The sequence below is a fragment of the Flavobacterium sp. WC2416 genome (assembly GCF_041200095.1).
GTDB lineage: Bacteria > Bacteroidota > Bacteroidia > Flavobacteriales > Flavobacteriaceae > Flavobacterium.
In genome coordinates this window covers 634,387-749,729 of sequence record NZ_CP165626.1, presented here as the reverse complement: position 1 = coordinate 749,729, position 115,343 = coordinate 634,387, and the positions used below count along the sequence as shown (strand labels likewise).

The 115,343-nt window shown below is 33.6% G+C and carries 96 protein-coding genes and 1 pseudogene (2 of these 97 only partly in view); 47 read left to right on the top strand and 50 right to left on the bottom strand.

Annotation, left to right across the window (positions count from 1 at the left end):
• The 4 genes from AB3G39_RS03225 to bioB form a co-directional block, all read left to right on the top strand.
• Positions 1-166, top strand: the 3' end of a protein-coding gene (locus AB3G39_RS03225; RefSeq protein ID WP_369766000.1) for a bifunctional riboflavin kinase/FAD synthetase. Its footprint begins 767 nt before the window's first position; the window shows 166 of its 933 coding nt (coding positions 768-933); the start codon falls outside the window, past its left edge; it ends in the stop codon at positions 164-166.
• A 110-nt stretch (positions 167-276) separates the two neighbouring features.
• Positions 277-729, top strand: coding sequence for a hypothetical protein (locus AB3G39_RS03220; protein WP_369752735.1), 453 nt, complete (start codon positions 277-279; stop codon positions 727-729).
• A 75-nt stretch (positions 730-804) separates the two neighbouring features.
• A complete protein-coding gene (locus AB3G39_RS03215; protein ID WP_367755857.1) occupies positions 805-1,242 on the top strand; it encodes a hypothetical protein in 438 nt (145 codons plus the stop codon).
• Positions 1,243-1,340: 98 nt separating this feature from the next.
• A complete protein-coding gene (gene bioB / locus AB3G39_RS03210) occupies positions 1,341-2,426 on the top strand; it encodes a biotin synthase BioB (RefSeq protein WP_367755859.1) in 1,086 nt (361 codons plus the stop codon).
• Between the two features lie 65 nt (positions 2,427-2,491).
• Here bioB and AB3G39_RS03205 read toward each other — a convergent pair whose 3' ends face one another.
• The 3 genes from AB3G39_RS03205 to AB3G39_RS03195 form a co-directional block, all read right to left on the bottom strand.
• A complete protein-coding gene (locus AB3G39_RS03205) occupies positions 2,492-7,621 on the bottom strand; it encodes a T9SS sorting signal type C domain-containing protein (RefSeq protein ID WP_369769683.1) in 5,130 nt (1,709 codons plus the stop codon).
• 348 nt (positions 7,622-7,969) lie between these two features.
• Positions 7,970-12,064, bottom strand: coding sequence for a T9SS sorting signal type C domain-containing protein (locus AB3G39_RS03200; protein WP_369769682.1), 4,095 nt, complete (start codon positions 12,062-12,064; stop codon positions 7,970-7,972).
• Positions 12,065-12,547: 483 nt separating this feature from the next.
• Positions 12,548-16,120, bottom strand: a complete 3,573-nt coding sequence (locus tag AB3G39_RS03195) for a T9SS sorting signal type C domain-containing protein (RefSeq protein WP_369769681.1) — start codon at positions 16,118-16,120, stop codon at positions 12,548-12,550.
• Between the two features lie 285 nt (positions 16,121-16,405).
• Between AB3G39_RS03195 and AB3G39_RS03190 the strand changes: the two genes are divergently transcribed.
• Both AB3G39_RS03190 and AB3G39_RS03185 read left to right on the top strand, forming a co-directional pair.
• Positions 16,406-16,882 (top strand): regulatory protein RecX, encoded by a 477-nt coding sequence (locus AB3G39_RS03190; RefSeq protein ID WP_367772519.1) that lies wholly within the window; start codon positions 16,406-16,408, stop codon positions 16,880-16,882.
• A 310-nt stretch (positions 16,883-17,192) separates the two neighbouring features.
• Positions 17,193-20,639, top strand: a complete 3,447-nt coding sequence (locus AB3G39_RS03185) for a T9SS sorting signal type C domain-containing protein (protein ID WP_369769680.1) — start codon at positions 17,193-17,195, stop codon at positions 20,637-20,639.
• Positions 20,640-20,641: 2 nt separating this feature from the next.
• Here the strand turns inward: AB3G39_RS03185 and AB3G39_RS03180 are convergent, their stop codons facing one another.
• From AB3G39_RS03180 to AB3G39_RS03165, 4 genes are all read right to left on the bottom strand, one after another.
• On the bottom strand, positions 20,642-21,799 hold the full coding sequence (locus AB3G39_RS03180; protein WP_369769679.1) for a beta-ketoacyl synthase N-terminal-like domain-containing protein: 1,158 nt from the start codon (positions 21,797-21,799) through the stop codon (positions 20,642-20,644).
• Between the two features lie 128 nt (positions 21,800-21,927).
• Positions 21,928-23,199 carry an adenosylmethionine--8-amino-7-oxononanoate transaminase gene (bioA, locus tag AB3G39_RS03175; protein WP_369769678.1) on the bottom strand — a complete coding sequence of 424 codons (1,272 nt, stop codon included), beginning with the start codon at positions 23,197-23,199 and terminating at the stop codon, positions 21,928-21,930.
• Between the two features lie 82 nt (positions 23,200-23,281).
• Entirely contained in the window at positions 23,282-23,899 is a 618-nt protein-coding gene (gene bioD, locus AB3G39_RS03170; protein WP_369752744.1) for a dethiobiotin synthase, read from the bottom strand.
• A 150-nt stretch (positions 23,900-24,049) separates the two neighbouring features.
• Positions 24,050-25,186, bottom strand: a complete 1,137-nt coding sequence (locus tag AB3G39_RS03165; protein WP_369766258.1) for an aminotransferase class I/II-fold pyridoxal phosphate-dependent enzyme — start codon at positions 25,184-25,186, stop codon at positions 24,050-24,052.
• A gap of 186 nt (positions 25,187-25,372) precedes the next feature.
• On the opposite strand from AB3G39_RS03165, the gene AB3G39_RS03160 reads away from it, so the two are divergent.
• From AB3G39_RS03160 to AB3G39_RS03135, 6 genes are all read left to right on the top strand, one after another.
• Entirely contained in the window at positions 25,373-25,912 is a 540-nt protein-coding gene (locus AB3G39_RS03160; protein WP_369765993.1) for a hypothetical protein, read from the top strand.
• 309 nt (positions 25,913-26,221) lie between these two features.
• Positions 26,222-27,349, top strand: coding sequence for a hypothetical protein (locus AB3G39_RS03155; RefSeq protein WP_369752746.1), 1,128 nt, complete (start codon positions 26,222-26,224; stop codon positions 27,347-27,349).
• Between the two features lie 162 nt (positions 27,350-27,511).
• Positions 27,512-27,958, top strand: coding sequence for a DoxX family membrane protein (locus tag AB3G39_RS03150; RefSeq protein ID WP_367772534.1), 447 nt, complete (start codon positions 27,512-27,514; stop codon positions 27,956-27,958).
• 33 nt (positions 27,959-27,991) lie between these two features.
• Positions 27,992-28,915, top strand: coding sequence for a transporter (locus AB3G39_RS03145; protein ID WP_369765992.1), 924 nt, complete (start codon positions 27,992-27,994; stop codon positions 28,913-28,915).
• The gene (locus AB3G39_RS03140) at positions 28,905-30,461 is read left to right on the top strand and encodes a phosphatase PAP2 family protein (RefSeq protein WP_369765991.1); all 1,557 of its coding nucleotides are present in this window, start codon (positions 28,905-28,907) and stop codon (positions 30,459-30,461) included. The genes AB3G39_RS03145 and AB3G39_RS03140 overlap by 11 nt, the downstream gene beginning before the upstream one ends.
• 47 nt (positions 30,462-30,508) lie before the next feature.
• The gene (locus AB3G39_RS03135; RefSeq protein ID WP_369765990.1) at positions 30,509-31,627 is read left to right on the top strand and encodes a permease; all 1,119 of its coding nucleotides are present in this window, start codon (positions 30,509-30,511) and stop codon (positions 31,625-31,627) included.
• A 292-nt stretch (positions 31,628-31,919) separates the two neighbouring features.
• Here the strand turns inward: AB3G39_RS03135 and AB3G39_RS03130 are convergent, their stop codons facing one another.
• The 7 genes from AB3G39_RS03130 to AB3G39_RS03100 form a co-directional block, all read right to left on the bottom strand.
• Positions 31,920-32,201 (bottom strand): F0F1 ATP synthase subunit epsilon, encoded by a 282-nt coding sequence (locus AB3G39_RS03130; RefSeq protein ID WP_367755886.1) that lies wholly within the window; start codon positions 32,199-32,201, stop codon positions 31,920-31,922.
• A 74-nt stretch (positions 32,202-32,275) separates the two neighbouring features.
• Entirely contained in the window at positions 32,276-33,787 is a 1,512-nt protein-coding gene (gene atpD / locus AB3G39_RS03125) for a F0F1 ATP synthase subunit beta (protein ID WP_367755888.1), read from the bottom strand.
• A 257-nt stretch (positions 33,788-34,044) separates the two neighbouring features.
• A complete protein-coding gene (locus AB3G39_RS03120; RefSeq protein ID WP_367772542.1) occupies positions 34,045-35,586 on the bottom strand; it encodes a G-D-S-L family lipolytic protein in 1,542 nt (513 codons plus the stop codon).
• Positions 35,587-35,623: 37 nt separating this feature from the next.
• Positions 35,624-38,452 (bottom strand): TonB-dependent receptor domain-containing protein, encoded by a 2,829-nt coding sequence (locus AB3G39_RS03115; protein WP_367772544.1) that lies wholly within the window; start codon positions 38,450-38,452, stop codon positions 35,624-35,626.
• A gap of 302 nt (positions 38,453-38,754) precedes the next feature.
• Positions 38,755-40,602 carry a glutamine--fructose-6-phosphate transaminase (isomerizing) gene (gene glmS, locus AB3G39_RS03110; protein ID WP_367772546.1) on the bottom strand — a complete coding sequence of 616 codons (1,848 nt, stop codon included), beginning with the start codon at positions 40,600-40,602 and terminating at the stop codon, positions 38,755-38,757.
• 9 nt (positions 40,603-40,611) lie between these two features.
• Positions 40,612-42,228: a DUF4270 domain-containing protein gene (locus tag AB3G39_RS03105; protein ID WP_367755896.1), complete on the bottom strand. Its 1,617-nt coding sequence runs from the start codon at positions 42,226-42,228 to the stop codon at positions 40,612-40,614.
• Positions 42,229-42,249: 21 nt separating this feature from the next.
• Complete coding sequence (locus AB3G39_RS03100; protein ID WP_367755898.1) at positions 42,250-43,056, bottom strand: glycogen/starch synthase; 807 nt, start codon at positions 43,054-43,056, stop codon at positions 42,250-42,252.
• A 78-nt stretch (positions 43,057-43,134) separates the two neighbouring features.
• Here AB3G39_RS03100 and panC point away from each other — a divergent pair, with 78 nt between their 5' ends.
• From panC to AB3G39_RS03060, 8 genes are all read left to right on the top strand, one after another.
• Positions 43,135-44,013: a pantoate--beta-alanine ligase gene (gene panC / locus AB3G39_RS03095; protein ID WP_367772547.1), complete on the top strand. Its 879-nt coding sequence runs from the start codon at positions 43,135-43,137 to the stop codon at positions 44,011-44,013.
• A 14-nt stretch (positions 44,014-44,027) separates the two neighbouring features.
• Complete coding sequence (gene panD, locus AB3G39_RS03090; protein WP_367755901.1) at positions 44,028-44,378, top strand: aspartate 1-decarboxylase; 351 nt, start codon at positions 44,028-44,030, stop codon at positions 44,376-44,378.
• A gap of 194 nt (positions 44,379-44,572) precedes the next feature.
• The gene (locus AB3G39_RS03085) at positions 44,573-45,721 is read left to right on the top strand and encodes an alpha/beta hydrolase (protein WP_369765989.1); all 1,149 of its coding nucleotides are present in this window, start codon (positions 44,573-44,575) and stop codon (positions 45,719-45,721) included.
• On the top strand, positions 45,721-47,082 hold the full coding sequence (gene radA / locus AB3G39_RS03080) for a DNA repair protein RadA (RefSeq protein ID WP_367772549.1): 1,362 nt from the start codon (positions 45,721-45,723) through the stop codon (positions 47,080-47,082). Before AB3G39_RS03085 ends, radA begins: the two co-directional genes overlap by 1 nt.
• Positions 47,083-47,208: 126 nt before the next feature.
• Entirely contained in the window at positions 47,209-48,852 is a 1,644-nt protein-coding gene (locus tag AB3G39_RS03075) for a carboxylesterase/lipase family protein (RefSeq protein ID WP_369765988.1), read from the top strand.
• 199 nt (positions 48,853-49,051) lie between these two features.
• On the top strand, positions 49,052-49,462 hold the full coding sequence (locus AB3G39_RS03070; RefSeq protein ID WP_369765987.1) for a hypothetical protein: 411 nt from the start codon (positions 49,052-49,054) through the stop codon (positions 49,460-49,462).
• A 74-nt stretch (positions 49,463-49,536) separates the two neighbouring features.
• Complete coding sequence (locus AB3G39_RS03065) at positions 49,537-49,953, top strand: hypothetical protein (protein ID WP_369765986.1); 417 nt, start codon at positions 49,537-49,539, stop codon at positions 49,951-49,953.
• 145 nt (positions 49,954-50,098) lie between these two features.
• Positions 50,099-52,060, top strand: a complete 1,962-nt coding sequence (locus AB3G39_RS03060) for a transglycosylase domain-containing protein (protein ID WP_369765985.1) — start codon at positions 50,099-50,101, stop codon at positions 52,058-52,060.
• Between the two features lie 117 nt (positions 52,061-52,177).
• On the opposite strand, the gene AB3G39_RS03055 is transcribed toward AB3G39_RS03060, so the two are convergent.
• The 3 genes from AB3G39_RS03055 to AB3G39_RS03045 all read right to left on the bottom strand — a co-directional run bounded on the left by AB3G39_RS03055 (position 52,178) and on the right by AB3G39_RS03045 (position 55,116).
• A complete protein-coding gene (locus tag AB3G39_RS03055) occupies positions 52,178-53,215 on the bottom strand; it encodes an aldo/keto reductase (protein WP_369765984.1) in 1,038 nt (345 codons plus the stop codon).
• Positions 53,216-53,369: 154 nt separating this feature from the next.
• Complete coding sequence (locus AB3G39_RS03050; protein ID WP_369752768.1) at positions 53,370-54,311, bottom strand: OmpA family protein; 942 nt, start codon at positions 54,309-54,311, stop codon at positions 53,370-53,372.
• A gap of 40 nt (positions 54,312-54,351) precedes the next feature.
• Complete coding sequence (locus tag AB3G39_RS03045; protein ID WP_369752769.1) at positions 54,352-55,116, bottom strand: exodeoxyribonuclease III; 765 nt, start codon at positions 55,114-55,116, stop codon at positions 54,352-54,354.
• A gap of 136 nt (positions 55,117-55,252) precedes the next feature.
• Here AB3G39_RS03045 and AB3G39_RS03040 point away from each other — a divergent pair, with 136 nt between their 5' ends.
• Entirely contained in the window at positions 55,253-57,055 is a 1,803-nt protein-coding gene (locus AB3G39_RS03040; RefSeq protein WP_367755921.1) for a GNAT family N-acyltransferase, read from the top strand.
• 64 nt (positions 57,056-57,119) lie between these two features.
• Here the strand turns inward: AB3G39_RS03040 and AB3G39_RS03035 are convergent, their stop codons facing one another.
• From AB3G39_RS03035 to AB3G39_RS02970, 14 genes and pseudogenes are all read right to left on the bottom strand, one after another.
• Positions 57,120-57,401 carry a TM2 domain-containing protein gene (locus AB3G39_RS03035; RefSeq protein ID WP_367755923.1) on the bottom strand — a complete coding sequence of 94 codons (282 nt, stop codon included), beginning with the start codon at positions 57,399-57,401 and terminating at the stop codon, positions 57,120-57,122.
• Positions 57,402-57,856: 455 nt separating this feature from the next.
• A pseudogene (locus AB3G39_RS03030) lies at positions 57,857-58,807 on the bottom strand (2-hydroxyacid dehydrogenase); the annotation flags it as partial.
• Between the two features lie 115 nt (positions 58,808-58,922).
• On the bottom strand, positions 58,923-59,306 hold the full coding sequence (locus AB3G39_RS03025) for a Dabb family protein (RefSeq protein ID WP_367755925.1): 384 nt from the start codon (positions 59,304-59,306) through the stop codon (positions 58,923-58,925).
• A gap of 282 nt (positions 59,307-59,588) precedes the next feature.
• Positions 59,589-60,422 carry a hypothetical protein gene (locus AB3G39_RS03020; protein ID WP_369769677.1) on the bottom strand — a complete coding sequence of 278 codons (834 nt, stop codon included), beginning with the start codon at positions 60,420-60,422 and terminating at the stop codon, positions 59,589-59,591.
• 50 nt (positions 60,423-60,472) lie between these two features.
• Positions 60,473-60,865 carry a hypothetical protein gene (locus AB3G39_RS03015; protein WP_367755929.1) on the bottom strand — a complete coding sequence of 131 codons (393 nt, stop codon included), beginning with the start codon at positions 60,863-60,865 and terminating at the stop codon, positions 60,473-60,475.
• 453 nt (positions 60,866-61,318) lie between these two features.
• A complete protein-coding gene (gene proC / locus AB3G39_RS03010; protein ID WP_369769676.1) occupies positions 61,319-62,095 on the bottom strand; it encodes a pyrroline-5-carboxylate reductase in 777 nt (258 codons plus the stop codon).
• Positions 62,096-62,142: 47 nt separating this feature from the next.
• Positions 62,143-63,552: a magnesium transporter gene (gene mgtE, locus AB3G39_RS03005; RefSeq protein WP_367755933.1), complete on the bottom strand. Its 1,410-nt coding sequence runs from the start codon at positions 63,550-63,552 to the stop codon at positions 62,143-62,145.
• Positions 63,542-64,321, bottom strand: a complete 780-nt coding sequence (rsmA, locus tag AB3G39_RS03000) for a 16S rRNA (adenine(1518)-N(6)/adenine(1519)-N(6))-dimethyltransferase RsmA (protein WP_367755935.1) — start codon at positions 64,319-64,321, stop codon at positions 63,542-63,544. Before rsmA ends, mgtE begins: the two co-directional genes overlap by 11 nt.
• 154 nt (positions 64,322-64,475) lie before the next feature.
• On the bottom strand, positions 64,476-64,787 hold the full coding sequence (locus AB3G39_RS02995) for a DUF4286 family protein (protein WP_367772561.1): 312 nt from the start codon (positions 64,785-64,787) through the stop codon (positions 64,476-64,478).
• A gap of 61 nt (positions 64,788-64,848) precedes the next feature.
• Positions 64,849-66,627, bottom strand: coding sequence for a tetratricopeptide repeat protein (locus AB3G39_RS02990; RefSeq protein WP_367772563.1), 1,779 nt, complete (start codon positions 66,625-66,627; stop codon positions 64,849-64,851).
• 181 nt (positions 66,628-66,808) lie between these two features.
• Positions 66,809-68,080, bottom strand: coding sequence for a serine--tRNA ligase (gene serS / locus AB3G39_RS02985; protein ID WP_369752777.1), 1,272 nt, complete (start codon positions 68,078-68,080; stop codon positions 66,809-66,811).
• Between the two features lie 197 nt (positions 68,081-68,277).
• Positions 68,278-68,817, bottom strand: coding sequence for a hypothetical protein (locus AB3G39_RS02980; RefSeq protein ID WP_367755944.1), 540 nt, complete (start codon positions 68,815-68,817; stop codon positions 68,278-68,280).
• 93 nt (positions 68,818-68,910) lie between these two features.
• The gene (locus AB3G39_RS02975) at positions 68,911-69,081 is read right to left on the bottom strand and encodes a hypothetical protein (protein ID WP_369769675.1); all 171 of its coding nucleotides are present in this window, start codon (positions 69,079-69,081) and stop codon (positions 68,911-68,913) included.
• 158 nt (positions 69,082-69,239) lie between these two features.
• Positions 69,240-69,962, bottom strand: a complete 723-nt coding sequence (locus AB3G39_RS02970; RefSeq protein ID WP_367755946.1) for a hypothetical protein — start codon at positions 69,960-69,962, stop codon at positions 69,240-69,242.
• A 322-nt stretch (positions 69,963-70,284) separates the two neighbouring features.
• On the opposite strand from AB3G39_RS02970, the gene metG reads away from it, so the two are divergent.
• The 4 genes from metG (at position 70,285) to AB3G39_RS02950 (ending at position 75,529) form a co-directional block, all read left to right on the top strand.
• Positions 70,285-72,345, top strand: a complete 2,061-nt coding sequence (gene metG / locus AB3G39_RS02965; protein ID WP_369769674.1) for a methionine--tRNA ligase — start codon at positions 70,285-70,287, stop codon at positions 72,343-72,345.
• Between the two features lie 100 nt (positions 72,346-72,445).
• On the top strand, positions 72,446-73,357 hold the full coding sequence (locus tag AB3G39_RS02960; protein WP_369769673.1) for a DMT family transporter: 912 nt from the start codon (positions 72,446-72,448) through the stop codon (positions 73,355-73,357).
• Positions 73,358-73,364: 7 nt separating this feature from the next.
• Positions 73,365-74,054, top strand: coding sequence for an HAD family hydrolase (locus AB3G39_RS02955; protein ID WP_367755952.1), 690 nt, complete (start codon positions 73,365-73,367; stop codon positions 74,052-74,054).
• A gap of 218 nt (positions 74,055-74,272) precedes the next feature.
• A complete protein-coding gene (locus AB3G39_RS02950) occupies positions 74,273-75,529 on the top strand; it encodes an OmpA family protein (protein ID WP_369765976.1) in 1,257 nt (418 codons plus the stop codon).
• A gap of 94 nt (positions 75,530-75,623) precedes the next feature.
• Here the strand turns inward: AB3G39_RS02950 and AB3G39_RS02945 are convergent, their stop codons facing one another.
• Positions 75,624-76,766 carry a cystathionine gamma-synthase gene (locus AB3G39_RS02945; protein WP_367772576.1) on the bottom strand — a complete coding sequence of 381 codons (1,143 nt, stop codon included), beginning with the start codon at positions 76,764-76,766 and terminating at the stop codon, positions 75,624-75,626.
• A 103-nt stretch (positions 76,767-76,869) separates the two neighbouring features.
• Here AB3G39_RS02945 and AB3G39_RS02940 point away from each other — a divergent pair, with 103 nt between their 5' ends.
• Positions 76,870-77,613: a PdaC/SigV domain-containing protein gene (locus tag AB3G39_RS02940; protein WP_369765975.1), complete on the top strand. Its 744-nt coding sequence runs from the start codon at positions 76,870-76,872 to the stop codon at positions 77,611-77,613.
• A gap of 2 nt (positions 77,614-77,615) precedes the next feature.
• Here AB3G39_RS02940 and AB3G39_RS02935 read toward each other — a convergent pair whose 3' ends face one another.
• Entirely contained in the window at positions 77,616-78,071 is a 456-nt protein-coding gene (locus AB3G39_RS02935; protein ID WP_369765974.1) for a DinB family protein, read from the bottom strand.
• A 74-nt stretch (positions 78,072-78,145) separates the two neighbouring features.
• On the opposite strand from AB3G39_RS02935, the gene AB3G39_RS02930 reads away from it, so the two are divergent.
• The 5 genes from AB3G39_RS02930 (at position 78,146) to nadD (ending at position 81,629) form a co-directional block, all read left to right on the top strand.
• Positions 78,146-78,502, top strand: coding sequence for an arsenate reductase family protein (locus AB3G39_RS02930; RefSeq protein ID WP_369752788.1), 357 nt, complete (start codon positions 78,146-78,148; stop codon positions 78,500-78,502).
• Positions 78,495-79,388, top strand: a complete 894-nt coding sequence (locus tag AB3G39_RS02925) for a DMT family transporter (RefSeq protein WP_369765973.1) — start codon at positions 78,495-78,497, stop codon at positions 79,386-79,388. The genes AB3G39_RS02930 and AB3G39_RS02925 overlap by 8 nt, the downstream gene beginning before the upstream one ends.
• Before the next feature lie 68 nt (positions 79,389-79,456).
• Positions 79,457-80,317, top strand: a complete 861-nt coding sequence (locus AB3G39_RS02920) for a YicC/YloC family endoribonuclease (protein ID WP_367755966.1) — start codon at positions 79,457-79,459, stop codon at positions 80,315-80,317.
• 41 nt (positions 80,318-80,358) lie between these two features.
• On the top strand, positions 80,359-80,931 hold the full coding sequence (gene gmk, locus AB3G39_RS02915; RefSeq protein WP_367755968.1) for a guanylate kinase: 573 nt from the start codon (positions 80,359-80,361) through the stop codon (positions 80,929-80,931).
• Between the two features lie 86 nt (positions 80,932-81,017).
• The gene (nadD, locus tag AB3G39_RS02910; RefSeq protein WP_369765972.1) at positions 81,018-81,629 is read left to right on the top strand and encodes a nicotinate (nicotinamide) nucleotide adenylyltransferase; all 612 of its coding nucleotides are present in this window, start codon (positions 81,018-81,020) and stop codon (positions 81,627-81,629) included.
• On the opposite strand, the gene AB3G39_RS02905 is transcribed toward nadD, so the two are convergent.
• On the bottom strand, positions 81,630-82,526 hold the full coding sequence (locus AB3G39_RS02905; RefSeq protein ID WP_369769672.1) for a LysR family transcriptional regulator: 897 nt from the start codon (positions 82,524-82,526) through the stop codon (positions 81,630-81,632). It lies immediately after the preceding gene.
• Positions 82,527-82,612: 86 nt separating this feature from the next.
• On the opposite strand from AB3G39_RS02905, the gene AB3G39_RS02900 reads away from it, so the two are divergent.
• The 3 genes from AB3G39_RS02900 (at position 82,613) to AB3G39_RS02890 (ending at position 85,836) form a co-directional block, all read left to right on the top strand.
• Positions 82,613-83,383: a type 1 glutamine amidotransferase domain-containing protein gene (locus tag AB3G39_RS02900; protein ID WP_367755974.1), complete on the top strand. Its 771-nt coding sequence runs from the start codon at positions 82,613-82,615 to the stop codon at positions 83,381-83,383.
• 2 nt (positions 83,384-83,385) lie between these two features.
• A complete protein-coding gene (locus AB3G39_RS02895; RefSeq protein WP_369765970.1) occupies positions 83,386-84,543 on the top strand; it encodes an iron-containing alcohol dehydrogenase in 1,158 nt (385 codons plus the stop codon).
• A 297-nt stretch (positions 84,544-84,840) separates the two neighbouring features.
• A complete protein-coding gene (locus AB3G39_RS02890; RefSeq protein WP_369752793.1) occupies positions 84,841-85,836 on the top strand; it encodes an NAD(P)H-dependent glycerol-3-phosphate dehydrogenase in 996 nt (331 codons plus the stop codon).
• Between the two features lie 81 nt (positions 85,837-85,917).
• Here AB3G39_RS02890 and AB3G39_RS02885 read toward each other — a convergent pair whose 3' ends face one another.
• The 3 genes from AB3G39_RS02885 to AB3G39_RS02875 all read right to left on the bottom strand — a co-directional run bounded on the left by AB3G39_RS02885 (position 85,918) and on the right by AB3G39_RS02875 (position 88,037).
• Positions 85,918-86,325 (bottom strand): hypothetical protein, encoded by a 408-nt coding sequence (locus tag AB3G39_RS02885; RefSeq protein WP_369765969.1) that lies wholly within the window; start codon positions 86,323-86,325, stop codon positions 85,918-85,920.
• 192 nt (positions 86,326-86,517) lie between these two features.
• Positions 86,518-87,537 carry a phenylalanine--tRNA ligase subunit alpha gene (pheS, locus tag AB3G39_RS02880; protein WP_369765968.1) on the bottom strand — a complete coding sequence of 340 codons (1,020 nt, stop codon included), beginning with the start codon at positions 87,535-87,537 and terminating at the stop codon, positions 86,518-86,520.
• Between the two features lie 143 nt (positions 87,538-87,680).
• Positions 87,681-88,037, bottom strand: a complete 357-nt coding sequence (locus AB3G39_RS02875; RefSeq protein WP_367755983.1) for a hypothetical protein — start codon at positions 88,035-88,037, stop codon at positions 87,681-87,683.
• Positions 88,038-88,215: 178 nt separating this feature from the next.
• Between AB3G39_RS02875 and AB3G39_RS02870 the strand changes: the two genes are divergently transcribed.
• Positions 88,216-88,752 carry a CvpA family protein gene (locus AB3G39_RS02870; RefSeq protein WP_369765967.1) on the top strand — a complete coding sequence of 179 codons (537 nt, stop codon included), beginning with the start codon at positions 88,216-88,218 and terminating at the stop codon, positions 88,750-88,752.
• An 8-nt stretch (positions 88,753-88,760) separates the two neighbouring features.
• Here the strand turns inward: AB3G39_RS02870 and AB3G39_RS02865 are convergent, their stop codons facing one another.
• The 8 genes from AB3G39_RS02865 to AB3G39_RS02830 form a co-directional block, all read right to left on the bottom strand.
• Entirely contained in the window at positions 88,761-89,507 is a 747-nt protein-coding gene (locus AB3G39_RS02865; RefSeq protein ID WP_369765966.1) for a tetratricopeptide repeat protein, read from the bottom strand.
• A gap of 15 nt (positions 89,508-89,522) precedes the next feature.
• Positions 89,523-91,268: a BatD family protein gene (locus AB3G39_RS02860; protein WP_369765965.1), complete on the bottom strand. Its 1,746-nt coding sequence runs from the start codon at positions 91,266-91,268 to the stop codon at positions 89,523-89,525.
• Between the two features lie 86 nt (positions 91,269-91,354).
• On the bottom strand, positions 91,355-92,140 hold the full coding sequence (locus tag AB3G39_RS02855; protein ID WP_369765964.1) for a tetratricopeptide repeat protein: 786 nt from the start codon (positions 92,138-92,140) through the stop codon (positions 91,355-91,357).
• Between the two features lie 58 nt (positions 92,141-92,198).
• A complete protein-coding gene (locus AB3G39_RS02850; RefSeq protein ID WP_369752799.1) occupies positions 92,199-93,227 on the bottom strand; it encodes a VWA domain-containing protein in 1,029 nt (342 codons plus the stop codon).
• A gap of 101 nt (positions 93,228-93,328) precedes the next feature.
• Positions 93,329-94,330, bottom strand: coding sequence for a VWA domain-containing protein (locus AB3G39_RS02845; protein ID WP_369765963.1), 1,002 nt, complete (start codon positions 94,328-94,330; stop codon positions 93,329-93,331).
• Entirely contained in the window at positions 94,330-95,964 is a 1,635-nt protein-coding gene (locus AB3G39_RS02840; RefSeq protein WP_367772594.1) for a hypothetical protein, read from the bottom strand. Before AB3G39_RS02840 ends, AB3G39_RS02845 begins: the two co-directional genes overlap by 1 nt.
• A 62-nt stretch (positions 95,965-96,026) precedes the next feature.
• Positions 96,027-96,890: a DUF58 domain-containing protein gene (locus tag AB3G39_RS02835; protein WP_367755999.1), complete on the bottom strand. Its 864-nt coding sequence runs from the start codon at positions 96,888-96,890 to the stop codon at positions 96,027-96,029.
• 84 nt (positions 96,891-96,974) lie between these two features.
• On the bottom strand, positions 96,975-97,979 hold the full coding sequence (locus AB3G39_RS02830) for an AAA family ATPase (protein ID WP_367756001.1): 1,005 nt from the start codon (positions 97,977-97,979) through the stop codon (positions 96,975-96,977).
• Between the two features lie 212 nt (positions 97,980-98,191).
• Between AB3G39_RS02830 and AB3G39_RS02825 the strand changes: the two genes are divergently transcribed.
• The 5 genes from AB3G39_RS02825 (at position 98,192) to AB3G39_RS02805 (ending at position 102,615) form a co-directional block, all read left to right on the top strand.
• Entirely contained in the window at positions 98,192-99,064 is an 873-nt protein-coding gene (locus tag AB3G39_RS02825; RefSeq protein WP_369765962.1) for an aldo/keto reductase family oxidoreductase, read from the top strand.
• 71 nt (positions 99,065-99,135) lie between these two features.
• The gene (locus AB3G39_RS02820) at positions 99,136-99,891 is read left to right on the top strand and encodes an SDR family NAD(P)-dependent oxidoreductase (protein ID WP_369765961.1); all 756 of its coding nucleotides are present in this window, start codon (positions 99,136-99,138) and stop codon (positions 99,889-99,891) included.
• 3 nt (positions 99,892-99,894) lie between these two features.
• Positions 99,895-101,043, top strand: coding sequence for an ATP-binding protein (locus tag AB3G39_RS02815; RefSeq protein WP_367756007.1), 1,149 nt, complete (start codon positions 99,895-99,897; stop codon positions 101,041-101,043).
• Between the two features lie 301 nt (positions 101,044-101,344).
• Positions 101,345-102,070, top strand: coding sequence for a metallophosphoesterase family protein (locus AB3G39_RS02810; protein ID WP_369752802.1), 726 nt, complete (start codon positions 101,345-101,347; stop codon positions 102,068-102,070).
• A gap of 47 nt (positions 102,071-102,117) precedes the next feature.
• The gene (locus AB3G39_RS02805; protein ID WP_369752803.1) at positions 102,118-102,615 is read left to right on the top strand and encodes a DUF6646 family protein; all 498 of its coding nucleotides are present in this window, start codon (positions 102,118-102,120) and stop codon (positions 102,613-102,615) included.
• Between the two features lie 162 nt (positions 102,616-102,777).
• Here AB3G39_RS02805 and AB3G39_RS02800 read toward each other — a convergent pair whose 3' ends face one another.
• The 3 genes from AB3G39_RS02800 to AB3G39_RS02790 form a co-directional block, all read right to left on the bottom strand.
• Positions 102,778-103,437 carry an HIRAN domain-containing protein gene (locus tag AB3G39_RS02800; RefSeq protein ID WP_369752804.1) on the bottom strand — a complete coding sequence of 220 codons (660 nt, stop codon included), beginning with the start codon at positions 103,435-103,437 and terminating at the stop codon, positions 102,778-102,780.
• Complete coding sequence (locus tag AB3G39_RS02795) at positions 103,434-104,522, bottom strand: hypothetical protein (RefSeq protein WP_369752805.1); 1,089 nt, start codon at positions 104,520-104,522, stop codon at positions 103,434-103,436. Before AB3G39_RS02795 ends, AB3G39_RS02800 begins: the two co-directional genes overlap by 4 nt.
• Before the next feature lie 83 nt (positions 104,523-104,605).
• Positions 104,606-106,159 (bottom strand): aldehyde dehydrogenase family protein, encoded by a 1,554-nt coding sequence (locus AB3G39_RS02790; RefSeq protein ID WP_367772601.1) that lies wholly within the window; start codon positions 106,157-106,159, stop codon positions 104,606-104,608.
• Between the two features lie 198 nt (positions 106,160-106,357).
• Here AB3G39_RS02790 and AB3G39_RS02785 point away from each other — a divergent pair, with 198 nt between their 5' ends.
• Positions 106,358-107,317 carry an MBL fold metallo-hydrolase gene (locus AB3G39_RS02785; protein WP_369752807.1) on the top strand — a complete coding sequence of 320 codons (960 nt, stop codon included), beginning with the start codon at positions 106,358-106,360 and terminating at the stop codon, positions 107,315-107,317.
• Positions 107,318-107,421: 104 nt separating this feature from the next.
• Here AB3G39_RS02785 and AB3G39_RS02780 read toward each other — a convergent pair whose 3' ends face one another.
• On the bottom strand, positions 107,422-107,961 hold the full coding sequence (locus AB3G39_RS02780) for a 3-hydroxyanthranilate 3,4-dioxygenase (protein ID WP_367772605.1): 540 nt from the start codon (positions 107,959-107,961) through the stop codon (positions 107,422-107,424).
• Positions 107,962-108,144: 183 nt separating this feature from the next.
• Positions 108,145-109,254: an endonuclease/exonuclease/phosphatase family protein gene (locus AB3G39_RS02775; protein ID WP_369769671.1), complete on the bottom strand. Its 1,110-nt coding sequence runs from the start codon at positions 109,252-109,254 to the stop codon at positions 108,145-108,147.
• Between the two features lie 262 nt (positions 109,255-109,516).
• Here AB3G39_RS02775 and AB3G39_RS02770 point away from each other — a divergent pair, with 262 nt between their 5' ends.
• The 6 genes from AB3G39_RS02770 to AB3G39_RS02745 form a co-directional block, all read left to right on the top strand.
• Entirely contained in the window at positions 109,517-110,413 is an 897-nt protein-coding gene (locus tag AB3G39_RS02770) for an LD-carboxypeptidase (RefSeq protein WP_367772609.1), read from the top strand.
• Positions 110,414-110,453: 40 nt separating this feature from the next.
• The gene (locus AB3G39_RS02765; protein ID WP_367772611.1) at positions 110,454-110,813 is read left to right on the top strand and encodes a YraN family protein; all 360 of its coding nucleotides are present in this window, start codon (positions 110,454-110,456) and stop codon (positions 110,811-110,813) included.
• Between the two features lie 118 nt (positions 110,814-110,931).
• Positions 110,932-111,588, top strand: a complete 657-nt coding sequence (locus AB3G39_RS02760) for an aspartate kinase (RefSeq protein ID WP_367756025.1) — start codon at positions 110,932-110,934, stop codon at positions 111,586-111,588.
• A 275-nt stretch (positions 111,589-111,863) separates the two neighbouring features.
• Entirely contained in the window at positions 111,864-112,427 is a 564-nt protein-coding gene (locus tag AB3G39_RS02755; protein WP_367772613.1) for an RNA polymerase sigma factor, read from the top strand.
• A gap of 237 nt (positions 112,428-112,664) precedes the next feature.
• Positions 112,665-113,834 (top strand): FecR family protein, encoded by a 1,170-nt coding sequence (locus AB3G39_RS02750; RefSeq protein ID WP_367772615.1) that lies wholly within the window; start codon positions 112,665-112,667, stop codon positions 113,832-113,834.
• A 128-nt stretch (positions 113,835-113,962) separates the two neighbouring features.
• Positions 113,963-115,343: the 5' portion of a TonB-dependent receptor gene (locus AB3G39_RS02745; RefSeq protein WP_369765958.1), read on the top strand. It continues 1,883 nt past the right edge of the window; the window shows 1,381 of its 3,264 coding nt (coding positions 1-1,381); the start codon lies at positions 113,963-113,965; its stop codon lies off the right edge, out of view.

Here is a 115,343-nt window from a genome sequence, read left to right as displayed (position 1 = left end):
AATTCATTATTTAGATTTTGATGCTGATTTATATGATCAAAAAGTTACAGTTTCCATCCTTAAATACCTTCGCCCAGAAGAAAAATTCGATTCAGTCGATACCTTAAAGAAACAATTACAAAAAGACAAAGAGACAACAATAGCTTATATTAAAGGTCTTAAATAATTAAAAAAAATCTCGTTACATTTTAAATATATTCCTATATTTTATGTAAATTTGATATGTATTTTCCTGTTTATCAAAGAGATGATATTTTAATTTTTAAAACCAAACGTATGAAACTACCTAAAGAATTATACAACGGAATTATTATTTTTATCGGAATTAGTCTTTATTTTTTATTAATGGAAGCATTAAATTTAGCTGGTCTATTTTATTTGCGTTTATTTAATATCCTTTTTGTCTTCTATGGAGCAAACAGGACCTTAAAATCAAATTTCTTGGAAGACAAGAAGGTATTTACTTTTAATGCCATTTCAGCTTTAGCTACTTCACTAATAGGTGTTTTTTTAAGCATTATTGGACTAATTATTTATAGCTATGCTAAAGGTGGAGATCAATATGTACAATCTTTGTCTGAAACCTTATTATTTGGTGGAAACCCTTCTATTATGACCTACAGTATTAGCTTACTTTTTGAAGGAATTGTCTCGGCTGTACTAGTTACATTTATCTTAATGCTCTATTGGGACACTCGTTATGCTTCAGACAAGCATGGAATCAATTAAACCTTTGCCTGTTTAAAAAAATTATCGCTTCCTAGTAAAACAGCAAGTTACGTTTTTTATCTAAATAAACTTATTATGAAACTACCAAAGGAATTACTGAATGGCTGTCTTATCTTTATTGGGATTGCGGTTTATTTTTTACTTATGAATGTTTTGGGATATGGCAACTCCTTTTATTTGCGCTTAGTCAACATCCTTTTTGTGTTTTATGGTGTAAATAGAACAATCAAAATGAATGTTAACATAGGAGAGAAATCATTTGTTACTAATGCTGTTTCTGCTATGGCTACATCCCTTGTAGGTGTTTTTTTAAGTATTATAGGATTAATTTCATATAGTTATATGAAAGGAGGGGATCAATACGTGCAATCCCTATCAAAAACATTTTTATTTGGTGGAAATCCATCAATATTCACCTATTCAATCAGTCTCCTTTTTGAAGGAATTGCTTCTTCAGTGATTGTAACCATGTTACTACTATTGTATTGGAACAACCGCCTAGCGACTGATTAACTACCGTTAATATATTTTCATAAACTTTTATTTAAATGCCAATACATTGATTCTTTAGAACAATTTGATTACTTTTGGCGCATCAAAAAAACGCATCAATGAGCATTACTAAACATAACTGGACGAAAGAAGAAATTATTAATATATACAACAAACCTATGATGGACTTGCTTTTTGAAGCAGCTTCTATTCATAGAGAGCATCATGATCCAAATGTTGTACAAGTTTCTACATTATTATCTATAAAAACGGGTGGTTGTCCGGAAGACTGTGGCTATTGTCCTCAAGCAGCGAGGTACCATACTTCTGTTGAAGGGAACGACCTTATGACAGTAAGCCAGGTAAAAGCACAAGCTTTAAGAGCTAAATCTAGCGGATCATCTAGAGTGTGCATGGGCGCAGCTTGGAGAAATGTAAAAGATGGGCCAGAATTTGACCAAGTTTTAGAAATGGTTCGTACCATTAACAAACTGGACATGGAAGTATGTTGTACACTAGGTATGATTACTGAAAACCAAGCACATCGTTTGGCAGAAGCGGGATTATATGCCTACAATCATAATTTAGATACTTCAGAAGAATATTATAAAGAAGTGATATCGACACGTGGTTTCGAAGATCGTTTGCAAACCATTGAAAACGTTCGTAAAACCAATGTAACCGTTTGTAGCGGAGGAATTATTGGGATGGGTGAAAGCATTGAAGATAGAGCAGGAATGCTTGTGGCACTGTCTACTTTAAACCCACAACCAGAATCTGTACCAATTAATGCCTTGGTTGCTGTTGAAGGAACTCCAATGGAAGAAGAAAAACCAGTTGAAATTTGGGAAATGATACGTATGGTTGCAACCACTCGTATTATCATGCCAGAAACCCAAGTGCGTTTATCAGCTGGAAGAATGAATATGAGCCGTGAAGGACAAGCCATGTGCTTTTTTGCCGGTGCTAATTCAATCTTTGCCGGTGACAAATTACTTACCACTCCAAATCCTGATGTAAATGAAGACATGAAAATGTTTGAAATGTTAGGATTGAATCCTCAAAAACCATTCACTAAAGTTTCTCAACCTGCAACAGTTGAGGCAGAACATTCACAGTTTGCTCCTCTTGGAGAGAAACCAAAATGGTCAAGACCAGGACATGTTATCGAAAAAAACCTAGAAGCTTCTGCTAAAGGAAAATAGTCTTTCCTTAATTATATAAAAAACCATCTTGCAAAACAAGATGGTTTTTTTTGAATTTAATCTGGTTAATTAATCACCTTTTTGGTAACAACCTTCCCGTTTTGAAGTGCTACTTTAACTAATAACATTTGTTGAGTAGCTCTCAAATTTAAAATCATCAATTCTTGTGAGTTTACATTCCTTTTGTGAAAAACCTCTTTTCCAGTAACATCCGAAATGATTATTTCATCAATTAATTCAGTTGAAGAAGCAACTTTCATCTGTTTATTTTTTATTGAAACTATAAGTTGAGTATTTAATTTATCAAAATCAGTAATTCCTAATGACTTATTAACATAAATCAAGTTAAAACGGTCATTAAAAGTACCTGCCACTGAATTAAAATCATAAGGTGTGGCTTTTATATTATGAACTACATTTAATAACTTATCTTCTAGATAAATATTTTGGCCATCTAGAAACAAACCGTCTACATGATCAATAGCAATTGTCGCCGTTCCATTGGCATCAATAGCATACCCTAAAGGTACAGAGTCTGAATCAAGAAATGGCAGGCCTTTACTTTGAATAGCTAATTTATCGGTTCCTATTAAACTATATAATAAAAAAGGAACAGTATCGTCAAACACATAACTATCATAACCTCTATCATAACCATCAGTTGCATTTTCAATATACCCAACCAAAGCTTGACTAACATTTGAAGAACTATTTGTCAAGTTTAACCAAATCCTGTGTTTTTCAAGTTCCTTTATTTTATTGTTATTTTTAACTTTATAAAAATTGGTGTTATTACTTGTTTCTCGCATGGTATTATTAAACTTCAATGATCCAGCTATTTCATTTTGTATAATAAACCCTTGACCAGAGGCAATAAACTCTGTTGGCGAATTATTGTTTCCAGTACCTGTATTACCCGCGGCACCCCCTAGTAAATTAAAATAATAATAATCAGTTGCGCTAAAATCATTACCAACCAAACGATTATTATGGGACCAAAAATATAGGGTGCCTTCTAAAGTATTCGTTGGATTCGAAATGGGGTCATAAAGGTTTTCGTTAATAAAATCTGTGGCATTAATTGCAGATGGATATGGATTTCCCACTAAACTTAAACCCACATCGCCTGGTGGAGTTGTAACTGCCACAGTTATGTTTCCGTTATTAGGAACTCCAACAAATTGATTTGAGGTCACCATCGGTACTGTGCTTGAAGTGTTTTCAGGAGCTCGAATGGCATAACCTTTCCCTAGTTCGAAAACGGAAGTTGAAGGGTTTAAAATTGTAAATGTATCATTCATACTATTATAGGAGAAAAACTTATCTCCTTTTGTCAGTGGTGAAAAATCAAGTAAAGTTTGTGTACTAATTGTTGGAGAGCACCAATAGGTTATATCATAGTATAACATTGGGGTCGTATTTCTTTTTACATTAATATTTCCGCTATTCGATCCTGTATATGTCGTTTGTAACAAACTGGCATTATTTTCAAAAGTAAGTGTGCCAGGACTTGTTACGGTAACAGCGTCTCCAACTGATAACGTAAAACCATCTTTTACCGTAAGATCTCCTTTTGTAACAGTAAGCGTATTGGCAATATCAATATCACTACCCATTGTATAAACTCCCCCCGTACCAGAAAACAAAAGATTAAAATAACTTCCAGTTGTAACGGTTTGAGATGTTCCGTTATATTCAACTGTACCAGAAGAAAAAGGTTTGGCATTTGAAATCCCTGAAAAACGAATTGTACCATTCATAGATACAACAGAAGCAAAAATTAATGTTCCTCCTCTCATATCTATAACTGAACTAGGAGCCAAAACATTTAATGCACTAGTAGTCAAATTATACCCATTCATATCAAAAATAGGAGTACCGCCATTATTAATATTCAATTGTCCACCAGTTACTATATTACCAGAAGCCGTTTGTGTTCCAGAAGTATTGTATATTTCTATTGCCGGTGAGGCATTATATGTTCCAGACACTATTTTTTGCCCTCCAGTTCCATTGGAATAAAACACTGTATTTACCCAGGTTTTCCCTGAAGGAAGGGGAAGACTAGAAGTATTTAGTGTTATGATTTTTCCAGCACCAGTATTAGAAAATGAACCGCCATCGTTTAAGGCAAAAGCCCCCATATTTAAAACCGATGTACTAACATTATTATTCAAAATATTTTTTACACTAATTCCTATTGATGTAGTCAATGGATTCACTGTTTTAGAGTTCGTTAAATTATTGAATGTAGTTATACTAGATCCTCCAATAGACTGAGCAATCGTTCCATTAAAATTGACTGTGCCTGTGTTCGCTACGAAGGCCCCATTATTTGTCCAATTCCCTTTTATTGCTAATGTATTTGAACCTGATACCGTTAAAGTAGCACCTGTTTTAATTGTAATGTTTTTGCAAATTCCACCAGCTGCTCCTATAATTGGTTGATTAGTATTTACTCCTATACTTACATCTGTTGTTGCTGTAGGAACACTTCCACCACACCAATTAGAAGGGGTATTCCAATCGGTACTAGTAATACCAAGCCAGGCTCCAGTCAAACAAGAGGTTAATACATTTACAACTCCAGTTGTAGAAGATCCAAACCATGTCCCGTTTATATTTGTAGCTGCGGATCCAGTTCCCCCCCATGAACCTAAAGCAGTTTGTAGTACTCCTCCTAAAGTTAATGAACCTGAAGTTGATGCTGTCCCATTTAATAATAAAGCCACCGCAGTATCCTTAATTTCAAAATCTCCTGAAATAGTAGTTGTTCCTGTAAATGTTTTATTACCTGAATTACTCAAAAGTAGATCCCCATAATTCTTAACCGCCACTGTTTGTGCTGTTCCATTATAATCAACAGTACTATCTACATCCAAAAAAGTTGTCGAAAATACAGGAAAAAAACTTGTCCCACTTATTTGTAAGGTACTAAAATCTAAAACCGTAAGAGTTGAACCTCCAGAAATAGAAAAACCTCCTGTGTTTAAAGTTGCATCACTATCAATAGTAAGAGGAACATTTGCATTAAAAACTTTATTTGCATTTGCTGTTATAACTCCTGTATTCGTTACAAATACACCTCCAGTTGATGTAAATGGTGTTTTCCATTCTAGGCCTGTACCTTGAGCTGATGTTCTATTGTATTGTAAAGTGGCAGCAGAACCATAAGTAGGTATTGCTGATACAGTTGCAGCACCTTCCATAGAAAGGATTCCATTTATTGTTGGCAATCCAGTAAGTGTTTTAACTCCTGAATTTGAAAATGTAAGATTGTTAAAGGTGGAGGCTGTTGCCAATGTTTGAGTAGCCCCGCCAAAATTCACAGTTCCAGTTCCAGCCACAAAATTTGTCCCAGTACCCATCCAAGCAGTTGTTGTTGAAGAGTTTACATTAAAAACACTTGAACCACCATTTAAAATTCCTGCAGTTAAATTAACATCCCCAGAAAAAGTATGCGTTAGTCCAGAACCTAAATTCAAACTCCCGCCCGTACCATTAATAGTAAATCCAGCTCCATTTACATTTCCTCCCAAAGTAGCAGTACCTGCTGTTTTAGTCATAGACACTAATCCCGTTGTGGTAAAACCAGCAATACTTTGGGTAGTCATTGGATTAGCAATAATAATTGGAGAACTACCTGCGGTAAATAATCCACCATTATTTATAAAATTACCTCCAAGGGTTAAACCAAAATTAGCTGTCGCTAGCTTCGCCCCACTATTGATGGTCAAAGGTATAGATGCATTAAAAACCTTGGCTGCATTAAGTGTTATAACTCCAGTATTAGTTATATTAACACCGCCTGTAGCTATAAAAGAACTTATCCATTCTTGTCCAACAGTTCGGGCTGTTGCCGTATTGTATTGTAATGTAGCCGATGCGCCATAGCTTGGAATAGCAACTGAGGGAGAAACGGGCACAGTTGCCGTTCCTTCCATAGAAAGAATCCCATTAATAGTATTAGCACTTGGCAATGATTTTATTCCTGAACCCGAAAAAGTAAGATTATTAAATACTGGGTTTGATGCAGAAACAGTTTGGTTTCCAGCCGCCCCAAAATCAACGGTTCCAGTACCAGCCGTAAATAAACTTCCTGTTCCGCTCCAAGCAGTTGTACTTAAAAGGTTTGCCTTTATAGTACTAGAACTTCCGTTTAAAGTTCCTGCAGTTAAAGTTACTCTTCCTGAAAAAGTGTGAACTAGTCCTAATCCTAAATTTAATGTTCCTCCTGTTCCGTTAATAGTTAAAGCTGCTCCACTAACATTAGATGTAAAAGTTGCTATTCCTCCCGTTTTTAACATACTCACAGTACCAGTTGTAGTAAAACCTTGAATCGATTGACTAGCAGTACCTGTAAAAAAAACTTGTGCAGTTCCTAAAGCAACAGTACCAGAATTAGAATAATTCCCTCCTAAATACAATCGCCCTACTGCACCTCCTGTACCAGTATAAGTCATAGCACCTGAATTAGAGAAACTACCTGCGGTTGTGGTAATTCTCCCCGTTGTTCCAATAGTAAAACTTCCAGTATTTGTATTTAAAAAATTCCCTGTTGAAATGTTTAATTGTCCTGATGTCGTAAGATTAACCAATCCATTATTCGTAAAATCTCCTGTGAGTGTTGTCACACTTGTTGTCCCAGCAATTGTTCCATTATTAGTAATAAAACCGGTTACATTCAATGCTCTACTATTAATATCTAATGTTACCCCATTATTAATAGTCAAATTTGCAATCAAGGTAGATGCTGAAACAGTTACTGTATTAGCACTAGAACCATTACCGATTGTAATATTAGGTCGAACACCTGTTGGCGTTAAAATACCAAAAGTGGCCGTCCCCGTAAACAATACTGTCCCAGGACCGTTGACTCCGTTAGTAGTAGTCCCGCTGTTAGAAAAAGTTCCCGAAACGGTTAAAGTTTGTCCATTATTTACAACTAACTTACTTGTAGTATTGCTTAGACTAAGGTTTGTAATACTAGTTGAAACCGTAACCGTAACTGTATGTCCTGTAACAATAGTTACGTTATCCGTACTAATTGGAACTATTCCACCTACCCAAGTTGAGGCCGTTGACCAATTTCCATTTCCAGCGCTTGTTATAGTTGCTGCATTAGCAAATGAAACTGTTAACAAAAAATACAAAACTAAAAAAGATCTTATGTTAGAAAGTAATTTTATATTCATATAGTGTTGATTTTTAACACACATCGTGCATTATTTCATACAAATATAATTCATTTCATCACACGATTTATTTATTAAGAAAAATCCGCTGCTAGTTAAACGTGTTTTTTAAAATTTATCCTATCATGCAGGTTTGCAATACCGTTTTTGGTTTGCCTATTGAATACAAACAAGTAGTATTAAATAATAAAACATACCGCATTAACCAAAAAAAAATGATTTAAATCAAAAGTATGTTCTAACTATTAAATTCAAATAGTAGTCACATCTCATATTCCAAAATTATATTATAAAAAAACCCATTATGAGTACACATAATGGGTTTCTACATAAATTCTTATTTATAATCTAATACACAATTTTTTTATTTACTGTTTGTCCGTTTTGCAAAACTACTTTCACAATTAGAGCTTGATCAGTAGGACCTAAATTAGGTATCGTATATTCAATATTATCAACTTTTATTTTTTTATAAAGTTGTTTTCCAGAAAAATCATAAACAAATATTTTATCTATAAGATCATCTGAAGATTTAATTTGTATTTCTTTGTTTTTATTCGAAATTACGACACCATATTTCAAATTCTCAAAGTCATCTGTTGCTAAAGTTTTATTAGTATATGATAAGACAAAACGATCATTAAACACTCCCTCTTCAGTTGTAAAATTATAAGTGCCTTGAGTTAAATCAAAGACAGTATCAAGTAATTTATCTTCTAAAAACACTTTTTGTGTAGTGAAAAAACCATCTTTATCACGAATATTAATACTAAAATCACCTGCAATAATAGTTGTATATCCTAAAGGAATAGCTTCTGAGTTATCGAATGGCAATGCTCTCCCTTGAATTGTCAGATTTTTATCACTGTTTAAACTATAGAAATCAATAAATGCATTACCATCAAAACTCTCTCCATCATAAGCACTTTCATAATCATTTGTAGCACCAATAATATACGCTATCAAAGTTTCCTTAAAAGCACCTTGCTTATTAGTTAAATCTAACCAGACTCTATTTGCTTCTACAGCAACTGTTGACTTCTTAGTATTCTCAAACTTAAAAAATTGAGAATTATTTCCAGTAAGAGTTCCCACTCCCACTCTCATGTTATTATTAAAAACAGCATTACCAGCTTTAATACTGGTACCAAAAAAGGCTTGACCAGAAGCAATTTTACCCGTAGGAGCATTACTATTAACTGCACCCGGGTTAGTAGAACTTGGTGCTTGGGTTGCTACACCTCCTGATAAATTATAGGTAGCATAATCATCTGATGAATAGGCATAAACTCCTGAACCAGGATTAGAAACGTTTTTACCAATATCCGTATTATGAGTCCAAAAATAAATCGTACCGTCTAATAGCGTGTTATTTGCAATTAAAAAAGAATTTGCATCTAAAGCAGAGGGGTATGGATTTCCTATCAAATTAGAATTGCCAGCTACACCTATCGAAGTAGATAAAGCTCCGTTATTAGGAACGCCAATAAAACTAGCTAAATACGTGCTTGGCGGCGCGGGTGCTGCATAACTTTGTGGTCCTCTAATAATATAACCAACACCTGTTCCCATCATATTATTATAAGCATCCTCATACCTCCAGTTATCAATTCCTGAATCGAAAGACATAAATTTATCTCCTAGAGTATTCGGTGAAAGATCAATTAATTTTTGGTCAATTACTGGTGAAGACCAATACGTATAATCAAAATTACTAATAGGAGTCGTCTCACGCATGTATGTAATTTTACCCGAATTTACTGAAGCATCATTTACTTGTACTAAACTGGCACTGTTTTCAAAAGTTAATTTTCCACTACCTAAAACAGTTACCTCATTAACTATTTTCATGGTTCTTCCTGTCTTAATAACTACATTTTTACTTCCAGACACGGTACAAGAACAACCATTTACATCAGCATCTACACTGTAATCTCCTGCAAATATAATTTTATCACTAAGTGTTGGAGCTATTCCACTTGACCATACAGTCCCGTTCCATGAATTTGTACCATTCACCTTTATCATGACTACGGCGGATGTACTACTTAAAGTACATGAAGTTACTGTTCTTCGAAACCAAGTTGTTTGTGTAATGGACCCTGTAGTATAATTGATTGTATTATTAGTACCCGTAGCGGCAGAAAATCCTGTTGTAGCACTTGTGGTACTACTTTCCCAAAGATAAGCATAAGTACCTGTTCCTCCACTTGGTATAGAACCAGTTAGGGTAGCTTTAGATCCATTACAAATAGGTTCTATATAAGATGCCAAAATATACACTTTCTTTACAGTTCCAACACAGGGATCTCCAAAAACTCCATTGGTGGCAGGAATTGTAGCCGAATTATTTCCTAATAAATACCCTTCCGTTACAGATTGACTAGAGGTAGCATGGCAACTTCCTATAGTAAAATTTGGGGAGGTCCCACCTGGAGTTCCGTAACTTGCGAATGCAACATTCGAAAAATAAGTCCCTAAAGGAGCTGTAAGCAAAGCATTACCACCTTCTGCAGCTGTAGCGCTCACTTGTCCAGAAGTTCCACTACTAAAAGACAAACTATTATTACTTAATGATGGGTTTACCGTCACTGTTGTAGATATACAAGATGTTGAATTACAACTGCCCTCATACCTAACATAATAGGTTGTTGTAATTGTTGGCGAAACACTTATCGTATTTCCTGAACCAACTAATGTCACTCCACAAGATCCTGAGTACCACTTTGCACTCGCTCCACCGCCTAATGTCCCGCCACTAACAGTTAACGAAGTAGAGCTTCCAACGCAAATAGTTGTTGGTGCAGTAATTGTTGTTGGAACAGCTGAAGATGTACTTAGTGTTATACTTCCAACTGCGCTTACATTTCCGCAACCTCCAGTCAATTGAATCGAATAACTATAAGTCCCTGCAGCATCGGTTGGTGTACCGCTTATTGTAATTGTGTTTGATGCCCATACCGCTTTCACACCAGCTGGCAAACCATTAGCCCCAATTACATTATTATTTGAAATCCCTGTTGCTCCTGTTGTTGTATGCGTTATATTAGTCATACTAGTTCCTGAGCAAACAGTTGGGCTAGAAGATGCTGTACTAGCAGTATTATTTGAAATTGTTGCTGTACAAACACTTGAATAAGATATCCCTGAGCATGGTGAATTTTGAACTACAGCTCTATAATATGTAGTCTGTGTTAGACCTGAAATATTTATATTATTACTTGTTGTTACTATTGTCGTTGGAGCTGTTGCAAAATTATCAGTAGAAGATTCCCATCGAATTGGCGTTCCCACTTGACCAGACAAGGCTATGTTTGCAATATATGTATTAGCACATCCGCTTACGTTTGAGGGTAGCGTACCTCCTGCACTAGACGATGCGATAGAAACATATAAATATTTACCTCCTCCACCATTACCACAGCCATTAACCGACTGCACGTTGATATTACCTGCAGTTGCCGTTGCGCTAAAAGTTACACTTGCTGAAAGTCCATCAGCTGCTGGCGTTATTGTAGCTCCACTACCACTATATAACCAAACATAAGAAGAAGAATATACATCTGGAGTTATTGTGTACGTTGTTGTTGAATTTTGACATTGAGAGTTTGAGCCTGATAAGCTATTTGGTCCTGCACCAGGTCCATTTGAAACATATACTGTTCTTGTTGCAGTGTATGTTGTACATCCACCTGAACCACCTATTGTATATGTAATAACTGCAGTACCAGCTGATTTACCCGTAACTAAACCACTAGATGCGTTAACAGTAGCAATACCTGTATTACTACTTGACCAGGTTCCTCCAGAAACTGTTGAACTAAACGTAGAAGTTGTTGTCCCGTACGTACATAAGTATTGGGTACCAGACAAGGTACCTGCGCTAATTGGACAACCTTTTAAAGTAACATCATCAATATATAATACCCTATTAGTATTATTTGAATTAGAATCTTTGTAAATTGCAATCCAAACTTCAGAATTATTATTAGCAGAAGCTGGTAAAGTAATACTTGTTTTTGTAACATTAGATGTTGTAGGCGTATAGGACGTAATTATAGTACTTGTTGTAGCGCCTTTATCAGAACTTACCAAAACTAAAAAAGATCCAATACCATTATTACTAATACTATTACAATATGAGAATATCATATTTTCATAACCTGTCGTATTTACTGTAAACAAATAATAATCCCCTGTGTTCCAATTAGATCCTGCCAAAGATCTACTTCCACTGCATGGATTACTATTGCTAATCAACGCGTTTGAAACACCATTTTGAGCTATCGATGGAGTCCCAACGGTATTATTAATATTTGGATTATAGGAACCTTCAAAGTCATATTGAAAAAGAGTTGTTTGACTGAAAGAAACATTAGAAATTATTAAACAAATAATACAAAAAATTATTTTCTTATTAATTAAAAGTAAAATTCTATTCATATGGCATTTTTAAAAAAATTGGGAGTAAATTCTATATATAATTCTTCTAAATAGTCCATTTTATTTTTCTAAAAAAAACAAAACCACATAGATTTTAGCAATATCGCTTGTCATTTTATGAATTATAAAATTTAATCGGCAATAAGCGTTTAAATCCGATTAAGAACAGGTTTTGAATGGATTGAAAAAAAAATCGCACAAAATAAACATTCAGTGTTTGCTTTTTTTATCAATAAATTTTAAATTCATTAAAATGCAATAAAGAGAGCTCATTATTTTAATTATTATAAACACCAGTTCATTTTGTTGTAAAACAAAACGCGTTTACAACCAACCTCTATTAATACTAATTTTCTAATAAAAACTGTAATCAAAAAATAGTAGTATAAAAAAGTTAACATATAAGTTTAAAAAAAATCTATAAATAAAAATCCCATCTTGTTCAAAACAAAATGGGATTAGATATATACTTTTTTAAAAATTTTAGTTTATCATTTTTTTATGGATTATTTCTCCTCCTTGCAAACTTACCTTTATTAACACTGTTTGCTTAGCTGAAAGTAAGTTTAGAATAATTAGTTCTTTATTATTCACATTGGCTTTCTTATAAATTTGCCTTCCTAATAAATCATAAATTACTACCGTATTGATATTTTCAACTGATGAATTTATTTTTACTTCTTTATTTTTATTTGAAATTAAAACTCCTTTTTCAAGTATATCAAAATTATCAGTTGCAAGCATTTTATTAGTATAACTTAACACAAAACGATCATTAAAAGTACCTGTTTCAGTTTTAAAATTATAAGCAGATTCATTCAAGTTATGAATACTATTAGTTACATTATCTTTTAAATAAATGGCTTTACCAGCAAATAAACCATCAACCTGATCAATATTTATAGTAAATTCTCCTGAAATGGTGGAACGATAACCTAAAGAAATGGTATCCGAATCTTCAAATGGTAAAGCTCTACCTTGAATTACCAAATTTTTATCTTTATAAACACTATAAAAATCAATAAATTCATTCCCGTCATAACTTTCCCCATCATATCCACTATCAAAATCATTTGTGGCTCCTGAAATATACCCTACTAATGTTTGCTTAAATGCACCTTGAGTATTTGTCAAGTTTAACCAAATTCTGTTTTTTTCAATCACCTCAACTGATTTAGAGTTTGACGCATTTTTAAAAAACTGAGAATTGTCTAGTTTCACTCCTAATACATCCACTCGCATGCCATTATTAAATGTTGCTACTTGACCACTAGCAACACTAGTTGCAAAAAAAGACTGCCCTGATGTTATTTTTCCAGATGGGATACTTGAAGTATTAAAACCTAAAGTAGTAGCTGGAGTTCCAACGCCAACACCTCCTGTAAAATTATATGATGCATAGTCATTAGAGGTATAAGCATAAGCTCCAGAACCAGCACTTCCATCAATAATGTCTGAGGCTAGTTGAATTGCTGTATTATGTGTCCAAAAATAAATAGTTCCTTCTAGAACAGCACTATTTGCAGATAAAAACAAATCAGCGTCCAATGCTGATGGATAAGGATTTCCAATCAAGTTTGAAGTATTTACTCCTCCAATGGGAATTTTAATTATTCCATTATTAGGAATACCTACAAAAGTAGCAGAAAAAGGGGATGGAAATGGAGGTAAAGGTGGTGCATATTCTGGCCCTCTAACTATATATCCTTTTCCAGGTGCCATAACTGTTCCTGAAGATTCTTGCCTCCAATCCTCAGGACTGGCAAAAGCATCATATGAATACATCTTTCCTGCTAGTGTATTTGGGGATAAAGCTCCCAAAGTACTCCCAGAAACTGGCGAAGACCAATAAACATAATCGGTATTTATAATTGCCGGGGTTATTCTATTGTAATTTATATTTCCAATATTGGTAGCCGAATTATTAATTTGTACTAAACTTGCATTGTTATTAAAATTAAGCGATCCGCTTGAAATAGTAACCCCATTAGTTATTTTCAAAGTAACTCCAGAATTAACGGTAACGTTTCCGGAATTCACTTGGCAAGAACATGCTTCCATATCTCCTGCTATAGTATATGACCCATTAAATATAAGCGCTTGAGCACTTGTAGGAGGACCATTTGTCCATGATCCATTCCAAATAGCAGCTGCTGGAACAGTCATTGTAACTATATTTGAAGTTGCTGGATTAGTTATTGCACAAGTTGTATTAGAAGTCATTATTACTTTTATCGCATCTCCATTAGACAAGGTTGAAGAGGTATAGGTTGAAGAGACAGCTCCACTTATTAAAGTTGCTCCATTATACCATTGGTAAGTTGGCGTTGTACCTCCATTGATTGGTGCAGCTGTAAAAGTTACTGATGTTCCTGAGCAAATCGCTCCCAATGGAGAAGCTACAATACTTACACTCGCTGGTGAATTTGGGTTCACTGTCATAATTAGAGTATTTGAAGTTGCTGGACTAGCTGTTACACAAGTTGCATTTGAAGTCATTATTACTTTTATAGCATCACTATTAACTAACGTTGAAGATGTATAGGTTGAAGATGTCGCTCCGCTTATTATTGTTACTCCATTATACCATTGGTAAGTTGGATTTGCGCCTCCGTTTATTGGTGTAGCTGTAAAAGTTACTAATGTCCCTGAACAAATCGCTCCTAATGGAGAAGCCACAATACTTGCACTTGCAGGTAAGTTAGGATTTACAGTAACCGTAGCACTTCCTGAAATTGTGCTAGAACAATTAGGTGTACTTTGATAAGTTGCACTGACTAAATTATAAAGAAAAATACCAGTAGCAGTTGTTGCAACTGGTACATTTACATTACTACTGGCACTTATATTAACAGTTTGATTAGAACCTCCATTTATATTATAAATAACTGTAATAGCCACAGTTCTAGGATTTGTAAAAGTGATATTAGGAGATGAAGCACCAGCACAAACAGTTGTTGAACCACTAATTGTTGCATTAGCCATAGGTCTAACAATTAAATTAGCCCCAGCATTTATAATACCACTGGTTCTGGTACACGTCGCATTTGATATTGAAACTATAGTATACCCAGTATTGGATGTAGGACTATCCCCTGGCGTAAAACTATAAGGCGAAGCAGTTGGTATTGAGACTGTAAATTGTTGTAAAGTGGTATCATTTTTATAAGTTATACTGTATGGGGTTGTAAAAGTGGTATCATCTGCATCATATATCAGTTGTGGACTACCTCCAGTACAAATAGTACTCGCTATAAAACCATTACTTATATTATTAGGAAAAGTATTAACTGTGATAGTCACAGCTGTTGTATATGCTGAATAAAAAGTAGTTCCTTGAACAACCGATTTCGTTCTTCGTTTATAGCTTGTTGTTGAAGATAAAGCAGGTGGGGAATATGTAGCTGCCGTTTCTGAACCTATAGTAACATAGCTACCACTGGCATTCGTTTGCCATTCATAGGTAATTGTCCCAGAACCTGTACCCGGTGTCGTAGAAGTCAATGTTGACGGGGTAACTCCACTACAAATTATTTGTGAAGTTCCGATAGCGCCTGTAGTAACAACATTTATACCTCCAGCAGTCTCAATTTGATCAAATAAGTACAAAGCCCCACCACCTACACAAACCGCATATTGAGTAGCCCCTACAAAAATTTCATCATTATTATTACAACTTCCATTCAAACTAGCTGAACCATTTTGAAGATATAGTGCAACATTTGAAGGTAATCTCAATACAGAATGATCAAAATTAATGTGACCATTAGGAGACGTTACAACAATTAATGAAGAATATAAATATATGTCGGCATTTTTATTTAAATCTAATGTCCCAGAAATAGTTATAGTATTTGCGTAAATAGGTGTAACATCAAGAGTCACTGTGCTTCCGGAAACAATCGTCACATTATCGGTAGAAGCAGGAACTACACCTCCAACCCAAGTTGACGATGCCGACCAATTACCTCCAGTTGATGTACTCGAAATGTTTGCTCCAAAAGCGGTAATCTGAACTAAGACTAAAAAAAAGGGCAGGAGTAATTTTTTTATCATATTTCCCTAAGTTGTTAATATTCAAAGTAGTGTAATCTCTAAAAAGAAAAAACTTACATATACAAAATAAATTAAAAATAAATTAAACAATACAACAAAGTCGTTAACTTGCACATTAATCCGATATAACATCATTTTTCACACATAAAACGACTAAATACCTTACATACAATTCATTGTAACTTTATTTTTTAATAAATAAATCCTTCTTTATACAACTAAATTAAATAACAAACTGACCTTTTTTAAGTTAGAATTTCAATTTAAAACCCTTAAAAATCCAAAATGAAAGATGTATTTTCCATAAAAGAAGCTATCAAAAAAGCAGAACATTATTGTGCCTATCAAGAACGTTGTCATGATGAAGTAGAGCAAAAATTGAGAAGCATGAAAATGGATCAAGAGGAAATAAGCACTATTATAACTCATCTTATAAATGAAAATTTTCTTAACGAAAGTCGTTTTGCTTGTAGTTTTGCAAGAGGAAAGCACCGAATCAAATATTGGGGAAAGATTAGAATTGTTAACGAATTAAAATTTCGAAATATAACTAGCTACAATATTAACCTAGCTCTTAAAGAATTTACACCCGAAGAATATGAAACAACATTTCATGTATTAGCTGAAAGACATTGGGAATCAATTCACGAATCAAATAAATTAAAAAAAAGGAAGAAATTTTGTGACTATTTACTTCGAAAAGGATTTGAAAGTGATTTGATCTATTCGAAAATCAAAGAATTAGAACAAACTCCAAAATAACTTACTAATTTGCAATTGCTTTTAAAACAAATAGTCAGGAAAAATAAAGGCACCCTCCACAATCGCAAAACTTATAAAATTAGTAAAACTAAACCTCAAAATTTATAATTACCCCAAAATTTTAGAAAAATACAGGGTAAAACTCAATTAGAAAAAAAATCTAAATAACAAGAAATCTTTTACATATATTTGTAAAAGATTAATTTATCGGATTTTACGGTTACTTGTCGATTAAATTTTAATAAGTAAAACCTTTTTTTGTTAAACATCGTAAATAGAGTTTTAGTCCATAAACTTAATTAATGCTAATATGCATAAACAATTACTATTACTATTCTTTTTTTGTTTATTTATAGAGTCATCAAATGCTCAGTGTACTATAACAGGTAACCAAACTAGTTATGGAGCTAGCGCATGGATAGGTTATGTATATGCAAATACTAACGGTGGAAATCCTCCCAGCAATGCATTCACAACTACTTACCAAGGATTCGTCAATCAACCAGAAATTTTCGATCAGAATTTAGGATCTGGGTCTATTTCAGGAACAAATTTATGTGGTACATATGCTAATAATTTTGCAGTACGGTATAAAATGAATAAAACCATGCCGGCAGGAACTTATAATTTTACCGTTGGTGGTGATGATGGATATCGTTTAAGCATAGATGGTGGAACAACCTATATAATCAACAACTGGAACGACCATGGGTATGTTAGTTCTACAACTTCTGTTTACTTAAGTGGTAATACAAACTTTGTTTTAGAATATTTTGAAACAGGAGGAGATTCAAGAGTATCATTTAACTATACCGTAGATCCTTGTTCTACCGCTCCTACTTCAATTACGGGTAATAACAACATTTGTAATGGATTTGCCACAACCCTTACAGCAACTGGAGGTTCAGCAAATAGCTCCACAACTTACCAATGGGGAACTGGAACTGTAGGTAGTAATATTATTGCAGGACAAACAGCAAGTTCAATAACTGTTACCCCAGCTACGAGCACAACCTATTGGGTAAGAAGAATTGATTCTTCTCCATGTAATGTCACAACTGGAGCTGCATCACAATTAGTAACTGTAAATCCAAACCCAGGTGATCAAACCAGTTATGGTAGTAACTCATGGATTGGATATGTTTATGCACCAACAAATACAGGAAATCCACCAAGTAATGCTTTTACAACAAACTACATTGGCTATATAACGCAATCTGAAATGTTTAATTTAGATTTAGTGAATGGTTCCATTTCTGGACCTAATTTGTGCTCCAGTTATGCTGATTATTTTGCTATACGCTTTAAAATGCAAGAAAACCTCGACGCAGGCTATTATACTTTTACGGTTGGAGGGGATGATGGATATCGTTTAAGTGTTGATGGCGGAGCAACTTTTTTAACTAGTTTAAGTGATTGGACAGGTCATGCCTATCAATCAAAAACGGCAACTATTTATTTAAGTGGAAACACCAATTTTGTCTTAGAGTATTTTGAAAGTGGAGGACAATCTAGAGTTTCATTCAACTATACCGTCTGTAAAACATCTACAGCTCCTACTTCCATATCGGGAGCAAGTACGCTTTGTACGGGCGAGGGAGGAACAACTTTGATTGCTACTGGAGGAGTCCTGGCCTCAAATTCCGTTTATCAATGGGGAACAGGAAGTACAATAGGAAGCAATGTAATAGCCGGGCAAACAACTGCTAATTACGTAATAAACCCTAGTGTTACAACAACGTATTGGACAAGAATAATAGACTGTTCAACTTATAATACGACAGGTATAACAAAAACAATTACTGTCAATACTGGAACCACAGCAGGCACATTAAGTTCAGCTGCAACAACGATTTGTAAAAATACTAGTCCAAACCCGATAACAATAGCCGGGAATGTAGGAAGTATTACAAAATGGCAATATGCAAATGACAATGCTTTTACTAGTGGAGTTACTGATATAGCATCAACCGCAACTACATTAACTAGTGCGCTAATGGGAAATATTAGTGCAACACGATATTACAGAGCAGTTGTTCAAAGCGGATCTTGTACTATAAAAAACACAGTTCCTATTGCAATTACAGTTCCTGCTTCATTAACCTACTCTCTTGGTGCTTGGAATGGTACGCCTGATGCAACAACTCCAGTAGTAATATCAGATAATTTGACCTTAACTAATGATTTAAGTGTGTGTTCCTGTCAAGTTTCAAATGGATATACTTTAACGGTTGAATCTGATAAAAATTTAATAATACAAACTACTTTAACCGTTGACACTAATTCAAACTTAATTGTAAAAAACAACGGAAGTATTGTTCAAGCTAAAGACAACTATACTAATTCTGGGGATATCACCTACATCCGTTCTACAACTCCTATAGATAAATTTGATTATACCTACTGGTCAACACCCGTTTCTCCTCAAACATTATTGAAGCTTTCACCAAATACTGCAGGCGGTAAATTCTATTCATTTAATGAAGCTATAGATGATTGGAAACAAGAGGATAATTCTATTACAATGGTAAATGGAAAAGGCTATATTATACGTGGTCCTCAAGACTATGTTTCACCACAACCATTGAGTGTTTTTGATGGAATATTTAAAGGAGTACCTAATAATGGTGTCATCACCATTGGAATTGGTATAGCTGGAAATTCAAACCTATTGGGTAATCCATATCCATCAGCATTGGATGCGAGCTCATTTTTAACAGCTAATAGTAGTTTATTAGAAGGAACCATTTATTTATGGACACACAATACTGACATCGCCTTAAACACACCAAATCCAGGATCTGGTGCCTATGCTTACACATCAAATGATTATGCATCTTATAATTTAACTGGAGGAGTTGGTACTGCCAAAGCAATAAGTTCTACTAACCCAGGTGCTGTAAATGCCTCTATTCCTACTGGAAAAATTGCTTCGGGACAGGCTTTTTTTACCACCAGTAAAGCGAGTGGTACCGCCACTTTTAACAACAGTATGCGAGTGGGCGCAAATGGGGTAACAGGAACTAATAATCAGTTTTTTAAATTTAAAACCAATTCAAAAACAACTGATAATAAATCCATTGAGAAAAATAGATTATGGCTTGACTTATATAATGATCAAGGGGCTTTTAAACAAACTTTAATTGGATATGTAACTGATGCTACTGATGCTTATGATGATTCATTTGATGGCGAAAGTTTTGATGGAAATCAATTTGTCGATTTTTACAGCATCAATGAAGACAAGGTTTTAACAATACAAGGGCGTGCTTTACCATTTAAAGATACTGATATAGTACCTATTGGATATACAACCGTTATTGATGGTGATTTTAGCATCGGTATAGACCAAGTTGATGGTGATTTTACAACTCAAGTGGTTTACTTAGAAGATAAATTACTCGATATTACTCATAACTTAACAGAAAAACCATATGATTTCACAACAGAAAAAGGTGTTTTTAATGACCGATTTGAAATAAAATACACTAATAAAACATTAGGAACCGATACCTTTACTCCATCAAACAGTAATTTTGCAGTTTATAAAAAAGGGAAACAAATTAAACTAGATTCACAAACTAAGCTAATTCAATCAATACAAATATTTAATATAAGTGGAAAGTTAATTTACAGTCAAAAAGAAATTAACAATTTAAAATTCAGTACGACCGATTTAAGTATCAATAACCAAGTTGTTATCGTAAAAACAACATTAGAGGACAAGGAAATTATAACAACTAAAGTTATCTTATAAATTTAAGGGCAAGACAAAAGCACACTCACAGCATTACCACCAAATCCAACAGCATTTACTAATACTTTTTTAATGGGTTTGGTTTGTGATTGCACTTCTGCAAAAGGGACTCCAATAAACCTATTGTGTTGCATCATTAATAGAGCGAGTTCCAAACTTAATAAACCTGAAGCGCCAAAAGTGTGCCCTATTTTCCATTTGTTTGACGTCAGTAAGGGAAGAGTTGAACCAAAAACTTTTTGAATGGCAAGATATTCTGTCAAATCTCCTTTTATAGTTCCTGGAGCATGCATTACAATCACATCAACATCGGAAAGTTTAGTCTCTTTCAATGCCATTTTCATTGATTTTTGAAAACAAGTGGCTTCTGCCGAAATGGAAATATTATGCTCTAATAATTCTGTGGCATAACCAATTCCTTCAATATAAGCCAAGGCATTCTCTTTTTTTCCAATTTCTAGACAGCAAACCCCTGCACCTTCACCCAGAATCATCGTGTTTTGAGTTTTCTCTAAGTCCAGCGCACGATTAGGATACACATCATCATTTCGAGAATATATTTTTAGTGCTCTCATTTGAGCAATCGTAAAATCAGTTAAGGGAGCTTCACTTCCTCCAACTAGAAACTTATCTACCATTCCTGATTTTAACCAAGCCACTCCATTCAATATAGCATGCAACGCAGTAGAACAAGTGATTGAATGCGAAATTTCAGGACCTGTACTTTGTAAGTCGTGAGCAACCCAGGAAGAAATATTTCCTAAAGTTGTTGTAGGCGAAGCCAATGTTTGCGCTTTTCCCGTTTCTAAGTATTCTTTATAGTGTTTTTCGAATAAATCAGTGGCTCCTCGCGAAGAACCAATATTGATCCCGAAAACGGCTTCTTTCTCCCATCCAGCATTTACAATTGCTTTTCGAGATGCAGCCATTGCGTATAAAACTGAATTGTCTAATGATTTATATTTATTATCCGATTCTCTCAATGCTTCTATTTCTTGCACTGAATCGGGATCTAAGGGCGCTATAAATGTCGCCATTTTATCTAATTCTTTTTTTACGAAAAAATGTTTTTCTTGAAGATAGTTTTTCCAGATTTTTACGGAATCATTTCCTAGTGGAGAAACAGATGAAAGTGCGGTGATGGATATTATTTGAGACAAAGTTGTATTGATTTAACCACAAAGGTCGCAAAGTTTTTCTCAAAGCGCACTAGCATTGAAGCTGAAATAACAACTTTGCGAATCTTTGTGATTCCTTTTGATATTTAGGAAAATTATTTTCTAAAAATTTAAACTATTTCTAGAGCATCTTCGACTACTTGATATATTTTTTGCAATTGGATATTGGAAATAATGTATGGTGGCAAAATGTAAACAATATTCCCTACGGGACGTAAAATCACTCCATTTTCAATAAAAAAATCATAGAGTTTGTTTCGCATACTTCCATAGTAACTTGCTACACCGTCTGTTTTTATCTCTAAAGCAAAAATAGTTCCTAAAACTCGGGTAGTCTCCACTTTTGGATGCTGCTTGATTTTGTTTTGAAAAGCAAGATGACTTGCATTCACTCGAACTAAATTAGCCTGCATTTCGGAAGTAGTTAACAATTCTAAACTAGCTAAAGCTGCTGCACAACCTGTAGGGTTTGCGGTAAATGTATGTCCGTGAAATAATGCCTTATTAATATCTTCGTCATAAAAAGCGTCAAAAATAGCTGAAGTAAAAGTGGTAATCGCCATAGGAATTGTACCTCCTGTCAAGGCTTTTGACAAGCACATCATATCTGGATTTTCCTTAAGATAATCCATAGCAAAGTTTTTTCCTGTTTTTCCAAAACCAGTCATCACTTCATCGGCAATAGTCAATACATTATTTTCTTGGCAAATTTTGATTAATTGATCTAATGTTTCTGGTTCGTACATTACCATTCCTGCTGCTCCTTGAACTAAGGGTTCAAAAATAAAGCCAGCACAATTATTATTATTTATTTGAGTTTTTAACGCCTCATAACTTTCTTGCTCTTTCCCTTTTACAGGTACCGGAATCCGAACTACATCAATGAACATCCCTTCAAAGGCCTGCGTATAAAACGAAATTCCGCTTGCTGCCATGGCTGCAAAAGTATCGCCGTGAAAAGCATTTTCGAAAGCAATAATGGTAGTTCTCTTTTCTCCTTTGTTGAAAAAAAACTGCAGTGCCACTTTTATAGCTACTTCAACTGCAGTAGAACCATTATCCGAGAAAAATATTTTTTGCTGATTATCTGGTAAAATTTCGATTAACCTTTCCCCAAGAACAATTGCGGGTTCATGCGTAAAACCACCAAATAGAACATGTTCTAATGTAGTGAGTTGTTTGTAAATAGCATCGGCAATGAATTTATTACTATGTCCATAAGGATTTACCCACCAAGAAGCGATGGCATCTATATATTCTTTGTCATTTTCGTCCCAAAGCAAAGCACCTTCTCCTCTTTTTATAGCAATAGGAAGTGCTGCCGTTTTGTGTTGCGTATAAGGGTGCCAAAGATGCTGGCGGTCTCTTTCTGTTAAGTTCATTTTGCAAAGATAAAAGAAGTGTTAGACAAGAAGCAAGAAAACCATTGAAATCAGGTTTGTTTATGCCAACTTGCCCTTGCACTTACAATTTTAGTAAATTTTCTCTAAATTGATCAGCATATTCTCGGATTACATTTTGATCAAAATAAGGTTCTTGCTCAATTCTTCCAATACATTTCACTCCTGTCTTATGGAGAATAATAGATTCTGTTGCTTTGTTTTCTTCGCCACTAAAGATAATTCCAGCAATAGCAATTTTACGATTTTTCAAAGCTTCGATTGTCAATAACGTATGATTAATACTTCCTAAATAATGTCTAGACACTACAATTACTTTGTAATCAGGTTGAATTAAATCAATGATACAGTCATCATTATTTATGGGTACAAAAAGCCCTCCAGCTCCTTCAATAACCAAATGATTTGAAGTTTCAGGTGCTGTAATTTTAGTTAAGTCAATGGTAATTCCATCAATTTCAGCCGCAAGATGCGGACTTGCTGGCGTATTTAATTGATAACTATTGGGATGAATTACCGTTTTACAATTTCTAATAAAAGACTGTATTTTATGACTGTCTGAATTTTCTAGATCACCCGCTTGGATGGGTTTCCAATAATCCGCTTCTAGCGCTTCGGTTATGATGGATGATGCAATTGTTTTTCCTACATCGGTTCCAATTCCTGTAATAAATAGTTTCATATAAATTAGGCCACTGATAATAATGATTAAACGAATTTTTTGGTTTCATAAAGATACACGGAGAAAAAAGAAGGTACACAAAGAATTAGTGTGTTAATTTTTTTCCAATTATCCTCCGTTTTTAATTTTAAAACTTTGTGTAAAACTGAGCTAAAACACAAAGGTACCCAACAAACTTAATACTTCTGATATTTCTTCTTTAGAATTAAAATTATGCAAACAAAAACGGAGTCGCTCCTGCCCTTCTGGAACTGTAGGTGACAAAATTGCTTTTATATCAAAACCCTTTTCTTGAAATTGTTTAGCAATTGACTTTACTTTTTCATTTCCTGGAATAATAGCTGATTGTATAGCTGATTTAGAATGTACAAAAAGAGGTTTTAAGCCTAATAAAATCTTTTGTTGATTAAATTGAATTATATTTTCACGGAGATTATTGATGTTTTCTTGATTATTTTCCAAAAATTGATAGGCCATTAAAATAGTAGCGACGGAGTGAGGAGAAAGTCCTGTCGTGTAAATAAAACTTCTAGCAAAATTGACCAAATAGTCTTTTAATTCTGGAGATCCTAAAACTGCAGCTCCATGACAACCCAATCCTTTTCCAAAGGTCATAATTCGGGCAAAAACGGCATCTTGTAAATGAAGCATTTGAACTAATCCTTCCCCTTTTTCACCAAAAACTCCTAAAGCATGCGCCTCATCAACAATCAAAAGACAATCGTACTTATTTGAAATTTGTACTAATTCTTCCAGATTTGGCGCATCTCCATCCATAGAAAAAACACTCTCGGTAACAATATAAATGGTAGTATTTGGATTTCGAAGAATTAATCTTTCTAAATCTTCAAAATCATTATGATCAAATTTATACGCTTTAGCATGAGATAATTGTATACCATCCCGAATGGAGGCATGGCATAATTCATCATAAAGTATTAAATCTCCCTTTTGCGGAAGCGAACTAAAAAAGCCCACATTGGCATCATAGCCCGAATTAAAGATTAAAGCCGATTCGGATTTATGGAATTGAGCAATATAATCCTCGGCTTGTTGATATACTTTATGATTTCCTGATAACAATCTAGAACCAGTTGCTCCATTATGAATTTCATTGTTATCAATTAAAAATTGATGGGTTTTATGGAAAATAGTATCTGATTGAGATAATCCAAGATAATCATTGGATGCAAAATCTATTAATCCTTTGCTAATTGGCAATTGCCTCAATGCATTATTTTGCAAACGGCTTTCCAGTTTATCAGATAATTTTTTTGGAAGTTGAATCATAAGCAACAAAAATAAACAACTTTTTAGGATTATAAATTGCGAGTTTAATTTATAACCAATTTCTTTCATGAATTAACAAACATAAAGTCGTTTTAACTGTTATTTAGCATTAAAATTACATTATGTGAAATAAAAATAAAAAAAATATTCAAATGTAAAATAGTTTTTATATTTTCGAAGCCTATGAAACGAATTGCATCCTTATTCTTATTAGTATCATTGTTTTACAATGTACTGGGATACTATTTAATGTTTGCTTATCAAGACGAGCAAGCATGGGTTTCTGCTATAGAAAAAACGCCCGATTCGGAGTTTCAAGTTATAGAACTAAACGCAACTTTATATTCATTTATTGAAGACACTGATTTTGAATATGTAAATGAGAATGTTGTAATTGAGAATAAAAGTTACCATATTTTCAAAAAAAGGATTCAAAATAACATCCTTAGTTTGTACTATTTAAGAAATTCCTATGGAGATGTCATTGGAAAAGATTTAAAAGACATAGTCAACAATCAATTATTTGATAGTAGTCCTTCTAAAAACTCTCCAATAAAAAAACTATTAAAGACGTTTCTTCAAGATTATATCCCTAACACAACTGTATGTGTTCATTTTTCTCCAAACTCAGATCAAGACTCAAAGAAACTTTCTGGGTATCTTAATCTGGATTTAAACTCGGGCTACTTGTCCACACTGTATACGCCCCCTAAAATAGTTTAATTTTTTCTGCATTTTTAGCAGCATCATTACATGCTGTTAGAGAACTTGTATAACTTATAATTGGGATAGTATCCTATTGTAATTATACTGGTTACTACATTCTATTAGTCTTAGCAATTTGCAAACCTAGTTCATGGTTTATCAACTTTTCAATGCTTTTTGTTGTCCAAATTAGGTCAACAATAAAAAGGCATTCGAAGGGAGTCTCATTTGTTATAGCAACATAGCTTGTATTTCAAAAAAACTTTTGGTTAATGGTTGTTTTTCACCATTAACTAAAAGCAAACTAACCTATTAAAACGTAAAACGATGAAAAAATCATCTTCATTATACAGTGTCTTTATTATTATTTTATTTATTTCTAATTTATTTCTTACTCAAAAAACCAATGCTCAAGGTTGCGTTGCCATTAAAGGAAACGCTACAAGTTGCATGATGGTTCATCCTGACAGTACTAATGTTGCTCAATGGCAATTTACAACTAGTGGCCGTTATTTTAAGTCTTTTAGACATTTCTCAGGAACGACTGAAAACAAAGACCGATTAATTCAAGGAACGGAAGTCATCAATTATTCCTCCATCGTTAATCTTTCATTGACTCGAATAATCGACAATCGCTGGTCAGCAATGGTAGACATCCCAATTTTAAATAATGTTCGTTCTTCATTATATGAACATGGACTTGTGAATGGGGTCTATGTTAAAAAAGAAAGAAATACGACTAGCTCATTTGGAATAGGTGACATTCGATTTGCAGTATACAGATGGTTATTAGACCCTAATAAAAATAAAAAAATAAATGTTCAACTAGGACTAGGACTTAAACTAGCAACTGGAGATTATAATTACAAAGACTATTGGCATAATGTAGGTCCTAATGGCACCAATGAGTTGCGTCCTGTTGACCAATCAATTCAACTAGGAGATGGAGGTACTGGAATTACATTAGAATTAAATACTTTCTATAATTTCACAGACAATTTTGGCATGTATGGTAACTTCTATTACTTGAGCAATCCTAGAGAACAAAACGGAACAAGAACCTATAGAGAAACTTTATCTCCAAGATTAGCAAATGAAGCTATCTCAAGTGTACCTGATCAATACATGGCGAGAGCGGGCTTTAACTATTTATTTAACCACATCCATGGATTAACATTAGCAGCTGGTGCAAGAGTAGAAGGAATCCCAGTGTATGATATTATAGGTGGTAGCGGTGATTTTCGCCGACCAGGATATATTTGGTCAGTAGAGCCATCGGTAAACTACGAGTATAAAAAAGTGATTTTATTTGCATCGGTTCCATTTGCAGTAGCTAGAAACCGTACACAAAGTGTAACAGATAAAGAAAATTCAGCTACAACTGGCACTCATGTTCAAGGAGATGCAGCATTTGCTGATTATACAATCAATATAGGACTATCAACGAGATTTTAACGAAAAGCGACGGACTATTAATTTGTCTACTGTACTATTTTAGTAAAATTAATAGTCCGTTTTTAATTTTTTTCAATTAATACAATTGCCCAATTACCACTTCATTTATTATTACTAAAATGAAGACAAAACCGAAACTTTACAATTTCAAAAAAAAATACTATGGAAGCTACTTTCAACTCTTTATATTTTTCATTTAGCACAAAAATGGAAAAACACAGCATTACCTTAATGCGCATTGCTCTTGCTATTGTTTACATTTGGTTTGGTGCTTTGAAAATTTTCGGAATGAGCCCCGCAGGAGAACTCGTAGAAGAAACTGTATATTGGTTTAGACCAGAAATATTTGTCCCCATTTTAGGAATTTGCGAAGTACTGATTGGCCTTGGTTTACTTGTGAAACGCTTCATCCCTTATACCATTATATTACTATTACTACACATGTGTGCTACGTTATTTCCAGTTTTTATATTACAAAAAGTTTGTTTTGATGCTTTTCCATACTGCCCTACTTTAGTGGGTCAATACATCATCAAAAATGTAGTCTTAATTGCAGGAGCACTAGTAATTGCAGGAAATTCGAACAAAACAATATTAAACAAGAAATAAAAATAGAGTAATCACCAATTCTTACACTAAACAATGAAAAAAACCATATTATGCTGTTTCCTCTTAACGGCATTTTTAACGAACGCCCAAACAGATACCGATGCGATTATGATGGGGAAACAAAATTTTTGTGTTGGATCAATTTACCAATACAGTAGTTGGAAACAATATTGGGAAGGAAGTATTAAAAGAGACAACCTAAACATGGGAACCGTTTCAACAAAATCAATTTCAATGATGGGAAACTATGGTATTTCTGATAATTTAAACGTATTATTTAGTTTGCCATATGTACAAACAAATGCTTCTGCCGGAACTATGAGTGGACAAAATGGAATTCAAGATTTATCCCTAACTTTAAAGTATATGACTATAGAAAAAAATATAGGTAATGGTATTTTTTCCTTATATGTAATTGGTGGATTTTCGACACCCGTTTCTAACTATACTCCAGATTATTTGCCGTTAAGCATTGGTTTACATACTAAAACAGGGCAAATTAGACTAATGGGAGATTATCAGATAGGGAAATTATTCACAACCATTTCAGGGACGTATATTAAAAGAGGGAATGCTTCACTTGATCGAAATACTTATTTAACGGATGAAATTCATTATACAAATAAAGTCGATATGCCAGATGCCATAGCAGTCAATTTTAGATTTGGTTATCGTTCTAGCAGATTAATTGCTGAAGCCGTGCTTGATAATTGGGTGACACAATCTGGAGGATTTGATATTACAAAAAACAATATGCCATTTATAAGTAATACTATGAACACTTTAAAATACGGATTTAATTCTAAATATACTTTTAAAAACCTCCCTGAATTGTCAATCGTTAGCGGATGCAACTTTGTAATTAGCGGAAGAAATGTGGGGCAATCAAACACTGTCTATGGTGGTTTGTTTTATATTTTAAATTTAAAAAAAACACAGAAAGAAGATGAAAAATAGAAACATTAAAATAATTCGAAACTCTCTTTTTGTCTTATTACTTACAATAACCTATTCGTGTAGTAATGATATCACCGAAAGTAATGAACAATATGCCACTTTGAATCCAAAAAGCAATGATGAATTGGCGGGTAATTGGAAAACTATATTATTAACAGCTCCTGATGAATTCCAGCTAGATGCTCCAATTGCAGCAAATACGCCCGCTTTTACGCGAGAAATAAATGAAATAAAAAGCTATCAAGAAAACATAACTGAAGATCAAAAAAGAATAATAAAATACTGGAGCGTTGGTGGTGTATTGCGTTGGAATGAAATCATGCGTACACTTGTGGCTCGCCATAATCGTCCACCTTATCAAAATGAAGACGGAACTTATCCTGTCCCATCTGGAGCAAATCCTTTTGCAAACCCACAGTTTCCATTCTCAAGTCCTCCTTATGCTGCAAGGTCATATGCGTATGTAAGTGCGGCACAATATGATGCCCTTATTGCAACTTGGTACTACAAAAAACTGTATAACAGAGCAGCACCATTCGCAGTAGATACAAATTTGCAAGTATTAATTCCAAAAAGTACTTTGCCATCTTATCCGTCAGAGGACGCAGTTTTGGCTGGAGTTACTGTAGAATTATTAAAATTATTGTTCCCTACGGAAATCGCTTATATTGATGGAAAAGCAGAGGAAGAAAAACTATATCGCATTATTTCTGGAGCAAATGTTCGCAGTGATATAGATGCAGGAATCAGTTTAGGTAGAAAAATTGCAGGCAAATTTATATCTAAAGCAACATCTGATGGTACTGGCGCAGCGATTGGAACACCTGAAATTTGGAAATCACTAGAAAACCAAGCCGTGGCAAAAGGAGAAATACCATGGAAGTCATTGGAATTTCCTGCTAGACCTCCTATGTTGCCCTTATTTGGTAAAGTCAAATCCTTCTTTATGACTCCAGAAATGGTGGTTGCTAACCGACCAATAGCCCCTCCATCAACACAATCTCCTCAGTTTGCTAAAGAGCTAGCTGAAATTAAAGACTTTAGTAAGAATCCAACAAGAAAAAATATGGCAATCGTTTCATTTTGGGCAGACGGCGTAGGCACTTACACCCCACCTGGTCACTGGAATGCTATTGCAACAGAAGCATTTGTACAAGAAAACTATAGTGAAGTACGATGGGCGAGAAACATGGCCTTATTAAATATCGCCATGATGGATGCCGCAATTTCTTGCTGGGATGCAAAATATACGTATTTCAACCCTAGGCCATCACAAGTAGATCCTTCGATAAAAACAACTACCGGAACACCCAATTTCCCAGCTTATGTTTCTGGTCATTCCACTTTTAGTGCTGCCGCATCAACATTGCTTTCTTATTTAATTCCTTCAAAAGAGCTACAATTTAAAGCAATGGCATTGGAAGCCTCAAATTCAAGAATGTATGGCTGTATTCACTATAGAAGTGATTGCGAAAAAGGATTAGAGTTAGGACAAAAAGTTGGAAATATCGCCATTGCTAGGGCAAAAAGTGATGGAGCTGAATAACTAAAGAATTCCAAATAGAAAAACATACTAAAATAATTTGATAGAAAATGACAACTACCACCTCATACACAAACAAAGAAAACATCCTGAAACTACTATTATTAGTTAGTTTTCTTGCGCTATTTTTAAGCGCAAGCCGTTTTCAAGCTGAATTTAAAAAAGTAATCTGCATCGAAGGGAAATGCGATAAACCACACGAACATGGTCAATTAGGGTATCATGAACGATTTCATATCGATACAAATGATAATTTTGCAGCTGCAACTATAAAAGGGGTTGCCAATTTCTGGGAAGCAAATGCTACTGGAATGACCTTCGCAATTATTATAGGCGGTGCCGCCCTATCATTACTATTGTCTTGGAAAAAATTTGAAGAATTAATACAGTTAAAAGGAATAAAAGGAGCCGCTATAGGAAGTGTTTTTGGAATGCCTTTAAATATGTGTGCCAACTGTTCTGCTGTTACCAGTGTTAGCGTTACTTCTCAAAAGGGAAGCACTGAAGCAACACTAGGAATTATCCTCGGAGGTGCATTACTTAACATCATTGGGATCGTAACTATGTTTGGAATCTTTAATCCAGCTATTGTTATTTCAAGAATTATTTTTAGCATAATAATGATATTATTCGTTATTCCTCAAATATCAAAATTAATAACTAAAAAAGAAGCTATTCCCGTAAAAAGTGAAGTATTCGAAAAGATATCTTGTTATTTTCCAGAAAAATCAATATTTCAAACTTTAATAAAAGCCACCGAAGATTGGTTAATAGCCGTAGGCACTATCGCATACAAATTAATTCCTTTAATGATTGTTGGTACTCTATTCACAGCTCTTTTTAGAGCCTTTTTCCCAAATGAAGTACTACATACTATCTTGGCTTACAATCCAATTGTAATCTTGATAATTGTTTCTTTTATTGGAACTATGCTTTCAGTTCCTGTATTATTCGAAATTTTATTAGGAACTATATTATTGCAACTTGGCTTTACAAATGGTGTAATTGCGGCTATGCTATTTACCGCTCCTTCTTATGGCCTTTTCACAGTAGTATTAACAAAAGAAAAATTAGGGGGCTATAAAATTCCAGCACTATTAATAGCAATTACTTTTATTTTTGGAATTGGAACAGGATTATTAGCGGATTACTTAACTCAATTATTTTAAATCATGAAAAAACCTATCATCGGAATCATATTGTTTCTATTGCAAATTAGCTTGGCCTTATTTTACAACAACACATTTGATCTAAAATTCATTTTTGGGCTTGCGATTATATCAACCTTATATCTTTTATATAAGCTTATAAAAAATAAACAAAACGCAATATAACATTTGTAATTACACCGTTTATAAACGAAAAAAATCAAGATCAAAAATAGAGTTGAAAAAACAATTTACTGCATAAAAAAACGCCTAACAAATAGCTAGGCGTTTTTTATATAAATTTAAGATTGCACTAATCAACTAATACAATTACTTTATTATCTTTCATTTCAATAGTTCCAGAAGAAATAGCCAACGTATAATTCTGATCGTTTACTTTCGAGAATAAACCTGCTGTTTCTTTATTAAACTTAAAATCCGGTGCTGTAATGTTTACAGTTCCTTTTTGAAGCAACGAAACTATTGGAGCGTGATTATTTAAAATTTGAAAACTTCCATCAACACCAGGTACAGATATTGAAGTTATTTCTCCTTTGAACAATGATGCTTCTGGTGATACTATTTCTAAAATCATTTTTTATTTATTTTAAATTTTAAATTTTAGATTTTAAATTAATTTATAATTCAAAATTCAACATTCAAAATAGATTATGCTTCTGCCAACATTTTTTCTCCTGCTTCAATAGCTTCTTCAATAGTACCTTTAAGGTTAAAAGCTGATTCTGGTAAGTGATCTAATTCACCGTCAATAATCATATTAAATCCTTTGATAGTATCTTTGATATCAACTAACACACCTTTCAATCCTGTAAATTGCTCAGCAACGTGGAAAGGTTGAGATAAGAAACGTTGCACACGACGTGCTCTAGAAACGGCTAATTTATCTTCTTCAGATAATTCTTCCATACCTAGAATCGCAATAATATCTTGTAGTTGTTTGTATTTTTGAAGAATCTCTTTTACTCTTTGTGCACAATCGTAGTGCTCATTTCCTAAAATTTGAGGAGTTAAGATACGAGAAGTAGAATCCAATGGATCTACCGCTGGATAAATACCTAACTCAGCAATTTTACGAGACAATACTGTTGTTGCATCAAGGTGAGCAAACGTTGTTGCTGGTGCTGGATCCGTTAAATCATCTGCAGGTACGTAAACCGCTTGTACAGATGTAATAGATCCTTTGTTTGTAGATGTGATACGCTCTTGCATCGCTCCCATTTCTGTAGCTAATGTTGGTTGGTATCCTACCGCAGATGGCATACGACCTAAAAGTGCCGATACCTCAGATCCCGCTTGTGTAAAACGGAAGATATTATCCACGAAGAACAATACATCTTTTCCTTGGTCAGTTCCAGCTCCGTCACGGAAATATTCCGCAATAGATAATCCAGAAAGTGCTACACGAGCACGAGCTCCTGGTGGCTCATTCATTTGTCCGAAAACGAAAGTAGCTTTAGACTCTCTCATTCCTGGTAAATCAACTTTAGATAAATCCCATCCTCCATTTTCCATAGAGTGCATGAATTCATCCCCGTATTTTATAATTCCTGACTCTAACATCTCACGAAGTAAGTCATTTCCTTCACGTGTTCTTTCTCCTACTCCTGCGAATACTGAAAGTCCACCGTGACCTTTTGCTATATTGTTAATCAACTCTTGGATCAATACTGTTTTACCAACACCTGCACCACCAAACAATCCAATTTTACCCCCTTTTGAGTAAGGCTCAATTAAATCGATTACTTTAATACCTGTGAATAAAACTTCTGATGAAGTTGATAAATCCTCGAATCTTGGAGCTTGACGGTGAATTGACATTCCGTTTACACCCGTTTTTGGCAATTCAGGTAAACCATCAATTGCATCACCAATTACATTGAACAAACGTCCGTAAACATCTGCACCAATTGGCATTTGAATTGGATTTCCTGTCCCAACTACTTCATAACCTCTACTCAAACCATCTGTTGAGTCCATCGAAATGGTACGAACTGTGTTTTCACCAATGTGAGATTGTACTTCAAGTACTAATAAAGTACCATCTTTTTTTGTGATTTCTAATGAATCATAAATTTTTGGAAGTTCAACATCTTTACCGTTGAAAACTACATCAACTACTGGACCAATGATTTGCGCAACTTTTCCTATTACTTTTGACATTACTTATGTATTTATTAAATAGCTATTTAGGTTTATGAAATACCACCAACCGAAATTTACCGATTAGATACTTTTTTCAGAGTGCAAAGATAATTTTTTAAAATAAAAAATCAACACCTTTTCGCATAAAAACATTAAAAAATTAATGGATAACTTAAAATCAAGTTTAAAACCCTCAAAATATCCGAATATACTAAAAATAAAAACCACCACGTTTTAAAAACGGGTGGCTCTATTTTTTTAATCTTACTACAAATTTATTGAATTACTTTTGGATAAATTATTGGATAAAGACCTAAATCAATCTTCTTCAAAGTGGCAGAATATTTAACATTTATAGCATCACTAAAAGCATTTGCTATCAATGCATATCCTCTAGGACCAGGATGTACTCCATCAAGAGAAAAAGCCCCACCTGTCACATAAGTTGATGTTAGTGTAAAACTATTACTTACAATACCTCCTGTTGACAACTGAGTCATTATTGTCTTTGTATCTACAAATGCCAAACCTTTTGAATCCGCAATTGCTTTTATCGTTACATTATAAGCATCTGTAGCCGTTTTAATCATCGCAACTTCTGTTGGAATTAATACATCTTTATCTTGTAAAGGATATGTTATCCCAAATTTATTTAAAGGAGCTGGAATTCCAGCTGGAGCAGTACCAATTACAGATTGGGTTGGCAAGACAACTAAATCATTTGCATTTGCTTGACGAGCTTGTCCAAAAACACTTCCATAAAAAGTAGCGGTAGCCACTCCTAATGTAGGTGTGAATGCTGCAGTTAATTGAGCTGATAAGTTCGTTAAAGACTCATCTTTTATCAATAATGGATTTGAAGCCGTCGTAGATAATAAATTTATTCTATCACCTGCACCAAAAGCAGTTAAAGCTGCTTTCAATGGCCCATACAATTGCGCATTAAGTGCCCCAATTGTAGCGTCCCCAACAGCAGTACTTCCACTACCAAGAAGTTTTGAAGTTAAAGGATTATAAGGAACCGTTGTAAAATAAGGTAGCGTTGTAATATAAGGTAAGTTAGCGACAACCCCTTTTGCCCCATTAGCAGTTAGATTAGTAACTAATCCTGAGTATACACTTGCAAAAACATTAGGGTCAGTAATATCATTACTACCATAAGTAGCCGGATTCAAATTTCCCGTTTGATCCACACCAACACCTCCAGAAGTTGCAAAACCCAATACATCATTACCTCCAATCCATAAAGAAAAGAAAGTTGGTGCTTGAACTAAGGCGTCCGCTAAAACAGTAGTTCCAGCTGCAGTTGAAAATCTTGCAAAATAAGGATTTGCTGCACCTATAGCTACACCGGCAACATTTCCGTATCCAGGTGCAACTAAATGGTAACTTTTAGCTCCAGGAACACCTAAATTATTAAAAGGGCCAGTTAAGTGAGTTGTCACTTCAGTTGTTGGAACACCATCAACAGAAACTGGACCAACACCATTAAAATACAAACGAACTCCGGCAATAACATTACCTCCTAGAAGTAATCCACCGATATTATCAGAAGTATAAGGTGTTTTGAATTCCCCCCCACCTGCTTCAACAAACTGTTGTGCTAATAGATTAACATAAGAACCTTCTTGTCCTTTTTTGAAAAGCGCACCATCACTATAGCCCGCAGCAAATGAATCGCCCAATGCCACATATTTTGTAAAACTTGCCGAGCCTGAAGTTGCAGGTACTTCAGCAGGAGTCGTATTTGAATCGTCACTATTACATGCCACAAAGGTCAACGAAACCAATAGTAGCCATTTGAAATTTTTTATCATTGTTTAAGTCTTTTTTTTATTAATGAATACTATTAGCTTACGGATTGATTGTCCAAGAAGCAAAATATTGTTGCCCAATTAAACCGGCACCTAATACTTGAGCATATTCTTTACCACCAATATTTGCTGCTCCAATTTTTAATGTAGATTTCAATTTTGGGAAGTTATAATTAATTTGAGCGTCAATTACTGTAGCGGCATCGATCATACCATCAACCATTGTTGATTGCCATAAATACTCACTATTCCATCTTCCACTAATATTGAAACCGAAATTTTCAAATAATTTCTCATTACCAAATGATGCTTTTACTCTATGTTTTGGAGTATTAAATCCAGCTTCAAAACTTGGATCTTTAGCTTGGTCAAAATTAAATTCAGCATAGTTGTAATTAACACCTACTTCGAAATCTCTGTATACTTTTTTAGAAAGGCCCAAACCAAAACCTAGCGATTTGATTTCAACATTCGTATTGGTATACAATTGGTATGCTCTATAATTTCCGTTTTGAAGTGCGTGTAATGATTGCGCACCGGCATCCGCAGCTAATGGATTTGGAGCGTCTTGTGCTGTTCCGTAATAAGGAGCCACAACATTCAAGTTTCCAATAAAATCATTATAAATATTATAATACCCATTAATATCGATTGACACATCACGAATAAATGAACGATATCCTAATTCAAATGCTTTAACCTGCTCTGGTTTTACATAATTTACATTTGTTTTTCTTAATAATGCAGAACCTGCAACAGGGTTACTTGCTGCCAATGCACTAAAAGCAGCTACAGAACTAGCTGTATAAGAATTATTATATGCATTTAATCCAGTCATAACAACGTTTTGACCACCAGCCAAAGCTTGTCCAACTGCAGTAGCAACTGGTAAAGTCTCGCTATATCTTGTTAAGTTGTCTGGAGCTGATCCAAGTAATATGGCGCTTCCTACATTAAATCCAATGTATTGATCTTGTGTTGATGGATTTCTAAAACCAGTTTGAAATGAAGCTCTGAAATTATGTCTTCTACTTTCTCCACCTGAATAAACAAATGAAACTCTAGGAGATACATTTCCGTCGAAATTTTTTGATTTATCGTAACGAACAGATCCAGTAAATTTTAAACGGTCATCTATCATTTTTTTAGTCAACTGCGTATACGCTCCATATTCGTTATAATAAATAGGACCATCAGCATCTGTATAAATTCTTCCATGAGAATTCAATTGATATTGTCTGTATGAACCTCCAACTTGAATTTCTGCAAATTTGATGACATCTTTAAAGTTATAATTTGCATCTGAATGATATACTTTAGAATTATCAACTAATTTAGATCCTGTAAGCACACTTTCACCTGAAATAACTTGATTGAATGCAGCCTTAAACTCAGGAGTACCTGGAATTAATCTTCCAGTGTCTGCCGTTTGTCTCGCTATTTTATGAGCATTTTCAGGAGTCATACCTGCTAATGTAGATTGAACATAAGCTCCTGCATATTGTCCAAACCATGTTTTATCGTCTTTCCACACTCTATTGACATTAATCCCTGTAAATAGCATATCATATGATTTACCACCATCTTCAGTTGTAGTATACCCTCTTACATAAAAATTCTTTCCTTTAATCTCTAATTTATGCTGTTGCATAAAAAAGTCATTCAAATAATACCTATTTGCTCCTTGATAAACAGCATTACCAAAACCAAATTTACTTTGCAAAATAACTTCTAAGTTTTCATTCCCAAAAGGTCTATAATGAAGTGAAAAATCAATTTTAGTATTACTCGCTTTATTATCCGTAAGATCAGTTTCATTATACCCCGTTCTACTTACATTATAATTAGGAAGTAAATTAACTGCAGATGCAGGTATCAAACCTAAACCAGCAAGGGATTGACCAACACCTTTTATATTTGTAGAAACTTCATCACCATATACATTTATACCATCATAATTAACATGACTTCTATCTCTTCCAGCAACGGTTTTGTCATTATAATTAGTAGCATACCAATCCGTACCATGCATGTACGTGAAATTAGCTTTTGCCGCCAATTTAGGACTAAAAGCATGCGCCATGCGAATTCCATAATCTACATAATCGTTATTCCCTGCCGCTTTTTGACTTGTTTGTCCAAATTTTGCATAAGCTGTGATTCCAGGACTAGTGAATGGACTTTTACTATTCATGAATAAAATTCCGTTAAAAGCATTAGCACCGTATAAGGCGGAAGAGGCTCCAGGTAAAAGCTCTACACTTTGAACATCAATCTCCGAAACACCAATCATGTTACCAAGAACAAAGTTTAACAAAGGGGATGAATTATCCATTCCATCGACTAACTGCATAAAACGAGTATTCGCTACTGTTGCAAAACCACGCGTGTTAATTGACTTAAAAGACAAACTACTTGTATTCATTTGAACTTCTTTTAAGTTTTCTAAACCATCGTAAAAAGTCGCTGAGGCTGATTTTTTAATATCCGCAACACCCATTCTTTCAATAGTTACCGGAGATTCTAATACACGCTCTGGAGTTCTTGAAGCAGAAACAACAATTTCATTAAGTAAATTATCCTCTTCTTTGAGCACAAGATTTACTTTTTGATTATTTGATGAAATATTTACTTTTTTGGAAATAAAACCAACACTTGTAACCTCGATCGTATAAGGAGGCTTTTTTGAAGAACTTAAGATGAATTTTCCATCAATATCTGAAACAGAACCGATGTCTTCTCCAACAATTTTAATATTAGCTCCAATAATAGGTTGGCCATTACTGTCAGCTACCGAACCCGAAATTGAATTCTGAGCAAAACTAATGCTACAAAAAAACAATGACAAAAAAAGTAAATAAGCTCTCATTTGGTTAATTTTTTAAGATTTATGTCACCAAAGTACAAATATTTTTGATATTACTAAAAAAACGTTAAAAATATTTAATAATTATCATAAAATTTAGCCCATATTAACTTATTCAATATTGTCTTTTATTAAATATTAACCATAAAAAATTGTTAAAAAAACAAAATATACTATGCATACATATAAAATTAACTAAAAAAATAGGTTTATCATAAAAAAACAGATTTTAAAAAATATTTTCGCAAAAAAAAGAAGCAAGACCTAAAGTCTTGCTTCTTTTATATAATATATGAAGATTATAATTATTCGACCGTAACCGACTTAGCTAAGTTTCTTGGCTGGTCAACATTGCAACCTCGCATAACCGCAATATGATAAGACAAAAGCTGCAATGGAATTGTGGTAATCAATGGAGATAAAGCATCTGATGTTTCAGGAATTTCGATAACATAATCCGCTAAATCACGAACTTGAGTATCCCCTTTCGTAACAACAGCGATAATTTTACCACTTCTAGATTTAATCTCTTGAATATTACTTACTATTTTATCGTAATGACCTTGTTTAGGAGCAATTACAACTACCGGCATATGCTCATCTATTAAAGCGATTGGACCATGTTTCATTTCTGCTGCCGGATAACCCTCAGCATGAATGTATGAAATCTCTTTTAACTTCAAAGCGCCTTCTAATGCAACTGGAAAATTATATCCTCTACCTAAATAAAGACAATTGGGTGCATCTTTAAAAATAGCTGCAATTTCTTTAGCTCGATCATTAGTTTCCAATGCTTCTTTTACTTTCACAGGAATCAATTCTAATTCTTGCAAATACATATGAAAATCAGAAAGAGACAATGTTCCTTTTGCTTTAGCTAAACGAAGCGCAATCATTGTCAATACTGTAATTTGTGTTGTAAATGCTTTAGTCGAAGCAACACCAATTTCAGGCCCTGCATGTGTATAAGCACCAGCGTGAGATTCTCTTGAAATAGAGGAACCTACTGCATTACAAACTCCAAATACAAAAGCACCATTTTCTTTAGCTAATTTAATTGCCGCCATCGTATCTGCTGTTTCTCCAGATTGAGATATAGCGATAACAACGTCTTTACTATTTATTATTGGATTTCTATATCTAAATTCAGAAGCATATTCTACTTCGACAGATATTCTAGCAAATTCTTCAAAAATATATTCTGCAACTAAGCCTGCATGCCATGAAGTACCACATGCTACAATAATAATTCTATCAGCGTTTAAAAACTTCTCTAAATTATCTTCAACACCTGACATTTGAATAATACCTTCATTGGGATGCAACCTACCTCTATATGTATCTTTGATTACGCTTGGTTGCTCATAAATCTCTTTTAACATAAAGTGATCGTAACCTCCTTTTTCAATTTGTTCCAAATTCATTTGAAGTTCTTGAATATAAGGATCCACCAAAGAATCATCTTTGATTTTTCTTACTTTCATCTTCTTATGCAACATGATATTTGCCATCTCCCCATCTTCTAAATAAACAGCATTAGAAGTATATTCAATAAATGGTGAGGCATCGGATGCAATAAAATATTCTCCTTCCCCAATTCCAATTGCTAATGGACTCCCTAAACGGGCCGCAACAATTTCATCTGGATTTTTTTTATCGAATACTGCTATAGCATACGCACCAACTACTTGGTTTAATGCGATTTGAACTGCTTTTCCTAGTTTTATATTTTCTTTTTTTTGTACCTCTTCTATTAGATTTACTAATACCTCAGTATCTGTATCTGAATAAAAAACATATCCTCTTTTAACTAATTCTTCTTTTAGAGGAGCATAGTTTTCAATAATCCCATTATGAATTATTACTAAATCCCCTGAATTAGAAAGATGCGGATGAGAGTTTACATCATTTGGCACACCGTGAGTAGCCCAACGCGTATGTCCAATACCAATTGTTCCATTAGTAGACATTTCTTTAGAAGCTTTTGCTTCCAAATCCACCACTTTGCCTTTAGTTTTACATAGTTTAATAGCTTCTCCATCATAAATCATGACACCAGCACTATCATACCCTCTATATTCAAGCCTTTTTAATCCTTTTATAACAATAGGATAAGCCTCTCTATAACCTATATATCCAACAATTCCACACATAGCTTTATATTAATTAGGTTTAGTATAATAAATTTCTAATTTCAATCTTTTATCCTCAGGCACAGTAGATTTACCTCCGTAAATAATGGTCCCTAATGGATTCATAACGGATGCTCTAGGCACTTGAGAAATCGCAGTTGGTGTTCTCAGTTTATTAGAAGCAATTACATTAATATCTTCTGTAACTACAAGACCTAACTTTACATTAGTTGAATCCACATTTTTTATAAGTCCTCTAATTTGATTCGTTATCCTAATCTTATAAGAAACGCCTCTTCCATTTGTCACTGCCTCTTTTTCCAAAAGACCACCAAAAACAGCTTTCCCATTTTTAGAATTAGTTCCTGATGTGGCATCATTATAATAATCCGTTATTGGACGATGATTATTTAAATCATATAAGTAGATTCTATTAGGTTCATAACTACTCGCCATTGCACTTGCATCAACATGAAAAACGAGGTTAGCTTCATTAATCAACCATCCACTTTTTCTAATAATGTCTAACTCATCAGCAACTCCGTTTGGACTTCCAGTTAAGCCATCTTCTCCATACAAATCTTTTCCAAAAAGCTCTAAGACAGCTAACGATCCTTCGCCACCTTTTAAATATAGTTTATCATCACCAATTGTTGTATTGACATTTCCTGAATTAGTTGCGTCCATATAAGAAGCATTAACGTTACTTTGATTCAGCAAATTTACCGTATTACCCGCAAGATTAAGATTTATTGATTTTTCAATTCTTGTCGCATCCGTATCAGAAGTGTCTTCTTTATACGTAATTGTAATTTTTCCTTTTTTAAAATCCATCATAGCCAAAGCACTTGAACTACTTCCTGATTTTTCTACTTTAAAGTACAACCCTCTAAAGTAATCTTTAAAAATATCATTTGTAACTAGTTTTCCAGAAGCTGATGCGTCGATGATTTTAGTCTTAAAAAAATCCATATTAAGATTTAAACGCATTCCTGGAGCAACTCGTGTAATGACATCTTTACCATCTGTGGTTACTGTATATTTATATTCTGCCGGGCTAAAAGAGAAAGAATCATTTTCAACTGGATCAGAAGAATCATTTAGTCGATTACCAACTTTTACATTATCAAAATCAGCATTTTGATCGGTAAAGAAACTTTGAGAAGTTTGAAACCCTCCAACTGGATCTAAATCTCTCATGTAATATCCAGATTCAAAAACGCTTAGTTTAATTTTAGCATCAGATGGACCATAAATAGAATCCAACTCATACACATGATTTCCATCTGTATCCGTAGATTTCAATGTGTTAAAATACGGAATCGTCAAAACAACACTTTCAATTACAGGGTTTTTCCCTATTGTTGGATTAATCGTCTCCAAAGCAAGCTGACTGGCAAAATTTGCCGTAGTGGTACCAAAAGCCGGATTATCATAAACACCTAACGCATTTACAGCAAGATTATTAGATTGAACCGGGCCTACTTTTTGATTGTAAGATATAACACTTGAAGTATATTTGTCAAAAGCAAAATGATTGTCACCTAATAAACCATCCCCAATTGAATTATAGTCTTTATCACAGGAATACAAAAAAAGAACAACCGTAACAATTAGAATTTTCTTAAAAAAAGAATTATTGTACATATAAAATAATAAAAGTTAAAACTACAGAACCTCGTTATTGTAAAAATTACTATACGCTTCAGCGAATGCATCTTTAGGGACGAAAGGTAAAAAAGGTTTTCCTGAAGATTCTATAAATTTTGTTAAACTTGGAGAAAGACTATCCGAAGCAATAATAACAGCATCTGAATGATTTACAGTTGCTTTTATAATGCTTTCGTAATCAGGTGTTTTCAAGTCTTGTATTGCTTCCAAAGGAACTCCATCAAGACCAATTTTATTAATCATCTCAGCATCCAAAGTTCCTTCAAATGATTGACTATAAACTGAAGTAACGATTTTCGTTTCAGAAAATAATGCTTCATTTTTATAATAATGTTTCATATAAATAGGCAACATTGCAGCCATCCATCCATGAACATGAATAATATCTGGAACCCAATTCAGTTTTTTAACAGTTTCTACTACTCCTTTAGCAAAGAAAATAGCACGCTCATCATTATCAGGATACATTACCCCATCTTCATCGGCAAATGTTGCTTTTCTTTTGAAATATTCATCATTATCAATAAAGTAAACTTGAATTCTCTCTTTAGGAATAGAAGCTACCTTAATTATCAAAGGCATATCTAGGTCATTCACCACCAAATTCATCCCTGAAAGTCTAATTACTTCGTGTAATTGATGTCTTCTCTCATTAATATTCCCGTATCTAGGCATAAAAATTCTAATCTGTCCACCTTGATCATTAACCATCTTCGGTACATCGTAAGACATTAAAGAAACCTCGTTTTCAGCCAAGTAAGGCACCACTTCAGATGATACGTATAATATCCTCTTATCTTTCATATTGTAATTTGCTTAATTTATTGGTAATAAAAACCATGCAAAATTACAAAAATTTATGCAGTTATTAACTAATATATTATGTTTGCATTTAATTTTAATAAAAAAGACATGCATATTTTCAATGGAAAAGCAGCTTTAATGGACTATTTAAAATCTATTAAAACCCTGAATTCCAAAATTGGTTTTGTTCCAACTATGGGTGCTTTACATCAAGGACATCTTTCGTTGATGCAACAATCATTGATAGAAAATGAAAATACTGTGGTAAGTATCTTTGTAAACCCAACCCAATTTAATAATCCAGAAGATTTACTAAAATACCCAAGAACGTTAGATCAAGATATTGAAAAAATAGCAAGTCTAAGTACTGATATTATTCTTTATGCACCCACTGTTGAAGATATTTACGAAGGAAAAATACTATCTCAAACGTTTAATTTTGACGGATTAGAAAACCAAATGGAAGGAAAATTTAGACCTGGTCATTTTAATGGTGTGGGAACCATTGTAAAACGTCTATTCGAAATTGTAACTCCCACAAATGCCTATTTTGGTAAAAAAGATTTTCAACAATTGCAAATTGTAAAAATGATGGTTAAAAAAAACCATCTAGACGTCAATGTAATAGGATGCGAAATTTACCGCGAGAAAAATGGTCTAGCCATGAGTTCCAGAAATGAACGCTTAACTGAACTAGAAAAAAAGGATGCAGCACTGATTTACAAAACTTTAACTACGGCCAAAGAAAAATTTAAAACAAACAGTTCCAAAACGGTAACGGACTGGGTTAAAAAAATATTTACTGAAAACAACTCATTTGAACTAGAATATTTTCAAATTGCTGACGAATCTTCGCTACTGCCTTGTATCAGAAAAAATAAAAATAAAAAATACCGTGCTTTTATAGCCGTAATCGTCAATAATATTCGATTGATTGACACCATTTCATTAAATTAATTTACTTTTGTAGCATGCAAATTCAAGTACTAAAATCAAAAATTCATCGAGTAAAAGTAACTGGAGCCGATTTAAATTATATCGGTAGTATTACCATCGATGAAACCCTTTTACTCGCTTCTAATATTATTGAAGGAGAAAAAGTTTCCATTGTAAACATTAATAATGGAGAGCGCTTTGACACTTATGCAATCAAAGGCCAAAAAAATTCAGGAGAAATAACATTGAATGGTCCCGCCGCAAGAAGAGTCCAAAAAGATGATATTATTATTATTATTTCTTATGCCACTTTAGACTTTGAAGAGGCAAAAACATTTAAGCCTTGGATTATATTTCCAAATGAAAACGACAATTCCTTAACATAATAAACAAGAATAGGATAAATGCTGTTTCAATATATAATTCTATATTGAAACAGCATTGTTATGCGCATAAAGTATTGCGTTTTTTGTAGATAAAAACCATTTTTTACATCTCAAATTGTACTAATTAAAATAATAAAAGTATTATATTGGTACACTATTTCGCATTCCCATTAATTTTTATAAAGTCAAAAATTATGAAACATCTACTACTATTCTTTTTCTTTACTACTGCACTATTTTCTCAAAAAACTACGGAGCCCTTCAAGTCAAATACTTTAGGCGAAACAAGACAAATCACAATTAGCTTACCATCATCTTACGAACAAAACCCTACAAAGAAGTATCCTTTGCTTATTTTACTAGATGGAGAATACTTATTAGATCCTTTTAACGGAGCTTTAAATTACGGTGGATATTGGGATGATTTACCCGAAACAATTATTGTAGGTATTAACCAAAATAGAAATAACGAAAGAATAGCTGACAGTAACTTTGACCAAGTTGAGGGTGTACCAACAAAAAAAGGAGCTTCTTTTTTTGAATTCATTGGCGGAGAATTACTCCCTTATATCGAAAAAAAATACCGTACCGCCCCTTTTAGGATCATTGCTGGACATGATACAACTGCTGGGTTTTTAAACTTTTTCCTTTATAAAGACAACCCGCTTTTTAATGCCTATATTTCATTAAGCCCTGAATTAGCTCCTGAAATGGAAAATAGGATTCCTGAAAAATTATCCAATTTAAAACAACCCGTTTTTTATTATCTGTCCTCCGCCTCTGGAGACATTAGACAACTTAAAGAACCCATTAAAAGACTAGATGACAATATTAAAAAAGTAACTAATACTTCTATTAATTACAAATATGATGAGTTCAACAATGCCTCGCATTATTCATTAGTTCTCTATTCAATTCCTAGTGCTTTGTATCAAATTTTTGATGCTTATAAGCCTATTTCTTCTTCTGAATTTTCAGAAAAAATAGTCGTTCTTCAAGCAGGATATGTTGATTATTTAATTAATAAATATGATGTTATTTCAAAAAATTTGGGACTAAAAATTCCCGTTCGATTAAATGACTTTAAAGCCATTGAAGCCGCAATTTTAAGAAACAAAGCCTATAATGAACTCGATAAATTAGCTGAAATCGCCGATAAAAACTACCCGAAATCAATGCTTGCTTCCTATGAGTTAGGATTGATGTATGAAAAACAAGGTGACGCTAAAAGAGCTTCACAAAAATACCAACATGCCTCTCAATTAGAAGAGATAGGTGACTTGACCAAAGACATGATGTTTGAGAAATATGATGATATGAAAAGCTTAACACAAAAAAAATAATGTCAAAAGTTAAAACTACTTTTTTCTGCCAAAATTGTGGCGCACAATATGCCAAATGGCAAGGTCAATGTAATTCCTGTAAAGAATGGAATACCATTGCAGAAGAAATTATACAAAAACAAGAAAAAGTAGCCTGGAAAAGCGAACCAACTACCAAAAGTAAAGCACCCAAACCATTAAAAATAAACGAAATTGATTCCGCTCAAGAGATCCGCATGGATACTACTGATGCTGAACTCAACCGTGTTTTAGGAGGTGGAATTGTACCGGGCTCTATGATCCTCTTAGGTGGAGAACCTGGAATTGGAAAAAGTACGTTATTGCTTCAAATATCTCTAAAATTACCATATAAAACGCTATATGTTTCAGGAGAAGAAAGCCAGAAACAAATAAAAATGCGTGCTGAAAGGATTACGACATCAAGTGAGAATTGCTATATTCTAACGGAAACAAAAACGCAGAATATCTTCAAACAAATTGAAGCCATTGAACCCGAAATTGTAATTATCGATTCCATTCAAACCCTGCACACTGATTATATAGAATCCACAGCAGGAAGTATATCTCAAATTCGTGAAACTACTGCTGAACTGATCAAGTTTGCCAAAGAAACCAATATCCCTGTTATTCTAATTGGTCATATTACCAAAGATGGAAATATAGCTGGACCAAAAATTCTGGAGCACATGGTAGATACTGTCCTGCAATTTGAAGGCGACCGAAATCATGTATACCGAATTTTACGATCACTCAAAAACCGTTTTGGATCCACTGCCGAAATTGGAATTTATGAAATGTTAGGAAGTGGATTACGAGAAGTTTCAAATCCATCCGAGATATTGATTTCTCATAAAGACGAAGAATTATCAGGAACGGCCATTGCCTCAACTCTGGAGGGAATGCGCCCGTTAATGATTGAAATACAATCCCTAGTGAGCACCGCTGTTTACGGAACTCCACAACGCAGTACCACTGGTTACAATGCCAAAAGACTAAATATGATTTTGGCTGTTTTAGAAAAAAGAGCTGGTTTTAGGCTTGGCGCCAAAGATGTATTTCTCAACGTAACAGGAGGAATTTCGGTAGATGATCCTGCCATCGATTTGGCTGTTGTAGCCGCAATTTTATCATCGAATGAAGATATTCCGGTAAATAAAGATTTTTGTTTTGCTGGCGAAGTAGGGCTTTCGGGAGAAATCCGTCCTGTAAATCGTGTGGATCAACGCATTCAGGAAGCTGAAAAACTAGGGTTCTCCACTATTTTCGTATCCAAATACAATAAAATTAGTTTAAAAAATACAGGGATAAAAATTGAATTAGTTGCCAAAATTGAAGATGTAGCAAGTATGCTATTTGGATAGAACTAATTGAAATCATTTTTCACAATAAAGCTCAAAAAACGAACAATTTAAACACAATATTTAGTTTTTTTCTTGTAACTATTTATATCTTTTACGAACTAATAAATATACTAAAAAACTAAAAATATGAATCTAAAAAAAACCTGTATAGGGATATTATTACTTGTAGCACCTATAATTTCAAAAGCACAACATGCCGAAAATCAAAATGCCTTCCCTGTTCAGATAACCACCACAAATGGAATTATTGAAGGTGAATTTGATATAAAAACTAATATTCAAAGTTTCAAAGGAATACCATTTGCACAACCACCAGTAGGCAATTTGCGTTGGAAAGCACCTCAACCAGTAACAAACTGGAACGGAATAAGACAAACCAAAAAATTTGGACCAAGAGGAATCCAATCTAATGTTTTTGGTGATATGGGTTTTAGAAGTGATGGAATGAGTGAAGATTGTCTTTATCTTAATGTGTGGTCACCCGCAAAAACATCAACTGATAAATTACCCGTTTTAGTTTATTTTTATGGTGGAGGATTTGCCGCTGGTGATGGATCAGAAAATAGATATGATGGAGAAAACATGGCCAAGAAAGGAATTGTAACCTTAACTGTAAATTATCGATTAGGAATTTGGGGCTTTTTCTCTCATCCAGAATTAACCAAAGAATCTCCCAATCACGCTTCTGGAAATTACGGCCTATTAGATCAAAATGCAGCCTTGAAATGGGTTCAAGCTAATATTGCAAAATTTGGCGGAGATCCAAAACGAGTAACTATTGCTGGAGAATCTGCAGGTTCTATTGCTGTGAGTGCACAAATGGCTTCCCCATTATCCAAAGGTCTTATTGCAGGAGCTATTGGCGAAAGTGGTGGTTCTATTTATCCTACTTTAGCACCTGTACCTTTAGCTGAAGCTGAAAAAACAGGCCTTGATTTTGCACATAAAATCGGTGCTTCTACTTTAAAAGACCTCCGCGCTATGTCCACTTTTGAACTATATCAAAAATCACTTGGAACAAGTTTAGGCGTATTCAAAACCACAATAGATGGTTATTTTTTACCCAAATTACTGCCTGAAATCTTTGAGGCTAAACAACAAGCAATGATTCCTTTGTTAGTAGGATGGAACTCCGAAGAAATGACCTACAAAGCATTAACAATGGGTAAAGACATCAATAATGAAACCTACATCCAGAAAGTAAAAGAACTGTATCCTGACAAAGCAGATCAAGTGCTTCAATTATATCCTGCAGGTACTGTAGAAGTAACGGAACAATCAGCAACTGATTTAGCTGGTGACCGTTTTATTGCTTACAGCACTTGGAAATGGTATGATTTACATCGAAAAAACAGCACGCAACCTATCTATCGCTACTATTATACCCACCCAAGACCAGAAATGCGAGACAACAGTCTAGAAGCTGGTCTTGCTGGAGGTGTGATCAAGAAAAACTCAAATACCCCAAAGGCACCAATCCCAAAAGGCGCTGTTCACTCGGCTGAAATTGAATATGCTATGGGAAATTTAAGCAGTAATAAAGATTATGCATGGTCGGAAGATGATTATAAAGTTTCAGAAACTATGATGAATTATTTTGCTAACTTTATAAAAACGGGTAATCCAAACGGGGATGGACTTCCAAAATGGCCTATGGCAAAAAATGAAGAGCAACCTGAAATTATGATTATTGATGTCAATTCAAAATCAAAGAAGACTGAAAATGATGCCCGCTATTTATTTTTAGACAAAGAATATTCAAAAAAATAAGTTTAAAATATATTAAAAAAAAGAGGATGTCCTTAAAAGGGTGTCCTCTTTTTTTATACCTAATTAAATGTAATACAACCTCTAGAATTAAATTCAAAAGCACTCACTTACAAGTATTTAACTATAATTTATATTTTTATTACCATTGTTTTTTTGTAAATTTATAATTCTGAAAAAAAAATACTTAAAGGGCTCTAACATGGAACCATCCGACAAAACAATGGTACGTTTCTACCAGCTACTTGGCAAACTATTTTATTGTATTGCAGCTGCGGATAACACCATTCGAAAAGAAGAGATAAATCAATTAAAAAAAATCGTCCAGAAAGAATGGCTTCCTTTAGAAAACACATTTGATGAATTCGGTTCTGATTCGGGCTACCAAATTGAAATCGTATTTGATTGGTTAATTAACAACCAGTGGGACATAGAGAACGTTTTTTTTGATTTTAAAATTTTTAGAGAAGAGCATCAACACTTATTTACGACCACCATTAAAGAATTAATTTTAAAAACTGCTGAAGCTATTGCAAAATCATTTTCGGGTAAAAATAAATCCGAACATGTTTTAATCAGTAAATTGATTGCTATTCTACAAGAAAACTACTAATTGAAATATATAATGTCTTTGTTAAAAAATTAAAAAGGATTAAAAAAATCAATATAATTTAAAATTAAAAAAACATGAAAAAGCAAACTGGTATTTGGATTGACTCAACAAAAGCAATCATAGTGACTTTGAATGATGGTAAGGAGTTTATATGTGAAATTCAATCGAATTTAGAAAACAAAGTGTATCATGATAAAGAGGGAGACAAAGGAAGTTTTCAAGGAAACCAACACATTAATTCGGACAAGACTTTTGAAGAAAGAAAAAAACATCAAATGAATAATTTTCTTAAAGATGTTGTTAACTCTGTTCAAGAATCAGACGAGCTTTATCTTTTTGGTCCAGCTGAAACCAAGATTAAACTACAACAAAAAATCAATGATGACAAATTAACCAGTAACGGAAAATTAAAATCTGTGGAAACATCAGATAATATGACTTCCAATCAGATTGTTGCCAAAGTCAAAAAATTCTATAGTGAACCACATTAATTATCTATTCAATAAAATTTATTTAACAAAGCCACAATTCAAATCATTGTGGCTTTTATATGCCTAAAAGATTATAACGCTTTAGGCTAAAATTCAAACTATTCATTTAAATTAGCCATTTATTTATAAAAAAATAATGATATCCATGAAAACCAAAAAAGGAAAGATAATGATTGCAGTAAAAATAATTGCTGCCTTGTTTGTGGTTCTTTTTTGTCTTTTTTATCTATTCCGAGATTCTCTTTTACAACAATCCATAGCGCAAGTTTCTACTAAAATCGAACAGAAATACAATTGTAACTTAACCATAAAAAAAGCTTCTTTTACAGGTTTAACAGGATTAGAAGTAAATGAATTAACATTGGTCCCAAAAAATGCAGATACCCTCTTTACGATTCAAAAAATGCAAACCAGTATTAACTTTTGGCATCTATTTTTAGGAGACATCCAACTAGGGACTTTAAAAATAAACAATGGATTAGTACAACTAGTCCAAAAAGGAAAAGTGAAAAACTTTGCCGCCTTTTTAAAGAAAGACAGTACCGATATACGTACTGGTGAAAAACGAGATTATGCAGCCTTTGCGTATCGCATTATTTCCAAAGCACTCAATCTAATTCCTACGGATATGAAAATTGAGAATCTCAAATTTAAACTTGATGACAACGGAAAAAAAGCTACTATTGACATCAAAAAATTAGTGTTGGAAAATACTAAAATAGAGACATCGATAAATGTACAAACCAACACATTTGCACAACGATGGAAAATCAAAGGCTACGCAGATCCTCGAAATAAAAAAGCAGACCTTCAGTTTTTTAATATTGATACTGGTGCCATAAAAGTGCCTTATTTTGACGAGCGTTATAACTTAAAATCAAGTTTTGATTCCATCCGATTGAACATTGAAAATATTGATAAAAGTGGAGGAGAACTGCATATTGACGGCTTCACTTCGATTACCAATCTAAGAATCAATCACCCAAAAATTGCCAGTAAAGATGTCCTTATAAAAAACGCTCGCTTTGACTACCGTTTGCTTTTAGGTTCCGATTTTATTTCGATAGACAGTAGTTCTACAGCACAGTTTAATGCCATAAAATTTCATCCCTATGTAGCGTATGAAACTGAATTGGATACGATTTACAAACTCAAAGTAAACATCCCAAAGATGAAAGCACAAGACTTCATCTCGTCTCTTCCTGACGGTTTGTTTACTCATTTTCAAGGAATGGAAGCCGAAGGAACATTTGATTATAAATTAAATTTTAAATTCAACAAAAACAAACCAGACCAACTTGTTTTTGATAGCAATTTGAAAAAAGAAAATTTAAAAATTACAAAATATGGCGAAGCCAATCTCAACAAACTCAATGGTGAATTTGTCTATAGAGCTATCATTAATGATGTTTTACAACGTCCTGTATTAGTAGGAAATGCCAATCCCAATTATACCCCACTGGATCAAATTTCGCCTTACTTAAGAAAATGTGTGTTAACTACGGAAGATCCTTCTTTCTTTTCTCACCATGGTTTTATTAATGAAGCATTCAAACAGTCCATTGTAAAAAATATAAAAACCAAGAAATTTTCTAGAGGCGCCAGTACCATTAGCATGCAATTAATAAAAAATGTTTTTCTTACAAGAGAAAAAACGGTTTCCCGAAAACTGGAAGAAATCCTATTGGTTTATATCCTAGAAAATAACCGAATTGCAAGCAAAGAGCGCATGCTTGAAGTATATTTTAATATAATCGAATGGGGACCAAATGTGTATGGAATTGGAGAAGCAAGTCGTTATTATTTTCAAAAAACTCCTGCTGAACTTACCTTAAATGAATGTTTGTATCTGGCGCGAATTATTCCAAGTCCAAAAAAATTCATGTACCAGTTTAATGACCAAGGGCAGTTGAGAGATTTCGCTAACAAACAAGTCTCCTTCTTAACGAATATAATGATACGAAGAGGGTTAATTCCTATTGAGGACACTATTTACAAAAGACTTCCCATCGTAATTTCTGGTCCTGCAAAATCACTTATTCGATTAAAAGTAAGAGATACTATTCCTGTCGATTCATTGAAAGTGAGTGATGAATTTGAGTTTTAAAATCTCCGTAAAACTCTCAAAAAAGACCTAAAGATAGTACTGATTTTTGAATTCCATAAAAAAAGCCTACAAAGAAATTTTTTGTAGGCTTTGCATAAAAAATATTACAATTAAAAATCAGGGCGCCGGATCAGGTATAATAGCCTGAACTTCATTTATTGCTTGCAAGACCTCATCCGATAATGTTACGTTAATTGTATCAATATTTTCTTTTAATTGCTCCATTGTAGTAGCACCAATTATAGTACTGGTCAAGAAAGGCTGTTGTTCAACAAAAGCCAAAGCAAGTTCTGTTAAGGTCAAGCCATTTTTAAGTGCTATTTCCTGGTATAATTTTGTTGCTTGCGTACATTGTTCACTACTGTACCTTGAATACTGTGGAAACAAGCTTAACCTTGAATTAGGATGCTTTTCACCGGTTAAAAACTTACCAGACAATACACCAAATCCCATAGGCGAATATGCCAACAAACCTATGTTTTCTCTTGCGCAAACCTCAGCAGAAGCACTTTCAAAAAGTCTATTCAATAACGAATATGGATTTTGAATTGTTTTTACTCTTGGCAAGTTATTGTATTTATTCTCCTCTAAGAAACGCATGATTCCCCAAGCATTTTCGTTAGAAAGTCCAATGTGCTTAATTTTTCCTTCTTTAATGAATCCGTCAAGGGATTCTAAAACTTCATGAATATTATCTTCCCATTGATCGTCTTGTAACGTGAACCCGCGTTGCCCAAAATAATTGGTTTTGCGTTCTGGCCAATGCAATTGGTACAAATCGATATAATCGGTTTGTAAACGCTTTAAGCTATTGTCTAATGCATACTTGATACTTGCAGGCGAAAAATCATTTTTTTCACGCATGTAAGTGAAATTAGGATTGGGTCCTGCAATTTTAGACGCTAAAACTATGTCTTCCCTTTTTCCTGATTTTTTAAACCAAGTTCCAAGAATTTTCTCTGTACTTCCGTATGTTTCTTGACGTGCTGGAACGGAATACATTTCGGCCGTGTCAAAAAAATTAACACCTTGTTCCAGAGCATAATCCATTTGCGCATGACCTTCTAATTCATTGTTTTGCTCTCCAAAAGTCATTGTTCCAAGGCAAATTTTGCTGACTTTTATATCGGTATTGGGTAAAGTAGTATATTTCATTTATTGTAATTTTAAAAGATAAAGATACAAAGGTAAATTTTATTAGTGGAGTTGTCAGAAGGTATTAACAGATCTTTTAGAAACGTTTACACCAATAAAAAAAGGTTCAAAGTAAAAACTCTGAACCTTTCAATCTTAAATATTTGTTTCTTTTTTAATTGATTTCATTCAACATTTCAGCAATTTCATCCAATCTTGGAGTAAGAATAATTTCGATTCTTCGATTCTTCGCTTTCCCTTCAGGGGTAGCGTTACTAGCGAGTGGAGAAAACTCTCCTCTTCCTGCAGCCGTAAGATTTTGCTTGTTGATTGCTTTGTTTTCACTCAAAATAGCCACAATTGCAGTTGCTCTTTTAGTTGATAAATCCCAGTTATTAGCAATTGGTCCTGAGCTAGAAAAACCATCATCATCCGTATGTCCTTCAATCAAAACCGAAATATCTGGATTGTCACCCAAAACTTTTCCTAGTTCTACTACCGCTTTTTTTCCTTCGGCACCTACTGAATAACTACCAGAATTAAAAAGCAATTTGTTTTCCATAGAAACATACACCTTTCCGTTTTTTTGCTCTACCGTCAATCCTTTTCCTTCAAAACTGTTTAACGCTTTAGACAATGTTTCTTTCAACTTTTTCATAGCCGCTTCTTTGGCAGCAATCAAAGATTCCATTTCTTGCAAACGTTGCGAACTTTTATTTAAACGTTCTTGTTCTATCGCCAAAGCTTTTCCTTTAGCATCCAGTTGAGCCAATAAATCACGATTTTTACCCATGTTAGCCTGCAAAGCCTCATTACTGTTTTTCTCTAATGCTTTATACGATTCTTGCAAAAGATCCATTTTACTTTGTAAAGCACTGTTCTCTGCAAGCCATTTATCGCGCTCTTGTTTTACTTTATCCAAATCTGTTTTTAACGCAGACTGATCCAGTTCCAACTGATTTTTATCTTTCAGCAACGCATCTTTATCATCCGATAAGGTTCTGTTTTCCTTTTTTAAGTCGGTATACTTGTTTTCTAAATCCGTATATATTTTCTTAGACACACAAGAAGTGGATAGTGCCATAATTAATAATCCAATTGAGATTCTTTTTATCATTTTTATAATTTAAAGATTAAGTTGTATTTTATTTTAAAATCTATTCTACTTCTACTAAAACGGGACAATGGTCAGAATGTTTTGCCTCGGGTAAAATTAGTGCTCTTTTTATTCTGTCTTTTAATGGTTCACTCACTAAACAATAGTCAATACGCCAACCTTTATTATTCAATCTTGCAGTAGGAAAACGCATAGTCCACCACGTATAATTATCAGGTTCTTTGTTTAAAAAACGAAAACTGTCAATAAATCCATTTTTTAAAAATGCATCAAGCCAAGCTCTCTCTTCGGGTAAAAACCCAGATGTTTTTTTATTCCTAACCGGATCATGAATATCTATTGCTTCATGACAAATATTATAATCTCCACAAATCACCAAGTTTGGAATTTCCTTTTTCAATTCCGTAATATAATTTTGAAAGTCATCCATAAACATAAATTTATGACTTAACCTTTCGCTATTTGTTCCTGATGGCAAATACAAACTCATTACTGATACATCATCAAAATCAACACGTAGATTACGTCCTTCAAAATCCATGTGCTCAATTCCTGTACCAAAAACGACATTGTTTGGTTTTATTTTCGATAAAATCGCCACACCACTGTATCCTTTTTTAGTAGCAGGAAACCAATAATGATAGGGATAACCCGCAAGCTCAAAATCCAACAATGGAAGTTGCTCAGGTGTTGCCTTAATTTCCTGCAAGCAAATCACATCGGGATCAGCTTGTTGCAACCAATCTATAAATCCTTTTGAAATTGCTGCACGAATTCCATTTACATTATAAGAAATAATCTTCATTTATATAAAATTTTGATTTCCAAAAATACTAAAAATTAAAAAGCTTAACCTATAAATAACAAGAAAATCCGATGCCTGAATGAGTAGTTAATCGAGTTTTTTTCTATCTTTGTTTTTCGCTCAAAAACAAAAGTAAATGGGTTTAGTTACCGCCAAAGAAGTTGCAAAAGCAATAAATGCTGAAAAATACGGAGTTTTAGGAACTTTTACGGGTTGGTTATTAATGAAAGTGTTAAAAATTTCTACTCTTAATAAATTTTATGATAGCAACAAACATTTAAAGGACGTAGAGTTCTTAAATGCTATTATCGACGATCTACAAATAAAATTCGAAATTCCAGAAGAAGACTTAAAACGATTGCCAAAAGAGGGCGCTTATATCACCATTTCAAACCACCCACTAGGCGGAATTGATGGTGTTTTGTTATTGAAATTAATGCTCGAAAGAGAACCAAATTTCAAGATTATTGCTAATTTTCTTTTGCATCGTATTGCCCCTTTGAAAGATTACATCATGCCTGTTAATCCGTTTGAAAACCATAAGGATGTCAAATCAAGCGTGGTAGGAATTAAGGAGACATTACGCCACCTAAGTGACGGAAAACCTCTAGGAATGTTCCCGGCTGGAGAAGTTTCCAGTTATAAAGACGGGCAACTCATGGTGGACAAGCCATGGGAAGAAGGAGCTATAAAAGTAATTCGAAAAGCACAAGTACCTGTTGTACCAATTTATTTTCATGCTAAAAACAGCAGACTTTTTTATCTTCTTTCTAAAATTAGCGACACGTTCCGCACGGCTAAACTACCTTCAGAAGTTTTTAGCCAAAAACATCGTGTGATAAAAGTGCGTATTGGAAAACCTATTTCGGTAGCGGAGCAAAACGAGCATGTATCGATAGAAGCCTACTCTGAATTCTTGAGAAAGAAAACATATATGTTAGCTAATCCATTTGAAAAGGAAAGTAAATTACTGAATACGCCAAGTTTAAAAATACCAAAAAGTCCAAAAGAAATCGTTACTCCTGCTAATGGAGAAAAAATGATTGCCGAAGTAAATGCGTTAAGAGATACGGATTGCCGACTATTACAAAGTAAAAACTACGAAGTCTTTTTTGCGGAAGCAAGCAAAATACCTAATGTTCTTCATGAAATTGGCCGCTTGAGAGAAATCACTTTTAGAGAAGTAGGTGAAGGAACAAATGAATCTATTGATTTAGACAAATTTGACCAATATTACCATCATTTATTCCTTTGGGATGAAGATGCTAAGAAAATTGCTGGTGCCTATAGAATGGGATTGGGTTCTGAAATTTATCCAAAATACGGAATGGAAGGTTTTTACTTGAATGAACTTTTCCGTTTTGAACCTGAGTTGCATGATATGATGTCTAAATCTATCGAAATGGGCCGGGCTTTTATCATCAAAGAATACCAACAAAAACCAATGCCTCTTTTCTTATTATGGAAAGGAATTATTCATACGACTTTGCGTTTTCCAGAGCACAAATTCTTGCTTGGCGGTGTGAGTATTAGCAATCAATTCTCAGATTTTTCTAAATCATTGATGATTGAGTTTATGAAATCAAATTATTACGATCCCTACATTGCACAATACATCCACCCAAAGAAAGCATATAAAGTAAAACTAAAAGACGCCGATAAAGATTTCATTTTTGACGAAGCCGAATCGGATTTAAATAAATTTGATAAAATTATTGATGAGCTTGAGCCTGGTGTGTTACGTTTGCCGGTATTGATCAAAAAATACATTAAGCAAAATGCGAAAGTAGTGGCTTTCAATGTAGATCCCTTGTTCAACAATGCTGTTGATGGATTAATGTACATTAGAATTGCTGATATTCCTGAAAGCACAATGAAACCCGTTATGGAAGAGTTTCAAGCAGAACTCGAAAGAAAACTGGTCGATAAGGAAGATTAAAAAACAAGGCTTCTATATATAAGTATAAAAAAAGTCTCGACAATGTTGAGACTTTTTTTATGTCTTAAAACCACCCTTTTTTATGTACTTGATAGGTTTGATAAAACTCCTCGTCTGATTTTGTTAAATAAATAATGCCTTCAATTACCCCTAATAATCCTGTAACAGATCCAAGTGTAAAAAGACTAATGACCAACCAAATAATTCCTTCGGAAGTATATCCCAATAAAAATTTATGAATCCCAAACGGACCTAAAAGTATCGCTAATAATCCTGCCGCTAGCCTTTTATTGTCTTCTTCTACTGGTTGCGGATTGTTCCAATGTTCTTGTTTTGAATGCTCCATGACAACTATAATTAATTGATTTCGAGTATTAAAAGTATTAAATTTTATTTAAAAACACTGTCAATAGGCTCCCAAAGTTCAATTTTATTTCCTTCGATATCTACAATCCAACCAAATTTCCCATAATCGTACGATTCCATTTCGCCTACCACTGTCACACCTTCCTGTCTTAATTGCAACAACAGCTTCTCGAGATTATCGACTCTAAAGTTTTGCATGAATTGTTTTTCGCTTGGCGCAAAATAAGTAGTATCATTTGCAAACGGAGACCATTGTGTTGAACAATCTAGCCCTTTGTTGTCCTTCCACCAAAAAGTGGATCCATAGTCATCTGTCTTTAACCCAAGATACTTTCCGTACCAAGCCACTAGTTCTTTTGGATTTTTAGATTTAAAAAAAATACCGCCAATTCCTGTAACTCGTTTTTCAGCTATTGTATTTTCAGGAGTTCCAAAATATTTTGCTTTGATTTTATCTACAATTACTTGTGCCAGTCGTTCGTGACTTTCAAAGGTCCAACCAGCTACATGCGGAGTCAAAATTACATTTGGTGCTTCTAATAAATACTGAAAAGCTTCAGGCGTGTTTTCCTCTTGAAATAAGGTTTCAAAAGACAATTTCTCATATTCCAACACATCTAATCCTGCTCCCATAATTTTACCCGATTGCATAGCAGCAACCAAATCAGTAGTAACAATGTTCTTTCCTCTCGAAGTATTGATAATCCAAAACGGCTTAGCGAATCCATTAATAAAATTAGCATTAACCATTTTATTGGTTTCTGGCGTCCATGGAATATGTAAACTCACCACATCTACTTTTTGCTTAAATTCTTCTAATGACACTTGTTTTGCATTGGAGTCACCCACATTTTCTAAAATGTCATAACACAACACTTCCACCTCAAAACCGCGTAGTTTTTTAGCAAACGATTTCCCCATGTTTCCGTAGCCAATAATCCCAACGGTTTTTCCATCGAGTTCATGACCGCGATTGCTTTCCCGATTCCAATGCCCCGAACGGATTTCTCTATCAGCACTATTCAGTTTATTGAACAGCGAAAGAATCATTCCTAAAGTATGTTCAGCAACGGCGTTTCTATTTCCTTCAGGCGCAGCAATAAGCGTCACGTTTTTAGTTTCGGCATAATCACAATCAATGCTTTCCAGACCAGCGCCTACACGAGCTATAAACTGTAAATTTGTGGCTTTATCTAAGAATTGCTTGTCAATCTTGAAACGACTACGGATAACGATGCCGTGATAATCTTGAATTTTGGCTTCAATTTCCTCTTTGGAAGAAGTGAAATCCTCCTGATTGGTAAAACCTAGGGTTTGCAATTGTCCCCATAATATAGGGTTATTGCTATCGATATGAAGTATTTTAATGTTTTCTGGTTTCAACATTGTTCTATAATTTAATGTTGTTCAAAGTTACAAATCTTAATAGTGAAATTGCATGATTTGTCTGCTGGATTGTAAGAATCAAGTTCCAATTATAAAATAGTATAAATAAGGGAATCTAGTTTGTAGCCCAATAATCAAAAACCGTCACTTTATCTGGCGCTGGATTTAAAAGCGCCACAAAAGCTTTGTGAGCTGGATCAATAAGATACGCATCCCTATCTGCTTCACTAGTAAATGTCAAAGTAAAACAATGCGTCAAACCATTATTTAAGTTTTCAGGACTATTATTAGTTCCCCATTCGAATGCCTTTATAACTGGGATTTTATGTTGTAAATCACTCAATGCAGCTACCACTTTATTGATATATGCAGGATCTGTATTTTCATTCCAACCAAACATAACCACATGACGTAGCAATTGTTTATTATGGGTTTTTTGGGCATTTACTGTAGCACAACTTGCCATAAATAGTAACGTAATTATTAATACTTTTTTCATTTTGTCTTTTTTTTGAAATATACGAAATATTTCAATCCTTTAACTGGTAGAGATAAGGTTGTTCTCTAAATGAATTTAGCATTCTTTTTGAATTAAATTTTAATTATCTAAATGCAAAAAAAGTGAATTTTTATTGATAATGGCTCCCGAGTTTTTTTTCTATTGAAGGTAAATCTTTTATATATTGCTTCGCATCCCATTTCATTTTCCATACTTTAATATATTCAGACAGAGGACTGAGATATATTTCTCCTCTTCTTTTATCAACATTCTCTGGATCTGTCAATGGTAAAATATAATATGTTTTGTTTGTGGATCTTGACCAACTTGAGTTCCATAAATTTGTTTTTTATTTTGCATGGTAAGAAATCGATCCTCATACATTGCCAAATATTCTGGCATTGACTCTCCTTTTTTAACAGACTCCTTAATTAAAGGCAAATACTTTTTACTGTCTTTTAAATCTAGACTCATAACTAGAGCTGATAAAATATACTCTCCTTTCAAACCTAATAAATCAGAGCTTGGCCAACCATCCTTAGCAATAATAGCATCTATTTTTTGTTTAATTTTTGTCTTTCCCTCGTCAATTGTTTTATTAAAAGCGAGCATTTTTTGCGTATTACTCCCATTCTTAGTTACAAATTCAGGCATATCCTTTAAAAGATTTTGATTTTCATCATTTAAAGCCTTTAATTCGGCTACCAAAATAGAATTTAGCTTAGCTTCCTTTTTAAGTTTATTTCGTTTCACTTCCTTTAACAAGGCTGCCCAACGTTTGTCATTATGAAGAGATGCTAAATCTTCATCAATAATTGTATGATCGTAATTTGTATAACTTCTTTTTATTTCCTTTGATTCGAGTTGATAAAATGAACTATCTGGAACTTTGGCTAATGCCCATGAACAAGCAGCGTTATATCGATCATTGGCTCTAATTTTCCATCCCTTAATTTCAAATGCTCTTGAGTATACCAATCCCGAATTTAAATAGTCTTTTGCCTCGTAAAGCGAATCTGCTTTAGTAACTAGTTTATAATATTCATTGGATGGATTTTGTCCGAATGAAACAGAAGTTGTTAAGATTAATAGGATAAGATTGGTTATTTTTTTCATTTTAATTCTACTGTTGTTAACTTCTAATAATAAATTTCCAAGTTAGGAAATTATTGCTTAACATATTCAATTTGATAACAATCGTAACACTCGTCACTCAAAAACAATTTTGCTCCTTCTACACTAAATGATTGACTAGGTTTTCCTGAAAGATAAACTAACATTGGTTTCTTTCCTCCAAAAATAGATTCTTTAGCTTGAATTGAATAGGATTCAGTTGTTGTTAAATTTCCGTTTTCATAGGTTTTTACTTCTGACTTTGAAATTTCAACACTCATGGATTTATTTGTGGAACTTGGAGTTGTAGTTTCTCCAGTTATGCCTCCGCTAGATTGAACCCAATCCCATTTTCCAACAATAGAATTAGCAACCATAGTCGATTCACTTGTTGAACAACTAAACAAAGTGAAAATTAACGCAAAGTATATTAAAGGTATTTTCATAATTATTGTTTTAAATATGATACAAATTTATCCAATTGGTTGCGTACTTTTTGACTTATTTATAAGTTACTTCCTGAGTTATTATTAAAAAAAGCAATTTGATTTTATCGATAATATCAAATGATACTATTAAAAGTAGTTTTGTTTCTCCATTGAAACAAATATAATCATTGTTAATTAAGCTAATTGGCTTAAAAACTACCACAAAAGCCAACAAAACTAAAGAGTATGGTGATTTGCCTCAATTGTAATAAAAAAGATTTTTGAATAAAGAGTAACGATTGCTGATTTTTGATTTGAAAAACCAAACTCAAAACACATTCGAGGCTGCGTGAGGGATAGAAGCTAGCTACCGAAGTAGCGCGGATAGCTCGACACCATTAAAAAAAGGGTCTTATCAACATTCCTGCTGATAAGACCCTTTTTATTAATTGGGGCACGCCCAAATAATTATTATCCTTTGATTTGTTTCAATGAAGTTTTTATTCCGCGTATTAAGGACGAACTGAATCCGTGCATTTCCATTTCGTTTAATCCCGCAATGGTACAGCCTTGTGGCGTAGTTACACGGTCGATTAATTGTTCTGGATGTACTTGTTCTTCCATGACCATTTCGGCTGCTCCTTTTACTGTTTGTGCTGAGATAGCCAATGCGGTTTTCCAGTCAAATCCTATTTCGATTCCAGCTTGCATTGACGCACGGATGTAACGCAAGGCAAAAGCGGTTCCAGAGGCGGCAAGTACTGTAGCTGCATCCATTAATTTCTCATCAATTATAGGCGCTGTCCCTAAATCTTTGAAAAGAGCGACCGTATTTTCGGCTTTCTCTTTGTCTTTTTCATGAAAAGCAATACAGGTTGCTGAGGCACCAAATTGGGACGCAATATTTGGCATGATTCGGATGGCGCTATTGCCTGCTCCTATCTTGTTTTGTAAATTTTCTATTGACAATCCGCTTACAGCTGAGGCGATTACTTTGTTGGAAATTACGGGAAGAATTTCGGCCAAAACAACATCTACTTGATATGGTTTTATGGTTAAAATAACGATATCAGCTTCTTGAATTCCTTGTGTATTATCCGTAGAAACCGTTATGCCCTGTTCTTCCAAATATAAAATGCTGGCGGTGTTTCTTCTTGTAATGGTGATTTGATTTCCTTGCGAAAATTTAGATAATCCTTTTGCGATGGCAACTCCTAAGTTTCCTCCGCCAATAATATGTACTTTCATGCTGGTTGTGGTTTATTAATTAATAAATTTTAAATTCAGTCTGGTTTTCATAATAACTTCCCTTTTAATAATAAGGAAGCAATTGTAAAATAAATAACCAAACCTGTCACATCTACCAAAGTTGCTACAAATGGTGCTGAAGATGTTGCAGGGTCTAATCTAAGTTTTTTTAATAAAAAAGGTATCATCGAGCCTGAAAGTGTTCCCCATAAAACTATAAATACTAATGAAATTGAAACCGTCATTGCAACCGCAACCCAATGAATACCATATTGATACAATCCCGTTTGTTGCCAAATCATTATTCTAATAAATCCTACAATCCCTAATATAGAACCCAATAAAAATCCTGAGGCAATTTCTTTTTTCATTACAAACCACCAGTCTTTGAGGTCTAATTCTTTCAACGCCATAGCACGAATAATCAAAGTGGCGGCTTGTGAACCAGAATTCCCCCCACTCGAAATGATAAGTGGAACAAACAGTGCCAAAACAACCGCTTTTTCGATTTCTCCTTCAAAAAATCCCATTGCCGAAGCGGTAAACATTTCTCCAACAAATAAAATTACCAACCAAGTGGCCCGTTTTTTGACCATTTCGAAAAGTCTTGTTTGCACATAGGGTAATTCAAGTGCTTCCAAACCACCAAATTTTTGAATATCTTCGGTATCCCTTTTTTCTATTTCGTCTTTTATGACATCAATCACATCATCAATCGTGATGCGACCTACCAAACGCCCCAATTCATCCACAACTGGAATAGCTTCGAGGTCGTATTTATCCATTATTCGGGCTACCTCAACATCAGCCATTTCAACACCTACATAATTCAGTTTTCGAATATAAAATTCGCTTATTGGCGTTTTGGTAGTTGGCGCCGTCAGCAAATCCTTCAGCGACAAACGTCCCTTGAGCTTATTGTCGTCATCAACAACGTAAATTGAATGTACTCTGGAAATATTTTCTGCCTGTATTCGCATTTCTTTTACGCAAGTCATCACGTTCCAATTCTCATTGACTTTTACCAATTCTTTGTGCATGATTCCACCCGCTGTATCCTCGTCATAACGCAATAAATCGACAATACTTTTGGCGTGTTCAATATCTTGAAGTTCCGATATTACCTCGGCTTTTCTATCCTTGGAAAGCTCTCCAATAATATCGGCCGCATCATTGGTTTCTAACTCATCGAGCTCCTCTGCAATTTCTTTCGAAGACAATCGGCTTAATATTTTCTCTCGTAAATCATCGTCCAATTCAAGGAGAATTTCGGCTGTTTTCTCACTGTCTAAAACTTGGAAAATATAGGTAGCTTCCTCGATGCTAACCTCATCCAGAATTTCTGCAAAATCAGCATGATGCATATCATTCAACAAAACTTCCAGTTGCTGGTTATTTTTTTCTTGAATAAGTTGTGCTATTTGCTGAATTAAGTCTTTACTGATTTTAAATTCCATCGGCTTCAATTTTTTGGGTCAATGCTATAAATTGTGCTACATCCAGCTGTTCTGGACGAAGATCAAAGATAGGATCTTCTCGTAAATTATCGGATAAGTTTAGCGTTTTTAAACTGTTACGTAATGTTTTACGACGTTGTTGAAAAGCGGTTTTCACTACCGTAAAAAATAACTTTTCGCCACAAGGCAAACTGTAATCTGCTTTTCTACGCAAACGCAACACCCCTGATTTTACTTTGGGTGGCGGAATAAAAACATTTTCGTCAACAGTAAATAAATATTCAGCATCATAAAATGCTTGCGCCAAAACTGATAATATTCCGTAGGCTTTTGTTCCTTTTTTTTCACAAATACGTTGCGCCACTTCTTTTTGGAACATCCCTGCAAATTCAGGAATTTGATCTCTCATTTCCAACGTTTTAAAAACAATTTGTGTCGATATATTGTACGGGAAATTCCCTATAATCGCAAATTGTTTGCCTTCAAAAACTTCATTGATATTGTATCTCAAGAAATCTTTTGAGATAATCTTGTCTTTTAATTTTGGATAATTTTCATCTAAGTATGTAACAGATTCTGTATCAATCTCGATTACATACGTATTTATGGGCTTGTCTAACAAGTATTTTGTTAACACTCCCATTCCAGGTCCTATTTCTAATACATCATCATACCCTTCTAGGTTCAACGTATCAGCAATGTCTTTAGCAATGCTTTCGTCTTTCAAGAAATGTTGTCCGAGGTGTTTTTTGGCTTTTACTTTTTCCATGTTTTGTGTTTAAAGTTTAATGTTAAAGTTCCAAGTTTCCCAACTCAATACTTATTCCTTAAACTATTTTTTAAATTAGAGAAGATCATTTGCTTCCTCTAATGTAGCTACTAAATTCCTTTTTGATGCAGAAACACCTAAACTGAATACTTATTTAATGATCCGAAATCACTTCTAATTCTGTTCTAAAAGCCAGCATTTTGTCTCCAAATAATTTTGCTCCTTCTTCACGAAATCCAGGGGCATCTTCTTGGTAATATTTTTCTAATGTTTCTTTGCTGTCTGTAGTATATTGAGCCGAATAGGTAACTCCGCCCATTTCTTCCTCTATCAAAACGCGAACTAATCGAGCAGAAGAGAATTTCCCTGTGGCCAGAATTTCAGGTATGTGTTTGTGTTGCATCCAGATCATCCATTGATCGTGAACGCTTTCATGTATGTTTGTGGTAACGTTGTATATTATCATGTGTTAATTGGGTTAACTGGTTAATTGTTTAATCGGTTAACCAAATAACCGATTAACCTTTCTATAGATTTTTATCTCCTCTTAATCTTCTGAAGCTTTTTCTTGCTTCTACAAAATAAATACTGTCTTCATGACCAAAGAGTATTTTTTCATATAATGGCTTTGCCTTTTCGGGTTCGTTTATTTTTTTATTATAAATTTCTGCTGAAAAATACAGTGCTTCATCTATGTAAATTCCGTCACTATGATGGTCAATAATTGCTTGATATTGGCTTAAAGCCAAATTATAATCGGCTGTTTTTTCATAGATTTTACCCAATCGTAATAGCGTTACTGCTTCTATTTCCTGTCCTTTGAATTTTTGCAAAATGGACTGAAACTGTATAATCGCTTCCTGATTTCTATTTTGATACAACAAATAATCTCCTTTGGCAAATGCCGCTAATGCCGTTTGTGTCGAATCAGCAACAGTATTGTCATTAATCAACAAAAAATATTCCAGAGCATCATTAGCAATCAATTGTGTATTGGCCGATTTTAGTTCTTTGAACTGCTTCAACGCCCAAACGAAATCTGTTTTAAAATAACTTGTTTTTGCTGCTTTCAAACTGGCTTCGTGTGCCACAATATCATTCTTTAAATCCATTTCAATCTGTGAATAATAAATCAACGCTTGGTTGAATTTTTCTTCATACAGCAAAATATCTGCCAACTCCATTTTCACCTTCGCAACATCATAATCATTCAATTGTAATTCCAGTGCTTTTGCTATTATTACTCTTGCTTTTTCAGGGTTTTTCAAATTAAAAGCTACAAAATGCGCCTGAATCAATTGCAAAGATAAGGTAAAAGGTGTTATTTCATATTCTGTCAACAAACGCTCTAATTGTGAGTTGATTGCAGGAAAATCTCTTTCTTGGGCTTTAGCAATTTTTAATTTTATTATATACGAATGCGCTTGAACGAGCAACTCTATATCCTTAGTGTTTTCTATTACAAAACTCAACATTTCATTGGCAGTGGCTTCATCCTCTTCTTCAATGGCAAGCTGAATCAAACTAACAATATTAGCTAGCGATTCTGGATTGCGCTTATAAATGGCTTTTTCCTGAATAAATGCTTTTGAAAACTCTTTTTGTTGGACGTAATACCAACTCAAATACCGATTCCAAAATAGGTCTTGGCTTTTTTGAACTCTAAGAATTAATGCTTTTCGCAAAAGATTACTAAAATCAGCATCGCCATCGTCAGTAATGTACCGTGCTAATTGATTTTGTATCAATATCGAATTTTGAGGATTGGCTAAAGCTTCGTCAAGAAAGGTCGAAATCATCATTTCAGTATTTCCCATTTGCCCATAAAGCAGTCCTTTTTGATAATTAAAATTATAATTAGGAACGAGATCAGAAGCTATTTGATATGATTTTAAGGCATAGTCCAATAATACTTTCTTCTCAAATGAATTAGAAATCGCATATACTTCATTCGGGTTTTTCCGAATTCGGTCTAAGGCTAAATCGTAATTAATTTTAGCTTTATCCTCTTTTTTTTGGAGTTGGAAATTGTATCCTAATTCTACTAGAAGACTCCCTTGTTTGTATTTATCAAGGCGAGCTTGAATTGCTTTTTCGGCAATGTCGTATTGTTGTAACTGTTGGTAGCAATCTACAGTTCTCAGGAAATACTGCAAGTTTTGAGGTATGCTTTCCAGTAACTCTTCGTAACTTATTTTGGCTTTTTCAAAATCACCTTTGTCATAATAATACTGTGCCAATTGCTCGTTTTGAGAAAAACAAACTAATGAAAAAAACAAAGTGATATGTAGAAAGAGTTTTTTCATTATTCCTGTTTTTAATCGCAATAAATTATTGAATTACAACGCTAAATTAACCGCAAATTATTTTTATTTATAGAAACAAAATCTAGGCTAAAAAAAATTAAACCATTAAGAAATTAAGTTTATTAAGCTTAATGCTCCTAAATTTCTTAATGGTTTAAAAATTTACTTTATTTTACAGTAATTAATTTATAATATCAAAACCACAATATGGACGCAATACCTCAGGTATTACAATCCCTTCTGGAGTTTGGTAATTTTCTAAAATTCCCGCAAGAACTCTTGGCAAAGCCAATGAACTTCCGTTTAGTGTGTGTGCCAATTGGTTTTTTCCGTCTTTGTCTTTGAAACGTAATTTCAAACGATTGGCTTGAAAAGTCTCAAAATTAGAAACAGAAGAAATTTCTAACCAACGGTCTTGTGCTGTAGAAAAAACTTCAAAATCATAAGTCAAAGCCGATGTGAACCCCATATCGCCACCACAAAGGCGTAAAATTCTGTATGGTAATTTTAATTCGTTTAGAATTTCTTTTACGTGTTCCACCATTCCATCCAACGCTTTGTAAGAGTTGTCAGGATGCTCCACGCGTACAATTTCGACTTTATCAAATTGATGCAAACGATTCAATCCACGAACGTGTGCACCGTAAGAACCTGCTTCTCTTCGGAAACATGGTGTATATGCAGTTGTTAAAACTGGTAATTCGTTTTCGCTCAAGATTACATCTCTAAACAAATTCGTCACTGGAACCTCAGCCGTAGGAATTAAGTACAAATCATCCGTTTTGTCATGGTACATTTGCCCTTCTTTGTCTGGCAATTGCCCAGTTCCATATGCCGAAGCTTCGTTTACCATATGAGGAACTTGCACTTCATTGTAACCTGCTGCTGTGTTTTTGTCTAAAAAATAATTGATCAAAGCACGCTGTAATCTTGCCCCTTTACCTTTATAAACAGGAAATCCTGCACCCGTAATTTTTACTCCTAACTCAAAATCGATGATGTCGTATTTTTTTACCAATTCCCAGTGTGGTTGTGCACCTTCGTGTAAAACTGGAATCTCCCCTTCTTCAAAAACATTTAAGTTTTCTTCTGGTGTTTTTCCCACAGGAACAATATCAGCAGGAAGATTGGGTAAAGTGTATAGTTTTTCTAAAAGTTCGGCTGCAAACGCATCAGCTGATTCAGCCAAAACTTTGCTTTTCTCTTTTAGTAAAACTGTTTTTTCTTTTAAGATTGCGGCTTTTGATTTCTCTCCCGCTTTCATCAATTCACCAATGTCTTTGGATAATTTATTAGATTCAGATAAAATTCCGTCTAATTCTACTTGTGTAGCACGACGTTTTTCATCTAATTGAACAACTTCTTCAACTACGCTAGTGGCATCCATATTTCTTTTTGCCAAAGCGGTGATTACTTTTTCTTGATTCTCTCTAATAAATGCGATTTGTAACATAGCTTGATTTTATTAATCTTCTTTTATATAATGGAAGCAAATTTAAGGAAATGTTTAATACTTACAGCGGAAAGTTTTAAGGAAATATTTTCGCAAAGAGGCACAAAGAAGACACAGAGATTCGCGAAGTTTTGCTAAATTTAGGGACTTACCCTTTCGTTTTTTCTTTGTAATAATTTGCGAAATAATCTAAATCATTAAGCTCTTTTTATTTCGTGACCCACAAATTCCTCCAAAACAGCAAACATATCATCTACTGAAAGCACTTCTGTATCTGGATGGGATTTTAAAAAATTAGCGTTTAAAGTCACTAAATCTTCTTCGATTGTTGCAAATGGTGGTGTGTTTAAAATATCTCTAGTAGGATTTACACCTTCTAGTTTTCCTTTTAGGAATTTGTCTCGTTTTACACTGCTCATCAATTTAGCTTTCTTGCTTTGTAGTTGAAAAAACTCCAAGTGTTTCTCCGCACCAATCAAAGCCAGACCTTCCTCTACTAATTCGTTTAATTCTCTATTCCAGCCTGAATTGTATACAAATTGAGCAAAATTCCCTTCGGTACATTGTGCATTATAATAATCTAAATAATAACTCATGATTGCATCTTCATGAATCAAATCGTCCTCCATTTTTTCCTCACGCATTAAGTTAATTACCGAAATATTAGAATTGATAACGTCTTGTGGGTTTTCGCTAGCAGCGGCCGTTTCTGAAAGAATTATTTTACCGAATTCCATTTTTTTAATTTTTAAGGAGTATGATGCAAATTTCGGGTAAAATAGTGAGGAATGGAAATGTTTTTTTAGCTACTGATTAATTAACGCTATTTGTTAATTGACCTCAGAATCGTTACTATTCTTTTGCTGATTCATTTTTGTAACTAAAGCTTTCAAACGTAAGGCGCTTGCTTTTTTCTCCTCTTGAAGTTTAGCTTTTTTCCTATTTAGCAATTTGGTGTGTAAAGCCTTGTTTTTAGTGTTTTTTTCGGGTCCTTTTGCCATGATATACAATCATCTTAAATTCTAGTTTGCAAATATAAAAAAAGCCACATTAAAAATGTGGCTTTACCTACTAATGTATTAAGTTCAAACTTAAATTGTTTAAACGTATTAAAAATAATTTAAGCACAAACTGCGAACTTGTGCCAAATTCACTAAAATTATTTACTAAAAAAGTATTCGTGTATATCAATTATCTCACTTCTTCCTATCTGAACTAAATCCCTAGTGTCTTTTAGAAAAATCCCTAGTGATCTTTCATTATATATAAATTTCATTTCGCTTGAATAATCAGTAACTACATACATATCACCAGACAACTCAAAGAAAGGAACAACAAGTTTGCCATTAACTTTCAAACCTTTATTTACAATTTTACCCTCAATTAATTTATTTTTAATTAAACTATTATCATTAATTCCAGAAGCAACTTTTACGTAAGAGGTCATCATTTTAACCCATTCGCTTTCATCAATTAAATACCATTTTACTTTATCAAAATTAACTCCACTTTCACTTACCCAACCATTACTAGTAAATCCGAACAAAACCTGTTTTTTACCATTTAAAACTGGTTTTTCTTGAGGTTGAAATTCCTGGATATTATATAAAATAACAGAAACAGAAGACATATCTTTCAATTTTTTACCATTAAAAGCCAATGTTTTTAATGAAAAACTAGTTAATTCAGGGTGGTTCTTTAATATCCATTGTGTTGCAGTTAGTTCAGCTTGTTCTTCCATTTGGTCAGCGGCAAATATACCCGCACCGATAGCAGCTAAACCAGCTACGGCTGCTAAAGCACCAGCGGCATTATTTTGAGCTTCTACTTTTTTAGGAAATAGTAATAGTACAATAATTAGTAATGTAATTAATTTTCTCATTTTACTTAAATTAGGTTTTTAATTAAAACAGCATTTTTTGCCACTCTAACTACAAACTTAATATAACTGAAATACAATCCTTTACGGTTTCCCACATTGGCATTCAAATTTCAAGTTAAGTAGAGATCCATAGCCCCGATTACTTCACTTAATTTCTATTTTTGCGGAGTACAGTGAACTTCATCTGCAGTGAAAATCCTTTCTCTTTTTCCTTTAAAAATAATAAGATTGCAACGGATAGCGGGACATCGAAGATTCAGCGGAGCTAAATAGCTACAAATAAAATTCTATTGCTTATTTTTGCACTCAATAAAATTGAATCATGATACAGAATCCAAAAAGATATACGATTACAGCGGCATTACCTTATACGAACGGACCCATTCACATTGGCCATTTGGCGGGTGTTTACGTGCCATCTGACATATATTCTAGATATTTAAGATTGCAAGGAAGAGACGTTTTGTTTGTATGCGGAAGCGACGAGCACGGTGTGGCAATTTCTATGAAAGCGAAAAAAGAAGGAATTACTCCTCAAGAAGTAATTGATAAATATGATGGAATAATCCGTAAATCATTCTCTGATTTTGGAATTTCGTTTGATAATTACTCAAGAACTTCGGCTAAAATTCATCATGACACTGCTTCGGAATTTTTTAGAACATTATATGAAAAAGGTGATTTTATAGAACAAGTAACAGAGCAGTTGTATGATGCAAAAGCAGATCAGTTCTTGGCTGACCGTTTTGTAACTGGAACTTGCCCAAAATGTGGTAATGAAGAAGCATACGGTGACCAATGTGAGAAATGTGGTTCTACACTAAACGCAACGGATTTAATAAACCCAAAATCAACAATTACGGGAGAAACTCCTATTATGAAATCAACGAAACACTGGTTTTTACCTTTGGACCGTTACGAAGATTTCTTGAAAGAATGGATTCTTGTAGGACATAAAAACGACTGGAAACCTAATGTTTACGGACAAGTAAAATCGTGGATCGATGGCGGGCTTGAGCCTCGTGCAGTAACGCGTGACCTTGATTGGGGAATTGATGTTCCTGTTAAAGGTGCCGAAGGAAAAAAATTATATGTATGGTTTGATGCCCCAATTGGCTACATTTCTTCTACTAAAGAATGGGCTTTGCGCGAAGGAAAAGATTGGGAGCCTTACTGGAAAGATCAAGATACGAAATTGGTTCACTTTATAGGGAAAGACAATATTGTTTTTCATTGTATTATTTTCCCTGCGATGTTGAAAGCCGAAGGAAGCTATATTTTGCCAGACAATGTGCCAGCAAATGAGTTCCTGAACTTGGAAGGAAATAAATTATCGACTTCTAAAAACTGGGCAGTTTGGTTGCACGAATATTTGGAAGAATTCCCAAATCAGCAAGATGTTTTGCGTTATGCTTTGACATCAAATGCGCCAGAAACAAAAGATAATGACTTTACTTGGAAAGATTTTCAAGCAAGAAACAATAATGAATTGGTTGCCATTTTTGGAAACTTCATTAACCGCGTAGTCGTTTTGACTAATAAATATTACGAAGGAGTTGTTCCAAGCCCGAATACCTTATCAGAAGTGGATGAAGCAACTTTAACGGAATTGAAAGCCTATCCAGCAGTTATTTCAAGTTCTTTAGAGCGTTACCGTTTTAGAGAAGCGCTTGGAGAATTAATGAATGTGGCTCGTTTAGGAAATAAATATTTGGCCGACGAAGAGCCGTGGAAAATGATAAAAACCGACGAAGGTCGTGTTCAAACTCAAATGTATGTAGCACTTCAAATTGCTGCGGCTTTGAGTTCACTTTGCGAACCGTTCTTGCCTTTTACAGCAACAAAATTATCACGAATATTGAAAATCGAAAGTCCGTTGAGTTGGAGTACAATTTCAGAAACTTCAGATTTACTTCCGGGTGGACACCAAATAGGTGAAGCAGAATTGCTTTTTGCAAAAATTGAAGACGAGGAAATTCAGAAACAAATTGACAAACTAGAAGCGACTAAAACCGCTAATACTGCCGAAAACAAAAAAGCAGAACCACAAAAAGAAGCGATTCAGTTTGACGATTTTGCCAAAATGGATATTCGTGTAGGAACGATCTTGGAAGCAGAGAAAATGCCAAAAGCCAACAAATTGTTGATTTTGAAAGTGGATACTGGAATAGATGTTCGCACGATTGTTTCAGGAATTGCTGAAAGTTTTAAACCGGAAGATATCATTGGAAAGAAAGTCACTGTTTTAGTGAATTTAGCTCCAAGAAACTTGCGTGGTGTAGAAAGCCAAGGAATGATTTTGATGTCTACTAATACCGAAGGAAAACTGGTTTTTGTAAATCCAGATACTGATGGTGTTTCTAATGGAGAGACGATAAATTAAGAAAAAAGAAAAGTGTATAAACACGAATTTCACTATTTTTCACCAACTACACTGTGTAAATTAGTGAAATTCGTGTTTATATTAGTTAATAGCAAAAAGAATGACCAATGCAAAACCAAGATTAGCTTTAGTTTTCGGGATACTTTGTATTTCGATTTTCCCTATATTGATTAAACTCAAGCTGGCTCCTGGGTTAATTTCTGCATTTTACAGGATGGCAATTGCTGTTTCTTTGTTATTACCTTATGTGCTTGTCACTAAAAAATTTAAATTACCTGAGAAAAAACACTTGATACTGGCAATCCTTTGTGGTGTTTTATTTGCTTCGGATGTTGCGGTTTGGAATATTGCCATTCAGGAATCAAGTGCAACCCAAGCTTCTTTATTGACCAATTTGTCACCGTTATGGGTGGGAATTATTTCTTATGTGTTTTTAAAAACCAAACCAGCTCTAAATTTTTGGATAGGAACTATAGTAGCCCTTTTTGGAATGGCGATGTTAGTGGGATTTAAATTCTTTCTGGAATTAGATTTTAACAATTCCTTTCTATTAGCTGTATTATCAGGAATTTTCTACTCCATCTATTTATTGGTTAGTAAAAAAGCACTGACTCATATAGATGTACTGTCCTTTATGACTATTAGTTTACTGGCATCCACTCTCTACTTAGCAGTAGTCTGCATCTGGATGAATGAGCCTTTTTCTGGGTTTTCAAATTCGGGTTGGTTCGTTTTATTGATTCAAGCCGTTGTTTGTCAACTGATGGCTTGGTTATCGGTTAGTTATGCAACCCAACACATGCGTCCCACAAGAGTTTCGTTGAGTTTATTGGGTCAAGCAGTTCTCACCTCTATTTTAGCTTGGGCGTTTTTAGACGAGAAAATTACAATCAATATGGTAATTGGTGGTATAATTTTGCTTTTGGGTATCCGAATTACTTTTTACACGAAAACATTTTCAATAAAAAATATATTTAATAAAACAAAAGAGGATGCCTCTTTGACAGCATAAAAACAATATGAAAAATTTAAAAGTAATAGCCTTCGACGCAGATGACACTTTATTTATCAATGAAACCTATTTTGATGAAACCGAAAAGAAGTTTTGTGGTTTGATGGAAGATTATTTATCGCATCAAGGAATTTCGCAAGAACTGTTTAAAGTGGAAATTGATAATTTAAAAATGTATGGGTATGGCATAAAAGGATACATCCTTTCTATGATTGAAGCGGCAATGAGAATTTCTAACAATACCATTCCAATAGAAATTATCGAAAAAATCATACAGTACGGAAAGGAATTGATTGAGAAACCTATTGTTTTATTAGACGGAGTTGAAGAAACCTTGGAAGCTTTACATGGCAAATACAAACTAGTTGTAGCGACTAAAGGAGATTTATTAGATCAACGCAGAAAATTACACAATTCTGGATTAGGGAAATACTTTCATCATATAGAAGTCATGTCAGACAAACAAGAAGTGGACTATCTTGATTTGATTAAGCGATTGGAAATAAAACCAGAGGAATTCATTATGATAGGGAACTCTTTAAAATCAGATGTTTTACCTGTTTTAGCGATTGGCGGTTACGCTGTTCACATCCCGTTTCACACTACTTGGGCTCATGAAAAAATTGATTATAAGGTGGAGCATACTAATTTTAATGCCTTTATTAGAATTTCAGATGTTTTAAAGACCATTTTATAAATAAAAACGCGTCTTTTTATAACTTCCCTAACTAAATCAAGTCACAAAAATTAATGTTTAGCAATTTATATTCGCAAAAAAACAGGTAAAAAATTAGTAATAACCTAAGCATTCCCCGCAATTTACAGAATTAATGCTAATTATTACATAATTAACTGTTTGAAATTTCTTATTAAACATTATATCGTATTTTTGCCTAGAATTTAAAAATGAAAAAAATGAAAAAACTTATACTTACGTTGGTATTTGCTGCGGCATTTACAACAATGAGTGCTCAAACTGAGACAGAAAAGAGTACAAAAGAAGATTACAACAAATGGTCTATTGAATTGGCTGGTGGTGTTAACAAACCACAAAGACCTATGACTTCAGGTTATTTTACATCTACACCAAGTCCTTATGTAATTGATTTAGGAGCAAGATACATGTTTAATAACAAATTTGGTTTGAAAGCTGACTTTGGTTACAACAGTTTTGAAGGACAAAATAGTTCTAAAGACTTTAGTACTAAGTACTACAGAGTTGACTTACAAGCAGTAGCTAACTTAGGAAGAATCATGAGTTTCGAAACTTGGACTAATACAATTGGTTTATTAGGTCACGCTGGTTTTGGTTTAGCTCAATTAGAAGATCAAAATTCTGCTGCAAAAGACAGAATGGGTAATTTCATGGCAGGTATAACTGGACAAATTAAATTATCTAACAGAGTATCATTAACAGGAGATTTTACAACTATTCTTAATGCTGCACAAGACAGATCTTTTGATGCTGCAACATTTCGTAAACACCAAGGATTTCAAGGAATTCTTTTCAACGGTACAGTTGGTTTAACAGTTTACTTAGGTAAAAATGTAAAACATGCTGACTGGGTTATTGACAATGAAGATCGTTTAGACGGAATTGACGCAAAAATTGCTGCAATCGAGAACAAAATGCTTGATACTGACAATGATGGTGTAGCTGATTATTTAGATCAAGAGCCTAACACTGCTGCAGGTGCTTTAGTTAACACTAAAGGTGTATCAGTTGACGCAAACAACAATAATGTTCCAGATGACGTAGAAAACTACATCATGAAGAACTATACAAGTAAAACTGACAAATCTCCAATGTTAAGCAACAATGAATTAATCAAAAGCTTAATTAATGGTGGCTATGTTGCTACTTATTTTGATTTTAACAAATCTACACCAACAAATGTTTCTACAGAAGGTATCGATTTTATCTTAACTTACTTAAGAAACAATCCTACAGCTTCAGTTGATATTATTGGTCATGCTGACGAAATTGGAAGATCTGCTTACAATGATAAATTATCTAATGCAAGAGCTGCTAAAGTGAAAAGCATTTTATTAAAAGCTAATGTTGACGCTTCAAGATTGAACGTTATCGCAGCTGGTGAAGATAATTCAGTTGATAAAGATTCAGAATTAGCTAGAAAACTAGTAAGAAAAGTTACTTTCAGAATAAAATAATTTATTCTTAAATAAAATAAAAGCCCAAATCTAAAATTTAGATTTGGGCTTTTTTATTTAGAAGCCTTTTTTATAAGATCTCCTTTTTTTATATTTATGCTAATGCATTCTTTAAGTCTTCCAATAAATCTTCAATATCTTCTACACCTACACTTAAGCGTACTAAATCATCCGTAATACCTACTGCGGCACGTTTATCTTCAGGAATCGATGCATGCGTCATTAAAGCAGGATGATTTGCTAATGATTCAACACCACCTAATGATTCTGCCAAAGTAAATAGTTTAACTTTTTCCAAGAAATCAATTGAATCTTCTTTTTTACCTGAAACAAAATCAAAAGAAACCATTCCGCCAAAACCACTCATTTGCTTTTTAGCAATTTCATGAAACGGATAACTTGGTAGTCCTGTGTAATAGACTGTTTTTACTTTTGGATGATTATTTAAAAATTCAGCCACTTTTTCTCCGTTTTCACAATGCCTCTGCATTCTTAAGTGCAACGTTTTTATTCCCCTTAGAACTAAAAAGCTATCCATTGGCCCAAGAGTAGCACCTGTCGCAAATTGCTGAAAGTGCAATTGCTTCCCCAGTTCAGCTGTTTTAGTAATCAAAGCCCCAGCCACTACATCAGAATGTCCAGCAAGGTATTTTGTAGCCGAATGCATTACCACATCGGCACCTAAATCCAATGGACGTTGCAAATAAGGTGTAGCAAAAGTATTGTCTACTGCAAATAGAATATTATTAGCCTTAGTAATTTTTGCTATTGCAGCAATATCGGCTAATTTCATTAATGGATTTGTAGGTGTTTCAACCCAAATCATTTTAGTGTTTTCGTTAATTAATGATGTAACATTCTTCAAATCATTCATATCAACATAATGAAACTTAATTCCTGAATTATGATATATTTTAGTAAACATTCTATACGTACCTCCATATAAATCGTCCATTGTAATAATTTCGTCACCCGCTTTAAAAGAACGCAACAAACAATCAGTAGCTGCTAATCCAGATGAAAAAGCCAATCCTTTTGCTCCATTTTCAATACTTGCTAATGCTTCCTCTAAAGCTGATCTTGTAGGATTTGCAGACCTACTATATACATAATCACCAATTGGTTTGCCTGGGCTCGTTTGTGCATATGTCGAAGTTTGAAAAATGGGTGGCATAACTGCTCCAGTTGACGGATCATGATGTTGCCCTCCATGTATTGTTTTTGTATTGAATTTCATATCTTTAAATTTTATTGTTTTAATGGTTACTCAAACTTACCGCTAAAATTATTTCTGACAAGGAGCAAGTCCATACCTTTGTATTAAATTAACACTTTTTGAGATGAAAAATATTATCCTTTTTAGCCTATTACTTTTTTCTATGGCACGTTGTTCTAAGGAGCTAGTTTTTGAAGATCAATCATTCTTAAAAAAAACGAGTTTACCCTGCAAAGAGAATTGTCCTCAAATTAGTATAAAAATTCCAATTGCAAAAGACGTCCCCGATGTAGCTGACAACATCAATAAAAAAGTCTTTTCAGTTTTAAAAGAGATTGTATACTTTGGCGAAAAACCATACGCTGCAACCAATTATAATGATCTCTCTAGGTCCTTTATTGATTCCTATGAAAAACTACAAAAAGAATTCCCAAAAGACAGTTTTGGCTGGGAAGCAAAAATCGAGGGATCCGTAAAGTACGTCTCAGATAGTATTTTAAATATTGAAATCAAGCACTATACTTATACTGGTGGAGCTCATGGATACCAAGGCTTACGTTCACTACTTTTTGATCCTGCAACAGGGAAAACAATTTCGAACAGTCAATTGTTTAAAGACCAAAATGGATTTAAAGCGTTTGCAGAGAATAAATTCAGAATTAAATATAAAATCCCTAACGACAAAAATATCAATTCAACTGGCTACTTATTTGAAAATAATGTATTCCACTTGCCGCTCAATATATTTTATACTGACCGTGGATTGTTATTGTATTATAACTCATACGAAGCGGCATCCTTTGCAGATGGACCAAAAGAGTTGCTCATATCCTATAAAGAAGCAAATCCTTATTTGGTATTAAAATAAAATTAAATGAATTTTCTAATACCTAGAATAGCGCCAATATGAATCCCCTCATGAAAACTATTAAAAAACATAGCGTCTTTAGTATTTTTCAAAACAAAACCTGTTGAAGTGGGGTATTCTTGGTAGCTAACAAAACTATTATTATTCATATCAATCTCTGTTTGATCGATGGTTTCCATCAGTAAATTATAAATTTCATCTACTTCAGCTTGGGTTGCATCTTGTTCCGGCTTTGTTCCTTTTTTATATTTTTCAACCAACGAATCTGAAATATTCATTGGAAGACCCGATAATTTATAAACTAGCATTTGTTGCACCACTACAATGTGGGCAATATTCCAAATTAAATTATTATTATGTCCCTCAGGAATGGCGTTCAATTGTGCTAATGTATATCCTTTTAAAATTTGAGATAACATTTTTCTACTGGTTCTGGTAACGTGTAATGATGTGTTCATTTCTAATTTTTTGATAAAAATAATCATTTTCAGTTTCAAATGATTTTTCTTTGCACAAAGAAATTGAAATTATTATGAACAAAATCTATTACATCGCTTCTTGTGATACTTGTCGAAAAATTATTAAAACCTTACCAAAAGGCAATAATCTTGTTTTTAGAGACATCAAGCAAAATCCTTTAACTACTGAAGAATTGGATGAAATGTATCAATTATCAGGCAGTTACGAGGCATTGTTTAGTAAAAAAGCACAATTGTATAAATCTATGAATTTGAAGGATCAAACCTTGACTGAAGATGATTATAAAAAATACATTTTAGAACACTATACGTTTTTAAGTCGTCCCGTTTTTGTTATTGACGGTAAAGTTTTTGTTGGCGGAACGCAGCAAAACATGCTACAAGTTATGAAAGCATTAAATAATGTCTAAAAGAAATATTGCTCTTTTTGGTGCAACTATTGTTTCCATAATATACGGCGTTACATTTACCATTGCCAAAGATGTCATGCCTACTTATATTGATGCTTATGGCTTCATTTTATTGCGTGTAAGTGGTGCTATGCTTTTATTCTGGTTCTGCTGGTTGTTTATGCCTAAAGAAAAAATAGCAACTAAAGATTTTCCCCGAATTATTGTTGCTGCTTTTTTTGGCGTGGCCTTCAATATGCTAACTTTTTTTAAAGGACTTAGCCTTACTTCACCCATCTCGGCATCCGTAATTATGGTTACCACGCCTATGATTGTTTTAGTCCTTTCGGCAATTATTATGAAAGAACGAATGAAGAAACGCATGGTTGCTGGGATTTCTCTGGGTTTAATAGGAACTGGTTTTTTAATTCTTTATGGCAAGTCAATTGGTACCGCCACAAATGCCACTTTAGGAAATATTCTCGTTTTTTTAAATGCCGTTTCTTATGGTTTTTATTTAATCATCGTCAAAAAATTGATGGAGAAATACAATGCTTTTACTTTTGTAAAATGGATTTATCTATTTGGTTTTTTAATGGTTTTGCCTTTTGGCTGGAGCCAATTTGAAATAGTTAACTGGTCAATAGTCCCTGTAGCTATATATTGGAAAATAGGATTTGTAGTCGTTATTTCGACTTTTATAACCTATTTATTGAATTTACTTACCATGAAGGAATTAAAACCAACAACAGTGGCTGTATTTATTTATCTACAACCTGTATTCGCAACTGTATTTGCGATTGGCCTTGGGAAAGATGATTTGAGTTTAGTGAAAATTATTTCGGCCATTTTAATCTTTTTAGGGGTGTATATGGTTACCCAAAAACCATCTGAAAGAAAGGAATAAACCTTAAAAAACAGGCTCTTTGTGGGTTAATTCGCTTTTCATTATCTTTGACCTCTTTATACAACTATATGATACAATCAATGACAGGTTTTGGTAAAGCTACTTTGCAACTACCAACCAAAAAAATAACAGTAGAAGTAAAATCTTTAAACAGTAAAGGTCTTGACCTTAATGTAAGAATGCCTTCGCTGTACCGCGAAATGGAATTGGGTTTACGAACTCAAATTGCATCAAAATTAGAAAGAGGAAAAGTAGATTTTTCTATTTTTATCGAAAGTACCGCTGAACAAACCACAACTAAAGTTAATGTCCCAATTGTGAAAGCATACATCAGCCAGTTAAGAGAAGTTTATGCCGCTGCTGATGAAACCGAATTGATGAAAATGGCGGTGAGAATGCCCGATGCATTAAAAATTGAGCGCGACGAAATCGACGAAAATGACTGGGTACAGATCCAAACTGTTATTGAAGAAGCGGTCCAAAACATCTTGACTTTTAGAAAAGATGAAGGAATGTCACTTGAAAAAGAATTTCAATTGCGCATAGGTAACATTCGCCAGTACATGACTGATGCATTAGCTTTAGACCCTGAACGCGTACAAGCTATAAAAGACCGTTTACAAACTGCCATTGCTGAATTGCAAGTAAACGTTGATGAAAATCGTTTTGAGCAAGAATTAATCTATTACCTAGAGAAATTAGACATTACCGAAGAAAAAGTGCGTTTAACTAATCATTTGGATTATTTCTTAGAAACTATAAATGGAACCGAAGCCAACGGTAGAAAATTAGGTTTTATTACTCAAGAAATGGGGCGTGAAATCAATACTATGGGTTCTAAATCCAATCATGCACAAATGCAGAAATTAGTCGTTCAAATGAAAGACGAGTTAGAAAAAATTAAAGAACAGGTTTTAAACGTATTGTAGGTTTCGGCATTAAAAAAATACCGAAATAAATTCAGCATAAAATGAAAAAAGGAAAATTAATTGTTTTTTCGGCACCATCGGGATCTGGAAAAACAACCATAGTTAAGCATTTACTAAGCAAACCTGATTTGAATTTAGAATTCTCTATTTCTGCAGCTTCTCGTGATCCTCGAGGGGAAGAAACAAACGGAAAAGACTATTATTTCATTTCAACTGAAGAATTCAAAAAACACATCAAAAACGAAGATTTCCTAGAATGGGAAGAGGTCTATAGAGACAACTTCTATGGAACTTTAAAAAGTGAAATCGAACGCATCTGGGCCAAAGGTAAAAATGTAATTTTTGATATTGATGTTGCTGGTGGTTTACGTATTAAATCTAAATATCCAGAAGAAACTTTAGCCGTATTTGTAAAGCCACCAAGTATTGATGAGTTAAAAATTCGTCTAAAAAAGCGCTCCACCGAAAGTGAAGACAAAATTAATATGCGAATTGCAAAAGCATCAGTTGAACTAGCTACAGCTCCGCAATTTGATGTTGTAATTAAAAATTACGATTTAGATATTGCTTTGGAAGAAGCCTATCAATTGGTGAAGGATTTTGTAAGTAAATAAAAATTAAAAAATTAAAGAATTGAAAGATTTAAAAACCAATGATAATCTTTCAATTCTTGAGTTTTTTAAATCTTTAAATTAAATCGATGAAAATAGGACTCTATTTCGGAACTTTTAATCCCATTCATGTTGGGCATCTTATTATTGCAAACCATATGGCGGAGCACTCTGATTTAGATCAAGTTTGGATGGTAGTTACGCCACATAATCCACACAAAAAGAAAAGTACTTTGCTTGATGATTACCATCGATTACAAATGGTTCATTTAGCAACCGAAGATTTTCCAAAATTGAAACCTTCTGATATAGAATTTAAGTTGTCACAGCCCAATTATACGGTGAACACTTTGGTTCACTTGGAAGAGAAATTTCCAAACTACAAGTTTTCTTTAATTATGGGCGAAGACAACTTAAAGTCGTTGCACAAATGGAAAAACTACGAAGTTATTTTACAAAATCATGATATCTATGTGTATCCTCGCATTTCATCAGAAGCTGACACGAGCCTGAAAGGCGAACTGGCGCAGCAAAATGTAGAACTTAAAAACCATCCTAAAGTTCATTTAATTGATGCACCAGTAGTTGAAATTTCCTCTACATTTATTCGCAATAATATTAAAGCAGGAAAAAATATTCAACCACTTTTGCCAACTAAAGTTTGGGAATACATTGATCACAATAATTTTTATAAAAAATAATTATTCAAATATTGTCCTTAGAACTGCTTCAATTTCTTGAAAAGCAGTGTTGAAATTATCGTTTTTTCCTGACAATAAAAAAACTTCCGTACTTGGCATTTGTTTGCTATTCCATAATAATTGAATTCTTTTCTCTTCTATAAAACACTTAGCATTAATATCCCAAACTACTGCTACTCCTGTATTTTTAGCAAGAACTCCAAGCATTTCATATTCTGATGGAATAATATAATTAGAAATCATTGTTGGCCTTTTTTTATTAAAAACATGTAGCCAAAACAATTTGATATGTGGAATTCCAGCATCATGACTATACCATTTTTGATTATTTAACCATTGTTCAATTGACGAAAAAACTTTAGTTTTAATTTTTAATTTCAATTCAGATGCATCAATATTATTGGAACCAACTATCACTTGTTTCATCTCACCGACCTTTTTCTGTATAGTATCAAAGGTGTCAAACCTTTTAGTCACAATAGCAAAGTCTAATTTTTTAGCATCTACTAATTCAAAAAGAACTTGATTTTCATTAAAACTAAAATCTATATTATCATACTGTGAAATCAATGCACTACCAATACTACTAAATAAATGCTTCGAAATACCCACTGTAATTAATCGGTTTGCATTAAAAGCTTTGGCTCGAAAACCATTCTCCACATTTTCCAATCGGTCTAGAGCTTCTATAATCAAGTTATTCAGTAACTTAGCATATTCTGTTGGTTCAACACCTTTTGATTTTCGATTAAAAAGCGTATAGCCTACATGGGCCTCTAGCATTGCTATTTGCTGACTCACTGCAGGTTGACTTATAAACAACTCTTTGGCAGCTAAAGAAAAGTTCCCGTTTTTATACACGGATTTAAAAGTTCTGTACCATTCTAGATTGACCATGATATAAATATATTTATCACAAACATAATTTAAATTATTTTTACTAATAGCATATTCGCCGTAAATTTGTAGTAATAAAATCAGTTATGAAGAAAATAGCATTATTTACAATTATTGCATTAACTGTGGGTTGCATTAAAGCAACCGCACAAAAACAAAATAAAAAAGACATGAAAAAAGTATTATTTGTTCTTACTAGTCACGATAAATTAGGAGACACCGGAGAAAAAACAGGGTTTTGGACAGAAGAATTTGCTGCACCTTATTATGAATTAGCTGACAAAGGAGTTCTAATTGATATTGCTACTCCGCTTGGTGGACAACCTCCAATTGATCCAAAAAGTGAAGATCCGTCATCGGCAACTGAAGACACGAAACGATTTGACAAAGACACTGAATTACAAGCTAAATTAAGTAAAACACATAAATTAGCCGATGTAAAAGAGTCTGATTACGATGCTGTTTTTTATCCAGGTGGTCATGGACCATTATGGGATCTAGCTTCAAATAAGAATTCAGATGCATTAATCTCAGCATTTTACACTAATAATAAACCAGTAGCTTTTGTTTGTCATTCACCAGCGGTATTGAAAAATGTAAAAGTAAATGGAGAATTTTTAGTTAAAGGTAAAAACGTAACTGGTTTTTCTAACACTGAAGAAGCTGCGGTAGGATTAACTGATGTGGTTCCTTTTTTATTAGAAGACGCCTTACAAGCTAATGGAGCAACGTATTCTAAAGTTGAAGATTGGCATCCTTATGCAGTAGAAGACGGTTTGTTGATTACTGGGCAAAACCCTGCATCCTCTAAATTAGTTGCTGAAAAATTATTACATCAATTAAACGAAAAAAAATAAGCATGTTAAACTTCGAATTATATAATCCCACGAATCTTGTATTCGGAAAAGGACAAATTGAAAAACTAGGAAGCCTTGTACCCAAAGGAGCTAAAATATTATTGGCTTACGGTGGTGGAAGTATCTTTAAAAACGGAATTCACGAACAAGTAATCCACAATCTTAAAGGGCATGAAATTATAGAATTTAGCGGAATTGAAGCTAATCCTCATTTTGAAACTTTAATGAAAGCAGTAGCCATTGTTAAAGAACAACATATTGATTTTATTCTTGCCGTTGGTGGTGGTTCTGTAATTGATGGTGTGAAATTTATTTCAGCAGCTGTTAATTTTGAAGGAAACCCAATCGATATCTTGCAAAAACGCATTTTAATTAAAGAGAATGCAGTGCCTTTTGGAACTGTATTAACCTTGCCTGCTACAGGAAGCGAAATGAATTCTGGAGCTGTTGTAACTATTGAATCGACCAAAGAGAAATTGGCTTTTGGTGGTTCAGCTATGTTTCCAAAATTCTCTATTTGCGATCCAACGGTGATTGAATCTTTGCCAAAAAGACAATTGCAAAATGGTGTTGTCGATGCCTACACGCACGTAATGGAGCAATACTTAACTTATCCACACGAAGGTTATTTACAAGACCGCATTGCCGAAGGAATTTTACAAACCTTAATTGAAGTAGGTCCACAGGTAGTTGAAAATCCTAAAGATTATGCTTTGGCATCTAATTTTATGTGGAGTTGCACCATGGCCTTAAACGGTTTAATCCAAAAAGGAGTTCCTAGTGACTGGGCAACACACATGATAGGTCATGAACTAACTGCGATGTACGGAATTGACCATGCACGAACTCTTGCTGTTATTGCTCCAAGTTTGTACAAAGTAATGTTTGAGACTAAAAAAGGAAAACTAGCACAATACGGAAAACGCATCTTCAACTTAGAAGGAACGGAGGATGAAATTGCTAACGAAGCTATAAATAAAACGGTTGAATTCTTCCACAAAATGGGAATGGACACGAAGCTATCTGACTATACAAAAGAGTATAATCACACTGCTGATTTCATTGTAAATCGTTTTGATGAACGCGGATGGAAAGGTTTAGGAGAAAGACAAAACATCACTTTAGACAAAGTAAAAGCTATTGTGGAAATGAGTTACTAATTCAGAATACTGGAACTATTACAGTGTAAAATAAAAAGGCGTTTTGAATTTAATTCAAGACGCCTTTTTGATAACACCAAAACAAAACTAACTAACTCAATTTTCATTTATTTATTAAAAACTTAATTTATAATAGGTTACAACGTTAATACGATATAAATATTGTAAGAAATTATAAAAAAAAATATTTTATTTTTATGATTGCTTTTTTCAAGCAAATAAAACTCCAGTTTCTTAAATAATTTTTTTGTTTAATTACTCCATTTTTAAGTACTTTTGGTTAAATTTATTAAAAAAATGGCCGGAAATATAAAATTCGCAGTTATAGGTGGTGGTAGTTGGGCAACAGCGATTACAAAAATGTTATGTGTAAACCTTTCGGAGGTTTCATGGTACATGCGCAATGAATCAGCTATTGAGCACATAAAGACTTACAAGCATAACCCTAATTATCTTAGTGCGGTAGAGTTTGACACTAAAAAACTAAAATTAACTAGCGATATTAATGAAGCTGTTGCATATGCAGACTACCTCATTTTTGCAATTCCTTCTGCATTTTTAAATGATGAGTTAGAAAAACTAACTGTTTCATTAAAAGATAAAATAATCTTTTCAGCTATTAAAGGAATTGTTCCTGAAACAAGTTTAATTGTTGGCGAACATTTCCATTTTAAATATGACATCCCGTATTATAATATTGGAGTAATTACAGGACCTTGCCATGCCGAAGAAGTAGCATTAGAGCGTTTATCATACCTTACTATTGCTTGTGGTGATGCTGATAAAGCAAAATTAGTCGCCAAAAATCTATCAGGAAATTTTATAAAAACTAAAATTACAGATGATATCATTGGGACCGAATACGCAGCTATGTTGAAAAACATTTATGCTATTGCTGCAGGAATTGCTCATGGATTGGGTTATGGTGATAATTTCCAATCCGTTTTAATGAGTAATGGAATTCGTGAAATGAAAAAATTCATCCGCAAAGTTCATAAAATGAAACGAAACATAAATGACTCTGCCTATTTAGGTGATTTATTGGTAACCGGGTACTCTGTTTTTTCCAGAAATAGAATGTTTGGTAATATGATTGGCAAAGGCTACACTGTAAAGAGTGCAATGATGGAAATGAGTATGGTTTCTGAGGGTTATTACGCAACAAAAAGCGCTTATAAACTCAACCAAGGGTACCAGGCGAAAACTCCCATTATAGATGCTGTTTATGCCATTTTATACGAAGGAAAAGATGCAAAAGCAGTCTTTAAAAAACTAACAGACCAACTGGATTAATCTAAAATAATTCGATTTTTAAATACAAAAAAAGGCGCTATCTCATAAGATAACGCCTTTTTCATTATGATAAATTCTATATTACCTTATAATAACTCCATCAACAAATAAGATAGGAACTTCTTCCACATCAGTTTCATTAATGGTATTGGCTTTAAAAATAAATTTCTTGTCGTATAATTTATTTCCAATAAAATAAGAAACCGAAAACTCATTGTTAAGCGTTAAAACACTTTTTTCAATCATCTCTATTTTCACAACAGAAACAGCTGGAATTTGAACAAAAGCATGACGTAAAAGTGATGTTTTTTTCATCTCTCCATCTATAGTCCCAAATGCTTTAGAAACAACCATTACACTTTCTATTAGGTAATCGCTGTCATTTACTAAATAGGCATACCAAACTTTTTCCATAAAGTCGTCACTCCATTCTTGGACTGCGGCTATGAAAACGTTCTCTACTTCGGGGATAATTATGTCTTTTTTCATTGTGATATAACTCTGAAAGCTACTTTTATAACTATTAAGAAATTAAGGTTGTTACGTTTAATCCTTATTTGATCAATATTGACTATTCAACTAAAATACTAGCCCAGATAGAAGTGAAAATCCTTTTCTTGTTTTTCTTTAAAACAAGAAAAGATTGTAACGAATAGCTGGAAATAGCTCCTAATTCAATTATTAAATACTAGCTTTAAATTGTTCTAAGAAACGAACATCGTTTTCGTAAAACATACGAATATCGCCTATTTGATAGTTCAACATGGCGATTCTTTCAATCCCCATCCCAAATGCGAAACCAGTATATTCTTCTGGATCGATCCCACAATTTTTAAGTACATTAGGATCTACCATTCCACAACCACCAATTTCTAACCAACCAGTGCCTTTGGTAATTCGATAATCAGTTTCGGTTTTTAAACCCCAGTAAATATCAATTTCGGCACTTGGCTCCGTGAATGGGAAATAAGACGGACGCAAACGTATTTTTGATTTCCCAAACATCTCTTTGGTAAAATGCAACAAGGTTTGTTTCAAGTCAGCAAAAGAAACATCTTTGTCGATATAAAGACCTTCTACTTGGTGAAAAATACAGTGAGAACGGGACGAAACAGCTTCGTTACGGAACACTCTTCCTGGAGAAATAGTACGAATAGGCGGTTTATTGTTCTCCATATAACGCACCTGAACCGATGATGTATGCGTACGCAACAAAATATCAGGATTGGTTTGTATGAAAAAAGTATCTTGCATATCACGAGCCGGATGGTATTCTGGCAGGTTCAATGCAGTAAAATTATGCCAGTCATCTTCTATTTCTGGACCTTCGGACACGTTGAAACCAATGTTTGAAAAGATATCTATAATTTGGTTTTTTACTAATGATATTGGGTGACGAGAACCTATTTTAATAGGTTCAGCAGAACGTGTTAAATCACCAAACAACCCTTTACTTTCTTCTTTATTCTCTAAAGATTCTTGTATTGATTTTACCTTTTCTTCGGCAGATGATTTAAGCAAGTTGATTACTTGACCAAATTCCTTTTTTTCCTCATTAGGAACATTTTTAAATTCGGCAAAAAACTCTTTTAAAACCCCTTTACTTCCAAGAAATTTAATTCGGAAAGCTTCTAATTCTGCTGGACTTTGGGTCGAGAAGGCTTGTGCTTCACCGATATATTCTTTTATCTTATCTATCATTTTCATTCAATAATTGCGTGTGCAAATTTACAAAATTTGTTTCAGGTTTAAAGTTTAAAGTTTAAAGTTTCCCTGATAAATTGTGAGATTACCATTTAAGTACTACTATAAGGTTAAATAATATAAAAACTGATAACTGAACACTACTTTATTACTTCTCTTTCAAGAAAATAATTAACAATTGCTTCTTTCATCAATACGGATTGTTCTCCCGCTTTAAGTGGTGGCAACTCTTCTTTTACTGTATAATGAGGCCAGCCTTCTTCGTCAAAAAAATCGAATTCATAAAATCCGTATGGTTCTAATAATCGACAAATAGCAATATGCATTAAGTTGAGTTTTTCGTCTTTTTTATATTCACGGTGTACTTTTCCTAATTCTTGTACCCCAATTAAATAAATGATAGCGTCTAGATCTAAATCTTCACCTTGTGAAAATTGATCTGATAATATAGTTACAAGCTGTTCCCAGCGTTCTTTAAGTTGTGTGTCTCTTGACATTGTGATTGTTGATTGTAGATTAACGATTTTTGACCCGAGCGATAGCGAAAAGGCAAAGCATTTCAGATTTTCAAAAAAAGCATCCAATTATTACGGCAAAGATAACAACTAGAAAATTGACAATGGATGTTTGATAATTCTTTTATATTTGTTCCTTTATCATTACTAAACTAATTTTATGGGAATTTTAGATATTGTCCTGGGTGCATTACTGATATACGCTTTATTTAAAGGTATGAAAAATGGGCTTTTTGTAGAACTTGCTTCCTTAATTTCGCTAATCTTAGGAATTTATATTGCCATAAAATTCTCCTATGTTGTTCGTGAAGTCGTATCAAGTCATGTTTCATGGTCTCCAAAACACATAGAAATAATCGCTTTTGGGCTCACTTTTATAGCCGTAGTCTTAGTAGTGCATTTATTAGCCAAGGTGCTTACAGGGATTATGGACTTCGCTTTTTTGGGTTGGATTAACAAGTTGGCTGGAGGTTTTTTTAGTGTTATAAAAACCATATTGCTCTTGAGCATTGTATTGAATCTTTTTCAAAAAATCAACATCAACAATATGCTTACCAAGCAAGAGACGCTAGATAAGTCCATGTTTTACAACCCTATTCAAGAAACGTCAAAGTTTATTTATCCAAGATTACAAACCTGGTACGATGATTTTAAAAGCAAAAACGAAGATAAATCACTTACTAATAAGCAAGAATAAAGAGAGAATTATTTTACTTCTTTGATAGCATTATTTTCAATCCAGCCCTCTGTTCCATCTGTTAGCTGCACTTTTTTCCAACCTTCCACAATTTCTTCTACAAAGACTTTTGTACCTTCATGTAACACCACAATCGTAGAAGCTAATTTTTGGGGCTCACTTTTTACATCCGCCATTTCGGCAAAAACGATTGCTGGCTTTTCATTTTCAAAATGGCTTTTTTCAAAAATGGCTGCAGCGACAGTTATCATAAGCAAGAAAACAACCACAAACATGGAGAAGAAAAATATTCTTTTAACCACAGTCATTTGAGAAAAATAATATCCTATAAAACACAATAGAAACAATACTGAAAATCCTATAGAAATCCATCCCCAAGTATTGTAATGATAAATTGCCGTGAAATCACGAAGCAATTTACCAAACCCTACTTTTGGAATTACTTTTATTTCGTCAATAGTTCTTTTTTGTGCAAATCTTAAATTGTTTTGAACGTCCTTATCATTTGGTTTCAAAACCAAAGCCTTTTCATAATTATAGATAGCAGGAGCTACTTTGTTTAATTTATAATAACAGTTCCCTAAATTATAATACAATTCAGCCGACTGCTTATGGCTATTTACCACACTTTCGTATGTATGAACGGCTTCCTGATATTTCCCTTTTTGGTATAAATCATTCCCAGTTTCAAAGCCACTTTGAGCAAAGAAAATTTGAGAAGTAAATAATAATACTATATAAAAAATGTTTTTCATCTTAATCATCAATTGTTAGATATGCTTTTCTAATTCAGAGATTATTGAAACAGCCTTGTCATAATCATTTTGAATAGTTGCGCTTGAAGCTGGTGCATATCGAGCTACTTCACAGTTTTCAGTTAGAGAAATAAAATCATTTACTACCTCTGGATTTGCATTTCTAGTCAACAATAAGTCCTTGATATTGTCCTTACTCATTTCCGAAGTTTCAATATGAAGTTTAGCCTTCAAAAAATTATGCATCGCTTTTTCAAGAGCCACGTAAAACGGTTCTTTATTATTGATTTGTTTCTTGGCTTCAGATAAATATTTCTTAGCCAATTTATTATTTCTTCTAATTCTATTACCAACAACGTCTCCGTCAATAGCTTCTTTTTTCTTTCTAAGTAAAACTATAATTGGAACAATTAAGAACGGTAAAAACAATAATCCCAAGAACAAATTGGAACCAAAGAAGTCGTCTCTTTTTGTTGGCTCTAATTTTGTTTTCAGTTTAATATATTTGAATTGTTCTTGAATTGAAACCGTATTCTTCTTAGAGTTTAGATTGTCTGCTGTTCTAGTATCAGTAGGGCCATCCAGAACGTTAATCATTATTTCAGGAGAACTAATCGTTTTATATGTTCCTGATCCTAAATCAAAATAAGAAAAGCGAAGTGGTTTTACTGGGTAATTCCCTTTATATTGTGGCACAATTGTATAACTGTCAGCCACTTTTCCTGACATCCCCGCTAAAGAGGTATTCACTTGATCTGTGTGAACCGCGTCATACATTTCCAAGGCATTAGGTACTACTGGTTTTGGTAAGTTGAATAATTTCATATTCCCTTTACCTGTGACGCTTACATTTAAATCAAGGCTTTCTCCATTTTTAAGATTTGTTTTGGATGGAGTCACTTTAAAATCAAAACTACCTACTGCTCCAGAAAAATCTTCTGGCTTACCAGCTTCAGGAAGTGCTCTTACCGTTATTGCTTTGGCTCCAGCCGAAACTCTTTTATTTCCTTCGGTCAAAATTACTTGACCAAACATGTTTCTACGATTAGTAGGCAATTGCACATCGATATCTAATGACAATGGCTCTATAGTCAATTTTCCCGATTTTTGAGGGTATAGAACTGTTTTTCTTAATATTACATAACGGTATTTCTCACCTTTAAACATCCCTTCTTCGGCAACTAATTGCTTGATGTCTATGTTTTGACTCCAGAAATCATTGTACTTGGGTTTATTCAATTCCCTCCAATTCGTAATTCCAATGTTATAGCTAAAATACAGTTTATACACTACTGTAATAGGTTCATTGATATACGGACTTGTTTTCGAAATATCAGCCACAAGATAAATATTATCTGCTGCAGAGACACTAGTGTCGTTTGGATCTTTTGGCTGTTCGATTGCCGATGTAACATTAATTTTTATTGGAGAAGTTTTATACACTTGCCCGTTGTATTCTATGGATGCTTGCTTAATAACTAAAGTCCCTTTTTGATTTGGCAATAGGTAATAGGAATATATTTTTTCAAAAGAACTGCGGCCATTCACCCAAGATTGACTTACTTGTTGACTTGGACCAGCAATTACTCTAAATCCTTCAAAAGAAGGTTCACTAAAATTATCACCATCGATATTCATAGCAAAATCTACACGGAGTCTTTCATTAAGACCAAGTGTCGTTTTACTTACTTTAGCCTCAAATTGCACTTGAGCCATAAGTCCTTGAAAACTTAATAGTATTAAAATTAAAAAATTCTTCATTATTACTGTTTGTTCGTTGATTCCTTGATTTACTACTTAATGAATTTGTTATTAAAACAAATCACGAATAGGTTATAAACCAAATCTTACCAATCTTTTTCTGTTTTTGTTGGTTTTCCTTTTACTTTTTGTGCGTTTACTTTGTCTTGGATTTTCTTTTCCTCATTATTTACCGCATCTAAAAGACTTTGTAAACGTTGTGGTGAAATACCGCCAGGAGTAGGTTTTGGCTTTCCGTTATCCTCAGGTTTTTCATTGTTCTTTTTATCCTTATCTCCCTTATCGTCTTTTTTGTTTTTGTCTTTGTCACCGTCTTTTTTATCCTTATCCTTGTCTTTCTTGTCTTTGTCTTTATCTTTTTTATCCTTATCTTTTTTATCCTTGTCTTTGTCTTTTTTATCCTTATCCTTTTTATTGTCTTTAGGCGGATTTTCTTTTAGCATTTTTTTTGCTAATGCATAATTATATCTTGTTTCCTCATCTGTAGGGTCATTACGAAGTGCGTTTTTGTATGCTTCTACCGCTTCAGTATAATTTTTTTCTTTCATGAATACATTACCTAGGTTGTGAAAGGCTTTGTGTTTTTGAGGTCTCGTTTTAGCACTTTTTAAAGCTTTGGCATACGCATATTTAGCTTCAGCAGGTTGGTTTTGTTTGTATATTGCATTACCTAAATTATATGGAGAAACAGTTCTGTTTGGAAATTTAGAACCCGAAATTCTATAATTAGCCTCTGCATCAACAAATTTATTTTGAGCATATTCCTCATTTGCTTTAGGCAGATTTTTATCTTTCTCCTGCGCAAATACTCCCCCAAATCCCAAACTAAGGAATATAGAAAAGACAAATATGTATTTTTTAAAATTTTTCATTTTTCAATTATTATGTTTATCCTCGAATGTAAAAACAGCAAGGAATTGACATTATTTTTTATTCGTTAAATAAATTCAGCTTCTTCACCCAGCTTGTTTTTCTTTCTAATAAGAAAAGATCTAGAAACAATAAGATAAAAGCAAATCCAAGAAACCACTGAAACTGCGATTGAAAATCGGCCATTTGTGTCGCTTCAAACTCCGTTTTTTGAATCGTGTTTAACGTGTTTTTTATGTATTCCAAAACCTCTTTGGTATTGCTTCCATCCACATAACCGCCTTTAGTAGCTTTAGCTATGGTCTCTAAACCAGCACGGTTTAATTTTGTAACTACCACTTGGTCATTATTATCACGAACATAACTTTCTACAATTCCATTTCTTTTCAATGGAATAGTCCCTCCTTTTTCGGTTCCAACTCCTATTGTGATAATGCGCATTCCTTGCTTATTGGCTTCTTCGGCTGCTGCCTGTGCCCCTTCAGAATGGTCTTCCCCATCTGAAATAAGAATTAGTAATTTGCTTGTTTTGCTTTTATCATCAAAATAAGTTCCTGATAACTTTATGGCCTCATCCAGCGATGTTCCTTGTGAGGAAACCATCTCCGTGTTCATACTTTGCAAAAACATTTTGGCCACACTGTAATCAGAAGTAATCGGCAATACAGGAAAAGCACTTCCCGCATACGCCACAATACCAATGCGGTCATTCCCTAACTGATTGATAATTTGAGAAACGAGTTGTTTACTTTTTTCCAATCGGCTGGGAGCGATATCTTCGGCAAGCATACTTTTGGATACATCCATCGCAAAAACGATATCAATACCTTCTCGTTTTACCGTTTCCATTTTGGTTCCTATTTTTGGATTTACCAATCCTAAAATTAATCCCGCTAATGCTAATAGAATAACTGCTAGTTTAAAAACAGGTTTAAAAACAGAAGTCTCAGGACTCAATTTTTTAATTAAATCCAGATCTCCAAATTCACGTTGTTTTTTTCTTTTCCAATAGAAATTCAAAAGATACAACACCACCACAATTGGTAGTACGAATAAGAGGTATAAATATTTTGATTCGTCTAATTCCATATTTTTTTTTACATATCAGTCTCGAAATATCAAGACAAATTTTAGATTCCAATTTTCACGTCCAATCTCCCTTCCCTTTGGGGAGGGCTGGGGTGGGGATACTAAATAAAACTTCTATACACTGTGTTTCTTAAACCAATTTCGGCCAATAATAATAATCCTGCTATCCAAACAAAAGCTCTGTATTTTTCATCGTAATCATAAAACTTAAGCTCTTCAATTTCGGTTGTTTCTAACTTATTGATTTCACCATAAATTTCTGCCAATTTACTGTTGCTCGTTGCTCTAAAATATCTTCCATCCGTTTTTTTAGCGATGCTTTGCATTAATTTTTCATCGATTTCCACTTTCATCATTTGAAATAAAAACTGTCCGTTTGGCCCTACGGCATAAGGAAATTCAGCCATTCCATTAGTACCAATTCCAATAGTATATACTTTTATTCCATATTGCTTGGCGATATCCGCTGCGGTTTCTGGTTCTATAAAACCAGCGTTATTCACACCATCTGTCAATAAAATAATCACTTTACTTTTGGCCTTACTGTCTTTTAATCGGTTTACTGCTGTTGCCAAACCCATTCCTATTCCCGTTCCATCTTGTAAAACATTATCGTATTTGATGCTTTTTATTGCTTCAAGAACAACTGCTTTATCACTAGTAACTGGTGTTTTTGTATACGCCTCCGAAGCATAAACTACTAACCCAATTCGGTCATTTGGTCTTTCCTCTGCAAAATCAGCTGCCACTCTTTTTAAGGCTTCCATTCGGTTTGGCTTTAAATCTTTGGCCAACATACTTCCTGAAACATCGACAGCCATTACAATGTCAATCCCTTTTGTTGTTTTTGTTTTATTACTAATATCTACCGTTCTTGGTCTCGCCATTGCCACAATTAAGGAGCTCAATGCTAATAAACGAAAAACACTTAAAAAAGGTTTTAGTTTAGCTAGTAAAGAAGGCGTTGTCTTGAACCCTTGAATTGAGCTAATTTTTAAGGTTGCTGATTGTTTATTTCTTTTATAAACTAACCAAATAACAGCTAGTGGTATTAAAAGAAACAACCAGAAAAACTCAGGATTTAAAAAAGATATTTTCCCCATTACTTACTTACTTGTTTTAATTCGACAGAACTCAATACTCTATCCGATATTTGATTTGCATATGAATCCCCTTCTTCATGGAAAATCATAATTTGTTGTAATCCTCCATCTTGACCAAACAACAACAATTCATAATATAATTTTTCACTGCTCTTAGTCGCCTCATTTATTCTAGTGAACGTTCCGTATCCTTTTAGACCACTTATACCTTCAGGTGTTTGAAAATCTTCTTGTTTCACAATCATGTTTTGAGCTCCTTGTGATTCTAATGCTTGAATCGTTCCTTCCATTGATTTTTTTAAATCAACTGAAGTCGAGTCTTGTTTGTACTTATAAGTAGAAACCATTAAATAGAAATTATCTAAAAGGCTACCATAAGCAAACGAATTCATTTCTTTAATCAATGCCATTCCATTCTTAGGTAATGATTTTGTTAAATCTATTCTTTTAAGCACTTTTGGCGTTTCCATTATAATTCCTGGATTTCCATATTCGCTTTTCACCCATTCCCCTTCTAATAATTCTTTGGTTGGATGGCCAATAATATTGTCTTTTACATAGTCAAACCCTTTAGTAACAATTAAAAAAGTAGTTGTTGCAAACAATAAGAAAAGAACCGAAGCTATAGTTATTGCTATGCGTTTATTTCTTTTTTTCTTTAACTGAATTTGAATTTGCTTTTGTCTTTGCACCTCATTCAACAAAGTATCCTCTTCCATTTCAACTACAACAGGAATAGCGCTGTCTAGTGTTAAAATTGCTTTTTGAATTTTATTTCGATCTTCTGCAATTTCATATTCTACTGGTTTTGATTTTGCAAACTTTACTAAATCGGCTTGTTTCAATACCCGTTCTAAATTTTCAATTGTTTCTTGAGAAACCGTCATTTTCTTTTTAACAGATGCTGCTCTAAGCCCCAAAATCAATTCGGAAGTAGTACTTTCCATAGCTGGAATTTCAATTGCTTCTTCGATATAATTTCTGGCAATATCAGTCAACTCACTATAATACTCTTTAACTTCTCCTTTTTGCCAAAGTTCTTTTTTCTCTAAATCATTGAGTAGGTTGGTTGCTCTTTCAATTGGCGTTTTATACACATCCTCTTCAATTTTTTTCTTTTGTTGCTTTTTAATGTACCAATAAATCAAAGCGCCAATTCCACCAAGTATCGCAAGCGCCAAAAGATATTTCCACCAGTCTCCCAATGTGTTTTCTACAGGAATAATATCCTTAATATCATACATTTTTTGTTTCAAAGTATCTACTACTACATTAGCTACTTCTACCTTAAGTGAATCCGTATAATAGGGTTTATTATTAATTAAGATTTTTATACTAGGAACTGAATATTTTCCAGAATCAAACTGAGTTAATCCGTATTTCTTGATTAATTCATAGCGGTCATTATTTTTAACCGTATCGATTGGGTAGGATTGAATTACTTCAAGCGCTCCTATATTTTTCAACTTAGGAAAAACAACTTTAGACAAAGTATCCACATCTGTTTTTATGGTCAGTTTAAACTCTGCTCCAATTTTATTTTTTGTGGTATCTATACTTGTAACTACTCTTTTTTGTTGGGCAAAAATGGTAGTACAAAGAAGTAGTATTAGTAGGCTTATATATTTTTTCATTAGTAATTTTTGAAACATTTGTTTTTCAACTCCCCGCACTTCATGGAGATTGAAGCAGAGTTTTACCTCGATTTGAAATAGCTCAATAATTTAGTTACATAACTTTCGTCAACTCTAGTATTTACAACTCCTGAACCTGATTTACTAAAGGTTTCTTTAAAATACATTAATTTATCATTATAGTATTTCTCATAATTAAATCGGACGGTTTTTGAACTGGTATCGATTAATTGTATTTCTCCAGTTTCAGCATCCTGCATTGGAACCATTCCTATATTAGGCATTTTTTGTTCCCTAATATCATAGACACGGATTCCAGTAATATCATGCTTTTTTGAAGCTATCTTTAAGGTTTGCTCATAATCTTCACACATAAAATCAGAAATCATAAATACAATAGCTTTCTTTTTCTGAGTACTCGATAAAAACTTTAAGGCTTGAGCAATATTTGTTTTATGACTTTTCGGCTGAAATTCTATTAATTCTCTTATGATACGTAATACGTGAGAACGTCCTTTTTTTGGCGGAATGTACAATTCGATTTGATCAGAAAAAAGAATCAATCCAATTTTATCATTATTCTGAGTTGCCGAAAAAGCCATTGTAGCGGCAATCTCGGTTACGATATCTTTCTTGAATTGATTTTTTGAACCAAAACTTTCTGAACCTGAAATATCCACCATTAACATCATGGTCAATTCACGCTCTTCTTCAAAAACCTTTACATGAGCCTCATTGTATCGGGCCGTCACATTCCAGTCAATGGCACGAATATCATCCCCGTATTGGTATTGACGTACTTCACTAAAAGTCATTCCACGTCCTTTGAAAGAAGTGTGGTATTCCCCGGAAAAGATGTGATCACTCAACCTTCTGGTTTTGATTTCTATTTTTCGTACTTTTTTTAAAAGGTCTTTTGTATCCATTTATTTAATTTGTTTAAAGTTTAAAAAAGTTTAAGGTTTTCACGTTTGCTACAGCAACTTGAGACCTTAAACCTTAAACAAATTTTAAGGTACTTCTACTTCGTTTATAATTTTATTGATGATGTCTACTGAAGTAATATTTTCCGCTTCGGCTTCGTAAGTCACTCCGATTCTGTGACGCAATACATCATGTACTACCGCACGAACATCTTCAGGAATTACATATCCACGACGTTTGATAAAAGCGTAACATTTAGCCGCATTAGCTAAATTGATACTTCCACGTGGTGAAGATCCAAAACTGATTAAAGGTTTCAAGTCGGCTAATTTGTATTTCTCTGGGTAACGAGTAGCAAAAATAATATCAAGTATGTATTTCTCGATTTTCTCATCCATATACACTTCGCGTACGGCTTCTTGTGCACGTAAAATTTGTTCTACCGAAACCACTTGATTTACTTTCTCATAACTTCCTTTTAAGTTTTGACGAATTACCAATCGTTCTTCGTCCATTTTTGGGTAGTCGATAACTGTTTTCAACATAAAACGGTCTACTTGCGCCTCAGGTAGTTGGTATGTTCCTTCCTGTTCAATAGGGTTTTGGGTTGCCAAAACCAAGAATGGTCTTTCTAACTTAAAAGTGGTATCTCCAATAGTTACTTGTTTTTCCTGCATCGCCTCAAGCAACGCTGATTGCACTTTGGCTGGTGCACGGTTAATCTCATCGGCTAGGACGAAATTAGCAAAAATAGGTCCTTTTTTAATCGAAAATTCGTTCGCTTTAATGTTGTAAATCATTGTTCCCACAACATCCGCAGGTAATAAATCAGGGGTAAACTGGATTCTACTAAACGAACCATGAATTGCTTGAGAAAGCGTGTTGATGGCTAATGTTTTTGCTAATCCCGGAACACCTTCTAATAAAATATGTCCTTGACCTAAAAGTCCAATTAACAAACGCTCCACCATGTGCTTTTGACCCACAATCACTTTATTCATTTCCATAGATAAAAGATCGATAAACGCACTCTCTCTTTCTATTTTTTCATTGATTGCTCTAATGTCTAAAGTCGATGTATTCTCTTCCATATTATTATTTTTAAAACCTTGAATTTAATGCCTTACTTTTGGTAGTGCAAATTGAATTTTTTTTTAGAGGAAAGATGTTAAAAAATGGTTAAAACTTCTACCAAACACTTAATTTTAAGGACGAATTATGATACAATTTTCATATTTTTAAGAACTTTGAAAAATATACTTTGAAATAAGACAATACTGAATTTCAATAAAAAATAAAAGCCATGAGTAAAACAACATTATCACCTATAATTGCTGGCACAATGAATTGGGGAGTTTGGGACAAAAACCTAACTCCAAAAGAAATGGAAAACATGATCCATGTATGCCTAGAAAATAAAATAACAACCTTTGATCATGCCGATATTTATGGCTCCTATACTACCGAAGCTGATTTTGGAAAAGCATTTGCTTCAAGCAAAATAGCCAGAGAAAAATTACAGTTAATTTCCAAGTGTGGCATCCAAATGTTAGCCGAAAATAAGAGCACCACTATCAAGCATTATGATTATTCTAAAGCACACATAATCAAGTCAGCAGAACAATCGTTGAAGAATTTACAGACTGATTATTTAGATGTGTTTTTATTGCATAGACCAAGCCCTTTAATGGAAGTGGATGAAATTGCTGAGGCGATTGAAAAATTGACAGCTGAAGGTAAAATCATTGATTTTGGACTGTCTAATTTCACGACTTCACAAACTGAATTACTTAGCCAAAAAACAGAAATTAGTTACAATCAAGTTCAGTTCTCGGCAACCAATTTTGAACCTATGCTCGATGGAAGTTTTGATTATATGCAAATGAATAACATTCGTCCGATGTCTTGGAATCCGTTGGGATGTGTTTTTAGAAAAGACATTCCACAAACGCATCGCTTGAAAAAATTATTGGCAACATTAGTTTCCAAGTACCATTTGGGTTCTGATACACTATTACTTTCTTGGGTTTTAAGACATCCAGCCAAAGTAATCCCAATTGCAGGAACTGTAAATGTAGCTAGAATTCAATCGTTGATGAAAGCAGTTGATTTAGAATTGGAAAAAGAAGATTGGTTTGCTATATGGTCTGAAAGTATGGGGCAAGACGTTCCCTAAAAATTTAAGATTTGCATTTATTTTTCAAATGCAACTTTAACAACAATTACAAATTGAATTACCACAAAAACATGAATAAAACTGCCTTTATTACTGGTGCTACCAGCGGAATTGGAAAAGCAACTGCCGAAATATTAGCTAAAAACAACTATAAAATCATTCTTTGCGGAAGACGGGAAGACCGATTGACTGAACTAGCAACTTCGCTTGCTAAATTGACTGAAGTACACACGTTACAATTTGATGTTCGAGATAAAAAAGCCGTTTTTGAATCGATAAATTCTTTGCCAGAAGCTTTTTCTATCATTGATATTTTAATTAACAATGCAGGGAATGCCCATGGTTTAGATCCCATTCAAACAGGTGATATTGACGATTGGGATGCTATGATTGACATCAATGTAAAAGGATTGCTATATGTTTCCAAAGCGATTATTCCACAAATGATCGAAAGAAAATCTGGACATATCATCAACATTGGTTCTACTGCAGCCAAAGAAGTGTATCCAAACGGAAATGTATATTGTGCTACCAAACATGCTGTAGATGCACTAAGTCAAGGCATGCGTATCGATTTAAATCCATACGGAATTCGTGTTGGTGCCATTCATCCTGGAATGGTGGAAACCGAATTTAGTGAAGTGCGCTTTAAAGGAGATACCAATAAAGCCGAAAATGTTTACAAAGGATTTACGCCATTGCAAGCGGAAGACCTTGCCGATATTATTCATTTTGTCGTATCAAGACCGTATCATGTAAACATCGCCGATTTAGTTGTTATGAGTACGGCGCAAGCGTCTTCAACAATCGTAAATAAATCACTATAATAAATGATCAACAAGCGTCTTTTAATTAAAAACCTACTCGCTCATAACGACGAATCCAGTTTTTATGATAAAAAACGACAATTGAACTTGCATACCAGAGAGGGCAAAGCCAAATTTTTAAAACACATTTGTGCTTTGTCCAATTCTAATCCGGCCAATAATTCGTATATAGTTGTAGGTGTTGAAGATCAAGATAATGAGATTGTAGGTGATGATTTTTTTGACGACAGTCATATTCAGAATTTAGTAAATGCCTATCTTGAGAATCCTCCCAAAATTCAATACGAAAATGTTCCTTTTCCTAATTTGCCCAAAGATAAAGTTGTAGGACTGGTAACGATAAAACCCAAAAACAAACCTTCTTTTTTCAAAAAAGGAATTCATACCATTCCAGCCAAAGCAACATTTATAAGACGGGGTAGCAATACCACACCAACCGAAGATAAAATTGAGAAAAATTATCTCAATACCGAAACTGTAATTGATATTGAAAATAATTCCAGAAACAATATTAAATACACTTTGGACGGCGTATTTGATTTTATCAATTTTCGCCATAAAGACATGGCGCCCAAATACAAAGTATTCAAAGAACTTTTTGTGATTTGTTGGGCTGGAATCCCAAAGAAAGTGCGAGGTAGTACTTATTTATCTCGTGTGGACATCGAACTCATTAATGAACAAATCAAACTCTTCTACTCCGCTCAAGATGTAGTTACTATAACTTTTGATGAAGATACTTTTACTATTATTGAATATGTCCCTTTAGGTTTAAACGATAAAACCAGTTATTATCCATTAGAACAACAAACGATTTATTTTTATGAAAATGGGTATTATAAAATAGAAAGTAAAATGCTGTTTCAGCCCCCAGAATTTAATAGAAAAATGCTTTTTCACATTTATAATTCTAATCTAGCATTGTTGCAAAAACTACGAAAAGGAATTGTATTGTCTGATAGAGAAAATAAAGATTTAGAAAACCTGCCGTCTACCTTCATGATTTGTTATCTCAATGGATTTGAAGATGCCAAAGAAAAATTGATTGATGCTAAACTACTTATAAAACCGTTTCCGCAAATTTATTTGTCTTTCAAGGAAGCCATGCGGATTTTAAGAAAAATGAAATACGATACTAAAAATGAAGATTAAAAAATGATATAATATCATTTAAAAAACTACAAACTGCTTGGATAATCAAAAGTGATAAGGCGATCAGTGCATTCATTTTTTTGAAGTTTTTAATGTTTATGTAAAAATACATAAAAAATTTCATATCAAACAATCACTAAAAGTAGTGATATTTTAGGAAAAACAAAAATAGTACAAATACCGCATGCTGTAAAAAATAAAAAATAAAAAAATCAGCCTGTCCCAACTCTTTTTGCTATTTTTATCAATTAGAAAAACGACACTCTTATCATTTTTCATAATCCCGATTGACCAAACATAAATGAGAACACTAGTTATAGGCGACATACACGGAGGCTTACGCGCTTTACACCAAATTATAGAAAGAGCTAAAGTAACTCCAGAAGATACTTTAATTTTTCTGGGAGATTATGTAGATGGCTGGAGTCAATCTCCACAAGTAATTGATTATTTGATTCAATTAAAAACCACTAATAACTGCATTTTTATTCGTGGTAACCACGATGAATTATTATTGCATTGGTTAAAAGACAGCAAAGACAACCTCATGTGGTACAAACATGGTGGTGAGGCAACCGTCACTGCCTACCAAAATGTTAATGATACTACTAAACAATTACACATTGACTTTTTATTGTCACTGGACGACTATTATTTAGATGAAAAAAATCGGCTTTTTGTTCATGCTGGTTTTACCAATATGAATGGGGTGGAGTATGAATTTTATTCTAAATTATTTTATTGGGATCGAACGCTTTGGGAAACGGCACTAGCATTGGATCGAAGCATCAAACCTAATGACTTATTGTATCCAAAACGCTTGACGCTATATGATGAAGTTTATATTGGCCACACCCCAGTTACCCGAATTGGAAAAACAGAACCTTTGCAAATGGCTTGTATTTGGAACGTAGATACGGGAGCAGCTTTCAAAGGACCTTTAACAATTATGGATGTAGATACAAAGGAATTCTGGCAAAGTGAACCCTTAAACAACCTGTATTTTGATGAAAAAGGTAGAAATTAAGATTTATTAAACTAATTTTGTCTTGGAATTTATAACCTCCACGAATTATGAAAAAAATTATTACATTATCATTACTATTAGCTTTTGGTCTAATTAACGCTCAAGCCTTCAAAGGGAATGGAGATGTTAAAGGGCAAGTAGGATTTAACATTCAAGATGGAGGAACTGGTATTTTCTTATCATCTGATTTTGGAATTGGAGAAAACATGTCATTGGGACTTACTGGTAATTACTTATTGACAGTAAATAAAGATGCTATGGGAAATCTACCAGAATTTGGAGATAGAATTGACTTAAAAGCACGATTCAACGCTAATTTAGGGAGTGTTTTACAAATGCAACCTAACATGGACATCTACCCAGGATTGGATTTAGGTTTGCGAAATTTTGGTGCTCATTTGGGTTTCCGTTATTTCTTTACTGATGGTTTTGGATTGTTTGGAGAAGCGGGTGTTCCATTGGCTAAATACGACAAAACAATTACTGGTTTTGATCATTTAAACAATCAGTTTACTTTAAACGTTGGTGCTTCTTTTAATTTGTAATACCATTAATAATAAAGCAAACTTCTAAAAATTTAAAATAAAAAAAAGGCAATTTGAAAATTCAAATTGCCTTTTTTTATGCTAATTATTTATGATTACAAATCAAATTTTATTCCTTGTGCCAATGGCAAACTCGTTATGTAGTTTGATTTTTAATGAAATTTATAAAGCTGCTTCTACAAAAACTCTTTTTATTACACCATTCTTTTCTATTCCTTTCACCTTTAAACTAAACTGTTTATTTGTTTTATGAAAAACTTTACAATGTATTAGTTTGATATGTCCAAGATACAATTCTTCTTTATATACTTTTACTGCATTTTTGTCATAGGTATTATTAGCTTCTAATTCATATCTTAAAACATCACCAATTGAAATTTTAGCGGAAGGGATTTGAGCTTCTGATAAATTAGTTATTTCTGTAACAAATGAAAAATTATTTACAGGATTAAAATCAGCTAGAAACTCAAAATTATCGGTAGGTAATAGACCTTGTGTAAATGCTAACATATAATACTTATCTTCCTTCTTAAGTGGATCAATATTCCAAAAGTCATAAAAATCATGTAAATCAGGTCTTTCAGAACGCATTAATCTTTGTCCAAAAATTTCAATTACATTTTCCGTATACATTTTATCTTTACTAGTATCAGGAAAACCCTCATAATGAACAAAACCTAACTTGTTGGCATCTTCAACACCTTCTTGATTATAATGAAAGCGGATTCCTTCCGAGGCACTTTTTTTAATAGTACCAACGGAAATTCTTCTACTACCTTTACCTAGTCTCCAGATAAGGTGTATGTTTCCTATAGCTTTCATAAATATTGGATTAATTTTTCAATCCGCAAAGTTACCAATTTATACATCAATTGCTTTCTTGTTTCCGATAATTTAAAGTTAATTAAATCTGTTGGAACATTAAAATCAATATTTTCGATTATATTTTTTATTAATTCAGAGTTGTATTTCTCTTTAACTTTTTCAATTTTTTTTCTAGTTTCAACTGGGTATTGGTCTAATAACAATTCTATAAGTTCAAAATGTTTTCTTTTATTTAAAAAACCTTCCCAGTGAATTTCAGATTCTCCTTTTCTAACATATGATTCTATCATTTGAGAATCTTTTATTGCTTTTTCAACCCAATTATCCTCACGTTCTCTTCCTAAACAACATCCGCTATCATAAATAGGAGCAAATTTATGTAGAGTTATATTAGAATGAAGTTTTAAATTATTTTTATTAATTTCTCTTTCTTCTTTATGTAACAATAAAAAAGTTTCGTTTAAAAAGCGATATAATTTCATTTCTACCTTCTTCCAAAAATTTACTTTTGAACTTAATAATTCTTCATTAATTTTGTCTATTGAATTTCTGTAAAACATTATTATCCCCCAATTCTCTTGATGCCTATCAGAATTACCAATAATAGAATCAAAAATGATAATTTCAATGATATTTACAATATAATCATTGAAATTAAAGTCAATTAAAGCATTTTTAATAAATTGAAAAGTATATTTTTTTTTGTCTTTCTCCGGATTATATTTTGAATCAAAACCAGTTAAATAAGTTATGCCTTCTGTTAAGTTATTTTCCGAATTTAAAACCATAGATTTTGATATACAGCCTATTTTTTGACGATCATTTTCATCATAAGCGATATTATAATCTAACATATTAAACCCTAAAAATTGACCAATTTTAGAAGAGACAATTTCTGACCAAAATTCTGTTGGATATAAAGTTTCGCCATTTTTCTTATTTATTTTAGAACCTTTAAAAAAATATTCTTCATTTGAAATTGGATGTATCACAATTTTTTTACTTCTTGTACCTCCTGTGCTATAAAAAATATTTTTTTGCCAATCCGAAATTTCAGTAAAATCTGCTATTAAATTAGCCATTAATTTTTTTGTCTAATTTATAAAAAAACGCTTTATCTAAATAAGACAAAGCGTTTTTTACAAAATTTATTTTAATCTAAAACTTACAAATCAAATTTAATTCCTTGTGCCAATGGCAAACTAGTTGTATAATTGATGGTATTGGTTTGGCGTCTCATGTATACTTTCCAAGCATCAGAACCTGATTCTCTACCTCCACCCGTTTCTTTTTCTCCTCCAAAAGCTCCACCAATTTCTGCGCCAGAAGTTCCAATGTTTACATTTGCAATACCACAGTCAGAACCTACAACAGATAAGAACAATTCTGCTTCTCTTAAATTATTGGTCATAATCGCTGATGACAATCCTTGCGCCACTCCATTTTGAACAGCAAGTGCATCTTCAACATTTCCCGAATATTTCAATAAATACAATACTGGAGCAAATGTTTCGTGTTGTACAATTTCAAATGAATTATCTGCTTCTGCAATCGCTGGTTTTACATAACATCCGCTTTCATATCCTGTACCAGTAAGAACGCCACCTTCAACAAGTAGTTTCCCACCTTCGGCAACCACTTTAGTCAATGCATTATTGTACATTTCTACTGCATGTTTGTCGATAACTGGACCTACGTGATTGTTTTCGTCTAATGGATTCCCAATACGCAATTGACCATAAGCCGAAACGACTGCGTCTTTTACAGTATCGTAAATACTTTCATGAATGATTAAACGACGTGTAGAAGTACATCTTTGTCCTGCAGTTCCCACTGCTCCAAAAACAGCTCCAATCACTGTCATTTTAATATCAGCATCTGGTGTTACAATGATGGCATTGTTTCCACCTAATTCTAATAATGATTTTCCTAAACGACCCGCTACTGTTTGAGCAACAATTTTACCCATACGAGTAGAACCTGTAGCCGAAATTAGAGGTACACGTTTATCACTAGTCATCATTTCTCCTACTTTGTAATCTCCGTTGATTAAACAAGAAATTCCTTCTGGAAGGTTATTTTCTTTGATTACCTCAGCAATAATATTTTGACAAGCTATTCCACAAAGCGGTGTTTTCTCAGATGGTTTCCAAACGCAAACATCCCCACAGATCCAAGCCAAGGCCGTATTCCAAGCCCAAACCGCTACTGGAAAATTGAATGCTGAAATGATTCCAACAATTCCCATTGGGTGGTATTGTTCATACATACGGTGTCCCGGACGCTCAGAATGCATTGTTAATCCGTGCAATTGACGAGAAAGACCTACTGCAAAATCGCAGATATCAATCATTTCTTGTACTTCTCCGTATCCTTCTTGTAATGATTTTCCCATTTCGTAAGAAACCAATTTACCTAAAGCCTCTTTATTTTTACGTAATTTTTCTCCAAACTGACGAACAATTTCTCCACGTTGTGGTGCTGGCATGGTTCTAAAAGTTTTGAAAGCAGCTGTTGCTGATTCCATTACTTTTTCATAATCTGCTGCTGTAGTTGTTCTTACTTTTGCTATCAATTGACCATCTACGGGAGAATAACTTTCTAGGATTTCTCCATTTGAAAAATGATTTAATCCTGTTGATGTTCCTTCATTTATGTCCTTTATACCCAATTGAGTTAAAGCTTCTTTCATTCCGAATTGATTTGCTATTGTTATCATTGTAACTTTTTTAGTTAAAATTGTTATATTTTTTTGTAAAGATATAATTTCGTGTTGAATTTCAACCCAATTATAGTGTTAAAATCGGACTAAAATTAGACCAATTTGGTGACATGTAGTTGATTTAGCAAAAAAAAGCTTCAATTTAAAAAGAAGAAACTAATTTTATAGTCTGAAATTAATTCATAATAATATCCTATGACCCTTTTTAAAAATTTCTGGATTTACTTATTTTTACTGTCTGCAAATACATTTGCCCAACAAGCACAAAACCCTGCATTTCAAGTTATTCCTTTGGGTATAAGAGGCGGTATTGACGAAACCAATCTTTCCGCTTATTTACTCGCTCCATCAAATACAACCGAATATATTTGTCTTGATGCGGGAACCCTACATGCAGGAATTGAAAAGGCAATTGCAAATAAAATTTTTAAAGTTTCCTCAGAGACGGTTTTAAAAAAATATATCAAAGGGTATTTAATATCCCATGCCCATTTAGATCATGTTTCGGGTTTGATCATTAATTCACCTGCCGATTCATCAAAAACGGTCTATGCAACACATAGTTGTATGGAAATGATGGAAAAACATTATTTCAACGGACAAACTTGGGCTAATTTTGGAGATGAAGGCACTGGTTATCAAATAAAAAAATACCATTTTCAAACGCTAAATACTCTTGAAGAAACTCCAATTTCTAACACCACAATGACCGTAAAAGCATTTTCATTAAGCCATGTCAATCCTTTTGAAAGTACTGCTTTTTTAATTAAAAACAAAGATGCTTATGCCTTGTACTTGGGCGATACTGGTGCCGATTCTGTTGAAAAAAGTGATAAACTACGTTTGCTGTGGACCGAAATCGCTCCCTTGATCCAAAGCAACCAATTAAAAGGAATTTTTATTGAAGTTTCGTTCCCAAACGAGCAACCCGACACTCAGTTATTTGGACATTTAACACCTAATCATCTCTTGAGTGAACTCCATAGGTTAAGTGAACTTATTGGAAAAGATGGGTTGAATGGGTTTAAAATTGTGATTACCCATATGAAGCCACCAGTTGACAATTATATAAAAATCAAAAATCAATTGATAAAGCAAAATGACTTGGGTTTGCAATTTATATTCCCAGAACAAGGGAAGCGATTTGAGTTGTAAATTACATCTAAATCCTAGCCCCGGTAGTAGCGGCATCCTTTTGTGGCTTTCTTTAAGCCACAAAAGATACAGCGGATAACGGGAAATAGCTCCTAAATAAAAAACTATTTTTTGGCAACAAATCGAGGGTCGACTTCCATAACGGTTCCACATTGGTCACACGTTCTTAGTTCTTCAGAGTCATAAAAATGCTCAAAGTGAGGTAAGAAATCTTTCTCGATGTTATGAAGTTCAAAACGAACTTCGTACAATTTATGGTTGCAATTGTCGCAATACCATTGTAGCCCATCTGTGAAGCCTTTTCCTACTCTCTTGCGTTCAATTACAAGACCTATAGAACCCTCAGAACGTACTGGAGAATGAGGGACATTGGCGGGATGTAAGTACATATCCCCTGCATGAAGTTCCATTTCTTTGCGCTCGCCATCTTCTTGAATAACTACTTTTATAGAGCCTTCAAGTTGATAAAACAACTCTTCAGTTTCGTTATAATGATAATCTTTACGGGCATTGGGACCCGCAACAATCATAACAATATAATCCCCTGATTCTCTGTATAAATTCCTGTTGCCAACTGGTGGTTTCAGTAGTTTACGATTTTCATCAATCCATTTATTGAGGTTGAATGGTTTAGCTATGGACATTTTGATTGGGTGTTAAATTTTTGAATCGCTAAGTTAGTGAAAAAGTCCCTAGCAGTAAAGCCAGCAAAACCAAAAGACTGCTTGTTTTTGTACGTTTTCTAATTTAAGGGAGGATAATATGTCATTAACGACAATTCGTTTATTTAATAAAATAGGAACATCAAAATTTTTATGCTTAAATTCCTACTTTACTTCTTTAATTAAATAAATATAAACGGGAAAATGATCGCTAAACCCGATTTCGGTGGCGGAATGTCTTTTAGGATAGCCTTTATACTGTCCTGAAGTTTGTATTAAAAAAGGTTTGTTGTAAATACCCGCTTTCCAATATTGAAAGCTGGAAAAATCATTTCTTATTAAAGATTGTGAAACCATGATTTGGTCAAAAATATCCCAAGAATCTCGAAAAGCGATGGTACCCAATCCTTTTTTAGCCATTTCTTCGAATGGATTATAGATTCCTAATACCGAAACCTCTTCTTTCTTAGCTTTGGCTCCAAGTGCTTTTTTGACACTGTTATTTGACGGCCCGTCATTTAAATCTCCTAAAGTAATCACTTTTGCATTTGGGTTAATTCGTTGTAAAGAATCAATTATTTTCCTGTTCAAGGCTCCAGCAGCTTCTCTAAATGGACTTGACTTTTTTTCACCTCCTGAGCGGGATGGCCAGTGGTTTACTATAATATTGATTTCTTCTCCCTCTAAAAAACCTGTGACTAACAGCTGATCCCGCGTAAAAACACGATTATTCTGTAGGTTAATTTCTTCATCATCATCTGTTTTTTCAACAGATTCATTTTTAGTTTTTTCTTTTAATTTGACTTGGTCTTTGTATACATATAATGGAATGTTAGTATAACTTGTTGGTCGAAAATATTTCTTTTGATATAATAAAGCCACATCAATTCCTCTTTTATCGGGAGAATCAAAATGGATGATACCATAATCAATATTAATGAGTTTAGATTCTTTGAGCAAATCTTCTAAGACTCCTCTATTTTCAATTTCGGAACATCCAATGAATGTAGGTGAATTAGTGTTTTCAGAAGAACCTATTTCGAATAAAACTCTAGAAAGGTTTTGAAGTTTTTGATAGTATTTTTTGGAAGTCCAGTGTTGTGCTCCTTTTGGAGTCCATTCATCATCATTAGTATCCGGATTATTAATAGTGTCAAAAAGATTTTCGAAATTATAAAAAGCAACGGTATGAATCGAATAATTTTTTTGTTGACCTACTGTCTTTGTCAGCAGAAAAAATAAAAGGAGAAAGAGAATCGATCGTAAAATTTTCATAAGCACCGTTTAAAAAGGAATGACCGTCCAGAATATATCTTCAAGTAAAAATACTTCATTTTGAGAAGTAAATAATAAATTATTTCAAATTTGCTATCTTTGTTTTAATCCTATTGAGGAGCTACTCAAATTATATTTACCCCAGAAAAATAAAAACATGCCTACCACTCGATTTTGGACGTTAAATATTAATTTTTGTTGGACTAAATTCCTACTTTTAATTTTTATTTTACATTCTATCAATACCCAATCCCACACACTAATGACTACACCACCTATTTTACAAAAAGGAGATACCATTGCCATAGTATCAACAGCAAGAAAAAACATTGACGACAATCTTAAGCCGGCAATTGATTTATTGCACAGTTGGGGATTAGAAGTAGTGATAGGAAGTACCATTGGTTTAGACAATAACCAACTTGCAGGTACTGATGAACAAAGAGCTGCGGATTTTCAAAAGCAATTGGACAACCCAAACATCAAAGCAATTTGGTGTGTAAAAGGAGGGTATGGTACGGTGCGAATGATTGATTTATTAGATTTTACAAAATTCAAACAACACCCGAAATGGATTGTGGGTTTTAGTGACATTACCGTTTTACACAATCACCTCAATACAATGGGTTTCAAATCTATTCATGGTGTGATGCCTATAACGGTGCCGAGAGCAACCCCTGAAGCAATCGAAAGTTTGCGTTTGTCTTTGTTTGGAGAAAAACTGAATTACAGTATTGCATCTGACCCTATGAATAGAACTGGAAGTGCCTCTGGAGAATTAGTAGGAGGAAATCTATCTATTCTATATAGTTTACTAGGATCAAATTCGGCTATTGACTGTAAAGACAAAATATTATTTATTGAAGATCTCGATGAATATTTATATCACATTGACCGCATGATGATGAACCTCAAACGCAATGGCTGTCTAGAAAGTATTAAAGGAATTATTGTGGGTTCCATGACTAAGATGAAAGACAATGATATTCCTTGGGGCAAAAATGCTGTCGAAATTATAGAAGATGTTACTAAAAAATACAACATTCCTATTATCTACAATTTCCCCGCAGGTCACATAAGGGACAATCGTGCTCTAGTTTTAGGAGATATCATTCACATAGAAGTTACTACAAGTAACGCTTCAGTAACTTTTGAGTAATAATTTTCTTTAAAAATTCAAGTGATTTAAAATTGATGAAATGGCGGAACACAATGAATTAGGGAAATTTGGTGAAGAAATGGCTTTTGCCTTTCTGCAAAAAGAAGGCTATGAAATTCTAGATACTAACTGGACTTTTCAAAAAGCTGAAATAGATATAATTGCTAAGAAAGAAGATATTTTGGCAATTGTTGAAGTTAAAACCCGTTCCTCAATTGAATTTGGTTTGCCTCAAGATTTTGTAAAACCAAAAAAAATTCAACTTCTAGTTAAGGCGGTAGACGCCTACGTAGTAGAAAAAAATATGGATGTCAATGTTCGTTTTGACATTATTGCTATCCATAAAGAGGGTAAATCTTTTGTAATTGAACACCTTATCGATGCTTTTTATCATTTTTAAGTAAATTTTATCATGTTATATTTGTAACAAATTGTTTTTTATTTATATTTGTAGCGATTTTTGACACAACAACTAACTAAACTAACTACTAAAACTAAGTAAAAACACCTAATTTATTATGAAAACCGTTTCTTCAATTGTAGAAAATTACATTAAAACAAAGCCATTTTTATTAAATGCTTTATCACTTGGGATAATCAACTTAACCTCATTATCCCGAAATATCATGTCCGAATTGGAAAGTGAATTTGGAAAAGAAGTTAAACAAGGAGCCATCGTAATGTCACTAAAAAGACTGACCGAAGAATTAGACTTCCGATTAAATCACAAAATCAATAAAGTAATAAAAAACATTGGAGAGATTACGGTTCGATCTGCTTTGACTGACTATACTTTTGCAGTATCAGAAACTGTTTTAAATAAACAAGCTGAATTAATCTCGGATATCAATGCATTGCCCGATGTTTTTTATACCTCATCAAGAGGTGTAAATGAAATTAACATTGTAATAAGCAACAGTGTAAATCAATTAGTTGACAAGCATTTTGTAAGTGAAAAATTGATTCAAAAACTAGACAATTTAGCTTCTATAACGGTAAAATTACCAAAAGAGAATATTGTAATTCCAGGTATTTACTATTTCATTTTTCAACGTTTGGCTTGGGAAGGAATTATAATCAACGAGGTGATTTCTACTTCTAATGAATTTACCATTTTAGTAAGCGAAGAGCAAGTTGATGTTGCTTTTAAAGTAATAAAAGATTTGAAGAATTAATCCTTTCAAATTGTATATTTTCAAGCTTCCAGTCTTAAAAAAGGTTGGAAGCTTTTTTAATTCACACTTATTTTTGGGCTCAGCTTAATTCCGTTTTCAATTAAAAATTAACTACTTATCACCAAATTTTGAATAAAAAATTATAAATAGATTTTTACTTAAAGAAATCAATGAGAATATTATTTTTATATATTTGCTAATTCATCAGACAATTAAGAGGCTAGAATTGAGAGTGTGCTATTTTAATCTTATAAAAATTAAGGGTAATACAATTAATGTCAGAAACAAAAAACTATAGCGATCAATTATTAGTTAGTGAACTCAAAAACAACAACGAAAAAGCCTTTCGTTCCCTTTTTGATCATTACCATCAAGATATCTATGGGTATAGTATTAGCCTACTTAAATCAAAAGAATTAGCTGAAGAAAATGTTCAAGAAGTATTTTTAAAAGTGTGGCTACATCGTGAAAATCTAAATTTAGAGCAATCCTTTAAATCGTATTTGTTCACTATTGCCAGAAATCAAGCCTTTAATATTTTGAATAAAGCGGCCAATGATGTCCTTCTAAAAGAAGAAATTTTCTACAAAAGCCAAAAATCACATGAACAAGGTGATTATTCTATTCGAGAAGACGACTGCAAAAAACTCAAAAAACAAGCCATTAAACAATTGCCTCCCAAGCGCAAGCAAATTTTTAAAATGTCACGAAAACAAGGCAAAACGTATGAAGAAATTAGCCATGAATTAGGGATATCAGTAAATACTGTAAAAAGCCAAATGAGCAAAGCACTTGAATCAATGCGGCTATTTTTAAAAGGCCATGATGGGATTTTATGATACGCTTTAACTATTTTTCTCTCAATCACTCTTTATGGGTGATTTTTTTTGGCTTTTTTTAAAAAAAATAAAACATCACTAAATGAATGTAAGTAACTTTTAATCAACTACTTATATTCAATATTTTTGTGCTATTTAAATTATTTTATGTTAAAATTAAAAAAATTACAACGTTTGAGTAGTAGTCAACTCCACTTCAACTGTATAATATAGTACCGGAACAAAAAACTACTTGAAATGAATGAAAATTCAGAATTACAAAAATTACTTCATAAATTTATTTTAAACCAATGCAATGTGGAGGAAAGTAATGAAGTTGTTGCCTATTATCGAAAAAACAATCTCACAACTGATTTTCCAACAGTTGACGACATAAAAATTTTGCTGGCTGAAACTCCTCAAATGGATTCATCAACAGCAGATAAAATTTTCTCAAATATTCTATCTCAAACAAAAGAAACGGAAGCAGTTACTGTTGAAACCAAAAAGATTCCAATTCTAAAATACCTTTCAATTGCAGCAACAATTCTTGTTATATTGTCTATTGGATGGTCCTATCAACATACTCTTTTAATTGAAAAAAAGGCGCAAATACTAAATGGTGATGAAATCACCCTCCAATTAGCTAACGGTGATGTTCAAATTATTTCTGGTACTAAAAAAACTCAAGTTACGGACTCAGAAGGAAATGTAGTAGCAAGTCACAATGGAAATAAAATTGCGTACGATACCGAAACCTCTTTAGAAAAACTAGTTTACAACACCATTAAAATACCATATGGAAAACGATTCGAATTGGAATTGTCTGATGGAACTATTGTACACCTGAATTCAGGAACCACACTTAAATACCCTGTGAAATTTATTGCTAGTGAAAACCGTCAAGTCTTTCTAGATGGAGAAGCTTTCTTTGATGTTACAAAAGACAAAAAACACCCTTTTGTTGTTAATGCTAATAATTTAAACGTTCGTGTTTTAGGAACACATTTTAATGTTTCTAGCTATCCTGAAGATGCTGTAACTGACGTTGTTTTGGTAGAAGGTTCTGTTGGACTTTATACTACAAACGAGAAATTTGACGCCAATAAAAACACTATTCTTAAACCAGGATATAAAGGTAGTTTTAATAAAAAAGACAGCCATATTGAAACAAAAGCAGTCAATACTGACATTTATACTGCCTGGATGGAAGGACGATTGAGTTTTAAAAATATGAGTTTTACTGATATAACAAAAAAATTAGAAAGACACTACAATGTTACTATTGTGAACCACAACAAGAAATTGGCTAATGAGAAGTTTTATGCCAGTTTTGGTGATGAGCCAATAGAAAAAGTACTGAGCTACTTTAATGACCTTCACGGCATTAATTACACGATAAAAGACAATGAGATATTAATTAAATAACAACTAAAAACCAAATAAAAATGACGAGTTAACCATTATGCATAAAAAAATCGGAAAGAGCTGCGAACAATTTCCGATTGAATAAGTGATTGAACCTAACTGATTAAATACAATCGATTTACAAAATTATGAAAAAAAAACCAAAGAATAGTGGGATACAATTCCCATTGTTCCAAAACAACCTAAAATTGAAACTAACTACGCTACTTCTTTTAGTTGTCATGTTTAATATCCGAGCGAATACTTATGCCCAAAAAACAAAAGTAAGTTTAGAATTAAACAATACAACAGTTGAAACGGTTATTGAAACCATTGAGCAAAAAACAGATTTTAGATTTATTTACAAAATGAATGATATCGATTTAAATCGAATCATCTCTATTCGTGTAAAAGATCAAACAATTGATGTAGTTTTAGACAAACTGTTCAAAGGAACAGGTACCGATTTTAAAGTTAGAGAAACTCAAATTATTTTGAAAAAACCTCTAATTGAAAAAACGGATCAGACTTTTTATTTAAAAAAGACTATAAAAGGTAAAGTATCCGATGAAAATGGTATGCCTCTTCCAGGTGCCTCGATCATGGAAGAAAAAACCAAAAAAGTAGTAGTCACAGATATCAATGGAAACTTTGAAATTGATGTTGAAAACAGTGACGCTATAATCATAATAAGCTATATAGGTTATAAAGAGAAAAGAGTCTCTGCAAACCAAGATAATAGTGTAATTCAACTTTTTCCAGATACAACTACCTTAGAAGAGATTGTAGTGGTAGGTTATGGAACTTCATCGAGAAAAGATGTTACTGGTGCTGTATCTTCTATAGCTGCAAAAGACATGAATCAGGGTGCTGTTGTCAACCCATTGCAATTAATTTCGGGAAAATTGGCTGGGGTTAATATTACACAAACAGGAAGTGAACCAGGTTCAGCTCCTAGTGCTAGAATACGAGGAATCTCTTCTTTAATTGGGGGAAATGATCCTTTGGTAGTTGTAGATGGAGTTCAAGGAAATATGGATTTATTAAACCAAATTCCACCTAGCGAAATTGCCTCTATGGATATATTAAAAGATGCCTCAGCAACTGCCGTTTATGGTTCTAGAGGAGCTGCGGGAGTAATCATTGTTACTACAAAGAAAAACAAAGCAGGAAGAACATCCGTCGAATATTCTGCTTCAACAGCTATCGATTATATTCCAAAAAAATTAGACATGTTGAATGCTGACCAATGGTGGCAACAAGCTCAATTAGTTGGCGTTCCTGCTTCGGCAAATCATGGTTCAGATACAGACTGGTATGGTATTCTTACCAAAGGTGGTGCTACACAAACTCACACTTTATCATTTGGCGGAGGAACAGATAAATTTAGCTATAGAGCTTCGATCAGTGCTATTTTACAGGATGGTGTTGTAATTAATACCAGCAATAAAAAATACATTGGAAGAATTCAAGCTACGCAATCCGCAATGGATGATAAATTGAAATTGACTTTTAATTTGAATAGTGGGG

Excerpts from the sequence above, each read along its gene's own strand:
- AB3G39_RS02835 (WP_367755999.1), bottom strand. The coding sequence starts at position 96,890 with ATGGATACAAAAGACCTTTTAAAAAAAGTACGAAAAATAGAAATCAAA.
- AB3G39_RS02920 (WP_367755966.1), top strand. The coding sequence starts at position 79,457 with ATGATACAATCAATGACAGGTTTTGGTAAAGCTACTTTGCAACTACCA.
- AB3G39_RS03160 (WP_369765993.1), top strand. The coding sequence starts at position 25,373 with ATGAAACGAATTGCATCCTTATTCTTATTAGTATCATTGTTTTACAAT.
- AB3G39_RS03195 (WP_369769681.1), bottom strand. The coding sequence starts at position 16,120 with ATGATAAAAAAATTACTCCTGCCCTTTTTTTTAGTCTTAGTTCAGATT.
- AB3G39_RS03205 (WP_369769683.1), bottom strand. The coding sequence starts at position 7,621 with ATGAATATAAAATTACTTTCTAACATAAGATCTTTTTTAGTTTTGTAT.
- AB3G39_RS02945 (WP_367772576.1), bottom strand. The coding sequence starts at position 76,766 with ATGAAATTCAATACAAAAACAATACATGGAGGGCAACATCATGATCCG.
- AB3G39_RS03120 (WP_367772542.1), bottom strand. The coding sequence starts at position 35,586 with ATGATAAAAAATTTCAAATGGCTACTATTGGTTTCGTTGACCTTTGTG.
- AB3G39_RS02955 (WP_367755952.1), top strand. The coding sequence starts at position 73,365 with ATGAAAAATTTAAAAGTAATAGCCTTCGACGCAGATGACACTTTATTT.
- AB3G39_RS02755 (WP_367772613.1), top strand. The coding sequence starts at position 111,864 with ATGTCAGAAACAAAAAACTATAGCGATCAATTATTAGTTAGTGAACTC.
- AB3G39_RS03140 (WP_369765991.1), top strand. The coding sequence starts at position 28,905 with ATGAAAAATAGAAACATTAAAATAATTCGAAACTCTCTTTTTGTCTTA.
- panC (WP_367772547.1), top strand. The coding sequence starts at position 43,135 with ATGTTTGCATTTAATTTTAATAAAAAAGACATGCATATTTTCAATGGA.
- AB3G39_RS03200 (WP_369769682.1), bottom strand. The coding sequence starts at position 12,064 with ATGAATAGAATTTTACTTTTAATTAATAAGAAAATAATTTTTTGTATT.
- glmS (WP_367772546.1), bottom strand. The coding sequence starts at position 40,602 with ATGTGTGGAATTGTTGGATATATAGGTTATAGAGAGGCTTATCCTATT.
- AB3G39_RS03040 (WP_367755921.1), top strand. The coding sequence starts at position 55,253 with ATGGGTTTAGTTACCGCCAAAGAAGTTGCAAAAGCAATAAATGCTGAA.
- AB3G39_RS03130 (WP_367755886.1), bottom strand. The coding sequence starts at position 32,201 with ATGATTTTAGAAATAGTATCACCAGAAGCATCATTGTTCAAAGGAGAA.
- AB3G39_RS02885 (WP_369765969.1), bottom strand. The coding sequence starts at position 86,325 with ATGAAAAAAGACATAATTATCCCCGAAGTAGAGAACGTTTTCATAGCC.
- AB3G39_RS02975 (WP_369769675.1), bottom strand. The coding sequence starts at position 69,081 with ATGGCAAAAGGACCCGAAAAAAACACTAAAAACAAGGCTTTACACACC.
- AB3G39_RS02870 (WP_369765967.1), top strand. The coding sequence starts at position 88,216 with ATGGGAATTTTAGATATTGTCCTGGGTGCATTACTGATATACGCTTTA.
- AB3G39_RS03105 (WP_367755896.1), bottom strand. The coding sequence starts at position 42,228 with ATGTACAATAATTCTTTTTTTAAGAAAATTCTAATTGTTACGGTTGTT.
- AB3G39_RS03060 (WP_369765985.1), top strand. The coding sequence starts at position 50,099 with ATGAAAACCAAAAAAGGAAAGATAATGATTGCAGTAAAAATAATTGCT.
- AB3G39_RS03220 (WP_369752735.1), top strand. The coding sequence starts at position 277 with ATGAAACTACCTAAAGAATTATACAACGGAATTATTATTTTTATCGGA.
- AB3G39_RS02905 (WP_369769672.1), bottom strand. The coding sequence starts at position 82,526 with ATGGTCAATCTAGAATGGTACAGAACTTTTAAATCCGTGTATAAAAAC.
- AB3G39_RS02790 (WP_367772601.1), bottom strand. The coding sequence starts at position 106,159 with ATGATAACAATAGCAAATCAATTCGGAATGAAAGAAGCTTTAACTCAA.
- AB3G39_RS02810 (WP_369752802.1), top strand. The coding sequence starts at position 101,345 with ATGAGAACACTAGTTATAGGCGACATACACGGAGGCTTACGCGCTTTA.
- AB3G39_RS02895 (WP_369765970.1), top strand. The coding sequence starts at position 83,386 with ATGTTAAACTTCGAATTATATAATCCCACGAATCTTGTATTCGGAAAA.
- AB3G39_RS03025 (WP_367755925.1), bottom strand. The coding sequence starts at position 59,306 with ATGAAAAAAGTATTAATAATTACGTTACTATTTATGGCAAGTTGTGCT.
- AB3G39_RS03185 (WP_369769680.1), top strand. The coding sequence starts at position 17,193 with ATGCATAAACAATTACTATTACTATTCTTTTTTTGTTTATTTATAGAG.
- panD (WP_367755901.1), top strand. The coding sequence starts at position 44,028 with ATGCAAATTCAAGTACTAAAATCAAAAATTCATCGAGTAAAAGTAACT.
- mgtE (WP_367755933.1), bottom strand. The coding sequence starts at position 63,552 with ATGGAATTTAAAATCAGTAAAGACTTAATTCAGCAAATAGCACAACTT.
- AB3G39_RS02855 (WP_369765964.1), bottom strand. The coding sequence starts at position 92,140 with ATGAAAAATTTTAAAAAATACATATTTGTCTTTTCTATATTCCTTAGT.
- AB3G39_RS02950 (WP_369765976.1), top strand. The coding sequence starts at position 74,273 with ATGAAAAAACTTATACTTACGTTGGTATTTGCTGCGGCATTTACAACA.
- AB3G39_RS03085 (WP_369765989.1), top strand. The coding sequence starts at position 44,573 with ATGAAACATCTACTACTATTCTTTTTCTTTACTACTGCACTATTTTCT.
- AB3G39_RS02785 (WP_369752807.1), top strand. The coding sequence starts at position 106,358 with ATGACCCTTTTTAAAAATTTCTGGATTTACTTATTTTTACTGTCTGCA.
- gmk (WP_367755968.1), top strand. The coding sequence starts at position 80,359 with ATGAAAAAAGGAAAATTAATTGTTTTTTCGGCACCATCGGGATCTGGA.
- AB3G39_RS02820 (WP_369765961.1), top strand. The coding sequence starts at position 99,136 with ATGAATAAAACTGCCTTTATTACTGGTGCTACCAGCGGAATTGGAAAA.
- AB3G39_RS03215 (WP_367755857.1), top strand. The coding sequence starts at position 805 with ATGAAACTACCAAAGGAATTACTGAATGGCTGTCTTATCTTTATTGGG.
- bioB (WP_367755859.1), top strand. The coding sequence starts at position 1,341 with ATGAGCATTACTAAACATAACTGGACGAAAGAAGAAATTATTAATATA.
- AB3G39_RS03075 (WP_369765988.1), top strand. The coding sequence starts at position 47,209 with ATGAATCTAAAAAAAACCTGTATAGGGATATTATTACTTGTAGCACCT.
- AB3G39_RS02805 (WP_369752803.1), top strand. The coding sequence starts at position 102,118 with ATGAAAAAAATTATTACATTATCATTACTATTAGCTTTTGGTCTAATT.
- radA (WP_367772549.1), top strand. The coding sequence starts at position 45,721 with ATGTCAAAAGTTAAAACTACTTTTTTCTGCCAAAATTGTGGCGCACAA.
- metG (WP_369769674.1), top strand. The coding sequence starts at position 70,285 with ATGATACAGAATCCAAAAAGATATACGATTACAGCGGCATTACCTTAT.
- AB3G39_RS02765 (WP_367772611.1), top strand. The coding sequence starts at position 110,454 with ATGGCGGAACACAATGAATTAGGGAAATTTGGTGAAGAAATGGCTTTT.
- atpD (WP_367755888.1), bottom strand. The coding sequence starts at position 33,787 with ATGTCAAAAGTAATAGGAAAAGTTGCGCAAATCATTGGTCCAGTAGTT.
- AB3G39_RS02750 (WP_367772615.1), top strand. The coding sequence starts at position 112,665 with ATGAATGAAAATTCAGAATTACAAAAATTACTTCATAAATTTATTTTA.
- AB3G39_RS02995 (WP_367772561.1), bottom strand. The coding sequence starts at position 64,787 with ATGATAATATACAACGTTACCACAAACATACATGAAAGCGTTCACGAT.
- AB3G39_RS03050 (WP_369752768.1), bottom strand. The coding sequence starts at position 54,311 with ATGATAAAAAGAATCTCAATTGGATTATTAATTATGGCACTATCCACT.
- AB3G39_RS02795 (WP_369752805.1), bottom strand. The coding sequence starts at position 104,522 with ATGGCTAATTTAATAGCAGATTTTACTGAAATTTCGGATTGGCAAAAA.
- AB3G39_RS02925 (WP_369765973.1), top strand. The coding sequence starts at position 78,495 with ATGTCTAAAAGAAATATTGCTCTTTTTGGTGCAACTATTGTTTCCATA.
- AB3G39_RS03135 (WP_369765990.1), top strand. The coding sequence starts at position 30,509 with ATGACAACTACCACCTCATACACAAACAAAGAAAACATCCTGAAACTA.
- AB3G39_RS02970 (WP_367755946.1), bottom strand. The coding sequence starts at position 69,962 with ATGAGAAAATTAATTACATTACTAATTATTGTACTATTACTATTTCCT.
- AB3G39_RS03155 (WP_369752746.1), top strand. The coding sequence starts at position 26,222 with ATGAAAAAATCATCTTCATTATACAGTGTCTTTATTATTATTTTATTT.
- AB3G39_RS03055 (WP_369765984.1), bottom strand. The coding sequence starts at position 53,215 with ATGAAATATACTACTTTACCCAATACCGATATAAAAGTCAGCAAAATT.
- AB3G39_RS03045 (WP_369752769.1), bottom strand. The coding sequence starts at position 55,116 with ATGAAGATTATTTCTTATAATGTAAATGGAATTCGTGCAGCAATTTCA.
- AB3G39_RS02840 (WP_367772594.1), bottom strand. The coding sequence starts at position 95,964 with ATGAAAAAATATATAAGCCTACTAATACTACTTCTTTGTACTACCATT.
- rsmA (WP_367755935.1), bottom strand. The coding sequence starts at position 64,321 with ATGGAAAAAGTAAAAGCCAAAAAACACCTCGGACAACATTTCTTGAAA.
- AB3G39_RS02760 (WP_367756025.1), top strand. The coding sequence starts at position 110,932 with ATGAAAACCGTTTCTTCAATTGTAGAAAATTACATTAAAACAAAGCCA.
- bioA (WP_369769678.1), bottom strand. The coding sequence starts at position 23,199 with ATGAACTTAACAGAAAGAGACCGCCAGCATCTTTGGCACCCTTATACG.
- pheS (WP_369765968.1), bottom strand. The coding sequence starts at position 87,537 with ATGATAGATAAGATAAAAGAATATATCGGTGAAGCACAAGCCTTCTCG.
- AB3G39_RS02935 (WP_369765974.1), bottom strand. The coding sequence starts at position 78,071 with ATGAACACATCATTACACGTTACCAGAACCAGTAGAAAAATGTTATCT.
- AB3G39_RS02860 (WP_369765965.1), bottom strand. The coding sequence starts at position 91,268 with ATGAAGAATTTTTTAATTTTAATACTATTAAGTTTTCAAGGACTTATG.
- AB3G39_RS02775 (WP_369769671.1), bottom strand. The coding sequence starts at position 109,254 with ATGAAAATTTTACGATCGATTCTCTTTCTCCTTTTATTTTTTCTGCTG.
- AB3G39_RS02900 (WP_367755974.1), top strand. The coding sequence starts at position 82,613 with ATGAAGAAAATAGCATTATTTACAATTATTGCATTAACTGTGGGTTGC.
- AB3G39_RS02875 (WP_367755983.1), bottom strand. The coding sequence starts at position 88,037 with ATGTCAAGAGACACACAACTTAAAGAACGCTGGGAACAGCTTGTAACT.
- AB3G39_RS02800 (WP_369752804.1), bottom strand. The coding sequence starts at position 103,437 with ATGAAAGCTATAGGAAACATACACCTTATCTGGAGACTAGGTAAAGGT.
- AB3G39_RS03070 (WP_369765987.1), top strand. The coding sequence starts at position 49,052 with ATGGAACCATCCGACAAAACAATGGTACGTTTCTACCAGCTACTTGGC.
- AB3G39_RS03115 (WP_367772544.1), bottom strand. The coding sequence starts at position 38,452 with ATGAGAGCTTATTTACTTTTTTTGTCATTGTTTTTTTGTAGCATTAGT.
- AB3G39_RS02830 (WP_367756001.1), bottom strand. The coding sequence starts at position 97,979 with ATGGAAGAGAATACATCGACTTTAGACATTAGAGCAATCAATGAAAAA.
- AB3G39_RS02815 (WP_367756007.1), top strand. The coding sequence starts at position 99,895 with ATGATCAACAAGCGTCTTTTAATTAAAAACCTACTCGCTCATAACGAC.
- AB3G39_RS02890 (WP_369752793.1), top strand. The coding sequence starts at position 84,841 with ATGGCCGGAAATATAAAATTCGCAGTTATAGGTGGTGGTAGTTGGGCA.
- AB3G39_RS02825 (WP_369765962.1), top strand. The coding sequence starts at position 98,192 with ATGAGTAAAACAACATTATCACCTATAATTGCTGGCACAATGAATTGG.
- AB3G39_RS03015 (WP_367755929.1), bottom strand. The coding sequence starts at position 60,865 with ATGAAAATACCTTTAATATACTTTGCGTTAATTTTCACTTTGTTTAGT.
- AB3G39_RS02940 (WP_369765975.1), top strand. The coding sequence starts at position 76,870 with ATGAAAAATATTATCCTTTTTAGCCTATTACTTTTTTCTATGGCACGT.
- AB3G39_RS02960 (WP_369769673.1), top strand. The coding sequence starts at position 72,446 with ATGACCAATGCAAAACCAAGATTAGCTTTAGTTTTCGGGATACTTTGT.
- AB3G39_RS02850 (WP_369752799.1), bottom strand. The coding sequence starts at position 93,227 with ATGGAATTAGACGAATCAAAATATTTATACCTCTTATTCGTACTACCA.
- AB3G39_RS02865 (WP_369765966.1), bottom strand. The coding sequence starts at position 89,507 with ATGAAAAACATTTTTTATATAGTATTATTATTTACTTCTCAAATTTTC.
- AB3G39_RS03020 (WP_369769677.1), bottom strand. The coding sequence starts at position 60,422 with ATGAAAAAAATAACCAATCTTATCCTATTAATCTTAACAACTTCTGTT.
- proC (WP_369769676.1), bottom strand. The coding sequence starts at position 62,095 with ATGAAAGTACATATTATTGGCGGAGGAAACTTAGGAGTTGCCATCGCA.
- serS (WP_369752777.1), bottom strand. The coding sequence starts at position 68,080 with ATGTTACAAATCGCATTTATTAGAGAGAATCAAGAAAAAGTAATCACC.
- AB3G39_RS03150 (WP_367772534.1), top strand. The coding sequence starts at position 27,512 with ATGGAAGCTACTTTCAACTCTTTATATTTTTCATTTAGCACAAAAATG.
- AB3G39_RS03190 (WP_367772519.1), top strand. The coding sequence starts at position 16,406 with ATGAAAGATGTATTTTCCATAAAAGAAGCTATCAAAAAAGCAGAACAT.
- AB3G39_RS02780 (WP_367772605.1), bottom strand. The coding sequence starts at position 107,961 with ATGTCCATAGCTAAACCATTCAACCTCAATAAATGGATTGATGAAAAT.
- AB3G39_RS02770 (WP_367772609.1), top strand. The coding sequence starts at position 109,517 with ATGACTACACCACCTATTTTACAAAAAGGAGATACCATTGCCATAGTA.
- AB3G39_RS02980 (WP_367755944.1), bottom strand. The coding sequence starts at position 68,817 with ATGGAATTCGGTAAAATAATTCTTTCAGAAACGGCCGCTGCTAGCGAA.
- AB3G39_RS02845 (WP_369765963.1), bottom strand. The coding sequence starts at position 94,330 with ATGGGGAAAATATCTTTTTTAAATCCTGAGTTTTTCTGGTTGTTTCTT.
- AB3G39_RS02990 (WP_367772563.1), bottom strand. The coding sequence starts at position 66,627 with ATGAAAAAACTCTTTCTACATATCACTTTGTTTTTTTCATTAGTTTGT.
- AB3G39_RS03035 (WP_367755923.1), bottom strand. The coding sequence starts at position 57,401 with ATGGAGCATTCAAAACAAGAACATTGGAACAATCCGCAACCAGTAGAA.
- AB3G39_RS03145 (WP_369765992.1), top strand. The coding sequence starts at position 27,992 with ATGAAAAAAACCATATTATGCTGTTTCCTCTTAACGGCATTTTTAACG.
- nadD (WP_369765972.1), top strand. The coding sequence starts at position 81,018 with ATGAAAATAGGACTCTATTTCGGAACTTTTAATCCCATTCATGTTGGG.
- AB3G39_RS02930 (WP_369752788.1), top strand. The coding sequence starts at position 78,146 with ATGAACAAAATCTATTACATCGCTTCTTGTGATACTTGTCGAAAAATT.
- AB3G39_RS03100 (WP_367755898.1), bottom strand. The coding sequence starts at position 43,056 with ATGAAAGATAAGAGGATATTATACGTATCATCTGAAGTGGTGCCTTAC.
- bioD (WP_369752744.1), bottom strand. The coding sequence starts at position 23,899 with ATGAAACTATTTATTACAGGAATTGGAACCGATGTAGGAAAAACAATT.
- AB3G39_RS03065 (WP_369765986.1), top strand. The coding sequence starts at position 49,537 with ATGAAAAAGCAAACTGGTATTTGGATTGACTCAACAAAAGCAATCATA.